The organism is Nonomuraea sp. SYSU D8015 (genome assembly GCF_008065375.1).
Taxonomy (GTDB): Bacteria; Actinomycetota; Actinomycetes; order Streptosporangiales; family Streptosporangiaceae; genus Nonomuraea.
Genome location: NZ_VJYI01000001.1, coordinates 1 through 113,759, shown reverse-complemented (window position 1 = coordinate 113,759; position 113,759 = coordinate 1). Strand labels below are relative to the sequence as shown.

The window sequence follows — 113,759 nt, the reverse complement described above, 5'->3', positions numbered from 1 at the left end:
ACTCGGCGATCCAGCGCGCCATCGACTTTCTCCTACACTCGGCGTCCGGGGATCTCCAAGGTAGGAAGCGCGCGTTACGCACTTTGACCGTCCGTGGCTGTGCGCTGGTTACATGTGATTCACCGCTGTAACAAGCCACGCACAAGCGTCACCGCGGAAACATGCTCGTAATGATCGGTTACACCGGCGCCCCTCGGGTACCAGCACACACAGCAAGGGGGGAACCATGATCAAAACGCTTCACAAGATGGGCATCAGATCCAATCACATGTATTTCGCGGGGATCTGCTCGATCGGCCTGGCTTTCGCGTCCTGGATGACCTCGAGGGCCACCGAACACGCGGGGCTCGACCGGGCCGACCGGTGGGGGATCTTCGTCGGCGAGTGGGCGCCCACGTTCTTCGCGATGGGGGTCGCGCTCCGCATGGAGGAGACGCATCGCGAGATCGAGGAGCCCCGCATGGAGGAGTACGAACGCGCCGAGGGCGTCAGGCCCCGGGCTCGCGCGGGGGTTTAACGGAGGTGTCACACAGGTCACGTCACCGTGCGTGACCTGTGTGCTCAGTCGTGGCGGGCGGCCAGCCGCTGGAGCGGCTCGTCGGTCAGCCGGTATTTCAGCCACTCGTCCTGGCGCACCGCCCCCAGCTTCTCGTAGAAGCCGATGCTGGGCTCGTTCCAGTCCAGCACCGACCATTCGAGGCGCTGATATCCGCGCTCGGCGCAGATCCTGGCGAGCTCCCCCATCAGCGCCAGGCCGTGGCCGCCGCCGCGGTGCCGCGGGCGTACGTACAGGTCTTCCATGTAAATGCCGTGCACGCCCCTCCAGGTCGAGAAGGTCAGGAACCACAGGGTGAAGCCGGCGACCTCGCCGCCTTCCTCCGCGATGTGGACGAAGGCGGCGGGATTGTCGCCGAAGAGGGCGGCACGCAGGTCCTCCTCGGTGGCGCGCACCTCGTGGGCGGCCCTTTCGTACTCGGCGAGCTCGCGGATCATCTCGAGGATCGCGGGGACGTCTGCGGGGGTGGCGGGACGAATCATGACCAACAGCGTAGGCGCAGGTGCGGGCTACAACCCCCGGGGCGGGTCGCTTCTCGCGCGGGACGACGATCGCCTCAGCCTCGCACATCAGCCCGTTGGTCCAAACGAGATCCTTTCCGCTCAGGAGACGCCGGCTGCTCATGAACCGGAGCGCGAAGTCCGGGCCGGGGAGCAGGTCCAGGTCCAGATCGCCGGCCGGGATCCTGCGACGGCGTCCAGATGCAGCCCATCACCGGGCGGGAGGGGAGCGGTTCGGGGCACATGCGGCCGGTTGCTAGGCGAGCCGGGGGAACAACGCGGCGGCGTTGGTGCGATTGACCATCGTGAGCGTGTCGCGGTCGAGCGTGGTGTCGAGTCCGTCTGCGAAGTACTGACCAGCGGAGCTGGGGGCGAAGGGCCAGTCGCTGCCGAACAGGACGTGTCCGGGGCGGGCGAAGGCGAGCAGGGTCGGAAGGGCGGCGGGGCTGGAGGAAAGGGCGGTGTCGAAGTAGTAGCCCCGGAAGTCTTCGAGCACGTCCAGAGAGGCGCGTCCGGTCTCCCACTCGATGGCGACGGCCATGCGATGTGAGGCGTAGGGGACGAAGCCGCCGGCATGGCTGAGGATGAAACGGATGTTCGGGTAGCGCCTGACGATGCCGTTGCGTACAAGCAGGAATGCGGCACGGCTGGTGTCGAGGAGGAAGTCGGCGGCGAACGGCGGGATGCCGTCCACGGCGGGTCCCGGCAGGTCGGTGGGATGGATGAAGACGACTGCATGGCGGTCGTCGAGGATCTGCCACAGTTCGTCCTGGCCTTCGCTGCCCAGGTAGGCGCCACGGTTGTTGGCCAGCAGGACGACGCCGTCGGCTTCGAGCTCGTCCAGTGCCCGCCGGGCCTCCGCGGCGGAGGCGCCGGTGTCGGGCATCGGCAGGGTGGCGAAATAGCCGAAGCGGCCGGGGTGGTCGGCGGCGAGGGATGCGGCGAAGTCGTTGAGCCGGCGGGCGAGGTCGGCGGCTTCGTCCGGGCTTGTCAGGAAGCCGGCGCCGGGGGTGGACACGGAGACGATGGCCGTGGCGGTGCCCAGCAGGTCCATCAGCTCCAGCGCGGCCTCCGGGCTCCAGTCGGGCAGGGCCCGGCCTCCGGCCGCGGCGATCCCCGCTTTGGCGAGGAGGTCGCGGTAGAAGGGCGGGATGATGTGGTGGTGGACGTCGACACGGGTGACTGTGCCGATCATGAGGCGGCCTCCTGGGGATTGAGAGCAGGTCGAGCCCGACGTCGATGATCATGTCTTGCCGTCGCCGACCATACTGCATCGCGGCCGAGGTGAGCCCGAGCTTGTGGCCGACCGCCGTGGCCTCGGCGATCGGGCTGGACGCTCGTGTTCAGCCACACATTGCCCATGTCTATGGCCGCGCAGCGCCGCAGTGATCTTCCGTACGGCGTGATCCGATCGGGGTTCGTCCGCGACATCATCGCCCGCCTGGCGGACGACCTCGGACGGGGGATAGACGCATGACCATCCCCGACGACTACGGAAACGCTCCCAGGAGCCAGACCAAGCCCACAACGAGGGCAATGACCACACGACGATGACCATGACGATGCGAATGATCACTTATATGGCGCCCATGCCGAAGTGCGGTAGGCAGGCCGCCGTCTGGGGAGACAGAATCGGGCGCTGCCTTGACGAGCGGACGGTCGACACAGATTCGACGGTGATAGCCGAGCCGAAATCCTCTGCCAGATTTCACGCATCGCGCGGCGAGCAGCACCATTTGCCTCGGCAACCCGTTAACTCGCATTAGTGGGCCTTCCTCGTACGGGTGACGTGGAGGAAGGGGAGCCCGCCCGGAGCCGCGAGGATCCCATGCGTGTCGATGTCTCCGGCGAACCAGACCTCGTCCTTGATGTCCGGGCCTGGAGCACGGAAGGAACATCGGGACTGGCCGTCCGGCTTGAGCAGGATGAGACGGGTGTCGGTGCTCCATCGGCGTCCGTCGGCCCGTTCACCTGCCGAGGACACCACACGGACCTTCTCACGACGGCAAGGCCAGACCTCCCACGGGCTGGTCTGGAGGATGCGCAGCTCCCTGCGCCGTGCCCGCTGCCACATGACGATGACGCGGAGTGTCAGCGCACTGGTGAAGGCGAGCATCACGCCCAGGAAGGTCGCCGGTCCTCCCCTGGGTATCAGCAGTGCTGTGAGGCAGACCTGTGCGGCGAGCAAGGGCAACCCGCGCCGCAGGCCCGCTCTCGCCCTTTTCCGCACGACGTCCAGCACTCCCGGCGTCTGCGTCGCCGCGGTGCCGGGGAGGATCTGATATCCGTGCTCACAATCAGTCATCGCTGTCTTCCGAGGCGGCCGGGCATGCCGCATCCTATCTCTCGCGCATGACTCGGCCACGGAATGCGTCCGCTTGCACACGGGCACGGGGATCAGCAGCCCAGGGTCGGGCCACCGAGGTTAGGATGCGAGCGGTGCTGGATACGCGGGCATCGCTTCTTCACCCTTCACGGATGCGGAGTTCATGAGCCGTCTCGTCGCCGTCGATGAGGTTCCGACGACCGACGTGGCGCCCAGAAACGTCCAGATCTGGAATTGGAGCGTCGTGACGGCGGCCGCGGCCGTCATGGCCCTCGCCGGCTGGCAGCATCGGTGGATCAGCGATGACGGCCTGATCGCCGTGCGGACCATCCGGCAGTTGCTCGCCGGGAACGGGCCCGTCTTCAATGCGGGCGAGCGCGTCGAGGCCAACACGAGCACGCTCTGGACCTATCTCGTCGCGGCGGTCTCGTGGGCGGGGCGCAGCGACGTCGCCGTCGTCTCGGTGCTGGTCGGCCTCACCTGCACGGTCAGCGCCGTCGTGCTCGCCATGGCGGGCACCGTCCGGCTGCACGGCGAGTCCCGCCGGTTCCTGCCCGCGGGCGTGATCGTGGTGCTCGCGGTCCCGCCGTTCTGGGAGTACGCCACGTCCGGTCTGGAGACCGGGCTGGTGTTCCTGTGGATCGGCCTGTCCTGGTGGCTGCTCGTCCGGGCGGCGTACGGGGGGCCGGTGCTCTCTCTGGTGTTCGTCCTCGGGCTGGCCCCGCTGGTCCGGCCCGAGCTGACCCTGGCCTTCGCGGTGTTCTTCGGCGCGTTGCTGGTGATGCGGCGGCCCGGGTGGCGTGGCGCCCTCCGATGGTCGGCGATCGCCGTCGCTCTGCCGGTGGCCTATCAGATCTTCCGGATGGGCTATTACGGGCTGCTCGTGCCCAATACCGCGCTCGCCAAAGAGGCGGCGGCCAGCCGGTGGGCGCGAGGCCTGCTCTACGTCGGCGACACCGTGCTGACCTACTATCTCTGGGCGCCGCTGATCGTGCTGATCCCGCTGGCGTGGTGGGCCGGCCGGCAGGGCGGGGGCATGGTGCTGACGGCGGCCCCCTTCATGGCCGGGCTGCTGCTGCTCCTGTACGTCCTGCGGGTCGGCGGTGACTTCATGCACGGCCGCATGGTGCTGCCTGTACTCCTGCTCCTCCTGCTCCCCGTCCTGGTCCTGCCGCTGGGCCGCCTCGCCGCGTTCGCGTTCACGGCGGTCCTGCTGTGGGGCGTGGTGTGCGCCACGCAGCTACGGGTGCCGTACGAGCAACGCATCGGCCCGGACGGGATCGCGGACGAGCGCGGCTTCTACGTGGCGGTGACACGGGATCCGCACCCGATCACCGCCGCCTCGTACGTCCGTGCCAGGAGAAACCTCCACAGCCTGGACTCCACCGGCCTGTTCGTCCCCGGCGTGGAGCCCGTGCCGCTGCGCACCGACCAGCCCGCGCGGCTCGCCGTCGCAGACGAGGTCTTGGGTGGGCTCGGCTCCGCCTACCGGCTCGACGATCTCGTCATCGACCGGCTCGGCCTGGCCAACGCCCTCGGCAGTCACATGGAACCGGCCTGCGGCCGGAGGACGGGCCACGAGAAGCCGCTCCCCAGCGCGTACATCCTCGCCGACTACATGGCCCCCGGGACGCCCCTGCGCGACAAGCGCCTCCAGAGCGAGGTGGAAAGGATCAGGGGCGAGTTGGCCGCCGGCCCCTTCCGTGAACTGCTGGAGTCGACCAGGGCTCCTTTGACCGCACGCCGGTTCTGGGACAACCTCGTGGGCTCGCCGGCACGCACGGCTTTCAGGTTCTCTGTCCCGAACGTGACCTGTCCGTCCTGATCGTGCCTATCGGGGTGCCCGGCAGGGCGCCGTGAGGCCCGCGCGGATGGTGGAGAGTCTCCGGGCCCCGGTCGTGGTCGCGCTTCCTCAGAAGGCGCCGCCCCCGCCGCCACCGCTGCTTCCGCTGCTCCCGCCGCTGTCTCCGCCTCCGTAACCGCTGTAGCCGCTGCCGCTGCTGTCGTAGGAACCGCTGGTGAAGAAGCCAGGCGCTCCCGGCGTTGGCGTTCACGAGCTGAGCTCCCGCGCGCAGTCTTTCCAGTTCGGCCGAAGCCGTCCCCTTCCTTGCGCTGGAGGGTCTGCGAGCCGCCGGCGGGCAGGTCGAGTCGTTCGCGGGGGAAGGCCAGGTCAAGGGCCACGGCGTGGCCGGCCGGGACGGTTCTGGCAGTGGCCGTGGTGACCTGCCCGGTGCCGCCGACGATTGGGACGTCCACGTGGGCGCCCCGGCCGTCGGTCATGAACATGAACGTGTGGTCCTCGGCCACGCGGACCGTGCCGCCGGCGTTCACCGTGGCGGTCACGGCCGTTCTGGGTAGAGAGTATTCGGGACCGGCGGCCGAGGCGGGCAGAGCCCCGGCGACGATCAAGAGTCCTGCTGTGGCAAGCGTTCGCAACATCGCGCCCCCGTAACGTTGCTGATCTCCTGGGCATAGGGATCGCAGGCGGTTGCAACTCGCTTGACCGCGTTGCCGATCGACGGCGTTGAGCAGGCGGTTTCCCCGGTCTCGGCAGTGGAACGACTGGGCGGGCCCGTGACGACGTGCCCATGAATCCGGAGAGCGATTGATGAAGCGTTACATTCTGACCGGCGCCCCTGGAGCGGGGAAGACGGCGATCCTGCGGTGGCTGGAGTGCGATGGCTACACCGTCGTCGAGGAGGCCGCGACCGACGTCATCGCCCTGCAGCTCGCCCAGGGCGAGCCCGAGCCGTGGAGGAAGCCGTCCTTCGTGGAGGCGATCGTCACCTTGCAGCGCCGACGGCAGGAACAGACCGCCGGGCTTCCCGGCGAGGTGCAGATCTACGATCGGTCACCTGTCTGCACCTACGCCCTGGCCACGTATCTCGGCCATCCCGTGCCTCCGGCCCTGTCCCGGGAACTGGATCGCATCCGAGCCGGGCAGATCTACGAGAAAAAGGTCCTCTTCGTTCAGAACCTCGGGTTCGTCACGCCGACCGAGGCGCGCCGGATCACCTTCGCGGAGTCGTTGCGATTCGAGCAGGTCCACCAGGACGCCTACACCTCGCTCGGCTACGAGTGCGTGCCAATCGCCCCGGGCATGCTGCCGGACCGGGTGGCGGCGGTCAAGAAGCAGCTCGATGCCGCACCGGTCCGGCCGACGGAGCCATGAGCGGTCAGGCGGTGAGCGCCAGGGCCAGGGAGGCGGCCACCGGGGCCGCGTACAGCAGGGGGAAAGGGATGTGAGGGTACGAGCGTGCGCGGACGACGGTGATGACGGCGCCGGTGAAGTACAGGATCAGGGCGACGGCGGCGACGACACCGATGACGGGGACGACCAGGCCGGTCAGCAGGCCCGCCGCTCCCACCGCCTTGGCGGTGCCCAGCCAGGGCCACCACGCGCGGGGGACACCGTAGTCGGCCAGGGGCTCCACGACCCACTTGGCATGGAGGAAGACCGAGCCGGCCGAGAAGGCGGTCATGGCGGCGGCCAGGAGGGTGACGACGACGTAGGTGGTGCTCATGCTCATGCTCCTGTCACTGTCAGGCAGGGCCGGGGCGAGGCCGCTCCGGGCCGGGGTGCGGGGACCTCGGCACTGGCTTGACCCCGCGTGGCGCGCGAATGTGACAGGACTCGGCCGGCAGCTGACGGATCGGTGACGGAGGACGTCGGAACACCACATCGGGAGAGGGCGCCGTGCGAGGGGATCACCCGGCCGCCGGGCTGCGAAGCTGCGGCTCCGTGGTGAAATAGGCGGGCAATACAGGACAGGAAAGTGAGCCACCGATGGAACATCGCATATTGGGACGTACCGGACGCGAGGTCGGCGTGGTCGGCCTCGGGGCCTGGCAGCTCGGCGCCGACTGGGGCGAGGTGTCCGAAGAGGAGGCCTTCGCCACGCTCGACGCGGCCGTGGACGCGGGTGTCACCTTCATCGACACCGCCGACGTGTACGGCGACGGGCGCAGCGAGCAGATCGTCGGCCGCTTCGCCAAGGGGCGTCCCGGGCTCACGGTGGCCACCAAGATGGGCCGCCGGCTGGAGCAGATCCCGTCGAACTACGTGATGTCCAACTTCCGCGCCTGGAACGAGCGCTCCCGCCAGAACCTCGGCGTGGACACGATCGACCTGGTCCAGCTCCACTGCCCGCCGACCCCCGTCTACTCGGCGGACGCCGTGTTCGACGCCCTCGACACGCTGGTGGCCGAGGAGAAGATCGCCGCGTACGGGGTCAGCGTGGAGACGTGCGAGGAGGCGCTGACCGCGATCGCCCGGCCGGGTGTGGCGAGCGTGCAGATCATCCTGAACGCGTTCCGGCTCAAGCCCCTGGAGCAGGCGCTGCCGGCGGCGCGGAAGGCCGGGGTGGGCATCATCGCCCGGGTCCCGCTGGCCAGCGGCCTGCTGTCGGGCCGGTACGACGAGCACACGACCTTCGGCCCCGACGATCACCGCACGTACAACCGGCAAGGCGAGGCCTTCGACGTCGGGGAGACCTTCTCGGGCGTGGACTTCTCCACCGGCCTGGAGGCGGTCCGCCGCCTGGCGCCCCTGGTGCCGGAAGGGGCGACCATGGCCCAGTTCGCGCTCCGGTGGATCCTGGACCAGGACGGGGTGTCGGTGGTCATCCCGGGCGCCCGCAACCCGGCCCAGGCCACCGCGAACGCGGCCGCCGCCGCGCTAGCGCCGCTGCCCGCCGAGACGCTGGAGGCGGTGCGGTCCGTCTACGACGAACTGATCCGCCCTCAGGTCCACCACCGCTGGTAGCCCGGTCGGGTGGCAACGGCGCCCGCCGACCGGTGGACCACCGGCGGGCGCCCGTCCGACTCACGGACGCGGCCGGTCGCGGAGGGCCGATTCCAGGCGCAGGCCCAGCCCCAAGAGCGCCAGGAGCGCGAAGACCGCGAGCACTTGCCACGGCGGCTCCCCTTCCTCGAAGAGGAGCGCGCCGACCGACAGCCCAGCGCCCCCGGCGAGCGCCACGGATCCGAGCGAGCGCAGGATCTCGACTTCGCCGGATTCGAGCGCTTGCCCGGAGAGGAGGGCCTTCCGCCGGACGAGTGGAGCGCGGGCTCTTCGGGTTGCCCCATGGCGGGACGTCTCCTATCTGACGGCTGTGGCGGCCGCGGCGGATTCCAGGAGGACGGGGCTGGCGCCGGCCACGATGCCGGGCGGCGCCTTCACGCTGCCGCCGGACAGGACGTGCATGCGGCTCGCCCGCCAGCCGACGGGGACCCGGAACGGGACGGAGCCGCGCTCGTTCCACACCATGTGGGCGACGTACCCGCCGTCCCGGTCGAGAGTGATCACGTGCGTGCCGTCCTCGCTCACCGTGTGCAGCGTCATGCGCGCCCCCTTCAGCCAGGACACGGTCGCCGCGTAGGCCGAGCCCACCGCCGTGGGCAGGCGGTCGCCGGCCTTGGCCAGGTCGATGACGTCGGCTCCGTGGCGGTCCCACCCCTGCCAGTCGAAGCCGGCGGCGCCGCTCGCCCAGAACAGCGCCAGCGTGCGCGACACGACGCCACGGGCCTGGTACGTGTCCGCGGGCTTGCCGAGGGGCGCGCCCTCGGTGACGCGCAACGGCCGGCCGGCGAGGCCGTGCTGGTCGGCCACGGCACGCAGGTTCGCCACCCCGCTCATGGCGCTCTCGGGGCGCAGGCCGAGGTAGACGTGCCCGCCCACGATGTCGACGTGCTTGGCCGCGCCGGCCGCGAAATACCGGTCGAGCCAGCTCAGGCCGTTGACGGTGATGCCCGGTGAGATGATCCTCGCGGCGGGGTCGGCGCGGCGGATCTCCTCTGCCGCGATGCGAGTGAGCTCGGCGAGCTGCGCGGGGGTGCCGTTCCAGGACTTGCGCTGGTCGGGTTCGTTCCACATCTCGTAAGCGCGGATGCGGCCCTTGTAACGGGTGGCCACCGTACGGACGTACGCGCGCCAGTCCTCGGGATTCCGCGGCGGGGACGCGCCGTCAGCGGCGGCCCACGCCGGTGGCACGCCGAGCGTGTAGATCACCGCGACGCCGTACTTCCCGGCAGAGCTCAAGAAGGAGTCCATCGTCGCGAAGGACCACGTGCCCTTCACCGGCTCCAGGTCGCGCCACCGGACGCCGTTGTCCCACATCCGCCAGGCGCCGAACCCGATCGACGGCCAAGTGTCCCCGGAGCAGCCGCGGCACTTCATGTGCATGCCGAAGTAGTCCGCCGGAATCGTCCCGAGATGCGAGAGGGGGGTGACGCGGCGTACGGCGGTGACGTCCGTGAGGCTCGCGTCGTCGATCCACACCGTCCCGGGCGCGCCGAGGGACACCCGGAACGATCCACACAGGTCGCGGGGCGCGGTCCCGGTGGCCTCGATCAGCTGCCACCCGGTTCCGGCCCGCACCGTGCGTACGGCGAAGGTCTGGGAGTCGCCCTGTTCGCCGCGTACCTGCAGTGTGACGTCGACCGGTGCGGCCGCCCGCACCCAGATCCCGGCCCGGTACGTGCGCCCGCCGGCGAACCTCAGCCGCTGCACGAGGTGCACCCGCTCGGGATGCGCGGTCACCTGGAACCGCTGGGCCAGCCGCCCGCCATGCGCCTTCTCGGCGGGCGTGAAGGCCTTCTTCGGAGCCGGCGCGCCCCACGACTGCACCCGCCACCCGGGTGCGACCTTCTTGTGCGTGCCCTCGAACCCGGGATTGCGGAGGAGGCCCTTCGCCGCGGCGGCAGCGGCGCCGGGGACGGTGGCCACGGGCGCGAGGACGGCTCCGGCGACCCCTGCGGCCACCAGGCATAAGCCGCGTAACCGCGGGCCGTTCAGTCGCGTGCCGGGCTGCCTTCTCCGCCATACCACGTTCAGAACCTCCACCGTCGGCGATCGACCCGTCAGCCGGGTAGTGGATCACCATAGTGTCGTCGCCCTGCCCGCAAGCCCCTTTTGCCCCGAATTCGTACCGTACGCGAATGGTTACGCAACCAATGTGCACCTGCCCGTCAGATCGCGGCAGAGCGGGAGCTCGAACGACCCGACCCACACCGCTCCGGGCCGCCCACGCTCAGGCACTCAAGGCCGGACTCGGCCGCCCGTGATCATGCAAGGAGCTGCGACGATGGACAGGTCCTCGGAGTCAGTCACTCAAGAGCCCGTCGGCCCTCCGCATGGGTCCGGGCCGTTGTCACTCAGATAGCCGCTCAGCGAGGCGGTGGCGGCAGCCTGGCTGGCTGAGGCCGGAAACGTGCAGGATCTCAGCTGTCTAGCGTTGCTTGAGCCGGAGCGCTTCTTTGCGGGTCTCGGCCTGGATGGACCGCTCGCGCTCCAGCCACGCCGGGTTCTCCGCCTTCAGCGCATCGATCTCAGCGGTGGTGAGCGGTTGGGTGATCCCGCCTCTGGCCAGGCCGGAAATGGAGACGCCAAGCTTCGCGGCGACGACCTGCTTGGGGTGCGGGCCGTTGCGGCGCAGGTCGGCGAGCCAAGCGGGTGGCCTCGACTGCAACTCGTTCAGCTCGTCCCTGGAGACGACGCCCGCCTGGAACTCGGCGGGAGTGGCCGAGAGGAGGACACCCAGCTTCTTGGCCGCGGTCTCGGGCTTCATCGTCTGGATGGTCTTCGGTCTAGGCGAGGTCATGGCGCCAAGAGTAGTCAGTCGGAACGGATTTCCTGACATCAGTACCCTGGGGAAGTGACTGATGGAGAGACCGGCAGGGTGTTTCGGCTGGCCTACGTGCCCGGGGTGACACCGGCGAAATGGGTCAACATCTGGGCCGAGCGGATGTCCGGCGTGCCGCTTACCCTGATCGCGGTTCCCGCCGCCGAGGTGGTGGGACTCCTGCGGGATGGCGGCGCCGACGCCGGATTCGTCAGGCTGCCGGTCGACCGGGACGGGCTCAGCGTTATTCCTCTCTACGTGGAGACCACGGTGGTCGTGGTGCCCAAAGACCACGCGGCGGCCGCCGCCGACGAGGTGGCCATCGCCGACCTGACCGACGACGAGGTGCTCCATCCTCTGGACGACACCATCGAGTGGACGTCCCGGCCCGGGCTGCCCGCGTTCACCCGCCCGGCCACAACGGCGGACGCGGTCGAGCTGGTAGCGGCCGGCACCGGGCTTCTCCTGGTTCCGCAATCGCTGGCACGCCTCCACCACCGCAGGGATCTCACTTACCGGCCGGTGCCGGACGCGCCGCAGTCTCAGGTCGCGCTGGCCTGGCCCACGGACGCGACCACTGACCTGGTGGAAGATTTCATCGGCATCGTCCGCGGCCGAACCGTGAACAGTTCGCGGGGTCGCACCCCCGCCTCCCCTGCGGAGAAACCGGCACAGCGGCAGGCACAAAAACCCGCACGGAATGGCTCCGGTCGCCGGGCCGTGCCGGCCGGCCGCAAAAGGAAGGGCTACCGGCCTCGGTGATCTGCCGCGACGGCCCTCCGGTTCGGACCTGCATTGGGAGTTAGTCGCTCAGACCCGGGTCTTTTCGCAGGTGGGTGGTATCGAACCAGTGCTGCTCGCTCGTAGGGAGCCATGATCGGCTTTACGCGCCGCCGACCTGGAGCGGTTCAACGCGGCCCCCGCCTCCTCGAGGCAGTCCGGCCGGAGCCAACGGCACGCCAATGGCATGGTGATCATGTCTCTCTGGCCTGCAGCCATGCCGACTGACCAGGGCTTCCCCGTCGTTCTGGGGTCGCTGAATGGCACGGGAACGGCACGCACTCGTACGCATGTACACACTGGTCCCCTGGTGCCTGTCGCGATCATCACGGGGAGCGGCAACGGCGTCAGAACCAAGTCCGACGATCAGCCACATTGCTCGGTGGGCCAGGGCTGTATCTGTACGGCGACCAGCCATGCCGTCGCGATCGTAAGGGCTGTATCTGTACGGCGGCGCGGCAACCCCGATCGGAGCGTTCGGTCCGTGCGGTGGGGCAGGCGTACGGCACCCCCGGGCGCTCACGGTTGGCGGCAAGCGCAGCGGCAGCGCTACTCCCGGAAGCGATCATCCCGACCCTCCGCGATCACTCGACCAGTTCGCCGGCCCCCAAGCCGACGCGCTGATCTTCACCGGCGCACGAGGCGAACTCCTTCGCCGCAGCAACTTCGGGCGAACGGCCAAGCGGGACGAGGACACCAGGAAGATCGGCTTTCCGGGCCTGCACGCCCACGATCTCCGACACACCGGCAACACGATCGCCGCCAGCTCCGCCGCGAGCCTCGCCGACCTCATGCAGCGGATGGGACACGACTCCGTACGCGCCGCACTGATCTACCAGCACAGCACAGCCGAAGCCGACCGTAAGCTCGCCGATTCCATGGACGACAAGATCGCGCGCTCGCAAACCATCCAGGCGGCGGGATGATCATCCTCGGCCTCGACGAGGCCACCGGCTTTCGTCCAGTGCAGCTTTCAGATCCACAAGCTCTTAAGCAGGGCCTCGCTCACAAGGCTCGCTCGTTCTCGCCACCTGTCCAGCTCACGATCAGCGACGCGGAAGTGGATGGGGCGCCGGTCATCGTCGCCAGAGTGCATGAATGCGATCCGTCGGCCAAGCCGTGTCGGATCACGGCGTCGGGCACGGCATACATGCGGGGGTACGACGGAGACTTTGCACTGTCGGATTTGGAAGAGCAGGCATTCCTAGCCGCCCGGAAGCCACCGCTCTTCGACCGGCAGCCCGTGACCGGCGCCACCCGCGAGGACTTGGACAGCGACCTTGTCACAACGTTCCTCCGTTCGGTCCGCGAACGGGATCCCCACGGCCTGGGCCGTTTCCCTGACGATGCCGAGCTGCTCCGGCGTGCTGGAGTGACTCTGCCCGACGGCTCCATCCACAGGAGTGGTTTCCGCGCTTCGCATGTGCCTTCTTGCGCGAGCCAACAGCGCGACAGCCCCGCAGCATGATCGCTTCGGAGCTTCTTGATACAGGTGGGCGGTACTGGGTTCGAACCAGTGACCCCTCGCTTGTAAGGCGAGTGCTCTACCACTGAGCTAACCGCCCCTGATCGGCACTACACCTTACGACACCAAGGGGGCCGATCGCACATCCACCGTCCAGCCGGGACCCAGCTCAGGCTTTCCCGCCGCCCTCCAGCCAAGCAGGGCCGCGCCGAGCATGCCGGCGTCCACCCCCAGCGCCGCAGGGATCAGCGGGGGCGCCTCGCGGAAGGTCAGGCGTTTCACCAGGCGGGTGCGTACGGGGTCGAAGAGGGCAGGGCCCGCTTCGGCGAGGCCGCCGCCCAGCACGATGACCGAGGGGTCCAGCAGGAGTGTGTATGTGGCCAGCGCCAGCGAGAGGGCCTCCACGGCCTCGTCCCACACCTCGATGGCGATGGGGTCGTCAGAGGTCACCACCTGCTCGGCCTTGACGCCCTCGACGCCGGCCCGCTGGCTGTAGCGGCGGCCCACCGAGGCGGCCGAGGCGTACGTCTCCAGGCAGCCGAACTGGCCGCACGCGCACTGTTCGCCGTCGGGGAAGACCGGGGTGTGGCCGATCTCGCCGGCCCAGCCCGAGGAGCCGCCGTACGGTTCGCCGCGGATGATCGAGGCGCCGGCGATGCCCGTGCCGATGGGCAGGAACAGGAAGTCGGACAGGCCGCGGCCGGCGCCCAGGATGCTCTCCGCGAGCCCGCCGGTGCGTACGTCGTGACCCAGCATCACCGGAATGTCCAGCGTGGTGAAGGCCGTGGCGGGGATGTCGCGCCAGCCCAGATTGGCCGCGTAGATGGCGGCGTTCTCGGACACCAGGCCCGGCACGGCCAGGCCCACGCCCGCGGGGACGCCGTCGCCCGCGGCGGCCAGGTGGCTGATGAACTCGGAGATGGCGGCCACGACCGCCTCCGGGCCCTCCGCTCGCGGGGTGGGGCGCCGCTCGCTCAGCAGCACTGCGCCGGAGTCGCTGACCAGGCCGCCTTTCATGGACGTGCCACCGACGTCGAGCGCGACGACGAACGTACTACTCAATGCGGACACGAAAGGAGACGATAGCGCAGGTCAGTGAATGTCCGAAAAGCCTCCCTCGGACTCTCGGACATTTCCCGCATCGCTCGCTCCCGCATCGGGTGTCCGTTGGTCAACGCGCAGGCCGCCTCTGCGTCAGTCGACCGCCCGCGCCGCCGCGGTCCCCGTCGCGGTCGCCATCGCGGTCGCCATCGCCATCGCGGTCGAGGTCGCCGTCGCCATCGCAGTCGCGTCCAAGGCTCCGGCTTGCCGGACTGCGCGGCACGTGGGTGCCGGGACGGCGGGTGCGGGTCACATGCGTCAGGGTTACGGCAGGCGGACGACGCCGGCTTCTAGGCCCCGTAAGTGCCCCGCGTACCCCCAACCGGCCCTCGGGCGACGTGAGAACCCGCAAGAGCGGCCAAGGCCCGGTGCGGGGCGCTCAGGCGCGTCCGAGGACGCGGTTCAGTGCCGCCTCGACCTCCGCCGACAACCCGGGCGGCGGCTCCACGGACACGGCGAGGGTGGCATCCGAGCGTGCCATCCACACCGCCCCGCAGGACCGGCACTCGACCTCGCCCAGCCGGCAGATCAGCGCCGTGGACCCGCATGTGCCGCACGAGTCCAGGTCGAGGTCGTGCAGTCGTTGACAGTCCGGGCAGATCAGCACCTGGGACTCGTTGCGCACCCCGCGCTGCCACGGGCTCGCGCCGCGGACCGGGTCCGTCTGCCGGGCCCCGCATCGGTAGCAGGGCATCGTTCCCTCCGAAGTCAGTGAATGTCGGCGAGTGCCTTGACGTAGTCGGCGATGTCGCGTGCGGAGGAGATCGGATTGACCACCGACCACCGGATCACGCCCTCGCCGTCGATGATGAAGGTCCCCCTCAGTGCGACCCCCTTCGCCTCATCGAACACACCGTACGCCTGAGCGACCTGTCCGTGTGGCCAGAAATCAGAGAGCAGCGGGAACGTGTAACCCTCGCGATCCGCCCAGGCACGATGCGTGAACATGGAGTCCACGGACACCGTCAGCACCTGGGCGTCGTCAAACGGACGATCGCGCAGCGCGGACAGCTCGTTGCCGCAGATGCCACTGAAGGCAAGCGGATAGAAGACCAGCACGACCTTCCTGCCCCGGAACCGGGACAGGCGCACCGGAGTGCCGTGCTGGTCCTGCAGCTCGAAATCGGGAGCCTGGGCGCCGACCTCGGCAGGATGTGCGTTCACGGGCATCATCCTGCCGCATGGCGGGCGCTCTGGCTCCCTACTGCCGACCCTTGGGCGTCAACGGCTCTAGCGTCGGCCCTTTGGCGTCACGAGCCTGGTCCCGGACCAGTCGGGTGCGGCGGAGATGCTGCTGGTCTGCGAGAGACCCGCGGTGGCGGCATCCTCCCCAATGTCGCTCGGCTCCACGTGGCCCTCGCGCCCGGCCTTGGGAGTGAGCAGCCAGATCTGGCCGCCTTCGGCGAGTGCACGCATGGCGTTGGTCAGAGCGTCGAAGAGGTCGCCGTCGCCGTCGCGCCACCACAGCAGCACCACGTCGACGACCTCGTCGCTGTCCTCGTCCAACAGCTCGTTGCCGGTCAGGTCCTCGATGGAGTCGCGAAGCTCGTCGTCGACGTCCTCGTCCCAACCGATCTCCTGCACCACCTGACCCGGCTTGAGGCCGAGTCGTTCGGCCAGGCCGCGCTCGCCCTGCGCCTGACCCGCGGTCGCGCTCACGTTTATCCCTCCTGCTTGAGTGGCCCCGCTTATGCGGTTTATCGCTTCGGCACAGTCCACACGCTGTGACCCTCAGTCGTCAACGGTCGCCACGGGTACGGCCCTAGTCGGCCAGAATCAATCAGACAAAAACGACAGGCGAACCTGGCGTTGCGGGTTGTCGACGTTCAGGTCCACGAGGGCGACCGACTGCCACGTTCCCAGCGCCATCCGCCCGCCCAGCACCGGAATGGTGGCGTACGGCGGAACCAGCGCCGGCATGACGTGCGACCTGCCGTGGCCGCGCGAGCCGTGGGCGTGACGCCAGCGGCCGTCGGCGGGCAGGAGATCGCGCAGGGCGGCGAGGAGGTCGTCGTCGCTGCCCGAGCCCAGCTCCAGCAGCGCGATCCCGGCGGTCGCGTGCGGCACGAAAATGTGCAGCAGCCCATCCTCTCCCTGAGCGCGCACGAAGTCGGCGCATTCGGCCGTGATGTCGTGCACCGTCTCTCTAGAACCCGTGGCCACGGAGATGATTTCAGATCTCACGTGGAAAGCTTACTTAGGCACGACGACGGCATCAGGGCCCGGAAACACGAGCCCGGTGTGCCCGTCGTCGAACCGCACCATGTAGGGAGGCCCGCCGTCCTGGCCCTTGACCTCCGTGATCACGCCTCCATGGTCCCTTTCACCCACGATGTTCCCGTGTACCAGGAGTCGATCGCCGACCGTAGCGTTCATACCCCCCACATTGGTACGCCGAAAGCCGTACGAAAAGACCGGATCCCGAGGTCGGATGAATTTTGCCCCCGTCTTTCGGGGGAGCTCGGCTCCATGGTCAAAACGTTACGCTGCGCAGATGCGGCGTTGCGGAGTACGTGGCCGAGCGAGTCCGTGGTACGCGGCCGGCCACCTGGGCTGCCCAGGCGACCGCGACGCCGCCGGACGCCGTCACGGGCCATCGGGCTGATCGGCATCGACCGCGCGATCGTCGGCAGCACCCCAAGGAACAGCACCCCAAGGAACAGCGCCCCAAGGAACAGCACCCCAAGGAACAGCACCCCAAGGAACAACACGCCAAGGAACAGCACCCCTAGGAACAACACGCCAAGGAACAGCACCCCTAGGAACAACACGCCAAGGAACAGCACCCCTAGGAACAACACGCCAAGGATCAACGGCCGGGAGACGGACGGGGCCGTCTGGCCGCCATTGGGTGCGCATGCCGTCACACCGGCGAGAACGCCTGTCACACCGGCCCCCTCCACCTCCGGACGGCCCCCGGAGGAGCCGTGCTCAGAGGTCGGCGGCTAGACTCGCTCGACCACATCGCCGCCCGGACGGGTGAGGGCCTCCCCTCTTCGGGGGAAGGTGCAGGTGTGGCAGGTGACGTCCGCAGGGCGAGGCCCAAGACATTCGAGCGAAATTTCGTTCATTTTCCTGTCTTGTTAAATTGCTCCCGCGATGTAACCTTTGATGGCGATTCGTCCTACCATCGGTGGTCTAGGCCATCGAGGGCGTCCCTGCCAGCAGGGACACTCTGGTTACCAGCCAGTAGAGATGCGTTTTCTACGGCTAGCGACCAGGATGGAAGGCGACCCAGACCAGACATCAGTCATTCTCGGAAGGCGAGACCCAGTGGCTTCCGGACGCCAGCGTTTCTCGATCATCAGCGACGGCCTACCCAGCCAGCTGCCTGATGTCGACCCCAGTGAGACCAACGAGTGGCTCGAGTCTCTCGACAACGTCGTCAAGACCGAAGGCCGCACCAGAGCCCGCTACCTCATGCTGCGCATGCTGGAGCGGGCCCGCGAGCACCAGGTCGGCGTGCCGGGCCTGCGGAGCACCGACTACATCAACACGATCCCGCCGGAGCGCGAGCCCTGGTTCCCCGGTGACGAGCACGTCGAGCGCCGCATCCGTGCCTACATCCGCTGGAACGCGGCGGTCATGGTGTCCCGGGCCAACGCCCGCACCAACGTGGGCGGCCACATCGCCACCTACGCCTCGGCCGCATCGCTTTACGAGGTGGGCTTCAACCACTTCTTCCGCGGCAAGGACCACGGCGAGTCGGGCGACCAGGTCTTCTTCCAGGGCCACGCCGCGCCGGGCATCTACGCCCGCGCCTTCCTGGAGGGCCGGCTCAACGAGGCCCAGCTCGACGCGTTCCGGCAGGAGCTGTCGCACGGCTTCCGCGGCCTGCCGTCCTATCCGCACCCGCGGCTCATGCCCGACTTCTGGGAGTTCCCCACGGTCTCCATGGGCCTGGGCCCGATCGGCGCGATCTACCAGGCGCGGTTCAACCGCTACCTGCTCAACCGCCAGATCAAGGACACCTCGCGCAGCCACGTGTGGGCTTTCCTGGGCGACGGCGAGATGGACGAGCCCGAGTCGCTGGGCGCGATCGGCCTGGCCGCCCGCGAAGAGCTCGACAACCTCACGTTCGTCATCAACTGCAACCTGCAGCGGCTCGACGGCCCGGTGCGGGGCAACGGCAAGATCATCCAGGAGCTGGAGTCGTACTTCCGCGGCGCCGGCTGGAACGTGATCAAGGTCGTCTGGGGCCGCGACTGGGACCCGCTGCTCGCCGCCGACGTCGACGGTGTGCTGGTCAACCAGATGAACACCACGCCCGACGGCCAGTTCCAGACCTACTCGGTCGAGTCGGGCGCCTACATCCGCGAGCACTTCTTCGGCTCCGACCCGCGCCTGCGCAAGATGGTCGAGCACCTGACCGACGACGACATCCGCAAGCTGTCGCGCGGCGGCCACGACTACCGCAAGGTCTACGCGGCGTTCAAGGCGGCCCGCGAGCACGTCGGCCAGCCGACGGTGATCCTCGCCCAGACCATCAAGGGCTGGACGCTGGGCAAGGACTTCGAGGCGCGCAACGCCACGCACCAGATGAAGAAGCTCACCAAGGCCGAGCTCAAGGAGTTCCGCGACCGGCTCTACCTGCCGATCCCGGACTCGGCGCTGGAGGGCGACCTCCCGCCCTACTTCCACCCGGGCGAGAACGACCCCGAGATCCAGTACATGAAGGAGCGCCGCGCCGCGCTCGGCGGCGTGCTGCCCAAGAGGGTCATGCGGGCCAAGCCGATCAAGCTGCCGGGCGACGAGGTCTACGGCGGCTTCGCCAAGGGCTCGGGCAAGCAGCAGGTCGCCACCACGATGGCGTTCGTGCGGCTGCTCAAGGACCTCATGCGGGACAAGGAGATCGGCCACCGGTTCGTGCCGATCATCCCGGACGAGGCCCGCACGTTCGGTATGGACGCCATGTTCCCGTCGGCGAAGATCTACTCGCCGCACGGCCAGACGTACGAGGCCGTCGACCGGGAGCTGCTGCTGTCGTACAAGGAGGCCGTGCAGGGGCAGATCCTGCACGAGGGCATCAGCGAGGCGGGCTCCATGGCCTCGGCCATCGCGGCCGGCACCGCCTACGCCACGCACGGCGAGCACATGATCCCGATCTACATCTTCTACTCGATGTTCGGGTGGCAGCGCACCGGCGACCAGATGTGGCAGATGGGCGACCAGATGGGCCGCGGCTTCCTGCTCGGCGCCACCGCGGGCCGCACCACGCTCAACGGCGAGGGCCTGCAGCACGAGGACGGCCACACGCCGCTCATCGCCTCGACCAACCCGGCCGCGGTCTCCTACGACCCGTCCTGGGCCTTCGAGGTGGCCCACATCGTCAAGGACGGCCTCAGGAGGATGTACGGCGACCAGCCGGAGGACGTCTTCTACTACCTGACCGTCTACAACGAGCCCTACCTGCAGCCCGCCCAGCCGGCGAACCTCGACGTGCAGGGCCTGCTCAAGGGCCTGTACAAATTCGCCGACGGGCCGCAGACCCAGGGCCCGAAGGCCAACATCCTGGCCTCGGGCGTGGCGGGCCCGTGGGCGATGGAGGCGCAGCGGCTGCTGGCCGAGGACTGGGGCGTGTCGGCCGACGTCTGGTCGGCCACCTCGTGGTCCGAGCTGCGCCGCGAGGCGCTGGCCTGCGAGGAGCACAACCTCCTCAACCCCGACGCCGAGCAGCGCGTCCCGTACGTCACCCAGGTGCTCTCCGGGGCCCAGGGGCCGTTCGTGGGTGTCAGCGACTACATGAAAGCCGTACAGGACCAGATCGCGCAGTGGGTGCCGGGTGACTGGTCCTCGCTGGGCACCGACGGGTTCGGCCTGTCCGACACCCGCTCGGCGCTGCGCCGCCACTTCCACGTGGACGCGGCCTCGATCACCCTGGCCGTGCTCACCCAGCTCGTCAAGCGCGGCGAACTGGACGGCGAGGTGCTGCGCGAGGCCATCGCCCGCTACCACCTCAAGAACGGCGTCACCGAGGCCGGCGGCGCCGAGAGCAACGACACCCAGTCCATGGGCATCTGACGGGCATCCGAGGCGGCACGTTCCGAGTGATACGTGCCGCCTCACCCGTTTTTGGTGCCCAGTCGCGTATTGTGGGCACTACTTCCCCCCGAGAGACGAGGGGAAGTTTGTGTTATGCGACGCGTCCTAGCCGCCGTGCTGCTCGTGACGGTCACCGGCTGCTCCACCGCCCCGGCCGAGCCCGCCACACAGTCCACGCCGGACACCGACCAGATCACGTGGGGCCCGTGCACCGACATCAAGCGCCCTGACGGCGAGCCGCCGGCCCGCCAGGACGCCTCGGTGCGGTGCGGGAAGCTCTCGGTGCCCCTGGACTACGCCAAGCCCGACGGGGAGACGATCGACCTGGCGCTGATCAAGCTGCCGGCCGCGGGCAAGGGCGGCAAGCTCGGCTCGGTGGTGTTCAACTTCGGCGGCCCCGGCGCCTCGGGGGTGGACACGCTCGACCAGGCGGCCAAGGCGCTCACCACCCTGCGGGCCCACTACGACCTGATCAGCTTCGACCCGCGCGGCGTCGAGCGCAGCTCCGGGGTGCGATGCGGCGACACCGCCCAGATGGACCGGTTCACCTCGCTGGACACGCTGCCGCCCGATGAGGAGACGCACCGGCAGAGTGACGCGGTCAACAAGGAGTTCGCCGCGCTCTGCCAGCAGAACTCCGGCAAGGTCCTGCCGTACATCGGCACCGTCAACGCAGCCCGCGACATGGACCGCATCCGCGCCGCCGTCGGCGACGCCAAGCTCAACTACATCGGCATGTCGTACGGCACCCAGCTCGGCGCTGTGTACGCCACCGAGTTCCCGAAGAACGTGGGCCGCATGGTGCTCGACGCGCCGCTCGACCCGACGGTCTCGTTCGAGCAGCGGACGCTGGCCCAGACGCGCGGCTTCCAGAAGGCGTACGAGAGCTTCCTGAAGGCGTGCGTCAAGGAGGGGTGCGCGCTCGGCAAGGACCAGGCCACGGCCAACGCCAACGTCGAGAACTTCATGTACGAGGTGGCCGCCAAGCCGCTGAAGGTCCGCAACCGCGAGCTCACCCAGGGCCTGGCCTCGACGGGAGTGGCCGCCGCGCTGTATTCGGAGCAGACCTGGCCGTTCCTGGAGCAGGCGCTGAGCGACGCGCTCAAGGGCAGGGGCGAGGCGCTGCTCTTCCTGGCCGACTCCTACATCGGCCGTGCGCCGGACGGCACGTATTCCACGCAGATGACCAGTTTCCCGGCCATCACCTGCGTGGACACGGCCGAACGCCCCACCGAGGCCCAGGTGCGGCGCACCGAGCAGGCCGCGCTCAAGATCTCGCCGCTGTTCGGCAGCGAGGGCTCGGGCGCGCTGTGCCGGGTGTGGCCGGTCAAGGGCAACGACCAGGCGCGGCGCGTCAACGCCACCGGATCGGCGCCGATCGTGGTGATCGGCGGCAGGGGCGACCCGGCCACGCCTTACGAGTGGGCGCCCAAGCTGACGGCCCAGCTCAAGACCGCGACGCTGGTGACGTACGAGGGCGAGGGGCACGGGGCCTACCTGTCGGGCAGCAGGTGCGTCCAGGGGCTCGTGGACACGTATTTGATCGGCGGCAAGGTGCCGAGGAACGGCACCAGCTGCCCGGCGGCCTAGTCTGGGGCGGGTGAAGGACTACCAGTCAGAGATCGAGACGGAGACCGCGCGCCTCGCGGAGCTGTCGGAGCGAGCGGGCGCGCTGTCGCTCCCGGTGCCCACGTGCCCCGGCTGGACGATGGCCGAGCTGATCACGCACGTCGGCCGGACGCATCGCTGGGCGGTGCACGTCCTGCGCAACCGGGTGCAGGAGCGGGTCTGGTCCCGTGAGGTGCCGAGCGGGCTGGCCGAGGGCCGCAGCGGCGATGCGGACTGGCTGCGGGCTGGCGCCGGCGAGCTGCTGCGGACGCTGCGCGAGACCGACCCGGACCTGACGGTGTGGACCTGGGGACCGGACAGGCGGGCGTCCTGGTGGCCGCCGCGGATGCTCTTCGACCCGGTGGTCCCGGCGGAGACCGCGATCGACGGCGTCGAGGAGTTCCTGCACAACCTGCCGTCCGCGGCCTGGGTGACGCGGCGCCTGGCCGAGCTCGGCGCGGAGGGGGCCACGATCCACCTCCACGCGAGCGACGCCGACGGCGAGTGGACGATCAGCCAGGGGCCCGCCGGGAAGATCGAATGGACCCGCGGCCACGCCAAGGGCGACGTCGCCGTCCAGGGGCCCGCGGCGGAGCTGCAGCTCATGATCTACGGCAGGCGCTCGCCGGACGCGCTCACCGTGTACGGCGACAGCGCCCTGCTCGACCGCTGGCTGGCCGCCGCCGCATTCTGACGACGCACCCGCGTCGGCCTGAGGACGCACTCACGCCCGGCCCCGAGGACGCCCATGTCCGACTCACGCCCGGCCCCGAGGACGCCCATGCCCGCCCTCGCCAGGGCCCGAAGACCCACACGCCCGCCGGTCGGCGCTTGAGGACGCACACACCCGGGCCGCGCGCCACCTGCCCTTCCTGGCGCCTCTCGCACGGTGGCTGACTGCGCTCGGTGGGCAGCTCGGTGGGCAGCTCGCCACAGCGGGAAGGAGCTGCCTGGGCCGGATGGCCGGGATCGGGGTGTGGCCTGCCAAGGCGGGACGGGGTGCCGCCCGGCATCCGACCACCGGCCGATCATGTTGGACGCCCAGGCCGGCCGGCATGTCACCTCCGGGCCAGGCGCGTGGTGCCGTTCGAGGCCCTGGACGCGCCGCCGCTCGGCGATCGGCGGCGTGTCCAGGGCGCTGGGTGAAACCGCTCCATGGCGCGATCTCCTGGGGAGTCCTCGGAGTCGGCCCGGCGCGGCCGGTGGCGTGCCGGGGTCGGCGGGGAAGGCGCTCTCCCCGGCCCGCCGCCGGTCACCCCCTGCGGTGGAAGACCCCGAAGACGCTGCCGGACGTGTCACGCAGGTAGGCGAAGTCGGTGCCGGCGCCGTCGTCGATCACCTTCGTGACGACCTTGCCGCCGAGCATCTCGCTCTTGGCGCAGGTCTCCTCGACATCGGCCACCTCCACGTGGAAGATCGCGTGGTTCGGGAACTCGCCCTTGGTGTTGTAAACCCCGCCCACCGGCTGCTCGCCGCCCTCATAGCTGACCAACCGGTAGTCGATCGGCCCGTCGTCGCCCGCGAACGTCCAGCCGAACAGCCCGCCGTAGAACTTCTGCGCGCCCTCGGGGTCGTCGGTCGCGACCTCGAACCAGGTCACCGTGTTGTCCATCGTCGTCTCCTTACTTTCTCGAACAAGACAACGATCTAACGCGGCGGCGACAACCCTATGTCGGTGTTTTCGCTTGACTATTCGAACTAATCGAGGACCGTGCCGCGCACGACCATCTCGGGGACGTCGGTGGCGAAGCCCTCCAGCGGCCGGTCGGGGCAGCGCTCGTTGGTGACGGTGGCCGAGGCGATGCGGTCGAGGCGGAACACGCGTACGTCGTCGCGAAGCCGGCACCACGCCACGAGATACCAGAACCCGCCGCGCCCGCCCAGGAACACCCCGGGCTCGACGTCACGGGTGGTCAGAACCCCCTTGGCGTCGACGTAGTCGAGGCTGAGCACGCGGCGGCGCAGCAGGGCCTCCTCGATGGCCCGGGAGATGCCCTCGCCGCCGAGCGGCAGGATCTCGCGGCTCGGATCGGGCTCCGGGCTCATGAGCTGCACGCGCCGGGCCAGCTCCCTGGCCAGCTCCCCCTCGGGGCCCGGCATGGCGGCGACGACCTTGCGTAAGGCGCTGCGGGCCTGCCGGCCGAAGGGCTGGTCGCCGGCCTGGCTGAGCGCCACGGCGATGGCCACCGCCTCGGCGGGGGTGAAGTTGAGCGGGGGCAGGGACATCTTCTTGTCGATGGCGTAGCCGCCCTTGCGTCCGGGCTCGGCGTAGATGGGGACGCCCGACTCCTGCAGCGCCGTGATGTCGCGCTCGATCGTGCGGACGCTGACCTCGAAACGCTCGGCCAGCTCCCTGGCGGAGCGGCAGCGGGGGGCGATGGCGCGCAGGTCCTCGACGAGTGCGTAGAGTCGGTCGGTACGGTTCACAGCCGTGACGCTACGCCGCGCCACCGACAATCGCGGGTCGCCCGGCAGCCCCGGGACACCCTACTCACCGCGAGGTCACAGGGGTCTCACGGTTTGGGCCAGTGTCTTGCCGCATCCTGTGACCCATCTCACACCGCCCCGCAGAGCCGCCGTGTCGGGCCCGGTTTTCACGACCGCGCAAAACGATCGCCCCTTTTCCACGGCACGGCCTCATGCCGTCCGGCCGGGGACCTCGGGACCGGCTCAGGCGCCGCGGGCCCAGTCGAGCAGCCGGTCGAGCGGCCAGGTGTTGACGATCCGCTCGGCGTCGATGCCGCATCTGGCCGCCCGCTCGCACCCGTACCGCTGCCAGTCGAGCTGCCCCGGCGCGTGCGCGTCGGAGTCGATCGCGAACACGCACCCCATCTCGTACGCCAGCCGCATCAGCCGCTTCGGCGGATCCAGCCGGTCCGGCCGGGAGTTGATCTCCACCGCCACCCCGAACCGCCGGCACGCCTCGAAGACCAGCTCCGCGTCGAACTCCGACTCCGGCCGCTTGGTCCCCCGCCTGCCCCCGGCCTGCACGACCCGCCCGGTGCAGTGTCCGAGCACGTCCACGAGCGGGTCGGCGACGGCGGTGACCATCCGCCGCGTCATGTCCTCACGTCCCATGCGCAGCTTGGAGTGGACGCTGGCCACGACCACGTCGAGCCGTTCGAGCAGCTCGGGCTCCTGGTCGAGCGAGCCGTCCAGGTTGATGTCCACCTCGATGCCGGTCAGGATCCGGAACGGCGCCAGCCGCTCGTTGAGCTTCTCCACGACCTCCAGCTGCCGCTCCAGCCGCTCGGCCGACAGCCCTCTGGCGACGGTCAGCCGCGGCGAGTGGTCGGTCAGCGCCCAGTACTCGTGCCCGAGCGCGATGGCCGCCTCGGCCATCTCCTCGATCGGCGAGCCGCCGTCCGACCAGTCCGAATGACTGTGCAGGTCGCCTTTGAGCGCGGTGCGCAGCGCGGCGGTCTCCGCGTCCAGCTCCACCCCGGCGGTGGCCCGCATCCTCCGCAGGTACGTCGGAACCTGGCCGTCCAGGGTTTCGTTCACCACAAGAGCGGTGACCTTCCCGATGCCGGGCAGGTCGCCGAGCCCGCCGGTGCGGGCCAGCCGCACGAGCTCGTCCCGTGAAAGGTCGGCCACCACCGCGGCGGCGCGGCGGAAGGCCCGCACCCGGTAGGTGGGCTCGCCGGCGCGCTCCAGCAGGAAGGCGATCTCCCGCAGCGCCTCAACCGGTTCCATGCGTTAAGTCATACCCAAGCCAACGGCAACCGCAGGCCACTACACATTGATCAGGGACAAAAGCCGCCGCTAGGCTGATCGGCCCAGGAAAGCAGGAGTTAGATGGCACAACCGCCGCAGGCGCCCACAGAGCAGCCGCGCAAGTCGTCGAAGGTCGTCCCGTTGGTCGTCCTCGGGGTACTGTCCGTGATGGTGGTCGGATACTGCGCCGCGCAGGACGATGACGACGACGTCACGGCGGACTGCGTCGTCCAGTTGGCCGACGGCACCTACGAGGTCGTGGACGACGACTACTGCGACGACGACGGCACCACCGTCCGCTACTACGGAGGGTCGCGGGGAGCCTACATGTGGTACTACGGCGGCCGGAGGGTCGGCAACCGCGTCGAGGGCGGCACCACCCTGCGCCCCTCCGACTCCAACATCACCTCGCGCAAGGGCAAGTCGATCCAGCGCGGCGGGTTCGGCAACAGCTGGAGCGGCGGGAGCTGAGACGTGCGCCGCGAGCATGGGACTCCCAGGGACGGCTGGGAGAAGACGATCGAGAGCCATGGCCTGGCCTACCACCGGGCCGCCCACCCCGAGGGCCTGAGCAGGCCCTACTGGGACGAGTCCGTCCACTACGTCTTCTCGATGGACGAGGTCGAGGCGCTGGAGGAGCAGGTCGAGGAGCTCCACGGCATGTGCCTGCGCGCCGTCGAGCACGTGGTCTCCACCGGGCGCTACGCCGACTTCGCCATCCCCGAGTGGGCGTGGGAGGAGGTGGCCCGCTCCTGGGAGCGCCGCGACCCGCACGTGTACGGCCGCTTCGACCTGCGCTACGACGGCACGGGCCCGGCCAAGCTGCTGGAGTACAACGCCGACACGCCGACCTCGCTGGTGGAGTCGTCGGTCGTGCAGTGGTTCTGGCTGCAGGACGTCCATCCGGGCGACGACCAGTGGAACTCCGTCCACGAGCGGCTCGTCGACCGCTGGCGCGAGCTGCGGCTGCCGCCGGGGCCGGTCCACTTCGCGTTCACGAACGCGGACGAGACCGGCGAGGAGGCCATGACGGTGGCATACCTGCAGGAGACCGCCGAGCAGGCCGGCCTGCAGACGGTCTCCGTCGCCATGGAGGACATCGGCTGGGACTCACTCAACCGCCGCTTCGTCGACCTCGACGAGACGATGATCCGCGCGGCCTTCAAGCTCTACCCCTGGGAGTGGATGCTGGCCGACGACTTCGGGCGGCACGCGGTGCGGCACTCCACCTGGATCGAGCCGCTGTGGAAGGCGCTGCTGTCCAACAAGGCGCTGCTGGCCGTGCTGTGGGAGCTCAATCCCGGGCATCCGTCGCTGCTGCCCGCCTACCTGGACGGCCCGCGCGAGCTGACCTCGTACATCGCCAAGCCGCTGCTCGGCAGGGAGGGCGCGTCCATGCGGATCGTCACCCCGGAGGGCACGCAGGAGACGCCCGGCAGGTACGGCCAGGAGGGCTACGTCTTCCAGGGCTTCGAAGCCCTGCCGCAGTTCGAGGGACAGCGGCCGGTGCTCGGCGCCTGGGTGGTGGCCGACGCGGCCGCCGGGCTCGGCATCAGGGAGACCACCGGCCTGATCACCGACGACACCTCCTCCTTCGTCCCGCACCGCATCGCCACCTGACGTGTCACCGACGCCTGCGAGCTTCGGCGACATCACCAACGACCTTTCCGAGCCGGACCCTTCGATAGGAACGACCATGACCCTCCTCGAGACCCTCGCGCGCGGCGCGGGCGCCATCGCCGCCTATGCCGCCGTCGGCCTCATCCTGATGATCGTCGGCTTCTACGTGATCGACTGGGCCACGCCCGGCAAGCTGAGCGAGATCATCCGCAGCGAGCGCAACCCGAACGCCACCCTGCTGGCCACCTCCGCCATGGCCGCCGTCGGCCTGATCGTGGCCGCCTCCATCTGGGCCTCGGGCGGCCGGCTGGCCGAGGGTCTGGCCGGCACGGCGGTGTTCGGCCTGGTCGGCATCGTGGTCCAGACCGTGGCGATGCTCGTCTTCGACCGGATCGTCGGCATCTCGGTACGCGATCTGGTCAAGGAGCCGGAGTTGCAGCCGGGGGCCCGCCTGCTCGCCGTGACGCATGTGGCGATCGGCCTGATCACCGCTGTGGCGGTCATATGACCGCGGTTCCGGTCATCCGAATCGACCTGGCACTCTAGGAGGCGTGACAGACCGGATCCGTCAGGACACCACGCGCAGGCTCGAGCGGGCCATGGGCTCGCTCGGCACCGCGGCGATGGCACGCATGGACGAGCAGTTGCCGTGGTTCCGTGCGCTCAGCGCCGAGGACCGGTCATGGGTGGGGCTCGTGGCCCAGGCCGGCATCGCGGCGTTCGTCGAGTGGTTCTCGACCGCCGGGGAAGACCCGCCCACGCCCAGCATCGAGTTCTTCGGCACGGCTCCGCGCGAGCTGAAGCGCTCGATCTCGCTCCAGCAGACCGTCGACATCGTCAGGGTCGTGGTCGAGGTGGTCGAGGCGCAGACGCACGAGCTGGCCGCCCCCGGCGGCGAGGACCAGCTGCAGCAGGCCATGCTCCGCTACACCCGCGACGTCGCCTTCGCCGCCGCCCACGTCTACGCCCGCGAGGCCGAGGCCAGGGGCTCGTGGGACGCCCGGCTCGAAGCGCTGATCGTGGACGCCCTGGTCCGCGGCGAGGTGGACGACGGGCTTCACTCGTGGGCCGCCGCGCTCGGGTGGACCTCCTCCCCCGTCGTCGTCATCGCCGGCCGCGCCCCCGAGGGCGACCCCCGGGCCGTCATCGACGGCCTGCGGGAGAAGGGCCGCCGCATCGGCATGGACCTGCTCGCCGGCGTGCAGGCCGACCGGCTGATCGTGATCGTCGGCGGCGCCGCGGGCGTCGACGACGCGGCCAAGCAGGTCGTGGCCCGCTTCGGCATGGGGCCCATCGTGATCGGCCCGGAGGTGCCCGACCTGCACGCGGCCGCCCGGTCCGCCAGGGCGGCGCTGGCCGGGCTCAAGGCGTCCTCCGGCTGGCCCGACGCGCCCAGGCCGGTGCACGCCGAGGACCTGCTGGCCGAGCGGGCGCTCGACGGCGACGAGGACGCCAGGGAGCAGCTCATCGAGAACGTCTACCTCCCGCTCGCGGGCACGCCGCTGCTCGACACGCTGGCGACGTACCTCGAGCAGGGCACCTCGCTGGAGGCGACGGCGCGGCTGTTGTTCGTCCACCCCAACACCGTCCGCTACCGCCTCAAGAAGATCACCGAGCTGACCGGATACCAGCCCACGGAGGGCCGCTCCGCCTTCACGCTCCAGGTGGGCCTGATCCTCGGCAGGCTTGCCGAGAGCGCCGTAACGTGGCGCGCCCTAACGTAATGGCGCCGAAATCCCCACTGTAGGTTTCCCACAAATCGGCCTGGACAAAGTTCGTACGGATCCTTATCCGCGTGTCGGACTTCTACAGGGCAAGGTGGATTTCGTGCTTGTACTCGTCGCTCCGGGCCAAGGCGCCCAAACTCCAGGCTTCCTGACTCCCTGGCTCGAGCTGCCCGGACTGGCGGACCGGCTCGGCGCGTGGTCGGACGTCGTGGAGATCGACCTCGTCGCCTACGGGACGACCGCCGGCGCCGACGAGATCCGCGACACCGCCGTCGCGCAGCCGCTGCTCGTGGCCGCCGCGCTGGCCTCGGCGGAGGCGCTCGGCGCCACACCCGACGTGCTCGCGGGCCACAGCGTGGGCGAGTTCGCCGCGGCCGCCCTGGCCGGGGTGCTCACCGACGAGCAGGCGCTCGCCCTCGTCCGCGAGCGGGCCCAGGCCATGGCCAGGGCCGCGGCCGTCACCAAGACCGGCATGACCGCCGTGCTCGGCGGCGTGGAGGAGGAGGTGCTGGCCGCCATCGCCAAGCACGGGCTGACGCCCGCCAACATCAACGGCGCCGGTCAGATCGTGGCCGGGGGCACGCTTGAGCAGCTGGCCGCGTTCAAGGAGGACGCGCCGGCCCGAGCCCGGCTCATCCCGCTGTCCGTGGCGGGCGCGTTCCACACCCACCACATGGCGCCGGCCGTGGCGAGCCTGCGCGAGGCCGCCGCGAACACCGTTCCCGCCGACCCGCGCGTCACGCTGCTGTCCAACTCCGACGGCAAGCCGGTCACCTCCGGCGCCGAGTTCGTCGAGCGGCTCGTCAAGCAGGTGAGCAGCCCCGTCAGGTGGGACGCCTGCATGGAGAGCATGGCCGGACTCGGCGTCACCAAGATGATCGAGCTGCTGCCCGGCGGCACGCTGACCGGCCTGGCCAGGCGCGGGCTGCGCGGCGTCGAGACGGTGGCGCTGAAGACCCCAGACGACCTCGACGCGGCCAGGGAGCTGATCAAGTGAAGATCCCCGACATCGCCCCGGGCAGCAAGATCCTGGCGTTCGGCCACTACCAGCCGGCCAACGTCGTCACCAACGACGACCTGGCCAAGAGCATGGACACCAACGACGAGTGGATCCAGTCCCGCGTCGGCATCAAGGAGCGCAGGGTCGCGCCGGACGGCGAGTCGCTCGAGGACATGGCGACCATCGCCGGCGGCAAGGCGCTGGCCGCGAGCGGCCTGTCGCCCGAGGACGTCGACCTCGTGATCGTCGCCACCTGCACGCTCGAGACGCAGATCCCCAACGCCTCCGCCGTCGTGGCGCACCGCCTCGGCATCAAGGCGCCCGGCGCCTTCGACGTCAACGCCGCCTGCGCCGGCTTCTGCTACGCGCTCGGCGCCGCCAGCAACGCCGTACGCGCGGGCTCGGCGAGGCACGTGCTGGTCATCGGCGCGGAGAAGCTGTCGCAGTGGGTCGACTGGACCGACCGGGCCACCGCCGTGATCTTCGCCGACGGCGCCGGAGCCGCGGTGGTGGGCCCCTCCGGGACTCCCGGCATCGGGCCCGTCGTCTGGGGCAGCTCCGGCGACAAGGCCGACGCCATCCTCATCGAGGACCGCACGAAGTTCCTCCACCAGGAGGGGCAGACCGTCTTCCGGTGGGCCACCACCACGCTGCACCCGGTGGCCCTGGAGGCCTGCTCCCGGGCGGGCGTGGACCCGTCCGAGCTGGCGGCGTTCGTCCCCCACCAGGCCAACCTGCGCATCATCGAGGCCATCGCCCGCAAGCTGGGCGCCGACAAGGCCGTGATCGCGCGCGACATCGTCCACGCGGGCAACACCTCCGCCGCCTCCATCCCGCTCGCGCTCTCGCGCATGCTGGAGCGCGGCGAGGTCCGCTCGGGCGGTCTCGCGCTCGTCCTCGGCTTCGGCGCCGGGCTCACGTACGCGGGACAAGTCATCGAGATTCCGTAGGATTCACAAGCTTGTGCGGCCCGACCGCACAGAACCCAGAAAAACCGAAGGAGAACCAACAACATGGCTGCCACCGAGCAGGAGATCCTCGAAGGCCTCGGCAAGATCATCAACGAGATCACCGGCATCCCGGCCTCCGAGGTGACCCCCGAGAAGAGCTTCGTGGACGACCTCGACATCGACTCCCTGTCCATGGTCGAGATCGCCGTGGCCGCCCAGGACGAGTTCGGCGTCGAGATCCCCGACGACCAGCTCAAGAACCTGAAGACGGTCAAGGACGTCCTCAGCTTCATCCAGGGCTGAGACCCTCGCGGGGGCTCGCCCCCCGCGACCACCCAAAATCAAGGTCAAAAGCGAGGAAGAGATCTTCTTCCTCGCTTGAAGCAAGCTTCGAGCGGCAAGGAGCGCGAAAACGTGAGTGCGAACCGGGTACGTGTCGTCGTCACCGGGCTTGGCGCGACGACGCCCGTCGGTGGAGACGTCACCTCGACCTGGGCGGCGCTCCTCGCCGGTCAGTCGGGCGTCGAGACTCTCACCGCCGACTGGATCGACACCGTCCCCGTGAAGTTCGCGGGGACGGCCGCGGCCGACCCCGCCGAGGTGCTGCCGCGGCCCGAGGCCCGCCGCCTCGACCGCAGCGAGCAGTTCGCCCTGGTCGCCGCCAGGGAGGCCTGGCAGGACGCCGGCGCCCCCGAGGTGGCGCCGGAGCGGCTCGGCGTCGTGGTCTCCAGCGGCATCGGCGGCATCAACACGACGCTGGCGGCCTACGACACCTACAGGGAGCGCGGCTGGAACCGGCTGTCGCCCTTCACGGTGCCGATGCTCATGCCCAACGGCCCGGCCGCCTGGATCGGCCTCGATCTGGGCGCCCAGGCAGGCGTGCACGCCACGGTGTCGGCGTGCGCGTCCGGCGCCGAGGCCATCGGCAGCGCCCTGGACATGATCAGGGCGGGCCGCGCCGACGTGGTGGTCGCCGGCGGCACCGAAGCCGCCATCCACGGCCTCAACATAGCGGCCTTCGCCGCCGCGCGGGCCATGTCCACCCGCAACGACGACCCGGCGGGCGCGTCCCGGCCGTGGGACCGCGACCGCGACGGGTTCGTGCTCGGCGAGGGCGCCGGCATCGTCGTCCTGGAGTCGGAGGAGCATGCCAAGGCGCGTGGCGCGCGGATCTACGCCTACTGCGCCGGCGTCGGCTACTCCGCCGACGCCCACCACATCACCCAGCCCGAGCCCGAGGGCCGGGGCATCATCATGGCGATGACCCAGGCGCTCAACGACGCGGGCGTCAGCGGGCTGGACGTCAAGCACGTCAACGCGCACGCCACCTCCACCCCCGCGGGCGACGTCGGCGAGGTGCAGGCCGTGGCCAAGGCCATCGGCACGCACCCGCTGGTGACGTCCACCAAGTCCATGACCGGTCACCTGCTCGGCGGCGCCGGCGGCATCGAGTCCGTCTTCACGATCAAGGCGCTGCAGGAGCGGATCGTCCCCGCCACCATCAACCTGGACAACCTCGACGACGGCATCGAGGTGGATCTCGTCTACGGCGAGAACCGCACGCTGCCTGAAGGCGACATCGCCGCGGTCAACAACTCGTTCGGATTCGGCGGGCACAACGTGTGCGTCGTGTTTAAGGGGGCATAGATGACCGTGCTCGACAACCGGGTGGTGACGCAGGGCTCCGATCAGGAGCCCGCCGATCCCCGCGATCCAGTCCTCCGCCTCACCGCGCTGCTCGACGAGGGCTCGCTGCGGCTGATCACTCCTGAGGACAAGAGCGGCGCACTGGCCGCCATGGGCCGCGTCGAAGGGGTCCCCGTCGTCGCCTTCTGCAGCGATGCCCGCGTCCAGGGCGGCGCCATGGGCAGCGAGGGTTGCGAGCACATCGTGCACGCCTACGACGTGGCCGTCCGCGAACGGGTGCCGATCATCGGGATCTGGCACTCCGGCGGTGCGCGACTCGCCGAAGGCGTCGAGTCGCTGCACGCCGTCGGCCGGGTGTTCGCCGCCATGACGAAGGCGTCGGGCGTCGTGCCGCAGATCTCCGTGGTCGTCGGCCCCGCGGCCGGCGGCGCGGCCTACGGCCCCGCCCTCACCGACCTCGTCATCCTCACCGACTCCGGCCGCATCTTCGTCACGGGCCCCGACGTGGTCCGCAGCGTCACCGGCGAGAACGTCGACGCCGCCGCCCTGGGCGGCCCCGAGCCGCACAGCAAGCGCAGCGGCGTCGTGCACATCGTCACCAAGACCGAGACCGACGCGTACGTCAAGGCACGCCAGCTGGCCACGCTCCTCGGCCACCAGGGCCGGGTGCGCACCGCCGAGGTGGAGGAGGTGGACTTCTCCACGCTGCTCCCCGAGTCCGCGCGCCGCGCGTACGACGTCAAGCCGCTGGTCAACGGCCTGCTGGACGAGCCCGGCATCGAGCTGCACCCCAAGTGGGCGCCGAACATCGTCACGTCGCTGGGCCGCCTCGGGGGCCGGACGGTCGGTGTGATCGCCAACAACCCGATGCGGCTCGGAGGCTGCCTCGACGCCACGTCCGCCGAGAAAGCCGCCCGCTTCGTACGTATGTGTGACGCGTTCGGCGTGCCGTTGGTTGTCCTCGTGGACGTTCCCGGTTACCTGCCGGGGGTCGGGCAGGAGCACGACGGCGTGGTCCGGCGCGGCGCCAAGCTGCTGCACGCCTTCGCCGAGGCGTCGGTGCCGCGGGTCACGCTGGTGACGCGGAAGGCGTACGGCGGGGCTTACATCGCGATGAACTCGCGCGCCCTCGGGGCCACCAAGGTGTTCGCCTGGCCGACGACCGAGGTCGCGGTCATGGGGCCGGTGGCCGCGGTGCGCATCCTCAAGCGTCGCGAGCTGGCGGCCGCGCCGGAGGAGGAGCGGGCCGAGCTGGAGCAACGGCTGGCCGCGGAGCACGAGAAGCTCGCCGGCGGGCTGGACCGGGCGCAGGCGCTGGGGGTCATAGACGAGGTGATCAAGCCGGAGGAGACGCGCGGCGCCATCGCCAAACTCCTCGCCCAGGCCACCCCGGCCCGTGGCGCCCACGGCAACATCCCGCTCTAGGTCTTGACCGGAGGACCCCGCACCGGCGCCGGTGCGGGGTCCTCCGCGTTGCCGGGCCGTCGGGGACGTTCCTGGCCCGGCTGCCCCAGGGACGCCGGGCGAGCTCACGCCAGGTGGAGCACGGCACCACGTTCCTGCGCCGAGGCGAGCCCGGCACGCTGGTTCACCTGAGCCTCCAGAGGCTGACGAAGATCGCGGCCCGAGCCGAGAGCGGGGAGCAGGTCCTGCCGGCCGTACGGGTGCGTGCGGACCTCGTCGGCGAGATGGCGGTCCTGGAAGTTGGCCCCCGTACCGCTGCCCTTGTTCAGTGGGGCCTCCGGGGAAGGGGGGCGGAGGCGGAGTGTTCGCCCCGCGGCGGGGCGGGCGAAGGCGCACGGGGTCCGGCCGGGGTCACAGGTGCCGTCCGGGACCGGGGCGGGCAGGCGAGGGCGCGGGGAGGGGTCCGGCCGAGCTAGACGGCGGCGTGGAGCCAGCGGACCGGGGCGCCGTCGCCCGCGTACCTGAACGGCTCCAGCTCCTCGTCCCACGGCCGCCCGAGCATCTTGTCGATCTCCTCCTCGAGCACGCAGCGCCCCTGAGCGGCCATCATCATGGCCGTCCGGAGCCGGTCCTCGGGGATCATGATGTCCCCCGAGGCGCCGATGACCGCGGTGAAGGCGCCGAGCGTCGGCGTGTAGGCATGCCGGGACCCGTCCACCCCCGGCGAGGCGTCCTCCGTGATCTCAAACCTGAGGCGCTGCCAGCCCATGAGTGAGGAGGCGATGGCCGCCGCGATGCCGGCGCGGCCCTCCCACTCCGCCTGCGCGCGCACGACGTTAGGCGCGGCGGGTTGCGGAGTCCACGTCAGATCTACGGGCACGCCAAGGACACCCGCGACTGCCCATTCGATGTGAGGGCACAGCGCGGGCTGAGCCGAGTGGACGTAAAGGACGCCACGAGCAGACACCGGACCTCCCGTTTCGGTACGAGGTGCGCCTTCCCCAACGGCCTCGCCCCGGGATGATCACAAGTGACTAGGGAGAGACTACCGTCGGTCGCTACCTGGCACCAGAGGGGGGCCATACCAAGTTGGTGCCGGACTGCCGCGTGACAGCTGTTGCGGGCGGGAAACATACCCGGCCATGGAACTGCAATCTGTGGGCGAGGCGTTCATCCGGCCTGGTCAGCTGCTGGCCGACCGGACGGCGCTGTCCGCTGCGACGCGCTGGACCCAGGCCGTCTCGGAGGCGGACGGGGTCTGCGTCCTCCACCTGGCGCCCGGCGTCGACCCCTGCGAGCTCACGGCCGAGCTGCGCGGGCAGGGGCTCAGAGCGTCCCCCAACCACGTGCTCTGCGGGCAGCCCCTGTTCTTCGGCGGCCCCGCCTCCAGGCCCTTCCCCGCCCCGCCGGTCTCCTTCAAGCCGGGCAGGTCCCGCTCGGACGTGGTGGTGGGCCTGCTCGACACCGGCGTGGCCGCGCACCCGTGGTGGTCGGGCAGCGACTGGTACGACCGCACCGCCCCCGAGGAGGCCGACGCGGCCGAGGGCCGGCAGGCGGGCCACGGGACGTTCATCGCGGGCCTCCTGGCGCGCCTGGCGCCCGGCGCGGCACTGCGCGTGCGCCGGGTGCTGGACGGCGACGGCCTCGGCGACGAGGCGAGCGTCGTACGCACGCTCAACCGCCTGCGCGAGCGGCCCCCTCAGGTGCTCAACCTGTCCTTCGGCGGTCACACGTTCGACGACCGGCCGCCGCCGCTGCTCGCCGACGCCATCGCCGCGATGAAGGACACGGTGACCGTGGCCTGCGCCGGCAACACGGCGTCGGACCGGCCGTTCTGGCCGGCCGCGCTGCCGTCCGTGGTGGGCGTGGCGGCGCTGGACGCCGCGCAGCGGGAGCGGGCGCCCTACTCCGGGTACGGCACGTGGGTGGACGCCTGTGCCCGCGGCGACTGGCTGACCAGCAGTTATCTCGACACGGGCGAGTTCGGCGGCTTCGCGGCGTGGAGCGGCACGTCGTTCGCCACTGCCGTGGTGTCGGGCACGATCGCCGCCGCGGCCGCGACGGAACCGGCGAAGGACGTGGTCAGGCGGCTGCTCGACGACGAGAGGGCTCGGCAAATTCCGGATCTGGGGGTTCTCGTCCCGGCGAGTCTGTAGAGTTTACGCTCAGTTCCCACGCAATCACGGGGAGGTATGATCGCCTCTCCGTGCCGGACGAGAGGAGGCCGCGTGCACCGCGATCCGGCGGAGCTGCTCCGAGCCGCGGCCGACGGCGACCGGTCGGCATGGGACGAGCTCGAGTCCAGGTTCGGGCCGCTCATGTGGGCCGTGGCCCGCGCGTGCGGCCTGAGCCCCTCCGATGCGGCCGACGTGGTCCAGGGTGCCTGGCTGCGCCTGCTCCAGCATCTGGAGAGCATCAGGGATCCCGCCGGGGTGGGAGGGTGGCTCGCGACTACCGTACGCCGCGAGGCCCTGCTGCTCCTGCGGCGGGATCGCCCGGGGGTCTTCTCCTTCGAGGTCGTCGACGACCCCGATCCGGCCGCCGCCGTCCTGGAGACCGACGACAGGCAGCTGCTCTGGAAGACGGTCTCCGCCCTGCACGAACCGTGCCGCACGCTGCTCCAGCTGGTCGCGATCGATCTCGGAAGCCGCCAGACGGCGATGCGGCTCGGTCTGCCCATGGGCAGCGTCGGCCCGACCCGGGCCCGCTGCCTGGAAAAACTGCGCACTCTGATCTCATCACAGGAGATGGCGCAATGATCAACGACGAATACGTCCTGGCGGCGCTCCGGCTGGCCGCCGGGAACGACCCGATCCCGGCTCACGTGTCCACCGCGGCGCGTGAGGTGTACGGGCTCCGGGTCCCGCGGGCGAGGACCGCCACTCCCGTCGAGTGCGCAGCCATCCGCACGAGCTCGGGCCCGCGCGGCGACGACGGCTCCCACCTGGTGCGCTTCGTCTCGTCCGGCCTCACGTTCGATCTGGAGGTGACGGTGGGCGACGGGCTCATCGACGTCGCCGGACAGGTCGTGCCGTACCCAGGAGAGGGCGCCCTCGTCGATGTCAAGACTCCTCATCTGACGCTGACCAGGCGCATAGCGCACAACGGCCATTTCGCCGCCACCGGTCTCCCTCCCGGCTGGCTCAGCGTGGTGTGCCACCGGCCCGGCCACGCACCCGTGCAGACCAGGTGGGTGCGCATCCGTCCCTGACTCTCGTCCGCCACCAGCCGGCCGGAAGCCCGCACCCCTTCCCGGCCGTTTCCAGCAAGGCCCGCCATGAGCGACACCTCGGACTCGTCCGGCGGCCTCGCCCCGCTCCTCGAGGCGGCCGAGGCCGCCATGTTGCGTTCTCTGGTCGATCCCGGCCACGCCATGCACGCGGGCCGCGTCGTGCTCGCGGCGGCCCGCCGCACCGGTTTCCCCGAGGCCGAGGCGGTCGCGCTCCGGGCGATGGCGCTGGCCGCCCGTGAGCTGGGCGACCTCGAGGGCGCCGAACGCCACCTCCGCGAGGCCATCGCCACCCCTGGAGCGCCGCGGGAGCGGGTGGCGCAGGCGCGGCTCTCGCTGGTCACCGTACGCACCGAACGCGGCCACCCTCTGCAGGCCCTGCGCGTGGCCGCGCTGGCGTGGGCGTACCTGTCCCCGCTGGACCGCGCCAAGCTCGACACGCAGCGCGCGGTCGCGCTCGCCCACCTGGGCCGCCACCAGGAGGCCATCGCCTCCTGCGACCGGGCGCTGCGAGCCCTGGTGGCCGCGCCCGGCACCGTCGACGACCGCCGGTTCCTGGCGGGCGGGCTGCTCAACCGCGGCCTCGTCCACTCGTACCGGGGCGACTGGGACGCCGCCATGCGCGACCTCACGGCCTGCCTGCAGATCTCCCAGCACTCCGGGCTGCGGCACCTGGCCCGCCTGTCCGCCGCCAACCTCCCCTTCCTCGCGGTACGGCAGGGCGACGTCGCCGGGGCGTTCCACTACTACCGGGAGGCCGAGGACACTCTGTTCGGCTATCCCGAGCGGCTGGCCACGATGCGGGCCGACTTCGCCGGCGCGCTGCTGGCCGCCCACCTCCCCGGCGAGGCCAGGGCCATGCTCGACCTGGCGGTGCCCGATCTGGAGGCGTGCGGGGCGCGGGTGGCCCTGGCGGAGGCGCGGCTGAAGCTGGCCCAGGTCGAGCTGCTGACCGGCGATCCGCGCCGGGCCCGGCACGTGGCCGAGCAGGCATCGCGGGAGCTGGCCGCGCAGGACCGCACCTCCTGGCTGCCGCTGGCCAGGGAGGTCGTGCTGCGCTCCCGCCTGGCCCTCGAACCGGCCACGCCCGCCATGGTCGCCGAGCTGATCGCGTGCGCCGACGAGCTGGAGGACGAATCCGCGCACGTGGCGGGGGCGGCGGCGCTGCGGCTGGTGGCGGCCGAGGCGGCGCTCGCCGTCGACGACCACCCGACGGCCTCGGCGCAGCTGGCCCGGCTGACCCAGCACGCCGACCGGGGCGAGCGGTGGGCGCCCGCGGGCACCCGGCTGACCTCGCTGGCGCCGGAGCCGCGGGCCAGCCAGCTGGCACGCGTGTCGCAGATCCCGGTGCCGGTGCGCCAGCACGCGCTCGCGCTGGAGGCGGCGCTGCAGGAGGACGTTCCCGGGGCCTTCCGCGCGGTACGCGAAGGGCTGGCCGAGGTGAGCGAGCGGGTGGTGACGTTCGACGACCCGTCGGTGCGGGCCCACGCTGCGCGGGCCGGGGAGCGGCTGGCGGCGTTCGGGCTGGGGCTCGCCGTGCGCGATGGAGGGCCCGGTGACGTGTTCGAGTGGGCCGAGCGGTGGCGGGCCGTCACGGCGCCCGCCCATGCCTGCTCTCTGGTCGATCCGGAACGGGTGCGGGGCGAGCTGGGGCGTGGGGCGCTGGTCGAGTACGTGATCCACGAGGAGTCGCTGCTGGCCGTGCTGATCGGCGGGGAGCGGGTGCTGCTGCGGTGGCTGGGGGGCATGCGGGCGGTCGAGGAGGCGATCGTCCGGCTGCGGTACGCCGTACGGAGGCGGGGGGAGACACGGGACTGGCAGGGGGCTTCCGGGGCCCCGGGTGGTGAGCGGGATCTCGACGCCGCGGCCGGGGAGGTCGAGCGGCTGCTGTTCCGGCCGCTGGCGGCCGAGCTGGGCGACGGGCCGCTGGTCGTGGTGCCGGTGGGAGCCCTGCACACGCTGCCGTGGGGAGTGCTGCCCTGCCTGCGGGAGCGGCCGGTGAGCGTGGTGGCCAGCGCGGCCTCCTGGGTACGGGCACGCCGGCCGCGCGGCAGTCGGGGAGAGCGGCTTCCCGAGGTGGTGGCGGTAGCCGGGCCGACGCTCTGTCACGCGCACGCCGAGGTGGCGCACGTGCTGGCCTGTCACCCGGGCGGGCGCGAGGTGCCCGGCCGCACCGGGCCCGTGCTGGAGGCGCTGGAGACCGCGGACGTGCTGCATCTGGCGGCCCACGGGGTGTTCCACGCGCGGAGCCCGCTGGTGTCGGGGATCACGCTGGAGGACGGGCCCCTCATGGCGTACGACCTGCTGAACGTGGCGCGGTCGCCGGAGCTCGTGGTGTTGTCGGCGTGCAATTCGGGCATGTCGCGGACGCCGGTGGATGGGGCCCCGCTGGGCCTTCCAGGAACGTTCCTGGCCAAGGGGTCGTCCTGTGTGATCGCGGGCATGGTGCCGGTGCAGGACGAGGCGGCGCGGGCGGTGATGAGCATGTTCCACGAGCTCGTGGCCGCGGGACAGCCCCCGGACGCGGCGCTGGCGCACGCCTCGGCGAAGACCGGAGTGTACGAGTTCACCTGCTTCGGCGCCGGCGACCGCACCGTGTGTCAGCCCGTGGCGACGGGCCTGGCGGGGTCGGTGACCCAGTGGGACCAGGAGCCGACGTAGAGGGCGGCGGGCAGGCCGGCCAACTCCAGCGCGAGCACCTCATGGGCGGCCGTCACCCCTGAGCCGCAGTATGCCCCCGCCCGGACGCCCTCCCCCACGCCCAGCGCCGCGAACCTGGCCCGCAGCGCGGCCGGATCGAGGAACCTGCCGTCCGGGCCGACGTTGCCGGTGGTGGGGGCGTTGACGGCTCCGGGAACGTGCCCGGCCACCGGATCGACGGGCTCCACCTCGCCGCGGTAGCGCTCCCCCGCCCTGGCGTCCAGCAGCACGCCCTCGGCGGCCACCGCCGCGGCCTCGTCGGCGGTGAGCACCGGCATCCCGCCGGGCCGCGCCGTGAAGTCGCCCTCCCGCACGGCCGGCGGCTCCTCCTTGGTGACGGGCAGCCCGGCGGCGGTCCACGCGGACAGCCCGCCGTCGAGCACGCGGACGTCCTGGTGCCCGAAGTAGCGCAGCGTCCACCAGGCCCTGGCGGCGACCGTGGAGCCCGCGTCGTCGTACGCCACCACCGGCCGGCCGTCGCTCACGCCCAGGCGACGCATCGCGCGCTGGAACGCCTCCGCGTCGGGCAGCGGGTGCCGCCCGCCGGCGCCCGGCGGGGCCGCGAGATCGGTGTCGAGGTCGCAGTAGACGGCGCCCTGGAGATGGCCCTCGCGGTAGAGCTCCACGCCCGGCGGGCCGCCGAGCCGCCAGCGGACGTCGAGCAGCGTCACGTCGCCGAGCGCGGCGAGGTCGGCGGGAGTGATCAGCGGGCTCGTCACGGGTGTTCCTCCAGGCATTCCGAATGCGTGTCCCCGGCCGCCGTCATGTGCGCGCCTCCAGGAGCGGGACGTTCTGCTCGGCCGGCGTCAGCGAACCGTGGTATCCCGTGAAGAGGGCCTCGATCGGATGCGCCGTCGGCGCGGTGATGGCCAGGTCGGTGTAGGGGACGGCCACGACGTCGCCGATGCGCTCCAGCCACGCGTCGCGCACCCGGGGCCCGAACCAGCCTGACTCGACCGCCTCCTGCCGCGACACCACCCGGGCCTTGCCGCGGAAGGTCTCGCGCCAGGCGTCGAGCACGTGCCGGGCGGCGCCCGGCACCGCGTAGACGTGGCGGGCCCTGGCCTCGCCGCCGATCAGCGCCACGCCCTCGGTCAGCGCGGGGACGCTCTCCGCGTCGACCTTCTCGGTGGCGTTGACCATGCCGTGGTCGGCGGTGATGTAGAGTGCCGAGCCGGGCGGCAGGCCCTCGGCCAGCCGCTGCGCCATGTCGTCGACGATGGCGAGCTGCCGCAGCCACTCCTCGCCACCCCATCCCGCCAGGTGGCCCGTGGAGTCGAGGTCGCCGTAGTAGACCGTGACGTGCGCCGGCCGCTGCCGCATGGCCTCGAGGGCGCGGGCGACGCGCTCGTCCACGGTGTCGGCTGCCACGTAGCGGACGCCGCGGTAGACGGCCTTCGTCAGGCCGGTGCCCTCGAACTGGGCGGGGGCGACGTACACGGGCTCGACCCCGGCCCTGGCGGCCCGCTGGTAGACCGTGGTGGCGGGCTGCCACTTCTCGGGATCCATCGTCAGGCCGTCGGGCAACGTCCACCGCAGGCAGTTGAACAGCTGCCCGGTGCCCGGCACGGCCAGCGTCAGGCCCAGCATGCCGTGCTCGCCCGGCGTCATGCCCGTGCCCAGGGAGCAGAGGCTCGTGACGGTGGTGGCGGGGAATCCGGCCGTGAGCGTCCTGCCGGTCAGCCCGGACAGGAAGGGGGCGGCCTCGGCGTGGGCCCGCAGCAGCTCGGCGCCAAGGCCGTCGACCAGGAACAGGCAGACGCGGTCGGCGGGGTCGAGCCGCAGCGAGCTCGGCGCGTCGGGCAGCCGCACGCCCACGGCGGCCAGCAGCGCGGCCGGTAGATCCGCCAGCGACCCGCCGCCGTACCCTGGCACAACGGCCGGGCCTTCTCCCAACATGCCTTATCTTAACCTTTCGCGGGATCTCCCCCGGGAAGACGTTCGCCGGGACCGGAGGCGTCAGGCGGCGGCGCGAGCGGTGGCCTCGGAGAGGGCCTTGGCGAAGGACAGCACGTGGGTGACCGCCTCGGGGCCGTCGGCCGCCTCGCTGACCCTGAGGGACAGGTCGTCGGCGGTGATCGCGCCCGTGTAGCCGTGGTCGGCCTCGCAGTTTTCGTCGCCGCAGGTGGCGGGCTCCAGGTCCACGTGGGAGATCGCGCCCCAGCCGATGGTGAGCGTCACTTCTGTGGGAGGGACGCCGGGGACGTACGAGGCGGGGTCGGGCACGACGCGGGTGACGGCGACGGACTGGATGCGGCTCAGGCGCACGGCCTCCGAGGTCGTGGAGGCGTGGGAGGTCGAGACGCCCTCCACCGCCGGATGCTCGTCGGTGTGGCAGACCAGCAGCCGGGTCGCCGTCAGCACCAGCACCGTGACATGCCTGCGCACCTCCATCGCGGGATCGAAAGTGGCCTCGTGGTGGACCACGAACGCGGTCACGGCCTCCTTGCCCAGCGCGGATTCGACCGCATCGGTGACGAGGTCGGGATAGTAGCCGCTGCGCTCGATCGCTTCACGCAGGCCCGCGGCTGAGACTCGGGTTTCCCTCATGGCTCCATCCTGCCAGGACCACGCGGTGCACTCACCCGCCGGACATAACGCTCTATAACGTCTTTAGCGGGGTAGCAGCGGCCACTCCTGTCACGGTGCTCACCGTTTGTTCGGCTCTCCGTTTGTTCGGCTCTCCGTTTGTTCGGCTCACCGTCAGGAGAGCCGGCGCGGGCCCCAGTCCAGGCGCGGGCCCGCCGGGGTGCGCAGGGTGGCGCGGGCGCCGAGGATCATGGCGCTCGACTCGCCGACGAGCACCTGGTCCAGGTCCAGACGGGCGACCTCGGGCAGGTCGTTGGCCAGGCGGCCGACGCGTACGAGCAGCTCCTCCAGGGCGTCCACCGCCACGGGCGGGTAGCCGTACTGGCCGAAGAGCAGCGGGGCGGCGCGTACGGAGCGCACCAGGGCGGCGGCGTCCTCCCCCGTCAGCGGGGCGAGGCGGAAGCCCTGGTCGAGCAGGAGACGCGCGGTCACCTCGCCCAGCCCGAACGACACCACCGGGCCGAACGCCGGGTCCTCGATGACGCCCACCACCGTCGGGACGGCCGGCTGCGGCGCCATGCGCTGGACGGCCAGCTCCACCTTCTCGCCGAGCTGGTCGGCGAACTCGGCGTACGCGTGACGCACCATCTCCGGGCCCGTCAGTCCCAGGCGCACCGTCCCCGCGCGGCGCGAGGCGCCCGGGTCCGCCACCTTGAGCACCACCGGCCAGCCGAGACGCTCCGCGGCCGCCACGGCCTCGTCGGGCGAGCGCACCACCTCGGCCGGCCAAACCGTGAGACCGTAGCAGTCGAGCAGCTCGGTGGCATCGATCTCGACCGGCGGCCCGGGCGCCGCGAAGCCACCCGACGCCACCCGCACACCCCTGACGGGCATCCCCGACTCGCCACGCCCGCCACCGGCCGTGCCCCCCGCAGACCCGCCACGGTTGCTGTCTGCCGGGCCCTCTGCAGACCCGCTCGGCTTGCTGTCTGCCCGGCCCTCTGCAGACCCGCTTGGCTTGCTGTCTGCCGTGCCGTCCGCAGACCAGTCGGCCTTCCTGCCTGCCGTGCCGTCCGCAGGCACCGCCGTGTGGGGGGCCGCGTCCGTCGCAGAGGGCCGGGACTCCGCCGGCGTGGCATCCGGCTCCGCGCTCGCGGTCGCCGGAGTGGACGCCCCGGGTGGCTCGGCCGGCACGGCAGCCTGCGCCCTCTCGCCCGCCGGCGGCGCGACCTGTGCCCTCTCGCCCGCCGGCGCCGGCTGCGCCGTGTCACCCGCCGGGGCCGATGCCGGGCGCGCCGACAGGTCCATGGGCAACGCCGCCGGACCGGGCACCCCCGTCGGCGCCGTTGAGGAGCCCACCGACGACGCGTCTCTCGGCGCCGTCACCGGGCCCGCCGACGGCCCCGTGGACGCGGACGTCACCGAGGTGGCGGGTTCGGGGCGGGGGGTCGCAAGGGCGTGGCGGACCAGGGCGCGGGCGCGGCCGGTGTCGATGCCCGTCAGCTCCGGCGGCGGCGACGTCGGTTGCGCGCGCCACGCCGCGTACCGGACCACGTAGGCCAGAGCCCGCACCGCCTCCTCCGGAGCCGCGTACGAGGGGATGGACCCGCGTGCGGGCGTCGACTGGGAGCGGGACGTGCCAGGGGTCTCCACGCGCAGCGCCGGATGCATGCCCAGATGCCCCCGGAACGTCGTCAGCACCGGCTTCGGGACGTCATTCGACACCCGCAGCAGCTCCCCGGCCACCGCCTCGGTGTCACCGGGGATGGGCGGCATGTAGATCACGACGGCGGCGTCCACGTCGGGCGAGGACAGCTCGCCGGCGAGCGCCGTGCCGAACTCCGAGGCCCCCGCGGCGGGCCCCAGGTTGACCGGCGGCCGGGGCTCGAGCCCGGCGGCGAGGCAGGCGTCGGCGGCGAGCCGGCCGAGCGCGTCGGAGTTGGTCACCAGCGCGACCCTTGGGCCTGCGGGCAGCGGCTGGTAGGCCAGCAGCTGCCCCACGTCGAACAGCTGGATGAGGTCGTCGACCCGGATCAGCCCCGCCTGACCGAGCAGGGAGCCGATCGCGGAGTCCGGCAGCCCGAGCTCGTCCGCCGAGTGCCCCGACGGGGTGCCGCCGCTCTTGACCACCACGATGGGCTTGCGGCAGGCGATGCGCCTGGCCAGGCGCGTGAACTTGCGCGGATTGCCCAGCGACTCCAGGTAGAGCAGGATCACCTCGGTCGAGTCGTCCTCCTCCCAGTATTGGAGCAGGTCGTTGCCCGACACGTCAGCCCGGTTGCCCGCGGACACGAACGACGAGATGCCCATGCCGCGCTGTGCCACCCGCTGCAGGAGCGCGGTGCCCAGCGCGCCCGACTGGCTGAAGAAGCCGACGTTGCCCCGGCCCGGCACGGTGGCGGCGAGGGTGGCGTTGAGGCGCACGGCCGGGTCGGTGTTGGCGATGCCGAGGCAGTTGGGGCCGACCACGCGCAGTCCGTAGGCGCGGGCGATGCGGGCCAGCTCGTCCTGGCGCTCCCTGCCCTGGACGCCGGTCTCGCCGAAGCCAGAGGAGACCACGACGAGGCCGTGCACGCCCTTCTCGGCGCACTCCTTGACGACGTCGATCACGCTCTCGGCGGGCACGGCGACCACGGCCAGGTCGACGTCGCCGTCGATGGCGGTCACGCTCGGGTATGCCCGCACGCCCGCCACCGCCCGCACCTCCCTGTGGACCGGGTAGACGGGGCCGGTGAAGTCGGCGGCCAGCAGGTTGCGCAGCACGGTCTGGCCGACCCCGCCGGGCTCGCGGGAGGCGCCGATGACCGCGACGGAGCCGGGGGTGAGGAGCCTGGCGATGGATCTGGACTCGGCCCGGTGCTCGCGTGCCGCCGTCACCTCGGCGGAGGTCTCGGTGGGCGTGAGGTCGAGCGTCATGCGTACGACGCCGTCGGCGAACTGGCTCTGGGCGGTGTAGCCGGCCTGGCGCAGCAGGCCCATCATGCGCATGTTGGCGGGCAGCACGTCGGCGATGAACCGCTCGATGCCGTGCTCGCGCGCGGTGGCCGCCAGGTGTTCGAGGAGCACGGAGGCCACCCCCCTTCCCTGGTGGGCGTCCTCGACGAGGAAGGCCACCTCGGCCTCGCCCGGACCGGTGCGGTCGTAGCGGATCACGGCGACCATCTCGGTGCCGATGGTGGCGATCAGGGCGACCCTGTTGACGTAGTCGACGTTGGTGAATCGCTCGACGTCGCGGTCGGACAGCCGCGGCCGCGGCCCGAAGAACCGGAAATAGATCGACTCGTCGGACAGGCGGGAGTAGAAGGAACGGAGGCGGTCCGCGTCAGCGGGCCTGATCGGGCGCACGTGCGCGGTGCCGCCGTCCGCCAGGACGACATCGGCCTCCCAGTGGGCCGGATACTGTGCCTCCACAGCATCGAGCGTAAACCCGCATCCCAAATGCCAAGACCGGAGCCCCTCTTGGGCAACGCTTGTGCATCGACTCCTGCCTGGTGTCACGGGTCCGCCCCACGAGCAGCCCGGAAGCTGTTAGTTTTGCCGTTGGCCAGGGTCGATCTGAAGGCAGCAAGGTGGTGGCATCATGACGCGGGTCGTCGTGGTGGGCGATCTCATGACCGACGCGGTCGCGCGCGCCCGTTATGCGCTCGCCAGGGCGAGCGACACCCCGGCGATCGTGACCATGCACGGTGGCGGATCAGGGGCCAACATCGCCTCATGGCTGGCCGTCGAGGGTGCCGAGGTGGCCTTCATCGGCCGCAGGGGCGCCGACATCACCGGGCGAAACCGCGACATGGAGCTGATGGGCTACGGCGTCGACGCCCGGCTCGTCATGGACCCCGAGCGTCCCACCGGCACCTGCGTGGTGCTCGTCACGCACAAGGGCGAGCGCACCATGCTCTCCGACCCCGGCGCCAACGCCGCGCTGTCGCCCGAAGACCTGCCGCGCGACCTGTTCACCTCCGGCTCGCACCTCCACCTGTCGGGCTACACGCTGATCAACGAGGGCTCGCGCGACGCCGGCCTCGCGGCGCTCGACATGGCCCACCACAACGGGATGTCGATCTCGGTCGACTGCGCCTCGTCCGCGCCGCTGGAGCGCACGGGCGCCGAGCCGTTCCTGGAGTGGACCAACGGTGCCAAGCTGCTGTTCGCCAACATCGACCAGGCCAAGGTCCTGACCGGGCGCGACGACGCCGAGGCCGCCGCCAAGGTGCTGACGGCGTGGTTCCCGCAGGTCGTGATCAAGATGAACAAGGAGGGCGCGCTGTGGTTCAGCAACGGCCGCCCCGACTCGGTCCACGTGGCCGCGGAGCCGGTCGACAAGATCGTTGACGGCACGGGCGCGGGCGATGCGTTCTGCGCCGGTTTCCTGCCGCCGTGGCTGGAGGGCAAGCCGCCGACGGAGGCACTGACCTCGGGATGCCGCCTGGCGGCCAAAGCGATCATGCATCTGGGCGCTCGTCCCCCCTTCTAAGCGGACCTCCTGGCGTTATCGTGGGCAGAGCCTGATATAACGCGACTCAAGGGAGCCGGATGCGCGGCGTGCGTCCGTTACGGCCAGGCGACCCACCGTCGGTTGGCTCCTACAAGGTCACCGGGTTTCTCGGCGAGGGCGGTCAGGGCAGCGTCTACCTCGGTGTCTCGTCCAGCGGCGAGCAGGTCGCCATCAAGCTGCTGCATGCCAGGTTCGCCGACGACGAGCACGCGGTACACCGCTTTCGCCGGGAGGCCGAGGCGGCGCGGCGGGTGGCGGAGTTCTGCACGGCGCGCGTGCTGGAGGTCGGCAGCGTCAACGACCAGCCGTACATCGTGGGCGAGTACGTCGACGGCCCTTCCCTGCAGTACCAGGTCACCCGGGAAGGGCCGGTGCGCGGGCCGTCGCTGATGCGGCTGGCGGTCACGACGGCCACGGCGCTGGTGGCCATCCACGGAGCCGGTGTGGTGCACCGCGACTTCAAGCCCAGCAACGTGCTGCTCGGGCCGGACGGACCCCGAGTGATCGACTTCCGAATCGCGCGGGCTGTGGACGCGAGCCAGAGCCTGACGACCGGCATCGTGGGGACACCTGCGTTCATGGCGCCCGAGCAGTTCCTCGGCGAGGCGCTGCCGGCTGGAGACGTGTTCGCATGGGCGGGGACGATGGTATTCGCGGCGACCGGGCGGGGGGCGTTCGGGTTAGGGCCACTGCCGGTTCTGATGCACCGGATTCTGCACCTAGATCCGGATTTATCAGGCGTACCGCCGGAGCTGGCACCTCTCCTGTGGGTCTGTCTGGCCAAGGACCCCTGCTACCGCCCGACGGCCGAGCAACTGATCCGCGACCTGATCCGCGCCGGCACGACCCCGCCCATCACCGCCCGGCCTCTCGGCTCCACACCGCCGACCACGCCCTCGGGTCCGGCCGCCCCGCTGGAGGGCCCGTCCGCGCCCCTCGCCGGCGGCCCCCGGGAGGACTCCCCGCAGGCGACGCACGGCACACAGCGCCGGGCACCGCATCCGGCGGCGACGAGCGACGCCCGGGCCCAGGCTCACGATGCGATGAGAGCCGGCCAGGCGGAGGCGGCGCGTGGGGTGGGAGAGCCGGTGGCCGGCGGGGAGCGGGGGGAGGACGGCCTGCGCATCCCGTATCCGGAGCAGCCCGGGAGCGGACCGTACACGCGGGCCCATGGCCCGGCCTCGCCCGGCTGGCCCATGTCGCCGCGCCGGCTCGGCGTCATGACGGACCCCTGGGGTCCGCGACGGCGGCCCCGGGTGGTCGCGACGGCCGGGGCGGCGTCCGCCACGCTGCTGATCGGCGTCGTCGTGTGGCTGGTCGCGCAGCGCAACCCGCCGATCGTGGCGGGCCCGACACCCACGACCTCTCCCATGTCGACCTCGGTCACCGGGTTCGGCGCGGCCGTGGCCACGGTGGTCAACCCCTCCGCCACGGAGGGCGGCACGCTGCGCGTGGTGTCGGCGTGGTCCCCGAAGTCCACCGATCCGGGCAACATGTACATGCCGGGCTCGCTCAACCTGGTCAGACTCTACGGACGGACGCTGACGATGTTCCGCACGGTGCCGGGCGCCGCGGGGACGGAGGTGGTGCCGGACCTGGCCGAGTCGCTGGGGGTGCCCAGCGACGCCGGCCGGACGTGGACATACCGGCTGCACAACGGGTTGCGGTACGAGGACGGCACGCCGATCACCGCGCAGGACGTGAGACACGCGATCCTGCGCAGTATGGACCCCGGCTTCGTCCACGGGTCGAGCCACTTCGACCTGATGCTGGACCTTCCCGCCGGCTACCAGGGCGCCTACAGGTCGGCGGGCGTGAACACGGACTCGGCCATCGAGGTCCCCGACGACCGCACGATCGTCTTCCACCTCAAGAAGCCGTACGCCGCGTTCGACAACGTCGTCCAGCTGCCAGAGACGATGCCCGTCCCGGCGGCCAAGGACACGCGAGGCGACTACGGCAAGAGCGTGGTCGCGTCCGGGCCGTACAAGCTGGAGGGCGTGACCGACCGCGAGGTCGTCCTGGTGCGCAACCAGCGGTGGGACGCGGCCACCGACCCCAACCGCAGGCCGCTCCCCGCCCGGTACGAGGTCACGTACAACGTGGGATCGCGAGAGGCGGACCGGCGGTTGCGCACCGGCGAGGCCGAGGTCGGTCCGGCCTATCTGCCGGGAGGGATGAGCGAGGTGATCGGCGACCCGGCGCTCAAGGAGCGAGCGGACGCGCCGGTGACCGGCCTCGTCCACGTCCTGGCGATCAATCCGCAGGTGCCGCCGTTCGACGATGTGGAGTGCCGGCAGGCCGTGGTGCGGGCGCTCGACCTGAACGCTTTGCGCCGCCCCTACGGCACCGACGTGACGGACGTCCCGGTGCCCACGTCGCTGCTGCCGCCGGTGATCGCCGGCCGCCGGCACACCGACCCGAACCTCACGCCCGGCGGCGACCGGCGGGCCGCCAAGGAGTCACTGGCCGCGTGCGGGCGCGCGTCCGGCTTGGCTTGGCGGCCACGTACCTGTACCGGGACGTCCCTTCCGAGAGGCAGGCGGCGGAGATCGTCAAGGCCGCGCTGGCCGAGGTGGGTATCGAGCTCACCCTGCGGGCGGCTCGCGTCCAGGACTTCCACCAGAGGTACGGCGGCAACCCCGCCTATCTCAAGCAGAACCGGATCGGACTGATCGCCAAGACCTGGGGACCGGACTGGCCGGATCCGGACGCGTTCCTGACGTTGATCGCGGACAGCAGGGAGATCACCGAGGAGTCGTCGATCAACGTGAGCGTCCGCGTCAAGGCCATCGACGAGCTCATGGATCAGGCCAGGACGGAGCCGGACGCCCCGAAGCGGGCCGCGCTGTGGACGCAGGTGGAGCGGCGCCTTGCCGAGGAGGCCGTGCTGGTGCCGCTGTCATGGCAGACCAGGTTGCTCCTGCGCGGGGCGCACGCCACCAATGTCCACGTCAGCCCGGTCTACGGCGACTACGACCTGCTGACGATGGGCGTCAGCTGACGGTCGCCAGGGCCAGCGGGAGCACGGCGGGAGCGCCCGCGTGGCGTATCAGCGCCGCCGCCAGCGTCATCGTCCATCCCGTGTCGACGCGGTCGTCCACCAGCAGCACCGGGCCGCCGCAACTGCCGATGGCGGTGCTCAGGTCCTTGGGCATGGCCAGCGTGCCTCTGATCGCCTGAACGCGTTTGGCGCTGTTGAACTGCTGCCCCGGCGAGCCCGCCCGGTAGCCCAGCTCCCCCAGATAGGACAGCCGCCCGACCTGCGCCAGCCGCTCGGCGAACGAGCGCACCAGCGTCGGCCGCGTCGCGGACGGCACGTTGACCACGGCCACGGGCCGCTCGCGCCAGTCCCACGCCGACAGCACCTGGACCACGGCCTTGAACATGTCGTCGGCCACCGGCCCGTCCTCGCCGTTGAACAGCTCCCGCAGCCGGTTGCCCCACCCGATGTCGGTCAGCCGCCCGAGCGCCCTGCCGGGCTCGGCCCCCAGCTCGGGCTTGATCCGCCCGGACAGGTCGGGCAGGCCGGTCGGCCACTGCCTGCGGGCCTCGATCTCGACGCCCGGCCTGCTCAGCCGCTCGCGGGCCGCCTCGACGGCCTGTGCGGCAATCTCCGGCGAACGGTGCCTGCCGGTGCAGTTGTCGCAGCGGCCGCACGGCCGGGCGGCGTCGTCGTCGAGATGCCTGCGGAGGTATTCCTCCCGGCACTCGGTCGTGGTGAGGTAACCCAGCATGGCCTCCTGCTCGGCCCTGCGCTCGGCGGCGATGCGGCTGTAACGCTCGGCGTCGTACTCCCACGGCTGCCCGGTGGGCTCCCAGCCGCCCTTGACCCGCCGGACGGCGCCGTCCACGTCGAGGACCTTGAGCATCATCTCCAGGCGGCTGCGGCTCAGGTCGACGGCGGTCTCGAGCGCCGGGGTCGACATGACCCCCCGCTCCTCCAGCGTCTGGAGCGTGACCCGGACGACGGGCTCGGGCGGGAAGGCCAGCGAGGCGAAATAGGCCCAGATGTCGCGATCTTCCGTGCCGGGCAGCAGGATGACCTCGGCCCGCTCCACGCCGCGCCCGGCCCGGCCGACCTGCTGGTAGTAGGCGACCGGCGACTGCGGCGCGCCGACGTGGACGACGAACCCCAGGTCCGGCTTGTCGAACCCCATGCCCAGGGCGCTGGTCGCCACCAGCGCCTTGATCTTGTTGTTGAGCAGCGCCTCCTCGGCCGCCAGCCGCTCGGCCGGGTCGGTCTGGCCGGAGTAGGCGGCGACCTCGTGGCCCTGCTCGCGGAGGTAGCCGGCGATCTCGTGGGCGGCGGCCACGGTGAGCGTGTAGACGATGCCGGAGCCGGGCAGCTCGCGCAGCGTCTGGGCCAGCCAGGCCAGCCGCTGCTCGGCGGTGGGCAGGCGGACCACGGACAGGTGCAGGCTCTCGCGCTCCAGCGGCCCGCGCAGCACCAGCGTGTCGTCCCCGTCGGGCCGCAGCTCGGCGGGAAGGCGCATCTGCTCGGCCACGTCGCGGGTGACGCGGGCGTTGGCGGTGGCGGTGGTGGCGAGGACCGGGATGCCGGGCGGCAGGTCCTCGAACAGCCTGGCCAGCCTGCGGTAGTCGGGCCTGAAGTCGTGACCCCAGTCGGAGATGCAGTGGGCCTCGTCGACCACCACGAGCCCGGCGCTTTCGGCCAGCTCGGGCAGCACGATGTCGCGGAAGTCGGGGTTGTTGAGCCGCTCGGGGCTGACCAGCAGCACGTCGACCATGCCGTCGGCGGCCTGGCCGTAGATCTCGTCCCACGCCTCCGGGTTGGCGGAGTTGATGGTGACGGCCCTGATGCCGGCGCGCTCGGCGGCGGCGATCTGGTTGCGCATCAGAGCCAGCAGCGGCGAGACGATGACGGTGGGGCCCTCGCCCAGCTCGCGCAGGAGCGCGGTGGCCACGAAGTAGACGGCCGACTTGCCCCAGCCGGTGCGCTGCACGACGAGCACCCTGCGCCGGTCGACGACCAGCGCCTCGATGGCGGCCCACTGGTCGTCGCGGAGAACGGCGTGGTCGCCGGCCAGCGCCCGCAGTCGCTCTTCGGCCTCTTCTCTCAGCGCGGTGGCATCGGGGGCATCAATCATGCCCCCTTGTTACCAGCTCCCTGTGACGAAATGCTCCTTCTCCGGGCCTGAAAACCCCGATCATTCTTTACGGCTGCGCCGGGTGGGCTCCAACCGCCGCGCGTGGCCGGGCCCCGTCCAGGAGAACGTTCCCCAGTTCGCCCCGTTTCCGCACGTGCCGCTGCGTCACACCCAGCGCCCTCCGACTTTCCTCTCCAGCCCGCCGGAAGTGCGGGGGCGGAAACGGTGAGTCGTGGCGACGTGCGGAAACGAGGTTCACGGGGCGGGGCGCCGTCACGCGCGTCCTGCGGGCCTGCCGCGTGGCCGATCGCGGGCCGGACGCGTATGGCGAGTCGTGGCCGGTCAGGACGGGTCGGCGTGTTCCGGGAAGGCGTTGATCGTGACCCGGTGCATGCGGCGGCGTTCCGTGTAGTCCGCCACCGCGTAGTGCTGCGTCGGCCTGTTGTCCCAGAAGGCCAGGGTGCCCGGTCGCCATCTGAGGCGGCACTGGAACTCCGGCGAGCGGATGTGGTCGATCAGGAGCGGCAGCAGGGCCTCGTTCTCGCGGTCCGAGAGGCCCACCAGGCGGGTGGTGGACGAGCGGTTCACGAAGAGGGCCTTCCTGCCCGTCTCCGCGTGCACGCGGACGACCGGGCGCTCGATCGGCGGCCACTTGGCCTGGATCTCGGCCAGGTCGAAGGGGTGGCCCTTCGCGATCGCCTTCTTCATCGACATCGTGATGTCGTGCACGGCCGTCAGCTCGTCGCACAGCCGCTGCAGCGGCGGCGAGAGGGTCTCGTACGCCAGGTACGTGTTCGCCCAGCACGTGTCGCCGCCCACGCTGGGCAACTGGACGCAGCGCAGCAGCGAGCCCATGGGCGGGGTGGGCTCGAAGGTGTTGTCGCTGTGCCACTCGTCGCCGCCCTCGCCCTTGGGAGAGGTCTGGTCGAGCACGTGGATGGGGCTGGCGGCGTCCTTCTTGAAGGCCGGGTGGTTGAGCGTGCCGAAGTTCAGGGCGAACTGCAGGTGCTGCTCGTCGTCGATGTGCTGGTCGCGGAAGAACAGCACGAGGTGCTTGAGCCAGCCCTCCCGCAGGATCGCGACCTCTTCCTGCGACAGCGGCTTGCGCAGATCGACCCCGGTGACCTCGGCGCCGATGTGCTTGGTCACGGGATGGAACTCGATCATGACGCCTCCGGAGACAGCGGGGAACCCACGCTCCGAACGTAAGACCCAAGCAATTGCTTGGTCAAGCACCTCTCCCCCTATCGAACAAGTCTGCGAGAAACGCCGAGCGTCGAGTAGGATCCAGGAAAATCGCCCTATCACAAGGAGACGCGGCTCGTGCCATCATCTCCAGGGGCAACCCGCCTCACACGCCGATCCGACGCTTCTCCAGCGGGCTGACGGCTACGGTTACAGCACAAGGACAGAAGGAGGATGCGCTTCCCCTCGGCGCGACGGTCGAGGCAGCCGCGCAGCACAAGATGGCCCGACGCACGAGTGCACCCCCACCTGAGGATTTCGAGGAGCGGATCGTCGACATCGACGTCTCCTCCGAAATGCGCACGAGCTTTCTCGAGTACGCCTACTCGGTGATCTACCAGCGGGCTTTGCCCGACGCCCGTGACGGCCTCAAGCCGGTGCAGCGGCGCATCCTCTACTCGATGAGCGAGATGGGCCTGCGCCCAGACCGCGGCCACGTCAAGTCCTCGCGCGTCGTCGGCGACGTCATGGGCAAGCTGCACCCCCACGGCGACTCCGCGATCTACGATGCCCTGGTGCGGCTGGCGCAGCCGTTCTCCATGCGGCTGCCGCTCGTCGACGGCCACGGCAACTTCGGCTCGCCCGACGACCTGCCCGCCGCCATGCGTTACACCGAGGCGAGGCTGGCCCCGGCGGCCATGCTCATGGTCGAGTCGCTCGACGAGGAGACCGTCGACTTCAAGCCCAACTACGACGGCCAGGAGACCGAGCCGGTCGTCATGCCGTCGGCGTTCCCCAATCTGCTGGTCAACGGCACGAGCGGCATCGCGGTCGGCATGGCGACCAACATGGCGCCGCACAACCTCACCGAGGTCGTGGCCGCCGCGCGCCACCTGATCAAGAAGCCGGACGCGACGCTCGACGAGCTGATGAGGTTCGTGCCGGGCCCCGACCTGCCGACCGGTGGCACGATCATCGGGCTGCAGGGCGTGCGCGACGCGTACGAGACCGGGCGTGGCACGTTCCGCATGCGCGCCAAGTGCACGGTCGAGCAGATCACGCCGCGCCGCAAGGGCATCATCGTCACCGAACTGCCCTACAACGTCGGCCCCGAGCGCGTGGTCACCAAGATCAAGGAGCTGGTGACCTCCAAGAAGCTCCAGGGCATCGCCGACCTCAAAGACCTCACCGACCGGCACAAGGGCCTGCGGCTGGTCATCGAGATCAAGAACGGCTTCATCCCCGAGGCCGTCCTGGAGGAGCTCTACCGGCTGACGCCGATGGAGGAGACGTTCGGCATCAACAACGTCGCCCTCGTCGACGGCGAGCCGCGCACGCTCGGGCTGCGCGAGCTGCTGCAGGTCTACGTCGACCACCGCGTGGAGGTCGTGCGCCGCAGGTCGGAATACCGGCGCCGCAAGCGCGAGGAGCGCCTGCACCTGGTCGACGGCCTGATCATCGCGCTGCTCAACATCGACGAGGTCATCCAGGTCATCCGCTCCTCCGACGACTCCGCGCAGGCGCGGACGCGGCTGATGGACGTGTTCGACCTGACCGAGATCCAGGCCTCCTACATCCTCGACACGCCGCTGCGCCGCCTGACCCGCTACGACAAGCTGGAGCTCGACCGTGAGAAGGAGACGCTGAGCGACGAGATCGCCGCGCTGACGGAGATCCTGTCCTCCGAGGCCAGGCTGCGCCAGGTCGTCTCCGGCGAGCTGGCCGACGTCGCCAAGAAATACGGCACGCCGCGCCGCACGGTCCTGCTGGAGTCGGCCGACCTCACCCGCACGCCGGTGGTGTCGCTGCAGGTGGCCGACGACCCGTGCCTGGTGCTGCTGTCGTCGACCGGGCTGCTGGCCCGCACCGTCGACGCCACGCCGCTGCCGGGCGAGGGCGAGCGCACCGCACACGATGTGCTGGTCTCGGCCGTACGCAGCACCGTGCGGGGCGAGGTCGGCGTGGTCACGTCGATGGGCCGGCTCATCCGCGTCCAGGTCGTCGACCTGCCGACGCTGCCGCCCACGGCCAACCCGCCGTCGCTGTCGGGCGGGCATCCGGTCTCCGAGTACGTCTCGCTGCAGCCCGACGAGAAGGTCGTCGGCCTGGGATCGCTCGATCCCGGCGGGCCGGGGCTCACGCTCGGCACGGCGCAGGGCGTGGTCAAGCGGGTGGTGCCGGACTATCCGGCCAACCGCGACGACTTCGAGGTGATCACGCTGAAGGACGGCGACACCGTGGTGGGCGCCGTGGAGCTGGAGTCCGAGTCGCACGACCTGGTGTTCATCGCGTCCAACGCGCAGCTGCTGCGTTTCCCGGCCTCGCTGGTGCGGCCGCAGGGGCGGCCGGCGGGCGGCATGGCGGGCATCAGGCTGGACGACGGGGCCAGGGTGATCTGGTTCGGCGTCGTCGATCCCGAGCAGCCCGCGCACGTGGTCACGATCGCCGGCTCGTCCACGGCGTTGCCGGGGACACAGGTGGGCGGCGGCAAGGTGTCCGACTACGCCGAGTTCCCGGCCAAGGGGCGGGCGACCGGCGGGGTGCGGGCGCAGCGGTTCCTGAAGGGTGAGGACGAGTTGCTGCTGGCGTGGGCGGGGCCCGCCCCGGCCAAGGCCGTGTCGGTGGTGGGCAAGCCGGTGCCGCTGCCGGAGGAGCTGGGACGCCGCGACGGCTCCGGCGTCCGCCTGACCCACACGATCGGCGCCATCGGCGGCGCCCTCGCCTCCGGCCCCGAGCCTCAGCCCCCGGCGTCACCACCCGCCGACGAGCAGCTGTCCCTCTGACGTGCCATCAGGGTCCGGGCTCGCTCGGCTCGGCAGGGCGATACCGCCGAGCCGACGAGCCCACCCGGCCTTCCCGGCGCGCCGACCAGGCTGAACCCTCCCAGACCAGGGCGCAGGGGAGAGCCTCGTCATCGCCGGGCGCGATGGCCTGCGGGGCCGTCGACCACCACCGGCTGCTCGCACGGTCCGGTCTGGCTGAAGGGACGCCGATGGCGTGCGGCTGGTGACGACAGCCCGGCCCGCGATACCGCGTGCGGCGATGGTGCGGGCCGTCACGTGATCGGCGCGGCCCGGCCGCCGGAACGCTCCCCGTGTGAGGAGCACGCCGGCCACCCGAGACGTCAAGAGATGACCAGGCGAAATGCGGAGTTAGGCTGGTAGATGGATTGGCCCCGCCGAGCGCGGGGTCAGTCCCTGCAGAGGCAGAACGTGTGCCCGGCCGGATCGAGGAAGACCCGGAAGCTGTCGTCCTCACTGGGCTGGTGCTCGTGCTTGATGGCGCCGATCTCGAGCGCCCGCCGCTCCGCCTCGTCCAGGTCGTCCACGTGCAGATCGAGGTGGAGCTGCTGCGGCCGCTCGGGGTCGGGCCAGGTCGGCCGCCGGAAGTCGGGCGCCTGCTGGAAGGCCAGCCGCCTGGGCGGCCCGCCGTCGCTCACCACCACCCAGTCGTCCTCCACCGAGGTCACGGGCCAGCCGAGCAGGCGCGAGTAAAATTCGGCCAGCCCTTTGGGATCGGGAGTGTCAAGGACGACGCTGCGGAATTCCGCGATGCCGCGCATCATTCACCTCTCAGACCGTGGGAGTCGTTTGACCGGTCCGTCCGGGGACGAAAATGGTGCCATGGCTGTCAACTCGTTCATGGTTCCGCTCGGCACACCCGCGCCGCACTTCGACCTCACCGCCATCGACGGCGGCAACGTCTCGCTGGAGGATCTCAAAGACTCCCCCGCCACGCTGGTGGCCTTCCTCTCCAATCACTGCCCCTATGTGCGGCACATCGAGAAGGGTCTCGGCGCGCTGGCCGCGGACTACGGCGCCAGGTTGTCCGTCGTCGCCATCTGCAGCAACGACAGCGTCAACTACCCCGACGACGATCCCACTCACCTCGCCGAGCAGGCCGCCAGGGCGGGCTTCACGTTCCCGTACCTGCTGGACGACACGCAGGAGGTGGCCAAGGCGTACAAGGCGGCGTGCACGCCGGACTTCTTCCTGTACGACTCCCACCTCAGGCTCGTCTACCGGGGCGAGTTCGACGGCGCCCGGCCGGGCAACTCGGTGCCGGTGACCGGCTCGTCGCTGCGCGCGGCCATCGACACGCTGCTGGAGGGCGGCGAGGTGCCCGCGGAGCAGAACCCGTCGCTGGGCTGCGGCATCAAGTGGAAGCCGGGCAACGAACCCTCCTGAACCAGGAGTCTCCTTCCCATCGGCTTCTCTCTGATCACGGGCACGATATCCCGGCGCACCCCCTCCGCCGCGGTTCACCCGCGCTGCCGCCGACGATGCGAAGGAGACCGCGATGCTCCGCTGGTCTGCGTTGTCCGCCCTGGCCGCGGTGACCCCGGTCACCGCGGGCCGCGTCAACCCCAACGCGGGCGGCGCCCAGCCGAGCGGCACGACGCCGGCCACGGCCACGGCGGCCTCCAGCGGGCCGAAACGCATCGGATTCTTCGGTTTCGCCAAGGCCAATTCGTTCGCGGCGCGACGTGCGCCGGGGTCGAGGAGTACGCCCAGGGCCAACAACGCCACGGCCGAGTTCCTCGATCCCGACTTCGACGCCCAGGCCCAGGTCCAGCAGCTCCAGGACGCAGTGACGGCCAAGCGGTTCGACGTTCATCGCCACGCTGGCGCTCAGCATCGTGCACCGCGGCCTGGCCCTGGTGATCACCGGCGGCGCCATCGTCTGCCCGGGCCGGCGCGGCTGGAGAGCTTCCAGTCGCTGAGCCGGCCGACCGTGCTCGGCGGCGTCACCGGGTCGTCCCTGCTGGTGGTCGCCGTGGCCGTGGTGACGTCGGTGGTGCTGGCGCGCACGACGTTCGGGCGGCACGTGTACGCCGTCGGCGGCGATCCCACGGCCTCCTGGCTGCCGGGGATCGGGGTGCCTTCGGTGCGCGTCGGCGTGTTCGCCATCAGCGGGATCTGCGCCGCGCCGGCCGGGCTGGTGCCGGCACGCGGGGCGGCTCGGCCCAGTCGGACATGGGCACGCTGCTGGAGGTGACCGCCATCGCGGCGGCCGTGATCGGCGGGACGAGCATCCTGGGCGGGCAGGGCGCGGTCTGCGCGGCATGGTCGGGGTGCTGATCTTGACGCTCATCGGCAACGGCTTCAACCCGCTCGGGTGGGACACGACGTACCGGCCGATCGTCGAGGGGACGCTCATCCTGGCGGCCGTGAGCCTGGACTACGCCCTCAGACATGGGAAAAGATCTCCTACGTCCGTAGTGGGGCGATAGCATCGTGTTCGAGCAGTTACGCGGTGCCATATCCGAAGGGCCGAGATGAACAACCTCTCGCGCGTCCCCCGAGGGATCAATCCCCATATTCCCAACGCGGCGCGCATGTACGACTACTACCTCGGCGGGAAGGACAACTTCGCGGCGGACCGTGAGGCGGCAGAGAAGATCATGGCGCTCGGGCCGAGCAGGGAGATCTGCCTGGCCAACCGCCGTTTCCTGGGCCGGGCCGTCCGGCACGTCGCCCGGCAGGGCATCCGCCAGTTCGTCGATGTCGGCACCGGCCTGCCCAACCAGAACAACGTCCACGAGGTCGCCCGCCGGATCCACCCGGACGCCCGCGTCGTCTACGTGGACTACGACCCCGTCGTGATCGTCCACGCCCGCGCCCTGCTGGCCGGCACCGACGACGCCATCATGGTCGTGCAGGCCGACGTGCGTGAGCCGGCGTCGATCCTCGACGCCACCGAGACCAAGCGGCTGATCGACTTCAGCGAGCCGGTCGGCGTGGTGTTCCTCGGCGTGCTGCACTGCCTGACAGACGCCGACGACCCGTGGGGCGTGGTGGCCGCGTTCCGCGAGCGCATGGCGCCGGAGAGCGCCCTCGTCATCTCCCACCTCACCGACGACGCGCACCCGGAGATCGGGGTGGCCGCGCGGGAAGTGTACGAGAAGGCGGACGCGCCGCTGGTCCACCGCAGCCGTGAGGCGGTCACGCGCATGTTCGACGGCTTCGACGTGCTCGAGCCCGGCGTGACGCATGTGGCGGAATGGCGTCCCGACGAGCCGTGGGAGACCGAGCTAGCGGGCAGCGAGTGGTGGTACGTGGGCGTCGGCCGCAAGACGTGAGCTCCGCCTCGCGCGCCGCCTGCCCGTCCCCGGCCGAGGCCGCGTTCCAGCCTCCGCACGATGCTCCGGCTCGACGCGGGCCTGATGCGAAGTTCGAGCGCGGGACGTGTCACCCTTCCGAGTGGTCGAGACCGTTCGAACGCGCCCGCTACCCGGCAACGGCCGCACGGCAGGCGTTCGAAGAGCCCGCGGTCGCACATCGCGGCCGGCCCGGGCCTGCCGGACGCCCGGCACACCTCGATGAGCCGGAAGGCGCTACGAGTTCGCGGTGGAGGCGGCGATCGCCGACGGGAGGGCGAGCAGGAGCTCGTGCGGCTCGCCGCCCTGCCAGTGCCGGATGAGCCGGGTGCCCGCCTCTCCAGGATCGAACTCCTCACACCCCAGGGGCCCGAAACAGCCCGCCTGATCCAGCCTCAGAATGAGCGGGTCGTCGTCGGGCAGGCTGGCCGCGTAGGCGGCGGTGTCGAGGAGGGCCAGCGCGCACCGGGCGTTGCGGCCGTCGTCGTTGGACTCCACGCGGTCGAGGCGGCGCCGGGCCTGGGCTCGGAGATACGCGGCGAGCGATTCGGACCTACTCACGACTAACCTTCTTCGATCACATACGAACGGCTACGACATCATCACGCAAGGTGACATGGTGTCGCGGTGTGTTTGCGAAGTCCAGCGTCTCCGGTCGCCATACTCTTGAGTGTCAGAAACGTTTCGTGAAAATCACGTCGGCCACAATTGCTCAATATCCGATAAAGGCCGTCGCCGTGGTGGCCACCCCGGAAGCGACCAGCTCAGAGGCATGCGCCATCATCTTTGGCATGGATGCGTTCGACGACCTTTATGCCGCTAACGCGAAGTTCGCACAGAATTTTGGTGGCTCTGAACTCACGGGCCGAGCAGCCCGCGGGCTGGCCGTGGTGACCTGTATGGACTCCCGCATCGATCCGCTGGGCCTGCTCGGCCTGAAGCCGGGCGACGCCAAGATCCTCCGCAACGCCGGGGCCCGCGTGACCGACGACGTGCTGCGCACTCTGGTGCTGGCCGTCTACGTGCTCGGCGTCGAGCGGGTGCTCGTCATGCCGCACACGGACTGCGGCATGGCCAAGGTGACGGACCCGGATGTGCACGCTCTCACCAGCGCGCGCGGGGTGGACACCCGCAGCCTGGAGTTCCACACTGTCCGCGACCAGAGCGAGGCGCTGCGCCACGACCTGACCCGCATCAGGACCAGCCCGTTCCTGCCCGCGGACATGCCGGTGGCCGGTGCCATCTACGACGTCCGCACGGGCCTGCTGAAGCCTTCCGACTACTGAGCCGCCTCCCGGGGCTCAGAATCCCCTCCAGACGGCCCCCACGCGCCTCTGAACGGCCCTTGCCCCACGGGTGACCCTCGGGCAAGGGCCGTGCCGTACGCGGCCCTCAGGCGTCGATGTGGTCGCGGTCGACCTCGGCGGCGCTGTTGACGATGAACTCCCGCCGCGGCGCCACCTCGCTCCCCATGAGGAGGTTGAAGATGCCCTCGGCGCCCTCGGCGTCTTCGATCCGCACCCGGCGCAGGATGCGGTGGCGCGGGTCCATCGTGGTCTCGGCCAGCTGGTCGGCGTCCATCTCGCCCAGACCCTTGTAGCGCTGCACCGGGTCCTTCCACCGCTTGCCGCGCCGCTCCAGGTCGCGCAGGACCTTGTGCAGCTCGGCGTCGGAGTAGCAGTAGATGTATTTCTCCTTGCCGCGCCCCGGGTTGGTCAGCTCGATGCGGTGCAGCGGCGGCACGGCGGCGAAGACCCGCCCGGCCTCCAGCATCGGCCGCATGTAGCGGTGGAACAGGGTCAGCAGCAGAGTGCGGATGTGGGCGCCGTCGACGTCGGCGTCGGCCATGAGGATGACCTTGCCGTAGCGGGCGGCCTCGATGTCGAACGAGCGCCCGGAGCCGGCCCCGACGACCTGGATGATCGCGGCGCACTCGGCGTTTTTGAGCATGTCGCTCACGGACGCCTTCTGCACGTTGAGGATCTTGCCGCGGATCGGCAGCAGCGCCTGGAACTCCGAGTCGCGGGCCAGCTTGGCCGTGCCCAGCGCGGAGTCGCCCTCGACGATGAACAGCTCGCTGCGGTCGACATCGTCGCTGCGGCAGTCGACCAGCTTGGCCGGGAGCGCGGAGTTCTCCAGCGCGCTCTTGCGGCGCTGGTTGTCGCGGTGCTCGCGGGCCGCGATGCGGGCCTTGGCCGCGGCCACGATCTTCTCGAGAACGGCGCGCAGCGGCTGCTTGTAGCCGCGCGGCGGGTTGGTGAAGATCTCTTTGAGCTCGCGCGAGACCACATGGGAGACGATGCGGGTGGCCGCCGAGGTGCCCAGGACCTCCTTGGTCTGCCCCTCGAACTGCGGCTCGGGCACCCTGATCGTGACCACGCCGGTCAGGCCCTCGGAGATGTCGTCCTTGGTGACCGGGTCGTCGCCGTTCTTCAGCAGGCGGGTCTCGCGCAGCAGCTCGTTGATCGTACGCACCAGGCCGCGCTCGAACCCCGTCAGGTGGGTGCCGCCCTTGGGGGTGGCGATCACGTTGACGAACGAGCGCACGGTGGACTCGTAGCCCTTGCCCCAGCGGATCGCCACGTCGACGCTCAGCTCGCGCTGGACCTCCGTGGGCGTCATGTGGCCCTGGTCGTCGAGGACCGGCACGGTCTCGTGGAAGTGGCCGACGCCCTGCAGGCGCAGCACGTCGCAGACGGGCTCGTCGCGAGCCAGGAACTCGGTGAACTCGGAGATGCCGCCGTCGAAGCGGAACTCCTCCTCGACGCGCTCCTCGTGCCTGCTGTCGTAAAGCGCCAGGGTCAGCCCGGGGACCAGGAAGGCGGTCTGCCGCAGCCGCACGTGGATCTCGTCGAGCGAGACCTCGGCGTCGGGCAGGAAGATCTGCTTGTCGGCCCAGAAGCGCACCCGGGTGCCGGTGACCTTGGCAGGCAGCTCGGCGCCGAGACGAAGGCCGGACTTCTTCTTGAACTTCGCCGTGGGCCCGTCGCCGTCGAAGACGCCGGGCACTCCGCGCCGGAAGCTGATCTCGTGGACCCGGCCGTCACGGTCGACCTCGACGTCGAGCCGCGCCGACAGGGCGTTGACCACGGAGGCGCCCACACCGTGCAGGCCGCCGGACGCGGCGTAGGAGCCGCCGCCGAACTTGCCGCCCGCGTGCAGCTTGGTGTAGACGAGCTCCACACCGGCCAGGCCGGTCTTGGGCTCGATGTCGACCGGGATGCCCCGGCCGTTGTCGCGGACCTCGATGGAGCCGTCGGCGTAGAGCTCGACCTCGATGCGGTCGCAGTGCCCTGCCAGCGCCTCGTCGACGCCGTTGTCCACGATCTCCCAGAGGCAGTGCATGAGCCCGCGGCTGTCGGTGGACCCGATGTACATGCCCGGGCGCTTGCGGACCGCCTCGAGGCCCTCAAGCACCGACAGGTGACGAGCCGTGTAACCCGCCTCCACTAGCGTCACTCCAGCTCCCCTGGTCCTAGGCATCGAACACGTGTGCGTAGCTTACCGTTCTTCCCATACGCACGCGTACAAGCTTGCCACGGCGACACGTTTGCCGTTACCAACCGGCTGATCGTCATTACTTTGGGACACATTCCGCTCTGGGCGTAGAGACGGGGAGGTTGGGAAGGCCCACGTCCGGTTAGATGTTGTTCCAAGTGACTGACGCCAGATCCTCGCTTCGGCGGGGGTGACCCGAAAGGCGATACGTGACTGGAGCTCTCGCCCCCGTTAAGCCGCTGACGGCCCTCGACCGCTGCGACCGCTGCGGCGCCCAGGCCTACATTCGCGCGACCCTGCCTGTAGGCGGGGAGCTGCTGTTCTGCGCCCACCACGGGCGTCAGCACATCGCGGCGCTGCGCGAAAAGGGCGCCGACATCCTGGACGAGTCGGCTCGACTCAGCAAGACCCCTTCGATTGCCCCCAACGACGAGCGCTGACCCAGCGCTGGTCGTGATGAGATAACCACATATCGCTTGTCATGACGGCGACCTCGGGCGTGCCCGGGGTCGCCGTCATGCTTCCAACCGGCAACGCCCCACCCGCCTTCCCACGGGCTGGATGCCGCTTCGTCCCACACGCCTTCCCACGGGCTGGATGCCGCTTCGTCCCACCCGCGGGTCGTAGCCCGCTCGCACCCATTGCACGGATCGCGGCCCGCTCGCGCCCGTTACGCGAGTCGTAGCTCCGCCCACTCGCGCCGGTTACGCCAGTGGTAGCCCCACCCTTTCACGCGCGTCCCGGCCTCTCCAGACGCTCCAACGGCCGAGACCGTCTCTGGCCTGCCGGTCCGCCTCCGCGCCAGATGCGCCGTATCACGTGTGGTGCGTGCCGTTCCACGACCGCGCCGCCGACGCCGGCCTTCGGCGGCCGTGGTCCTGCACGGACCTGGCCGATCGCAGACGGCGTCGACGGCGGTCAGCGGACGCGGTAGTGGTAGCGGCCCGCGATCTCGAAACCCTCGCCGCGATACAGCGCCTGGGCGGCCCGGTTGGGGGCGGTGGTGACCAGGTAGGCCGAGTTCGTGCCCGCGTGCCGCACCAGCCCCCGAAGGACCGTGCGGGCCAGCCCCCGGCGGCGCGCCTCCGGCAGCGTCGCCATGCAGTAGATCCCGAGCGTGTCGCCCTGCGGAACGGCCCGTCCCACGGCGAGCGCCACGCCGTCCTCCTCGTACGCGCCGTACCAGGCGGGCACTCCGGTGCAGATGCGCTCGGCGTCGGCCAGGCCGCTTCCGTACCGGCCGTCCACGGCCCACCAGGTCTCCAGCCAGCCCTTCCACGGCCGGTCCTCGATCCTGACCGGGGAGCCGGCAGGCTCCGAGCCGGGCGCGCCGCCGCCGGCCATGATGACCGTCGGGTCGACCAGCTCGTACCCCCGCTTCTCCAGCTCCTCATCGAGCTCGGGCGCGGCGCCGGGCCCCAGCGAGAAGACGCACCGCTGCCCGCGCTCCCGGTAGAACCTCTCGGCCGCCCCGATGGACCCGTCGAGATCGGCCGGGCGGCCCAAGGGCAGCACCGAGTTGGCTCGCTTGGTCACGCCTCCCGCGTACCGCAGCACCCATCCGTCGTGAACGCGCTGCTCGTAGGCGGGCCACGCCTCGTGGACGAGAAGGTCGAAATCCATCCGCGCAGCCTAGCCGACGGGCCGTCCTGCGACCGTGCCCGGGAGGAAAGCATTCCCAGGTCACCCATAGGGTAGGTGGCTGTGCTGATTCTCTTGCCGCCGTCGGAGGGCAAGGCGCGGGAAGGCAGCGGCCCGCCCGTCGGAGCCCTGTCCTTCCCCGCGCTCGACAAGCCCCGCACACGGGTGCTGAACGCGCTCATCCGGGCCTCCAAGCGCCGCGACGCCCTCGACGTGCTCGGTCTGAGCCCCGGGCTGGCAGGTGAGCTGGCCAGGAACACGGCGCTGAAGACCGCCCCCACGCTTCCCGCCGCCGAGCTCTACACCGGCGTCCTCTACGACAATCTCGACCTGGCCACCCTGGACGGCGAGGCGCGAAGGCGTGCCGAGGAGTCGATCCTGATCTTCTCGGGTCTGTGGGGCGTGGTGCGGATCACCGACCGCATCCCGCCGTACCGCCTGTCCATGGGCGTCAGCCTCCCGCCCCTGGGCGGCCTGGCCGCGTTCTGGCGTCCCCAGGTCTCCAAGGCTCTGGACGCGGTGCCGGGACTCGTGGTGGATCTGCGCTCGGCCACGTACGCGGGCGCCTGGCAGCCGGGCGCCCGTTCGGTGACGGTACGCGTGTTCAGGGACGGCAAGGTCGTCAGCCACATGGCCAAGGCCACCCGCGGCGAGATCGCCCGCGCGCTCCTGCGTCACGACACCACCCCGTCGACCCCTGAGGACCTGGCCAAGCTCCTCACCGAGCTGGGCTACGCGGTCGATCTCACCCCGCCGCCCCGCCCCGCCCGCCAGTGGACCCTGGACGTGCGTCTCACCTGACCCGGCGACGCTCTCGACGCCGTCAGGTCCCGTTGAGCTTCACCTGCCGGTCGCGATGCCAGTTCCCGTGCACGGTGCTGCCTTGTCTGCCGGGGCTCAACCTGACGGCCGCGTCTCCGCCCTGCTCCCCGCCGCGGAACTCCGCGATCACGAACGGCGCGTCGTCCACGCGGATGGCGAACTCGCCGTTGGAGTAGGCGACGATCTCCACGGATCGTCCGCCCAGGAGCTTGATCGTCTGTTTGTCGATGATCGTGGTCGGCGGCATCTCGGCGCGTGTCATACCGCCGTTCTACGCCGACGGGACGAGGTCGGCCACTGCCCGAGCAGCAGGAAGGGCCCCGGCCCGAGTCTCCTCAGGTCGGGGCCCTTCCGGTGAGCCGAATCTCAGTCCAGGTAGTCGCGCAGCACCTGGGACCGGGACGGGTGGCGCAGCTTGGACATGGTCTTGGACTCGATCTGGCGGATGCGCTCACGGGTCACCCCGTAAACCTTGCCGATCTCGTCCAGCGTCTTGGGCTGGCCGTCCGTGAGGCCGAAGCGCATCGACACGACGCCCGCCTCCCGCTCCGACAACGTGTCGAGAACGGAGTGCAGCTGCTCCTGGAGCAGCGTGAAGCTGACGGCGTCGGCCGGGACGATGGCTTCGGAGTCCTCGATGAGGTCGCCGAACTCGCTGTCGCCCTCCTCGCCCAGCGGCGTGTGGAGCGAGATGGGCTCGCGACCGTACTTCTGGACCTCGACGACCTTCTCGGGCGTCATGTCCAGCTCGCGGGCCAGCTCTTCCGGCGTGGGCTCGCGGCCGAGGTCCTGCAGCATCTGCCGCTGGACGCGGGCCAGCTTGTTGATCACTTCGACCATGTGGACCGGGATGCGGATGGTCCGCGCCTGGTCGGCCATGGCACGCGTGATCGCCTGCCGGATCCACCACGTGGCGTAGGTGGAGAACTTGTAGCCCTTGGTGTAGTCGAACTTCTCGACGGCCCTGATGAGGCCCAGGTTGCCTTCCTGGATCAGGTCGAGGAACAGCATGCCGCGGCCGGTGTAGCGCTTGGCCAGCGAGACCACGAGCCGGAGGTTGGCCTCCAGCAGGTGGTTCTTCGCCCGGCGGCCGTCCTCGGCGATCCACTCCAGCTCGGCCCGGACGTCGACCGGCAGGCCCTCGGACTCGGCGCTGCCCAGCTGCTCCTCGGCGAACAGACCCGCCTCGATGCGCTTGGCCAGCTCGACCTCCTGCTCGGCGTTGAGCAGGGGGACCTTGCCGATCTGCTTGAGATAGTCCTTGACCGGGTCGGCGGTGGCGCCGGCGGCGGCGACCTGCGCGACCGGGGCGTCATCGTCGTCGTCGGACAGGATGAGGACCTCGTCCTCGGTCTTCTCCACCGCGGCGATCTCGGAGGGCTTGGGCTCCTCCTCGTCGGTGTCGTCGGAGTCGGAGTCGGCCTCGGCGTCGGAGTCCTCGGCGACGATGTCGTCGTCGTCGACCTCGATGTCCTCGAGGTCCTCCAGCTCCACGTCTCCGTCGAGCTCGAGGTCCTCGTCGTCGTCCACGTCGGCCTTCGGGGCCTCGGGCGCCTTGGTCTTGGTCTCGGCAGGCCCAGCGTTCTTCGGCTCGGCCTTCTTGGCGGCGGCGGGAGCCGCGGCCTTCTTCGCCGCCGGGGCGGCCTTCTTCGCAGGGGCCGCCTTCTTGGCGGCCGGCTCGGCTTCAGCGGCGCCGACGACCGCGGTCACGGTCTCCGGCTGCTGCTCTTTGGCGGCCGCCGCCGTCTTGGTCTTGACGGGGGCGGCGGTGCGGCGCTTTGCTGGACCACGAGACTTCTTCGGCGCAGCCGAATCCGCGGCGGTCACCACCACGGTCACGCCCTCTTTGCTGAGGTTCCGCAAGAACGCGGCGGCGTGCGACATGGGGATGTCCGCCTCCTCGAAGGCCTGACGGACATCCTCAGACTCGAGGAAACCCTGCGAGCGCCCACGCTCGAGCAGTCGCTGAATGACGGGCTCGTTCAGCTCTTGTGGCTTCGAGCGAGTCGAACTTGCAGGCGACACGAACACCTCTCGAACGAACGCGTGGCGACAATGGACCCAGATGCCCGCTGGGGGGCTGTTGCCTCTCTCGGAGATCGGTGAGGCCGTGCGGACCGCGACGGACCTGCACAGCATTGTGGCACGACCCCGCACTCCATACGGCCACCTCCCGGCGGTTGACCTCCACCCTAGGCCGACCGAGACAGTAGTGCGTACGTAAGCGGGGCACTGATACCCGAAAGCAACCGTTATGACTGTTTCATTCAGTCACTCTTCGTGGCTGGCGGAACGTGAATTGCTAGCGCGGTAACGTCATCATCCTGTTCATATCCAGACAGCATCCGGTCAACCAGGAAGTCCAGCAACATGTGCGGACTACTTACCACCTCAGGCGGCGCTTCGGTCACAACACTGCAAAGCTCTGCCAAACCGGCGTCCAAACCGCGCTTCCTGTTCTCCACGAGCCCGTCGGAGTAGAGGACGGCGGTGTGGCCGGGCGGCACCACGAAGCGGAACTGCCTGCGGCTGGTCGGCCAGCCTAGCGGAGTGCCGGGCTCGGCGTCGCACAGGATCGCCGTGCCCTGCGGCGAGACCAGCACGGGTGGCGGATGACCGGCCAGGGCCAGGGTGCCCTCGCCGGTGACGGGCTCGACGACCATGTAGGCCAGGGTCGTGACCTGCTCTTCCTCTTCGGTGGCCTCGAAGACGCGGTCGAGCCCGGTGAGCACGGCCGCGGGCGGTGGGTTGGTCAGCGCCAGCGCCCGCATGGCGTTGCGGATGCGGCCCATCCCGGCCGCCGCCTTGACGCCCTTGCCCATGACGTCGCCGACGACCGCCGCGACCCGCCCGTCCTGCAGCACGAACGCGTCGTACCAGTCGCCGCCGACCTGGACGTGGCGGCTGCCCGAGCGGAAGCGCTGGGCCAGCACCAGGCCCTTGACCACGGGCAGGCGGTCGGGCAGCAGGCTGCGCTGGAGCGTCTCGGCGGTGCGGTGCTCGCGCTCGAACAGCGTGGCCCGCTCGACCGCCAGCGCGCACTGGCCGGCCAGCGCCTCCAGGAAGACGCCGTCCTCCTGGGAGATCTTCTGCGGCCGGGTGAAGGAGAATCGGAGCGCTCCCAACGCCCGGCCGGCGGCCAGCAGGGGCAGCCCGACCCAGGCCCGCTCGTCGCTGTTGGCGAGGTAGTTGTTGAGGACCTCCTCGTCGCCGCCGGCCTCGAGCAGCTGCGCCTTGAGGCTGTCGGGCGACTCGGCGAACATGGGCCTGCGGCTGTTGACGGCCATGGTCATCACGCTGGAGCTGGACAGCGGGATCTCCTCGCCGAAGGCGCCGGACGCCTCGGGGATGCCCTCGCCGTTGATCAGCTTGAGCGCCGCGCGGTCGGTGTCGAGCAGCGCCACGGCCGAGCGGTCGGCGGCCAGGGCGGTGCGGCCCACGTCGATGATGACCTGCACCACCTGCTCGACCGTCAGCGCCTCGGCGAGCTGGGCGGTGGCGCCCTGCAGCCGGGCGGTGCGCAGGGCGGCGGCGCCGAGCTGGTCGGTCAGCCGGCCGCGCATCTCCTCGGCCTCGCGCTGCGGGGTGACGTCGGTGTTGGCGCCGACCCACTCGACCACGCGGCCGTGGCGGATGATCGGCACGGCCCGCACCTCGAAGTGGCGGTAGCCGCTGGCCCGGGTGCGCACCCGGTAGTTCCACTCGAACATGGTGCGCCCGCGCAGCGCCTCCCGCCAGGCCTCCTCGGTCTCCTGGCGCTCCTCGGGGTGGACGACCTCCAGCCAGCCGTTGGCGAGGTATTCCTCCAGGCCCTGACCGGTGATGGCGCGCCACTGCGGCGCGTCCTCGACGACGGCGCCGGTGGGGGAAGTGATCCAGACCAGCTGCGACTGCGCCTCGACCAGCGAGCGGTAGCGCTCCTCGCTGCGGCGCAGCGCCTCCTCGGTCTGGCGGCTCTCGGTGACGTCGAGCCCGACCAGCGCGATGGCGTGCAGCTCGCCCGCCTCGTCGTGGACCGGCGAGAACGACAGCGACCAGTGCCTGGTGTCGCCCTCGGCGGACCGCACGCGCACCCGGCCCTCGGTGACCGGGGCGTCGGTCTCGATGACGGCCTGGACGGCGTGGGTGATGATCTGGCTGAGGTCGGCGGCGAGCACCTCGACGGGCTGCCTGCCGAGCAGGCGGTCCGCGGGCACGCCGACGACGTCGCAGAACACGTCGTTGACCCGCTGGGCGCGGCCTTCGCCGTCGAAGAACGCGAAGGCGAACTCGGCCTCCGACAGCAAGCCCTGGAAGAGGGCGGAGTCTGAGATGTCCACATCCGACTCCCGGGGACGGGGAACGGAGGTCTCGGCGCTCATGGTCGGCACCTCCGTCGCGTGCCAGGGTCTCCCACGCGGCACATCTCCATAGTCGTGTTTCGGCGTAGCGCAGCTCCGGGCGACCGGATTCTGCAGTACATCATCGGCGATGGGCATGTGCGGACGGAAGCCCCCGCCGCGGCCCGGTCGCCTCTAAGGTCAACGCATCCTGTCAAAATCGCTCCACGTCGCGCAGCAAGATCAGGTTACAGCGCAGCTACTGGGCCTTCGCCGCGCGTTTGGCCTCCTGCTTGGCGGCACGCACGCGGACCAGGCTCTCGGCGTCGACGACGTCGGCGACCGATCGGTGTGACCCCTCCTCGCCGTAGGCTCCGGCTGCCTCACGCCAGCCTGATGGCTGAACCCCCATCTGCTTCCCCAGCAATGCCAAAAAAATCTGGGCCTTCTGCTTGCCGTATCCCGGAAGGGCCATGAGTCGTTTCAGCAACTCTTTGCCATCCGTCACGCCGGCCCAGATGTTCTCGGGCCGTCCGTCGTAGTGTTCGACGAGGTAGGCCGCGAGCTGCTGGACCCTGGCCGCCATAGACTTGGGGTAGCGGTGCACGGCCGGCTTCTCGGCGAGCAGCGCGGCGAACGCCTCAGGATCATACGACGCGACCTCCTCGGCCGTGAGGTCATGCCCGAGCCGCTGCGAGATGGTGTATGGCCCCGTGAACGCCCATTCCATCGGGATCTGCTGGTCGAGGAGCATGCCGACGAGCAGGGCGAGCGGACTGCGGCCGAGGAGTTCGTCTGCCTCGCTCCGCTGGGCGAGCTGGATGCGCATGAAGACAGCTTCGCATGAATGGGCACCGGGTGACGTGAACACAGCCGTCGGGACGGCTTGACAGGCGCCGGAGAAAAGGTGAAATGAGAGCGCAAGTCGCCCAGCAGACATTCCTAGGGGTTTGCCCCTGGGTCTCCAGAGGAATCTGACATCTATGCTCGCTCTGGCCACTCGGTTCCTGCGGGAGCCGGTCAGTCTCAGGCTGGCCGAAGAGTTCCTGACCGTACCCGTGGACACGATCGACCGCTGTGTGGCCGACGTGTGCGCGTGTGCGCAGCATCTGGGCATATCCGCGACGCCCGAGATCGTGGAACGGATCGCGCGAGAGCACCTGCTCGCGATCGTCAACTCGGCGCCCCCGCCGCGCAGCGCGCGCTGACGGGGCTCCTGACGCGGGGGGTGTGCGGCAGCGCGCCCACGGCGAGAAACCCCGATAACATCGGGGTTACCAGGCCGGGTTCTTCGCATCGTTTGCGCCTGGAATACGAGAGAGTGAGGGTGTGCGCCGACACCGACGAGATCCCCGGGAGAGCACCCCGCCAGACGACGTGTTCAAGGAGATGGTGCAGGCGGCTCGCGAGCTGCTGGCCGTACGCACCCCTCTCGACGCGGAGCTGATGGTATCCGACATGATCGGAGCCTGGTGGGGCAAGCGGGTCAGGGGCGGCGACGTGGAGCAGGTGCTCGGGGAGGGCCTGGTCGACTACGCCGCCAAGGCGGGCACGCCGGCCTCTCTGACGTTGCTGATCTGCCTGGCCTATCTGGGCACGGCCCGCCAGGGCGCCAAGGCCGAGGGCGCGGCTCTGGCGATGATGGAGTCCGGGGTGGCCCGGCCCGGCTGGGCCGACAAGGTCGGCGCCGTCAAGCCCGCCGGCTGCTACGTCTCCCGCGACGCCTACGGCGACCAGGACACGGTGATCTGCACCTTCGCCTACCGCTGGAACGAGGCATCCCAGCCGCGAGACCGCCACGCCCTGGTCATGGTCGTCGACTACAACATGAGCGGCATGGCGCGCGACGCCTGGGTGTCGTCCGAGGTCGACAAGCTGCTGGAGCAGGCCAGGGCCGAGGCCGCGGGCAACGCGATGCTGCTGTTCGAGGAGATCCAGCCCGAGCAGGCCAGGGCGCTGCTGGAGTCGGCGATGAAGGCCACCGGCGAGCCGAAGAACCCGCCGCCGGTGAGCGACAGTTACAGCGCTTACCACGCCTTCGCCCGCGCCCGGATCAAGGCGCTGCCGCCGGGCCGCAAGCGCCCCGCCCCGCTGCACATCGAGGCCCCCTACAGCCGCGAGCGGCGGGCCATGCTGGCGGCGGAGTTCCTGGCCTCCGACGCGGCCGAGCACCTGTCCGACCCGTCGGCGGCCTCGCGGTGCGCCGACCACATCATCGACTACGGCTGCGAGCAGGACTTCAACCGGCCGCTGCGGGTCAGCCCGACCAAGTGCGAGACGTTCCTGCTCGACTGGCTGCCGCGCAAGGTGATGCTGAGCGAGGCCGAGCAGGAGGCGATGCCGCACGTGCTGTCGGCCTGGGTCCGCTTCGCGGCGCACCGCACGGGGCTGCCCGATCAGGGGCTCAAGGCCACGCTCGACGCGGTGTGGGAGGCCACGGGCAAGTTCCCCGAGGCGTACCGCGACCCGACGTCGTTCGGTCTGGACCGATCCCTGCTGGAGCGGCTGCTGCCGGACGGCGACCTGTCGGCGCTGGCCAGGCGGGTCTTCGCCTTCCCCTATCTGCAGGGCACGCACAACGGCATCGAGCTCGACCGGCTCAACCCGGCCGACGAGGCCGACCGGCGCACGTTGATCGAGATCGACCACGGCGGCGCGGTCGACCAGGAGCACCTGGCCTGGCACGAGGAGATCGCCACCCGGCTGTGGGACGGCGACCCGCCGCAGCTGTGGGAGGCCGCCCAGCGCCTGCTCGACCTCGGCCACGACCGCCACGACGTGCTCCACGTGCTGATCGAGATCGCCGAGCGGATCGGCGGCGACCCCGACGAGCTCGCCGCGGCCCTCGACGACATCGCCGACATCCCCGACGAGATCTAGCGTCGTCTTCCGCACCTCACCACAGCCGGGCCCGTTCTCCGCACCTGGTCACGACTGTCCCTCCCGTCCTCTCGGGCTGTTGGGAAAGGGGAGCGCGTGGACGGCTCCATGGAGGCCGGCCTGCGACGGGGCGGCGCGTGCGGGAATGCGGCCGGCCGCGGGCGCCGTCCGCCCTAGAATATCGTTCTATGTCGATGTACGCCCGCCTGGCGGAGGGCCGCTACCTGGCGTCGGAGCACACCCAGGGCCCTTGGGACCCTTCCACCCAGCACATGGGCCCGGTCACCGCGCTGATCGTGCACGAGCTGGCCCGCACCGCCCCGCGGCCGGGCTTGGAACCGTCCAGGCTGGTAGTGGACGTGTTCGCGCCGGTGCCGGTGGCCGAGCTGGAGATCGCGACCGGCGTGGCCCGCGACGGCAAGCGCGTGCAGTGCCTCACGGCGAGCGTGTCGTCCGGCGGCCGCGAGTACGTCCGGGCGAGCGCCTGGCGCATCCGCGAGGCCGCCACGCCCGCGACCCCGGTCCCGGGGCCGCCCTCCCCCGTGCCGCCGCGCCCGGCGGAGCACGCGAGCTCGTGGCTGAGCTCCGGCTTCGGGTACGGCAAGGCGCTCGACTGGCGCTTCGTCACCGGCGGTCCCATGGAGATCGGCCCGGCCACGGTGTGGGGCAGGCTCACGGTCCCGCTGGTCGAGGGCGAGGAGACGACCCCGCTCGAGCGCCTGGCGGTGTTCGCCGACAGCGGCAACGGCGTCAGCTTCGCCGTCGACTTCGCCACGCACGTCTTCGTGAACGTGGACCTGACGATCTCCCTGTTCCGCGCCCCGGCCGGCGAGTGGATCTGCATGGACGCCGAGACCGTCATCGGCCCGGCCGGCCGCGGACTGACCCGTTCCACGCTCTACGACGAGACCGGCCAGGTGGGCACGGCGACTCAGACGCTGTTCGTCGCGCCAAGATGACGGGGAGTTGCCATGATGGTCCCATGGTGATCGACCTCAACGCGGACCTGGGCGAGGGCTTCGGCATCTGGCGCCTCGGCGACGACCTCGCGCTGCTCGACATCGTCACGAGCGCCAACGTGGCCTGCGGTTTCCACGCCGGCGACCCCGTGACCATCAGGCGCACCTGCGCGGCGGCGGTCGATCGGGGCGTGGCGATCGGGGCGCAGGTGTCCTACCGGGACCTGGCGCACTTCGGCCGCAGGGAGATGGACCTCGAGCCCGAGGAGCTGTGCGCGGAGGTGCTCTACCAGCTCGCCGCCGTGGACGGCATCGCCAGGGCGATGGGCGGCCGGGTGTCGTACGTCAAGCCGCACGGGGCGCTCTACAACCGCATCTGCCGCGACGAGGCGCAGGCGGCGGCCGTGATCGACGCGGTGGCCGACTACGACCCCTCCCTGCCGGTGCTCACGCTTCCGGGCTCGGTCGTGCACAAGGTGGCGGCGGCGGAGGGCGTGCCGACGGTGAACGAGGCGTTCGCGGACCGGGCGTACACCCCGGCCGGGACGCTCGTCCCGCGTCGTGAGCCCGGCGCGGTCATCCACGATCCGGAGGCCGTGGCCCACCGTGCCCTCCAGATGGCCGTAGAAGGCTCTGTGACGGCCGTGGACGGGAGCTCCGTACCGATTTCCGCCCGTTCCATCTGCGTCCACGGAGACACGCCTGACGCCGTCCGGCTGGCTCAGGGGGTGCGGGACGCGTTGCTGGCCGCCGGAGTGGTCCTGCAGGCGTTCGGATGATCAGAATGGCCGGGGAGCACGGGCTGCTCGTCGAGACGGGCTCGCTGGAGCTGTCACACCGGCTGGACGCCGCCCTGCGGGACGAGCGGCCGGAGGGGGTCGTGGAGATCGTGCCGGGGCCGGAGACCGTTCTCGTGGTGGCCCCCGGGGCCGACCAGGGGCGGTTGCGGGCGCTGCTCGAAGAGGTCGCCGCCCGCGAGCGGGCCAGGACGGCCGCCCGCGAGCCGGTGGAAGGGCCGGTCGTCACGATTCCCGTGGTCTATGACGGGGCCGATCTCGATTCCGTGGCGGCGCTGGCGGGGATCCCGGCCGACGAGGTGATCACCCGCCACGCGGGGCGCGAGCTGGTGGTGGGGTGGCTGGGGTTCGCGCCGGGGTTCGCCTATCTGACCGGGCTCGATCCGGTGCTGGAGACGCCGCGGCTCGACACGCCGAGGACCTCGGTCCCGGCCGGGTCCGTGGCCATCGCGGGGCCGTACTCGGCGGTCTATCCGAGCGCCTCGCCCGGTGGGTGGCGGCTGATCGGGCGCACCTCGGTGCGGGTGTGGGACGTGGCGGCCGACCCGCCGTCGCTGTTCCGGCCCGGCATGCGCGTGCGGTTCCGGCCGGCATGATCGAAGTGCTCGCGCCCGGCCCGTACGCGACCGTCCAGGACCTCGGCCGGCCCGGGTACGCCCACCTGGGCGTGCCCGGCTCGGGCGCGGCGGACGCCGGGAGCCTGCGGCTGGCCAACCGCCTCCTGGGCAACGCCGAGGGGCTGGCGGGGATCGAGTTCACGTTCGGGATGGCGCGGCTGCGCTTCCTGGCGGGGGCGTGGGTGGCGCTGGCGGGCGCGCCGGTGCCGGCCGGGCCGGTCGCGGGGGCGGGCATGGGGGTGCCGTTCTGGGTTCCCGAGGGGGCGGAGCTGCGGCTGGGAGCGCCCCAGTGGGGGTTGCGGACTTATCTGGCGGTGCGCGGCGGGATCGCGGTCGAGCCGGTGCTCGGCAGCAGGTCCACCGACTCGCTGTCGGGGCTCGGTCCCGAGCCGCTGCGGGAGGGCATGGTGCTGCCGGTCGGGCGGCCGGAGGGCGTGATCCCGGTCGACCTGGCGCCGCCGCCTGAGCCGCGGCCCGCCGTGCTGCGGGTGGTGCCGGGGCCGCGCGACGACTGGTTCGTCCCGGAGGCGCTGGAGGCGATGTGCGCGGCCCCGTACACCGTGAGCCAGGACAGCAACCGCGTGGGCGTGCGCCTGCGCGGGCCCGAGTTGGCGCGGGCCAAGGAGGGCGAGCTGCCGAGCGAGGGCATGGTCACCGGGGCGGTCCAGGTGCCGCCGAACGGGCAACCGATCGTGTTCCTCACCGACCATCCCCCGACCGGGGGCTACCCGGTGATCGGCGTCGTGCGCTCCGCGGACCTGGCGGTCGCCGCCCAGCTCAGGCCGGGCGACGAGGTGCGGTTCACCGTTCGGCGCGGCCGGTGACGCGGGTGACGGCGGAGGATGCCGCCGCGTCGGAATCCCGAGCGCTTCCCCTGACAGGTCTTTCGCCGTTGACAAGCCGCCCCCAGACTGTACGGTGTGGCGGACTTTGATGTTGTGGTTCTGGGTTCCGGACCTGGTGGGCAGAAGGCCGCGATCGCGGCGGCGAAACTCGGCAAGCGCGTCGCGATAGTCGAGAAACGGCACATGATCGGCGGCGTGTGCATCAACACGGGGACGATCCCGTCCAAGACCCTGAGGGAGGCGGTCCTCTACCTCACTGGCCTCAACCAGCGTGAGCTGTACGGCGCCAGCTACCGGGTCAAGGAGGAGATCACGGTCGCCGACCTGGGCATGCGCACCCAGCACGTCATCGGCCGCGAGATCCAGGTGATCCGCAGCCAGCTCGCCCGCAACCACGTGACCGTGCTCCACGGCACCGGCCGCTTCCTGGACCCGCACACGATCGGGATCACCCACGATGACGAGACCGCGGAGAAGAAGGTCACCGCGGAGAAGATCGTGATCGCCACCGGCACCATGCCGGCCCGCCCGGACAGCGTCGAGTTCGACGGCAAGACCGTCATCGACTCCGACGCGATCCTCCACCTCGAACAGGTGCCCGAGACGCTCGTCGTGGTGGGCGCCGGGGTCATCGGCATCGAGTACGCCTCCATGTTCGCCGCGCTCGGCACCAAGGTGACGGTGGTGGAGCGGCGCGAGCGCATGCTGGAGTTCTGCGACCTGGAGATCGTCGAGGCGCTGAAATACCACCTGCGCGACCTGGCGGTGACCTTCAGGTTCGGCGAGAACGTCGCCGCCGTCGAGCGCCGTCCGGGCGGCGCGCTGACCCTGCTGGAGAGCGGCAAGAAGATCCCCGCCGACTGCGTGATGTACTCGGCGGGCCGCCAGGGCAAGACCGCCGACCTGTGCCTGGAGGCCGCCGGCCTGGCCGCCGACGCCAGGGGCCGGATCGCCGTGGACGACAACTACGCCACGGCCGTCCCCCACATCTACGCGGTGGGGGACGTGATCGGCTTCCCTGCGCTGGCGGCCACCTCGATGGAGCAGGGCCGGCTGGCCGCCCAGCACGCCTGCGGCGAGCCGGTCGAGGAGCTGGCCGACCTGCCGCCGATCGGGATCTACACGATCCCGGAGATCAGCTTCGTCGGGAAGTCGGAGGACGAGCTGACCCGCGACAAGATCCCGTTCGAGGTCGGCGTCTCGCGCTACCGGGAGCTGGCCAGGGGGCAGATCATCGGCGACTCGTACGGGATGCTCAAGCTGCTGGTCTCCTCCGAGGACAGGAAGCTGCTCGGCGTGCACGTGTTCGGCACCGGGGCGACGGAGCTGGTGCACATCGGGCAGACCGTCATGGGATGCGGCGGGACGGTGGACTACCTCGTCAACGCGGTGTTCAACTATCCGACGCTGGCGGAGTCGTACAAGGTGGCGGCGCTCGACGCGATGAACAAGATGCGGGTGATCGCCCGGCTCACCGCGGGGATGTGACCCTCCGGCTCCGGGCTCGCTTTCTGAGGCACCGAAATAGGGATATATCCCTACGTACGCGGGTGTTCTGATCGCTACGCTCCTCGATGGTTCATCGACGGGAGGCGTACGTGCGGAGCAAGGCCGTGGGGAGGTGGCTGCCGGGGTTCCTGATCCTGGCGGCCGTCTGGGGCAACAGTTTCTTCTTCATCAAGGTCGCGGTGGCCTCGCTGCATCCGCTCCAAGTGTCGTTCGGGCGGATGGTCATCGGCTCCGCCGTCCTGCTGCTCGCGCTCGCGATCTCCCGGCGGTCGCTCCCTCGCGACCCCCGGCTCTGGGGGCACTTCCTCATCGCCTCCGTGGTGCTCACCACGCTTCCCTTCACGCTCTTCGCCTACGGCGAGCAGTACGTCTCGTCCGTGGTGGCCGCGATCTGGAACGCCACGACGCCGCTGTGCACGCTGGCCTTCACGCTCATGCTGCGGACCGAACGGGCGACGGCCGGGCGGGTGACGGGGCTCGGGCTGGGGTTCGCCGGGGTGATGGTGGTGCTCGGGGTGTGGCAGCCTCTGGACGGCGGGCAGCTGGGCGGGAGCCTGGCCTGCTTCGGGGCGGCGGTTTGTTACGGGGTCGGGGGCGCGTACATGGGGCGGTTCATCACCGGGCGGCGGCCTGAACCCGCCGTGGTGCTGGCCGCCGGGCAGTTGGTCGCCGGCACCGTCCAGCTCGCCGTGGTGACGCTGGTGGCCGGGGTGCCGCTGGTGGACCTGGAGGCGCCTGCCGAAGTGTGGTGGAGCTTGGGGGCGCTCGGCGGGCTGGGGACGGGGCTGGCGTACCTGTTGCTGTACTGGGTGCAGGCGCAGGCCGGCGTGACGACGACGTCCACGGTGACGTACCTGCTGCCGGTGTTCGCGGCGGCGTCCGGCGTGGCGGTGCTGGGCGAGACGATCAGCTGGAACCAGCCGGTGGGCGCGGTCGTCATCCTCGCGGCCATCGCCCTCACCCAGGGCGCTTTCGCCCGCCCCCGCAAGCCCACCACCGCCCCGGCCGCCTGAGGCCCCCCGACGACCGCGCCCGCCCATGGCGGCCGGCACAGGGTGGCCCTATGGCGGCGCGGCCGAGATGGACGCCGCGCAGAGGCACGAACGGCAGCGCGCCGCGCGGGCCGTGGGACCTGCCGAGCCGGTGATCGCGTCACCCGAACCGGCCGTGCGGCGACCGCGCCGACCGCGACGTCGGCCGGCCAGCCTGGCGCAGACCGAGAACAGGGCCACGTGCCAGAGGCCGCGCGATGCCACCGTGCCGCACGCACCGCTGGCGGGACGACGCCGCAGGCCCGCCTCGACGGCGGCGCCGGTGAGACGGACGCCGCGCACATCGCCCAACGACAGCGCGGGCCGGCCACGACGAGCGCCGCGCGGGCCGAATCGCGCATCGCACGGGCCGTGACACCCGTCGAGCGGGCCGTGACGCGGTCGAGCGGGCCGTCGCACGTGCGTGGGGGCCGAAACGTCCACCGAGCGGGCCGTCAGCACGCGCCGGGCGGGCCCAAAGGTCCATAGAGCGGGCCGGCGCAGGCTGGGCGGAGTGGTGGCGGCGTTCGGGTGGGGGGTCAGTCGGTGGAGGGGCGGCGGCCGCGCGGCGGGGGCTTCTTGCGGCCCGCCACCAGCGTGTCCCCGGGCGCCGGGATCGGGTCGTCGGCGCGCCTGGACTCGGCGGCCTGGGCACGTGGCCGGGGATGCGGCGCCGTGTCCTCCGTCGGCGAGACCTCGGGAGAAGGCGACTCCTCCGGAGGAGCGTCGGCAGGTCTGTCCGGGTCGCGCAGGGAGGCGATGACGCGGTCCGCCTCCGTGTCGGCGGCGAACTCGCTCGCCGCCTCCGATTCCCTCCGCCGGATCACCACCATGTGATCCACCGACACCCGTCCGGCCCCCACCACGGCGAGCAGGAGCGACGCGGCCCCGAGCAGGATCAGCTCGTTCATGGTGATCGGGTTGAGTGGCGGCGCCACCAGGAACACCAGCAGCGCCTCGGCGAACAGGATGAGCCCGGTGGTGGAGACCGCGAGCCCGGCGATCAGCAGCGCGCCGCCGACGAGCTCGGTGAGCATCGTGACCGGGGCCCAGGCGCCGGGTGCGGGCGCGCCCTGCTGGAGAAACTTCGCCTCGGTGATGTTCAGCCCGTCCTCGAGCTTCGTCCAGCCGTTGGCGAAGAAAATACCGCCCACGGCGACGCGGGCGACTAAAGCGGCAAGATCACGAAGGACCTGTTTCACGGTACTTGTCTGCCCTAATCGGGACATGGCACACCTCAATCACGGCTGAGCAGCATGGCCACCGCGACGGCGGTCAGGCTCAGCAGAACGACGCTCACGACCACGGTCGTGTGCAGAGCGTTGACGAACGCCCACCGGGCGGCGTCGAGCAGCGCGGCACCGGTCCTGCCGCCGACCTCGTGGGCGACGTGCGCGGCCGCCGCGAGCGACTGCCTGGCCTTGTCCATGCCCTCCGCGGAGACTCCGGGCACGGCGGGCAGACCGGGGGCGTACACGATGGTGGTGATCGTGCCGAGCACGGCCACGCCCATGCCCGCACCCAGCTCGTACGCGGTCTCCTCGATGGCGGCGGCCCCGCCCGCCTGCGACTCCGAGGCCGAGGTCATGATCGTGTCGGAGGCGGCGAGCAGCGCCACCTGCACCCCGAACCCGATGCCGATGAAGCAGATCGCCAGCATCAACGGGTGGCCCTCGACGCCCCAGCCGAGCGTCGGCGTCAGGGCCAGCGCGACGAGCCCGAGGCCGCCGCTCATCGTGGCCCGCATGCCGATCCTGGGGAGGATGTGGGCCGCGGCGAGGCCGCCGACGATGGCCGACAGCACGAGGGGCAGCATTCTGACCGCGGCGCGCAGCGGGCTGTCGCCGAGCACGAGCTGCAGGTATTGGGCGAGCATGAGCTGCAGCCCGACCAGCGCGAACACGCCGAGCAGCACGCCGGCCACGCCGGTGGTGAACTCGCGCCGCCGGAACAGCCCGATCTCCAGCAGCGGCACGCGCAGCCGGGTCTGCCGCCGCACGAACACGACCAGCAGGGCCAGCCCGGTCAGGAACACCAGCACGGAGGCCCACAGCGGCATGAGGCTCCCCGCGCCCGCCTCCTTCAGCCCGAACGCCAGGGCCAGGATCCCCAGCACCGACAGCACCGCGCTGGGGGCGTCCCAAGGCCGGTCCTTGCGGATGGGTGACTCGGGCAGCAGGCGTACGGCGGCCGGCAGCAGCACGAGCAGGATCGGCACGTTGATCAGGAAGACCGAGCCCCACCAGATGCCGACGAGCACGCCGCCGACGAGCGGCCCGACGGCCGCCCCGGCCGCCGCGACCGCGCTCCAGACGCCCAGGGCGATGGCCCGCTCGCGCCGGTCGGTGAACACCTGGCGGATGAGCGAGAGCGTGGCCGGCATGATCATCGCACCGCCGACGCCGAGCAGCGCCCTGGCCAGGATCAGCGTCAGGGGCGTCGGGGCGAACGCGGCGCCCGCCGAGGCCACCCCGAACAGCACGAAGCCGCACAGGACCAGCCGCTTGCGCCCGTACTTGTCGCCGAGCGTGCCGAACATGATCAGCAGCGGCGCGACCACGAGCGAATAGACGTCGATGATCCACAGCAGCTGCACCGCCGAGGGCTCCAGAGCGGCCGTGAGCGCGGGCACCGCGATGTGCAGGACCGTGGCGTCGACGGTGATCAGCAGCAGGCTCAGGCAGAGCAGCAGGAGAATGGACCAGCGGTGGTCACCGCGCCGGCGGACGGCAGTCCGTACGAGGGGAGCGGCCTGTGTGACGGTCATGGGCCTCCTTGCAGGCCATTCCGTTGACAGGGCCCGCACGTGCTATCGGGTCGGCCGCTGCGAACCGCGGCTCGGCGCTCGCTCCTCTTCGAGCTCTGGCGCCCCGGCTCGTGCGCTCCGGCTTGCGTGGCAGCTTAGGCTATGCGACGCGCTTGTCATAGCGGTATCGCCTGATCCACGGTGGGCCGTACCTCTCTAGAGAGATACAGCCATATGTCGGTACCTATCCAACATTCGCCCCTCAGCCGATCATGGATTGCGTGGGGACCGATGAGGATGTCAGAAAAGGTGACTTTCAGGATAGGTCCTCACGAGAGTGGTGTGACGAGGCCCTGACCAGGCTCAACGCCGGCCGCCCCGAGGCCGCGCTGGACGCCGCGCGCCGGGCGGCGGACCTGGATCCGGGGGCGGAGTGGGCGTACCGGCTCATCAGCCTCGCCCACGAGCGGCTGGGCCGCGACGCCGACGCGGCGGCCCCGGCGGAGCGGGCGGTGGAGCTGGCGCGCGGCTCCTGGCCGGCCCGGCTGCGGCTGGCCGCGATCCTGCGCCGGACGCCGGGCCGCTGGCGGGAGGCCGTCGAGCACGCCGAGCAGGCCAGGAGGTTCGCGCCCGAGGAGCCCGCCCCCGCGGTCATGCTGGGCGACCTGGCCCTGCTGCGCGGCGACCACGCGGGCGCCGAGAGCGCCTACCGGGCCGCGCTCGCCGCCGGCCCCGGCCACCCGCAGGCCCGCGCGAACCTGGCCCTCGCGCTGCTGCGCTGGGACCGGCCGCGCCCGCACCACGACCCGGCCTGGCCGGTGGACCCGCGTGACACCGGCCGGGCCCGACGGGCGCTGGAGGTCTGGTCGCGGCAGTCCAGGCTGCTGGTCGCCCTCGCCACCGTCGCCGTCGCGGCCGCCGCGCTGTTCCTCGACTGGGGCGCCCAGGCACAGCTGGGCGGGTTCGCGGTGCTCGCCCTGCTGGTGCCGATCACCGTCAGGCAGGCGCGGCGGGTGCGTGTCTGGTCGTACGTGCCGGCGATGTTCGGCAGGGACCCGTGGCTGGGCGCGGCCGTCGTGTCGGCCACGGTGTCGGTGCTCGCGTTCACCGCCTGGCTGCTGCTGGCGGCGATGCCCGTCGTGCCGTCAGCGTTCGACCCGGTGTGGGCGGGGCTGGCGGGCATCGTCGTGCTCGGCTGGCCCGCCCTGGCCACCGTGCGCGCGCTGGCGGAGGCGTGGCGGGGCCGCCCGCTGGCGGCGCTGGAGCAGTCCGCCGCGGCCGGCGCCGACCGCACCGCCAGGCGGAACACCGGCGTCACGCTCTGGATCGTCCTCATCAGGACGTGGTCGGTGCTGGTGCCGCTGGTGGGCGGGGCGCTCGCGGTGGAGCCGCGGGCCGCCGTGGCGGCGCTGGCGGTGCCGTACCCGATGGTGCGCGGTTGTCTGCGGGCCCGCTACCGCGACGACCCGCTGCTGCTGGCCGCGGCGGGGCTGGTCGCGACGGCCGCCGTCGCGTGCGCGGCGGGCGGGGTGCTGGGCTCGGCGTGGGCCTGGCGGATCGGGCTCGGCGCGCTCGGCGCGGCGGTGGCGGTCTTCGCGGTGCGGGCGCTGAAGGCGTGGTGGCGGGGCGGTCCGGGGCCGTGGCGGGCCTCCCTGGTCATGTGCGACCTGCCCATGGGGGCCGAGCCCTCCGTCGCGCTGCCCGCGGAGGTGCGCCAGACCTTCTCGTACGCCCGCAGCATCGTCCTGTCCTACGGCGACCGGCTGGGGCCCAGGGTCGTGGGCGCGGCCGCGTCCGTGACGTCCACGGGGGAGCTGCGGCTCATCGCCGAGACGGAGGCATGGGAGGCGATCGAGGCCGACCCGCGGGTGGCGGTGTTCGCGGCCGACCCGCTGCAGCGGCGGTTCTGGGTGGAGGTGAGGGGGATCGCGCTGGCCGACTCGGACGTGCTCCGAGTTACACCCAAGCAAGTGCTTGTAGGAGAGTTCCCAGGGCGGCACCAGCGGCGGTGACTAGAGTTTTGTTCCATGCGGATTCTCCGTACTCCTGAGGAGTGCTTCGCCGGACTGCCCGACTTCCCCTACGAGCCCCGGTACGCCGACGTCGGCGACGGGCTGCGCATGGCGTACGTCGAGGCGGGACCGGCTGACGGCGAGCCCGTCGTGCTGTTGCACGGTGAGCCGAGCTGGTCCTTTCTCTACCGCCACGTCATCCCCCCGTTGGCCGCGGCCGGACTGCGGGCGATCGCGGTCGACCTCATCGGGTTCGGCCGCTCCGACAAGCCCGCCGAGATCGGCGACCATACTTACGCCAGGCACGTCGAGTGGACCCGGGCCCTGCTGCTCGACGCGCTCGGGCTGACCGGCATGACCGTGGTCGGACAGGACTGGGGCGGGCTGATCGGGCTGCGCATCGCGGCCGAGCACCCGGACAGCGTCGCCAGGATCGTGGCGGCCAACACAGGCTTGCCCACGGGTGACATTCCCATGCCCGAGGTGTGGCATCGCTTCAGGGAAGCAGTACTCAAGGCACCAGTGCTCGACATCGCCAGATTGGTGCAGGCAGGGTGCAAGAGCGAGCTTTCTCCGGAAGTGCGGGCGGCCTACGACGCGCCGTTCCCCGACGAGTCTTACAAAGCGGGTCCGCGGGCCATGCCGGGGCTCGTGCCCATCACTCCCGACGATCCCGCCGCGCCCGCCAACCGCGCTGCCTGGCAGATCCTCACGACACTCGACCGCCCCTTCCTGGTGGCGTTCTCCGACGGAGATCCGATCACCGGGGGCATGGCGCCCATACTGCTCAAAACGATGGCGGGCACGTCTGGCCTGGCACATCCCGTGATCGAGGGCGCCGGGCACTTCCTCCAGGAGGACGCGGGCGCGGAGCTCGGCCGTCAGATCGCCGTTTTCGTGACCGCCACCTAGCGTGTCAGGACCGCCCAACAGTCGGTCCCGTGCGGTATAACCGGGGGCGGACCGGGGAGGCGTGATGCGTGAGTCCGGCAGGGCCCAGGCCGCGGGGCGGGCCGCAGCGCGGGATCTGTTCGAGCAGGTGCGAGAGCGTTATTTCCAGATTCCCCCGGCCGTGCGCCGGGTGCTCTACGCAGTCGTGCTCGTCGCCACGATGGGGGTCGGCGCGGCGCTCGGCTGGGACCTTCTCAAGACCTTCCCCCTCGTGCTCCTCGTCCTCGCGTTCATCGCGCTGACCATGCGCTTCCCCCGCGCCGCCGCCACCACGCTGGTGGTGGCGGGCTGGGCCGTGGTGGCGTTGTACCTGTTCTCGGCGCTCTATCCGGCCGGATCCATGGCCGTCCACCTGATGATCGGGCTGGGCCTGTTCGTCGCCGCGGCCGCCCATCTCATCCGCTGGGTGACGCCGTGGGTCACCACGCTGGCGGCGCTCGTGCCCGCCGGCATGCTCGGCGCCGCGCTCTCACCGATGTCCCCCGACATCTCCGTCTGGACTGCGTACGCCGCCGCCCTCGCCGTGCTCGTCTACCGCTTCGTGCTCGCCCGCCGCGCCCGGGCGGAGAGCGCCGCCGTCGAGGAGCAGGTCCGGGTCAGGGTGCGCGAGGGCCGGCCGGAGTCGCCGCACGACAGGGGCGGCGCGCCGCCGCAGATCTCCGTCGAGGAGGCCCTCGCCGAGCTGGAGAGCATGGTCGGCCTGGCGCCGGTCAAAGAGCAGGTGCGCTCGATCGCCGCCTCCATCGAGGCGTCCAGGCTGCGGGCCGAGGCCGGCTACACGACCGAGCGGCCCACCAGGCACTTCGTGTTCGTCGGCCCGCCGGGCACCGGCAAGACCAGCGTGGCCCGCGCGCTCGCCAAGATCTTCTACGCGTTCGGCCTGCTGGAGACCCCCTACGTGGTCGAGGCGCAGCGGGCCGACCTGGTGGGCGAGTTCCTGGGCGCGACCGCGATCAAGACCAACGAGCTGGTCGACCGGGCGCTCGGCGGGGTGCTGTTCATCGACGAGGCGTACGGGCTGGTCAACTCCTCCGACGGACAGCCCGACCGGTTCGGCGCCGAGGCCGTGCAGACCCTGCTCAAGCGGGCCGAGGACGACCGCGATCGGCTGATCATCATCCTGGCCGGCTACGAGCAGGAGATGGGCTCGTTCCTGTCCAGCAACCCGGGCCTGGCCAGCAGGTTCGCCACCCGCGTGCGTTTCCCCGGCTACTCCCCCGCCGAGCTGGTCGAGGTCACCGAGCTGCTGCAGCGGCGCAGGGGCGACACGATGGAGCCGGAGACCCGGCGGGCGCTGCTCGGCATGTACGAAGACGTCCACCGCCGCGGCCTGGTCGACGAGCTGGGCAACGCCAGGTTCGCGCGCAGCCTGGTCGAGGCCGCCGCGCAGGCCCGCGACGTGCGCGTGGTGGGCGCCGGCGGCACGCCGTCCACTCAGGATCTCGTGACCACCACGACGGCCGACGTGACGAAGGCGTTCCAGGAGCTGACCGCCCGCTTCCGCGGCTACGTCGCCACGCCCACGCTGGAGGAGGCGCTGGCCGACCTCGACAGGATGGCGGGCCTCGCGCCGGTCAAGCGGCAGGTGCACGCGATCGCCGCCCAGCTCCAGGTGGCGCGCATGCGGCAGGAGCGCGGCCTGCCCACGCCGCAGCAGATGCGCCACTTCGTGTTCGTCGGCCCGCCCGGCACCGGCAAGACCACGGTCGCCCGGGTGCTCGGCCGGATCTTCGCCGCGCTCGGCCTGCTGGCCCGCCCCGACGTGGTCGAGGCGCACCGCGCCGACCTGGTGGGCCAGCACCTCGGCGCGACCGCGATCAAGACCAACGAGCTGGTCGACCGGGCGCTCGGCGGGGTGCTGTTCATCGACGAGGCCTACAGCCTGGTCAACCCCGGCTACCAGGGCGGCGACGCGTTCGGCGCCGAGGCCGTGCAGGCCCTGCTCAAGCGGGCCGAGGACGACCGCGACCGGCTCGTCATCGTGCTGGCCGGCTACGAGCGCGAGATGGACGCGTTCCTGGCGACCAACCCCGGGCTGGCCAGCCGGTTCAACCAGCGCGTGGCCTTCCCCAGCTACTCGCCGGGCGAGCTGACCGAGATCGCGGTGCTGCTCGCGGAGCGGTCCGGCGACACGTTCGACGAGGACGCGCTGCGCAACCTCGACGAGGTGTTCGCCTGGGTGTGCGAGGAGCGGCTGATCGACGGGCTGGGCAACGGCCGCTTCGCCAGGTCCCTGTTCGAGCGCGCCGCCATGCGCCGCGACGTGCGGCTGGCCGCCCATGCCTCACGCGGCGGCTCCGCCAGCTCGGCCGACCTGACCACGATCACGAGCGAGGACGTCGCGGCGGCCGTGGACGAACTTTCCGGCCGCTGACTTCCCCTGGCTGCGTGCACCGGGATGCTCACATGGTGTAGCTATATGAGTGCATGGCGTGCGCGTCGGAGGGGGGGCGATGGCCGGGTTCCTGGTCCGCAGGCTGCTCGACTACGCCGTGCTCGTCGCGGTCGCCGCGAGCCTCGCCTACCTTCTGGCGGCCACGGCCCTCGACCCGCGTTCCAACTACGCCGGCCGCACCCCCAAGCCGCCGCCCGCGGTGGTCGACGCCCAGCTCACGGCGCTCAACCTCAACGACAACACTCCGCTGCTGCAGCGCTACGCCACCTGGGCGGCCGGGGTGCTGCGCGGCGACTTCGGCAAGTCGGTCACGGGCGCGCCGGTCAACGAGGATCTCAAGCGGCGCATGGGCGTCACGTTCCGGCTGGTCGTGCTGGGAGCGGTGTGCGGGAGCCTGCTCGGGGTGCTCGCCGGAGCGCTCGCGGCGGTCCGGCAGTACGGCTGGTTCGACCGGCTCTCGACCGGGTTGTCCTTCGCCGCGCTCGCGGTGCCGGTGGTCGTGCTGGCCAACATCCTCATCCTGCTGGCCGTCTGGGCCAACGAGCACGTCTTCGGCCGGCAGGTGCTGCTGGTGAGCGGCGAATACAGCGACGGCCTCGACGCCGGGTTCTGGGGCCAGGTGGTCGACCGGCTGCAACACCTCATCCTGCCGACGATCTCGCTGTCGATCGGGCTCATCGCGGTCTTCAGCCGCTACCAGCGCAACATGATGCTCGACGTGCTCGGCGCCGACTTCCTGCGCACCGCCCTGGCCAAGGGGCTGAGCAGGCGTAAGGCGCTGCTCAAACACGCGCTGCGCACCGCGCTGATCCCGGTGGTGACCTACTTCGCGTTCATGTTCGGGGCGCTGCTGATGGGCGCCACGTTCACGGAGAAGATCTTCGGCTGGCACGGGCTGGGCGAGCAGCTGATCAACTCGATCTTCACCAACGACGTCAACACCGTGGCGGCCATCTCCTTCCTGGCGGCCGTCGCCGTGCTGTGCGCCTCGCTCGCCGCCGACCTGCTGCACGCGGCGCTCGACCCGAGGGTGCGGGCCTGATGACACTGTCGGAGGAGGAGCTGGCGGAGGAGCTGTCCGACGGCGTCATGCCCAAGGCCCCGTCGCGGGCGCGGGTGGTGGCCGGGCGGTTCTTCCGCTCCCGGCAGGGGCAGGTCGGGTTCGCGGTGCTGGCGCTGATGTTCCTGCTGGCGTTCGTCGGGCCGCTGTTCAACCGGTGGACCTACACGGACAAGGACTTCACCGCCTTCCTGCAGCCGCCTTCGTCCTCCCACTGGTTCGGAACGCTCCAAACCGGCGCCGACGTCTACGCGCTCACCCTGCGCGGCATGCAGAAGTCGCTGGTCGTCGGCCTGCTCGCGGCCCTGGTGTCCACGGCTCTGGCGGCCGTGGTCGGCGCGTTCGCCGGCTACTTCCGCGGGTGGACCGACCGGGTGCTGAGCTGGGTGACCAACCTGCTCCTCGTGCTGCCCGCGTTCCTCATCCTGGCGATCATGTCGCCGCTCTTCGGCGGCGCCGGGCGGTGGCCACTGTTCGTGATCATGCTGGCGCTGTTCCTGTGGATGGTGACCTCGAAGATCGTCAGGGGGATGGCGATCTCGTTGAGGGAGCGGGAGTTCATCCAGGCCGCCCGCTACATGGGGGTGCCGCCGGCCCGCATCGTCTTCCGCCACGTGATCCCCAACCTGTCGTCGCTGCTGATCGTGGACGCCACGCTCAACGTCAGCGCCGCGATCCTGACCGAGACCTCGCTGTCGTACTTCGGGTTCGGCATCCAGCCGCCCGACGTGTCGTTCGGCACGCTCATCGCCGACGGCTCCAAGACGGCCACGTACGCGCCGTGGACGTTCTGGTTCGTGGCCGGGCTGCTGGTGGTCACGGTGCTGGCGGTCAACCTGGTCGGCGACGCGCTGCGCGACGCGTTCGACCCGGCGGCCAGACGATGACCCCGGTGCTGGAGGTCAGCGACCTGACCGTGGCGTTCGGCGACGTGCCCGCCGTCCGCGGGGTCAGCTACGCCGTGCGTCCCGGCGAGGTCCTCGGCATCGTCGGCGAGTCCGGCTCGGGCAAGTCCGTCACCTCGGCCGCCGTCATGGGGCTGCTGCCGCCCGGGGCGCGCGTCACCGGGTCCGTGCGGCTGCACGGCAAAGAGCTGATCGGGGCCCCGGAGCGCGAGCTGACGGCGTTCCGCGGCAAGGCGATCTCGATGGTGTTCCAGGACCCGCTGTCGGCGCTCACGCCCGTCTACCGGGTGGGCGACCAGATCGCCGAGGCCGTGCGCGTGCACCAGCGGGTCAGCAAGGAGACGGCCCTGGTCAAGGCCATCGAGTTGCTGGAGCTCGTGGGCATCCCGCGTCCCGCCGAGCGGGCGCTGGCCTTCCCGCACGAGTTCTCCGGCGGCATGCGGCAGCGCGTGGTGATCGCGATGGCCATCGCCAACGATCCCGACGTGATCATCTGCGACGAGCCGACCACGGCGCTCGACGTCACCATCCAGGCGCAGGTGCTGGAGGTGCTCAAGAAGGCCCAGCGCAAGACGGGCGCGGCGATCATCATGATCACGCACGACCTGGGGGTGGTGGCCGGGTTCGCCGACCGGGTGCTGGTCATGTACGCTGGGCGGCCGGTCGAGGTGGGCGACGTGGAGGACATCTACTACCGGCCGCGCATGCCGTACACCGTGGGCCTGCTGAATTCGATCCCGCGCGTGGACCGCGACGGGCGGCGGCCGCTCGTGCCCATCGAGGGCAACCCGCCCGCGCCGGACGCGCTGCCGCCGGGGTGCCCGTTCGCGCCGCGCTGCCCCATGAAGATCGACGCGTGCGACGAGCGGGAGCCGCCGCTGTTCGAGGTCGGGGCGGGGCACCGGGCGGCGTGCATCCGGTGGGACGAGGTCCACCCGCACGGCCCCGGCAGGCACGAGGCCGCCAGGCCGCGGGAGCCGCGGGCGCGCGGCGAGCGCACGGTGCTGGAGGTCCACGGCCTGGTCAAGGACTATCCGCTGCTGAAGGGCGCGGTGTTCAAGCGCCGGGTCGGCACCGTGCACGCGGTGGCCGGGGTCGGCTTCGACCTCCGCCAGGGCGAGACGCTGGGGCTGGTGGGCGAGTCCGGCAGCGGCAAGACGACCACGCTGACGCAGATCCTCGAGCTCGCCCCGCCGCAGGCGGGCAGCATCGTCGTGCTCGGCCACGACACCTGCAGGCTCGGCCGGCGCGAGCGCGCCGGGATCAGGCGCGACATGCAGGTCGTCTTCCAGGACCCGATGGCCTCGCTCGACCCGCGCATGACCGTGCACGACATCCTGGCCGAGCCGCTGCGCACCCACGGCCGGTCGCGTCCCGGGCGGCGCGTGGCCGAGCTGCTGACGCTGGTGGGCCTCGACGTCTCACACGCCGCCCGCTACCCGCAGGATTTCTCCGGCGGGCAGCGGCAGCGCATCGGCATCGCGCGGGCGCTCGCGCTGGAGCCGCGGCTGCTCGTGCTGGACGAGCCGGTCTCGGCGCTCGACGTGTCGATCCAGGCCGGCGTGATCAACCTGCTCGACGCGCTGAAGGCCAGGCTCGGCCTGTCCTATCTGCTGGTGGCGCACGACCTCGCCGTGGTGCGCCACATCGCCGACCGGATCGCGGTGATGTACCTCGGCAGGATCGCCGAGATCGGCCAGGTGGACGCGATCTACGACGCCCCCATGCATCCGTACACGCAGGCCCTGCTGTCGGCGATCCCGCTGCCCGATCCGCGACGCGAGCGCTCGCGGCGGCGGATCCTGCTCGAAGGCGACCTGCCCAGCCCGGCCAACCCTCCGACGGGCTGCCGTTTCCGCACCAGGTGCCCGAAGTTCCGCGCCGAGCTCACCGACGAAGAACGCAGCCTGTGCGTCGACGTCGAGCCCGAGGTGCGGCTGCTGGGCGAGGACCAGGGCGCGGCCTGCCACTACGCCGAACGGCGCGAAGTCGTATAGACCAGGAGGAATCGCTCGATGAAAGCACCACGACTCGTCGTGGCGGCGGCCGTGGCCGCGTCGCTGTCCATGGCGGGCTGCGGCGGCGCCGGTGAAGGGCCGGTCGACAGCCCCGGCGACGACCGTACGATCAAGGCCTTCGACATCAACCTGCAGCCGCGCGACAAGGTCAGGGACGGCGGGACGCTGCGCTGGGGCATCAACGAGTTCCCCGCGCAGTGGAACCGGAACCACGTCGACGGCAACCTGGCCATGGCGGCCGTGGTCAGCAACGCGCTGCTGCCGTCGCCGTTCGTGTCCGACGAGAAGGCGGAGATCTCGCCCAATCGCGACTACGTGCTGGCGGCGGAGGTCACCGCGCAGAAGCCGAAGCAGGTGGTGACGTACACGCTGAACCCGAAGGCCCGCTGGTCCGACGGCAAGCCGATCACCTGGGCCGACTACCAGGCGCAGTGGCAGGCGCTGAACGGGCGGGACTCCGCGTACCGCATCGCCTCGCCGACCGGCTACCAGGACATCGAGAAGGTGGCCAAAGGCAAGGACGACTTCGAGGTGGTGGTGACGTTCGCGCGGCCGTTCGGGGACTGGCAGGCGCTCTTCGGGCCCCTGCTGCCGGCCGCCACCAACCGGACGCCCGAGGCGTTCAACACGGCCTGGCTCAACAAGATCCCCGTGACGGCGGGGCCGTTCCGGTTCGGGGGGTTCGACCAGACGGCCAAGACGATCACGCTGGTGCGGGACGACTCCTGGTGGGGCGACCGGGCCAAGCTCGACAAGATCATTTATCGGGCGTCGGAGCAGGACTCGCTGATCGGGGCGTTCAGCAACGGTGAGCTCGACATCATCGACGTGGGGCCGTCCGCGCCCGACTACGCGCGGGCGCGGGCCACATCCGGGGCTCAGGTACGCCAGGCTGCCGGGCCCGACTTCCGGCACTTCACCTTCAACGGGTCCAGCGAGCTGCTGAGAGACCGGAACGTGCGGCAGGCCATCCAGCTCGGCATCAACCGCCAGGCCATCGCGCAGTCCGACCTGCAGGGGCTGCAGTGGCCCGTCACGCTGCTCAACAACCACTTCTTCATGAACACACAGGAGGGCTACCAGGACAACGCCGGGAGCCTGGGGGCGTACGACCCGGCGCGGGCGCGGCGGCTGCTGGACGCGGCCGGGTGGAAGCTCAACGGGACGGTCAGGCAGAAGGGCGGCAAGACGCTCGATCTGCGGTTCGTGGTGCCGTCCGGAGTGCAGCTCAGCAAGCAGGAGGGGGAGCTGGCGCAGAGCATGCTCGCGCAGATCGGGGTGAAGCTGACGATCAAGGCGGTGCCGAGTGACGACTTCTTCACCAACTACGTGATTCCCGGGAATTTCGACATCACGCCGTTCGCCTACATCGGCACGCCGTTCCCGGTGTCGAGTAGTTACGGGGTCTACGCGAACTCGCCGGACGGCGGGAAGACGTGGAACGCGAACTTCGGGCGTACCGGGTCGAAGGCCATCGACGACGCCATGAGCCGGGCCGCCCGGAGCCTGGACCCCGTCCGGGCCCGCGCCGCCACCAACGCCGCGGATCGGTTGATCTGGGAGGAGGTGAACGTGTTGCCGCTCTACCAGCGGCCGCAGATGGTCGCGACCAAGGCGACGCTCGCGAACGTGGGGGCACGCGGCTTCTACGACCTCCGGTACCAGGACATCGGCTTCATGCGCTGACGGAACGGACCGGCCCGCCGAGCGCCGTCCAACGCTTGGCCGGACGGCTTGCAGGCGCGGGAGAGATCCCGGGCTCGGGGCCGGGCGGCCGGCCGGCCGAGCGCGAGGCCGGGCGGGTGAATCCGTGGGATGCGGCACGGACGCGACCATCTCCCGAGCGGGCAAGCGACCGAGCGGGCGCAAGGCCGCTCAGGCGCACGACCGGGCAGGCACCAGGGCGGGCGATGGGTGCCGGGCGGGCAGGCACCACCCGGGAGCCGGGCGGTAGGCCCGGGCGGGGCGGTGGGCGGGCCGGTCGTGAAGGTCGGGCCGGTCGTGAAGGTGAAGTGTCGGGGGTGGGGTGTAGAAGTGGGCGGTGATGATGAAGTTGACCTGGCCCCAGATCCTGGCGTGGCGGTTGCGCCGGCAGTTCGTGAGCGGGGGCGGCGCGCCCGACGCCGTGACCGTGGCCCGCAGGTTGTGCGGCGTCCAGACCCAGGTCGCCTCGTCGGCGCAGCTGGCGGTGGCGGTCAGGAGCGCCGAGCCCGACCCCGGCGAGCTCGGCCGCGCCCTGTGGACCGACCGCACCCTGGTCAAGACGTGGATCATGCGCGGCACCCTGCACCTCGTCCCCGCCGACGAGCTGGCCGGATACTGCGCCGCGCTGAGCACGTTGCGGTTCTGGGAGAAGGGTTCCTGGCAGCGCGGCCACGGCGTCACCGCCGCCGAGATCGCAGCGGTCGTCGAGGCGGTCCCGCAGGCGCTCGGCGAGCGGCCACTGACCCGCGAGGAGCTGGTCGACGCCGTGGTGGAGGTGACCGGCGACGCTCATCTGAAGGAGGCCCTCGCCTCCGGCTGGGGCGTCCTGCTCAAGCCGCTGAGCCGCCTGGGCGAGCTCTGCTACGGCCCGCCCCGGGAGGGCAGGGTGACGTTCACGGCCCCGCACGCCTGGATCCCCGGCTGGCCAGCCGAGCTGCCGCCGCACGAGGAAGCCGGCGTACGCGTGGCGCGCGCCTTCCTCGGCGCCCACGGGCCCGCGACGCCGGAGATGTTCGACACCTGGTTGTTCGGCGGGGTGGCGCGGAAGGCGGTGCTGAAGGGCTGGTTCCGCGACCTGGCCCCCGAGCTGACCGAGGTCGAGACCGACGACGGTCTCACCCTGCTGGCGCTGACCGAGCACCTCGACGACCTCGCGGCCACGCGCCCCTCGGCCGAGGTCCACCTGCTGCCGGGCTTCGATCAGTACATCCTGGCCGCCCCGCGCACGCTGGCCCCGCTCATCCCACCGCCGCTCAAGCCCAAGGTCAGCCGTCAGGCAGGGTGGATCTCCCCCGTGGTCGTCCACGAGGGCCGGGTGGCGGGCGTCTGGGAGGCCAGGAACGGCGACATCTCCCTCGACCTCGCCGCCCCGGTGCCGCAGGGGCCGCTGGACGAGGCCGTCGCTCGCGTGCGTTCCTTACTGCCCTAGCGGCGTGCGTCCTTGCCGCCCTTGGCCCGCGTGCGTTCCTTGCCGCCCTGGAGCCAGCCCGCCTCAGGGCCGGGCCGCCTCAGGTCGAGCTGCCGGCCATCACGCGGTCGACGATGCCCTGGGTGCCCTCCTCACGGGCGCAGTGGGCGCAGCAGTACCAATGCTCGCCCGCCTGCACCCCGTGCCCGATGACCTTGGTGCCGCAGTGCTCGCACACCGGCGCCATGGCCTCGATCGCGCACTGGAAGCAGTCGAAGGTGTGCACCGCTCCCTGCGCGTGCACCTCGAACGCCATGTCGTAGTCGTTGCCGCAGGTCTCGCAGACAGCCATGGTGATCCCCTTTTCGCAGTCGAGTCCGCCGGGGGGATACCCGGTTCCATGGTCCCTTTTCCCCAAAGAAGCACCATATTCAGGATCGCTCGAACGCGAACCGGGCCACCAGCGGCACCCCAGGAGCCCTAGCGCGGCCAGCGCGGCAGCAGGCTGAGCCATCCGCTCAGCCCGGCCACGAGCAGCGGACTGACCACGAACCGGGTGTACGAGATCGTGGACACGCCCCAGGACACGGCCCAGGCCGCGCAGACCGCGACCAGCGGCATTCAGCACCCCTTGCGCATTCGGTCAGGCCACAGTAAAGATCAACGATGTCCTTATATCCCCTGCCGAAGGGAAGATCGTGCTCACGCGAACGGTCATCGCGGCCGCCCTGGTCGCCGCCGGTATCGCCGCCGTCCCCTCCGCCGCCTACGCCGCCCCCGCGCGGTACACGCCCGAGCGCATCTGCGGCCCCGGCTTCCACCGCGTCAAGGACGGCCACCGGGCGATGAAGACCAGGGACGGGGCCGTGTTCGGGCACGTGTACCTGATGTACAGCAAGCACAGCGGCAAGAACTGCGTGACCGCGATCAAGACCGTGTACGGGGGCGTCCGCTCGGTCACCGGCGTCTACCTCGAGGTACGCGGCGGCGCGAAGTCCGAGGACGTGCAGAAGTACCGCTACTACGCCGAGACCAGCCACCTCGACGGCCCCTGGACGTGCGTCCGGTACGCCGGCTGGACCCGCGACCCCGACAACCGCGTCGAGGCCTGGGGCGGCCGTCAGTCGTGGGGCGCCTGCGAGGACTGAGGCACCACAGCCAGACGCAACCCGTAGAAATGCATTGAGCAAGCCGAACTCCCGGGCTAGGTTGGCCCGCATGGCGGACGGCAAGCATCCGTCTAGTCGCCGGCCAGCCAGGCGGCGCACAGTTGTGGAAAGGAGAACGACGCGCTTCGGAAGGGGGAGACCATGAAACGCGTCAGAGTCACGAAGGCGGCGGCCAAGCGGCGCACCAGGCCGGCCCTGGAGTTGGATCTACGTTCGCCGGCGGGTCGCACGCTTCCCTATTGACTCGCTCCTTACACCAGCCTTACGGGGGTATCTGTAGATAACATTGATAACAGGAATATCACGGGGGGCTCACGATGAAGAGGCTTGTGGTGGTGCCGCCACACGTTGCCAGGCACAAGGTCCGCGACATTCGCTCGGCAGACCGCCGCAGGCCACCCGCCGACCCCAAGGTGATCGACCTGCGAGCCTACACAGGCAGAAACGTGATCCGCTTCCCCGGCGGTCCGACACCTGCCGCTTGAGACCACCGACCGGCCCAGGCCGCCCCGGCCTGGGTCGTCGCATGTCAGCGGTCAGGTGGCGTAGAGCTGCTTGGTGTATGCCTCGCTGTAGTAGCTCTCCAGCTGCTCGATGCTCGCCTCGACCTTCTGCACCTCTTTGACCAGCCGCGCGTGCGAGGGCAGCTCGTCGCCCCAGGTGTCCGGTTTCCACAGCGAAGAGCGCATGAACGCCTTGGCGCAGTGGAAGAAGATCTGCTCGATCTCCACGACGAGCGCGATCTGCGGGCGGTGGCCCTTGACGATCATCTCGTCGAAGAACGGGGCCTCGCGGACGAGGCGGGCGCGGCCGTTGACGCGGAGGGTCTCGTTGCGGCCGGGGATCAGGAAAATCAACCCCACATGTGGATTTTTCAGGATGTTGAGGAATCCGTCTGCTCTGCGGTTTCCTGGGCGGTCCGGGATGGCGATCGTCGTGTCGTCGATGACGTGGACGAATCCGGCGGGGTCGCCCTTGGGCGAGACGTCACAGTTGCCCTGGTCGTCGGAGGTGGCGATCAGGCAGAACGGCGAGGCCGCGAGCCACTGCAGGTCACGCTCGTGCAGGCGTACGCGTTCCTTGGTCGCCGCCCTCGGCATGACCTCGCCGAGCAGCTCACGCAGCTCGGCCTCGGACCCGATCTCCGCCCAGCTCATGCGATCTCCCTTCGGGGGTTTCCATGATTTTGTCAGGAAATCGGGTCCAACATCCGATGTGGTGTCCGCAGTGCGAGACTGACCAGGTCCTCCCGCGTGTCGTGACGCAGGCCCGGCCCCGGGCGTACCTCGACCTCCTCCAGCGGGACGCTCCGGCCGCAGGTGGCGCAGGCCGATTGCCGGTCCAGCGGGGTGCCGCAGGCCACGTGGTGGTACAGGCGGCGGGGGCCGTGCGCGGCGAGGTTGCGCTCGCCCCACTGCGCCAGCGCGAGCACGGGGAGCCAGAGCTCGCGGCCCATGGGGGTCAGGACGTACTCGTCGCGGGGCGGCGCGTCCTGGTAGCGGCGCCGTTCGAGGACGCCTGCCGTGACCAGAGCGGCCAGGCGCTGGGACAGGACGGCTCGCGGGATGTCGAGGTGGGCCTGGAAGTCGCCGAAGCGGCGCACGCCGTACATGGCGTCGCGGACCACGAGCAGCGTCCACCGCTCGCCGAGCACCTCCAGGGCCTTGGCGAGGGAGCAGTCCTGGCCGTCATAGTTCTTGCCGAGCGCCATGGGAGCAGATGTTAGTTCATTCACCGAACCGTGGTAGCGTGCGGCTTCCCAGGGTTCAATGACCGAACCGAGGGACGCCGCGAAGGAGTTGAGACGATGGCGGAAGCCCGGATGGCCGACCTAGGCGGCCTGCGGATGCACTACCTGATCGACGGCGACGGCCCGCTGCTGGTCCTGCTGCATGGCTGGCCGCAGACCGGGTACTGCTGGCGCGCGATCATCCCCGCGCTGGCCGAGCACTTCACGGTCGTCGCGCCCGACCTGCGCGGGTACGGCCGCACCGACAAGCCGGCCGACGGCTACGACAAGCGCACGATGGCGGCCGACGTCCGCGCCCTCGTACGCTCGCTCGGCCACTCCACGCTCGCGCTGGCCGGACACGACCGGGGCGCCAGGGTCGCCCACCGCTACGCGCTCGACCACCCCGGTGAGGTGGAGCGACTGGTGGTCATGGACATCATCCCGACCAGGGAGATGTGGCGCAGGTTCGACATGACGACGGGCCTGGCCGCGAGCACCTGGCACTGGACGTTCCACCTGCAGCCCGACCTGCCGGAGCGGCTGGCGGGCCAGGACGTACGCGGCTACCTGGGCTACTTCTTCGAGAGGTGGACGGTGCAGCGGTCACGGCTGGAGACCGACGAGTACGTGCGGGCCTTCGAGCAGCCGGGGGCGCTGCGGGCCGGGTTCGCGGACTATCGGGCCTCGTTCCCGTACGATGCCGAGCACGACGACGCCGACTGGGACGCGGGCCGGCGGCTGGAGATGCCGGTGCTGGCGCTGTGGGGTGCGGCCGGACTGGCCAGCCGGGTGCCGGTGCTGGACATCTGGCGGGATTACGCCCTTGACGTGCGGGGAGCCGAAATCCCCGACTGCGGGCATTTCCTGGCCGAGGAACAGCCGGACGCGGTGCTCGCGCACCTGCTGGACTTCCTGCTGCCGCGCTGATCACCAGCGGCGGGCCTGCGCCATCGCCCCGAGGTAGGCGTCCCGCTCCAGCGCGAACTTGACCGGGTCCATGCCCTTCCGCTCGGCCCGCAGGTGGAGCATGGTCAGCTCGGTCGCGGCCTGCTGATAGTCGCTCATGGCCCGGCCGAGCCCCGCTCCCCTGGCCCACTTGCGGGCCGCCTTGCGCGCCGACAGCGTGCTCAGCATCCGGACGTCGGCGTCGGTGACCAGCCCGGTGTGCTGGTAGCCGGGCAGGTAGACGCTCAGCTTGCCGACCAGTTGACGGCGTTCGGCGACGGTCACGACGATGAGCAGGATGAGCGCCGCCATGATCACGAGGTAGGCGGCGCCCAGGTTGGCCAGCGACTGCGTGGTGGCGGCGCCGTTCCAGAGGCCGTGCAGGAGGACGGCGCCGAGGTAGCCGACCGGGATCGCGGCGAACCGGCCGGCCGTGCGGCGGGTGAGCGCGTATGCGACGCCGACACCGATCAAGGAGGTGTAGATCGGGTGGCCGAGCGGGTCGATCAGCCCACGCAGCACGAACAGCTGGATCGCCGCGCCGGCGCCGTTCTCGCCGTATGCGAGCAGGTAGTAGCCGACGTTCTCCACGGCAGCGAAGCCCAGGCCGGCCATGGAGGCGTACACGATGCCGTCGGTCAGGCCGTCGATCTCGTGCCGTCTGCGCAGCAGGAGCAGCAACGCCGAGCCCTTGAGCGCCTCCTCGATCACCGGTGCCAGCACGACGGCGCCGATGCTCTCGACGAGCGCGTCGCCGTACCCGGCCCTCAGGAACAACTGCTGGCCCAGCAGCGTGAACGCCACGGCCAGCACGACCGCCACCCCCGCGCCCCACGCGAACGCGAACGCCAGGTGCAACTTCGGCTCCGGCTCCAGCCTGTCGAGCGAGAGCACCGCCGCGAGCAGCACCGGCAGCGGCGCCACGGCCAGCAGCGCGGACAGCCCGAACCCGACGGGACCCCCGTCCGCCAGCATCAAGGCGAGGACGACCAGGGCGAGAAACCCCGAGACGACCAGCCCGGCGAGCAGTGCCTTGCTGGGGCGCTGGGCGAGCAACCGAGCTGTCATGGTCGTGGGTCCCCTTCCGTCGGTCCGCCCAGGATGCGCGCCGCGCATCTACAGGCACTTAACGGTTACTTGATTCCCGACAGTGCTGATCCGCCACGAGCGGCTCACCTCTCTGTAACGAATACACCACCAGGGGGGCCGGTCGCGTCGAGTCCCCAGCTTGGCTTAGGGTGATGTGTCCACAATCGGGACGGGGGATGGCAAATGGCGCAGCAGTACGGGCCGGGCGAGGGCCCCGGGCCGAGGTCGCTGACGGACGACGAGCTCTCGCTCCTGCTGGGCCAGCAGCGCTTCGGTGCGCTGGCGACGCACAAGAGCAGCGGACACCCGCACCTGTCCACCGTCCTCTACCGCTGGGACCCGGGACAGCGGGTGGTGCGGATCTCCACCATCGCCGACCGGCTCAAGGTCCGGCAACTGCACAAGGAGCCCCGCTGCGCGCTGTACGTGACCAGCGACGACTTCTGGTCCTACGCCGTGGCGGAAGGCGACGCCGAGCTGTCGCCGGTGACCACCGAGCCCGGCGACGAGGTGGGCCGGGAGCTCCTGGCCATGCAGGCGGGCCTGGCCGATCCGGCCGACGAGGGGGCGTTCCTGCGGCAGATGGTCGACGACCGGCGGCTGGTGATCAGGATCAGGGTGTCGCGGCTGTACGGGACGGCGCTCGCCGTGTAGCGCGGCGCCGGTTGTAGGCCACGGACGCGATCACGACGAGGACGAGCGCCAGGTCGATGGCGGCCGACCAGCGCATGGCCGCCACGTGTCCGCCGCCCAGTGCCACCGCGAAGAACACCGCGCCGATCACGGCCACGCCGCCCGCCCCGGCGAACTGCTGCGCCGTGCTCAGCATGCCGGAGCCGATGCCGGCCTGGTGCGGCTCCACCTCCACCAGAGCCGCCCCGATGAGCTGTGGCAGGACCAGCCCGTTGCCGATGCCGACGAGCATGAGCCCGGCCATGACGTACGGCAGGCCCAGGCCGGCAGCGGCCACCAGCAGGCCGAGCCCGATCGCCGACACCGTGCCGCCGATCATGACGACGATCAGCCCGTACCTCTTGACCAGACGCGTCCCCAGCAGCGAGGTCAGGGAGAACAGCACGCCCATCGGCGCGAACGCCAGCCCCGCCTCGAACGCCGTCAAGCCCATCCCGCCCTGCAGCAGCAGCGTCAGCGTGAACATGAACGAGGCGAAATACGCCATGAACGCCACGATCGACCCGACACCCGCCAGGTAGGAGTGCACCTTGAGCAGCGCCAGGTCCAGCACCGGCTGCCCGCCGCGCGCCCCGAGCAGCCGCTGCCGGCGCCACGTCAGCGCGAACACCGGCACGCTCACCGCCATGCTCACCCACGTCCAGGCGGGCCAGCCCAGGCTGTTGCCGAGGCCGAGCGGCACGAGCACCAGCGCCAGCCCCGCGGCCAGGCCCGCCGCGCCCGGCAGGTCCAGGCGCGGCCGGCGGGCCCTCTCGACCTCGGGCAGTAGCCACGCGGCCAGCGGCACGACGACGAGGCCGACCGGCAGGTTGATGAGGAAGATGATCCGCCAGCCCAGGCCCAGCACGTCGGCTGTCAGCAGCAGGCCGCCCAGGACCTGCCCGGCGATGGAGCCCAGGCCGCCGGCGGCGCCGTACCAGCCGACCGCCCTGCCCCGCTCCTCGGGCGGGTAGACGGCCGAGATCGTGGCCAGCACCTGCGGCACCATGACCGCGCCCGCCAGGCCTTGGAGCAGACGGGCGGCGACGAGCTGGGCCGGGCTCACGGCGATCCCGCAGAGCACCGAGGCGATGGTGAACGCGGCCACGCCCCAGAGGAACATGCGCCGGTGGCCGTAGCGGTCGCCCAGACGCCCACCGGTGATCATGCCGGCCGCGTACGTGAAGGCGTAGCCGCCCACGATCAGCTCCAGGGCGGCGGGGCCGGTGTGGAGGTCACGCTCGATGGAGGGGGCGGCCACGTTGACGACGAAGAAGTCGAACTGGGCCATGAACCAGGCGGAGAGGAGGACGGCCAACGCTCCGGGGAATCTCACACCCTTCAGGCTAGATCGTCACCACCGCTTGATCACCATCACCCTCAGCCCGCCCTCGACATGCCGGTGTCTATTGCTCACCGGCCGGGCACCGCAGATCTACTCTTCCCTCAACCAGCAGTCACGCACCCTTGTCACCGTCGGTTCGTAGGCCTCTCCCCACAAGAGGAGACCCATGTTCCGACGTTTCGTCCTCGTCCTCGCCGCCGCACTGTCCACCCTCGCGGCGCCCGTCCCCGCGGCCACCGCCGACACGGCGGTCCTCAACGTCGCCCACCGGGGCGCCTCCGCGTACGCGCCCGAGAACACGATCGCGGCCTTCGAGCTGGCCGGCCGGCAGCGGGCCGACATGTTCGAGCTCGACGTCCAGGAGACCAAGGACCACGAGCTGGTCCTGATGCACGACACCACGCTGTCCCGCACCACCGACGTGGAGCGCGTCTTCCCCGGCCTGTCGCCGTGGAACGTCGGCGACCTCACGCTCGCGCAGATCCGCAAACTGGACGCGGGGTCGTGGTTCGGCGGCAAGTACGCCGGGGAGCCGGTGCCCACGCTCGGCGAGGCGCTGCGCGCGATGAGCGGCTCCGGCATGGGCCTCCTGCTGGAGGTCAAGAAACCGGAGCTCTACCCGGGCATCGAGGAGCGCATCGCCACCGAGCTGCGCCGTCATCCCGGCTGGCTGGCGCCGGGCAAGCTGGTGGTGCAGTCGTTCAACTGGGAGTCGATGCGGACGTTCCACCGATTGCTGCCCGACGTGCCGATCGGGCTGCTCGGGACGCCGTCCACTGCCCAGCTGCCCGAGCTCGCGAAGTTCGCCGACCAGATCAATCCGCCGTACACCGGGCTCACGGCCGCGTACGTGCGCCGCGTGCACGCCCTCGACATGAAGGTCCTCACCTGGACGGTCAACAGTGCTGACGCGATGCGCCGGATGGTGACGTACCGCGTCGACGGCATCATCACCGACAAGCCTGACGTCCTGCACGACGTGCTCGACACCTGACTATCATGACGTCCCCGAAGCGTCGGACCTCTATCTCAGGGGGACAATGAAATCCTTCACGTACGTCGAGCCATCCGAGCCCCAACCCGAGATCCCGCTCGCCGGCGGGGACGTCACCGAAGGGGTCGTGCGAGCCGGCGACACGGTACGCCGCCCGGTCGGCCCCAACGCCCCGCTCGTCCACGCGTTGCTGCGGCATCTGGAGAGGGTCGGGTTCGCGGGAGCGCCGCGGTTCCTCGGCATCGACGCGGCCGGGCGCGAGGTGCTGACCTTCGTCCCCGGCGAGGTCGCCGGGCGGCCTCGGCCGGCGTGGATCGCCGACGAGGAGCGGCTGGCCTCCGTCGGGCGGCTCGTGCGCGACTACGACGACGCCGTCGCGGGTTTCGTCATGCCCGAAGGGGTGCGGCCGAACTTCGGGTTCTCCGAGCCGCCGGGCATGCCGCCCGCGCCGCCCTACCCGGCCGAGGTGGTCGGGCACATGGACTACACGCCGGACAACATCGTCTTCCGGGACGGCAGGGCGGTCGCACTGATCGATTTCGACATCGCCAAGCCGGTCGCCAGGGTGGACGGGGTGTGCAACGCGATGCTGTACTGGGCGCCGCTCTCCGACCCCGTCGACGCCGACCCGCTGCTGCGGGACGTGGACGTGCCGCGCCGCTGCCGGATCCTCGCCGACGCCTACGGGATGTCGGACGTCGACCGCTCCCGGCTCGTCGAGGTGGCCGTGCTGCGGACGCGGCGATCGTGGTACTCGATGAAGCAGATCGCCGAGGAGCGGGGCGGCGGCTGGGCCCGCATGTGGGAGGAGGGCGTCGGCGAGCAGATCAAGCGGCAGGAGGCGTGGCTGGAGCGCAATGGCGCGGCCATCGACGCGGCACTGACCACACCGTGACCCTGCGGCACTGACCCCACCCTGACCCCGCGGCGCTGACCGCAGCCTGCCCCTTATCGAAGGCCGCCACCTCTCCTCTGAGGCTTTCGGCTGAGGCTTTCGGCGTACAGGCCGGAGGGGGACCTGGAACTCCCCAGATCCCCCTCCGATCATGCCGGTATGTCGCGCCCGCGGCTACCGTGCCACTGCGTACTGGGACCTGCTGGGAGTCATAGGTACGCCGAGTTCGACCCATCACAGGCGACTGAGCAGTCCGTCGCGTGGGCCGTCTATTTTCTGCTGCCGTCCCTGCATCGCGAATGTCCCGACGAGCCCACCCCGGTCCGATGCTGTGGGTGTTCACAGGAAAGCGGCCCTGGCAAGCTTCCGTGAAGCCGGGATGTGCCCCGTTGGCTTTGGAGGTCTCCACCAGCACCGTTTGTAGGTCAGTGCTGACACCACCCGGACCAGGAGAGCACCCTAGTGTTGGTGGGAGTTGACACCACCCTGGCGGGCGCGCAAGCGGAGCGCGTCCGAGCAGATTGAGCGGAGGTGGGCGTATGTCGGCGACGAAGCTCCTGGTACTCGGTATCGTGCACCTCTCCGGCGGCGCGCATGGCTACCAGGTGCGGTCCGAACTGCAGAGCTGGGGTGCGGAGATTTGGGCCAAGATCAAGCCCGGCTCGATTTATCACGCGCTGAAGAAGGCGGCGGCTGATGGCCTCCTCACCGAACACGCCGAGCCGGGCAACTACGGGCCGGAGCGCGTTCTGTACCGCGCGACAGCTCGGGGACGTGACGAGATAGTCGAACTGGTCCGCGACGGTCTGCGGCGCACCCATGACCCCACCATGCTCGACGCGGCCATCGCCATGTTGCCCATGCTGACCAGGACAGATGCCATCGCGCACGTTAACGAGCGGGTCGCGCGCCTGGAAGCGGAGCTCGCAGGGAAGGCCAAGGGGTGGGAGAACCCGAACCCCGACATTCCCGAACACGTCCGCGATCAGGCCGAACTGTGGGCGGGACGCGCACGCACCGAACTGGAGTGGGCGAAGAACCTGAGCAAACGACTGTCTGAGGGCGCCTACACCATGGCCGATGATCCGGGTTCGTGGCGAACGGTCCACGATCCCCTCAAGATGCGCTTCTAATCAACCTTGACTAGACGTTTCCTCCTCGCGTACTCTGGCCAAGTAGTCAAACTTGACTAGCTCAACCAATCCGTTCGCAACACCGAGAGAAGGAATCGAACCCATGGGAAAGCTCGCGATCGAGACAAGCAGGTTGAGCGGAGGTGGGCGTATGTCGGCGACGAAGCTCCTGGTACTCGGTATCGTGCACCTCTCCGGCGGCGCGCATGGCTACCAGGTGCGGTCCGAACTGCAGAGCTGGGGTGCGGAGATTTGGGCCAAGATCAAGCCCGGCTCGATTTATCACGCGCTGAAGAAGGCGGCGGCTGATGGCCTCCTCACCGAACACGCCGAGCCGGGCAACTACGGGCCGGAGCGCGTTCTGTACCGCGCGACAGCTCGGGGACGTGACGAGATAGTCGAACTGGTCCGCGACGGTCTGCGGCGCACCCATGACCCCACCATGCTCGACGCGGCCATCGCCATGTTGCCCATGCTGACCAGGACAGATGCCATCGCGCACGTTAACGAGCGGGTCGCGCGCCTGGAAGCGGAGCTCGCAGGGAAGGCCAAGGGGTGGGAGAACCCGAACCCCGACATTCCCGAACACGTCCGCGATCAGGCCGAACTGTGGGCGGGACGCGCACGCACCGAACTGGAGTGGGCGAAGAACCTGAGCAAACGACTGTCTGAGGGCGCCTACACCATGGCCGATGATCCGGGTTCGTGGCGAACGGTCCACGATCCCCTCAAGATGCGCTTCTAATCAACCTTGACTAGACGTTTCCTGCTCGTGCACTCTGGCCAAGTAGTCAAACTTGACTAGCTCAACCAATCCGTTCGCAACACCGAGAGAAGGAATCGAACCCATGGGAAAGCTCGCGATCGAGACGAGAGGGTTGAAGAAGAGCTTCGGCAAGACCCACGCGGTCGCCGGTGTGGATCTGGCCGTGAGCGCCGGGGGCGTGTACGGCATGCTCGGTCCGAACGGGGCGGGCAAGACCACCACGATCCGCATGCTGGCCACGCTCCTGCGCCCCGACGCCGGAGAGGCGCAAGTGCTCGGCTACGACGTCGTGCGTGACGCCCAGGCGGTGCGAAGCAGGGTGGGCCTTACCGGGCAGTTCGCGTCGGTCGACGAGGACCTCACCGGGGTGGAGAACCTGTTGCTGCTCGCCAGGCTGCTCGGCTACTCACGCCGCCGAGGCAGGCGGCGAGCGGCCGACCTGCTCGACGCGTTTGGCCTCGCCGAGGCGGCCGACCGGCAGGTGAAGAAGTACTCCGGCGGGATGCGCCGGCGCATCGACATCGCGGCGAGCCTGGTCGTCACCCCCGAACTGATCTTCCTCGACGAGCCGACCACCGGGCTCGACCCGCGCAGCAGGAACCAAGTCTGGGAGATCGTCAGGGGCATGGTCGCCGAGGGCGCCACCGTGTTGCTGACCACTCAGTACCTCGACGAGGCCGACCAGCTCGCCGACCGGATAGCGGTGATCGACCACGGGAAGGTCATCGCCGAGGGCTCGAGCGGCGAGCTCAAGGCATCGGTCGGCGCCGGCTCGCTGCACGTACGGCTACGTGCGCCCGAGCAGCGGGCCGAGGCCGAACGGGTCCTCGCCGGCGTCCTCGAGGTGCCGGCCGAGCCGTCCGCCGACCCGGCCGCGCTGTCCGCGCGGATCTCCGACCCCGAGCGGGTCGCCCGCGCCCTGGCCGAGCTGTCCCGCAGCGGCATCGACGTCACCGAGTTCGCGCTCGGTCAGCCGAGCCTGGACGAGGTGTTCCTCACCCTGACCGGACACACCGCCGAGGAGACACCCGAGGAGGATGCCGCATGAATGCCACGACCGCAGAGCAGGCGTCGGCGCCGGTCACCGAGGACGCGCTGCGCAGTGTGCTGTTGGCCGGCGAGCGGCCGTCTCGCCCCGGCCCGGTGCTCACCTCGTTGACATTCGGCTGGCGCGCTTTGCTGAAGATCAAACACGTCCCGGAGCAGCTCGTCGACGTGACCATGTTCCCGATCATGTTCACGCTGATGTTCACCTACCTGTTCGGTGGCGCGCTCGCCGGGTCGACTCAGGAGTACCTGCAGTTCCTATTGCCGGGCATCCTGGTGCAGGCGAACGTCATGATCACCATGAACACTGGCATTACGCTGAACACCGACATCCAGAAAGGCGTTTTCGACAGGTTCAGGTCGCTCCCGGTGTGGCGGCCGTCGCCGCTGGTCGGCGCCCTGCTCGGCGATCTGGTGCGCTACTCGATCGGGTCGGCGATCGTCATCATGCTCGGCCTGGTCCTAGGGTTCCGGCCGGAGGGTGGCGCCGTCGGCGTGGTGCTGTCGGTGGTGCTGCTGCTGGTGTTCTCGTTCTGCCTGTCGTGGCTGTGGACGATGCTCAGCCTGATCCTGCGCACGCCGAACTCGGTGGCGGGGGTCAGCATGATGGTGATGTTCCCGCTGACGTTCGTGAGCAACATCTTCGTGGACCCGAAGACGATGCCCGGGTGGATGCAGGCGGTCATCGAGGTCAACCCGATCACCCACCTGGCGACCGTGGTACGCGGCCTGATGCACGGCTCGGTGCCCGCCGGGGAAATCGGCTGGGTGCTCGTCTCGTCCGTACTTCTCGTCGCGGTCTTCGGTCCCATCACCATGGTCCTCTACCGCAACAAGAAGTAGATGCCGCTACCGCGAGCACTTGGTCGACATCAACTCCGACAACCCGGCCCACTCGGCCAACGCCATCACCGGTACCAGGCCCGGACACGACAAGGAGAGACGCATGAGCACCATCCCCAAGAACAACTCGGAAACCGTTGCGCACATGCCCGGGCGGGCGAGCAGCATCGGCGTCTGGATTCTGCAAGTCGTCCTGGCGGCGATAATCGCCGGCGGCGGAATCTCGAAGCTCGCCGGCGACCCGGTCATGGTGGACATGTTCGCCGACATCGGGGCTGGCCAGTGGCTCCGGTACCTGGTCGGAGCGCTGGAGGTCGCGGGAGGGGTTGGACTTCTGATCCCGGCTCTGGCGGGCCTGGCCAGTCTCGGGTTGGCGGCATTGCTGACCGGTGCTGTCATCACCGATCAGTTCGTGCTCGAGCAGAGCCCTTGGCTGCCGCTCGCCTGTCTCGTCGTGGCGGCCGTGATCGCAAGGGCGCGGTGGTCGCGCACCGAGGCCGTCGTCGGCACGCTGCTCAGGCGCTGAGACAAACCTCTCGAACGGAGATGTGAGATGAACGAGATGGCCTTTCGCGTGACATCAAACGATGGCACCGCCATCGCCTACGACCGGAAGGGAAGCGGCCCGGCTGTCGTCCTGGTAGGCGGCGGACTGGACGACGGAGCCGAGAACGCTCCCTTGGTACCTGCTCTCGCCGAGCACTTCACGGTTTACAACTATGCCCGTCGGGGACGCGGCGCGAGCGGCTTCACCGAGCCCTACGCCGTGGAAAGGGAGATCGAAGACCTGGATGCGTTGATCGCGGAGGCGGGCGGCTCGGCACACCTGTTCGGGGCGTCCTCTGGTGGCGCGCTGGCGCTGGAAGCCGCCGCGGCCGGGTCAGCCATCGACACGATCGCCGTGTGGGAGGTGCCCTACGTGGTCGGGGACGACATACGCCCGCGATTCGAGGAGTACATCGCGGACACCCGACGCGCCTTCGACGCCGGGCGAGACGAGGAGGTTCTCGAACTGTTCATGCGCGTGACCGGCGCCTCCGACGACAACATCGCGGCCAGGAAAGCGGCAGGCAAGCAGACGGCGCATTGGGCGGATTCGGTCGCCCTCGCGCCCACGCTGGTCCACGACAGCGTCTTCCTCAACCGCTACCAATTGCCGGCCGATCGACTGGCAACGGTCACCCAACCGGTCCTGGTCACCACCGGAGGACCGATCACGGTCCCCTACATGGCAGGCCTGCCCTCGGACTTCTTCGACCGCGCGGCCGACGAGCTTGCAGACCTACTACCCCACGCTCAACGGGAGACCATCGAGGGGCCGGATCACGTCGTCGATCCACAGACCGTCGGCCCGCTGTTGCTACGGTTCTTCAGCAGCGAACACTGAGGGGCCCGCGAGGTGTTGCGGGAAGACCGATTAGGCACCGCGCAAGCAGATCTTCGTCGCGCCAGGGACACGGGGCGGACAGGTGGTGTCGAGGTTGATGTCGTCGGCGGCATCACAGGCCTGATCCTGGGCGTGCTCGTCACCAACGTCTTCGTCACCACGCAAGGCCGGGCCGTCGTACTGACCTGGGCTTCAGTGGGACTCGACCTGGCCTACTCGCTGCTCATCGGCTCCGTCGTCGGTCGTACCCCGCACTCCGGGCCGAGTCAGTACCGCCCACCGAAGCCCTGCGCAGCACATGACCAGGCACCTCGGTAGGGCCAGTGATTCCGGGCTGTGGTCGCATGCGGTCACCGTTCCCGGGCGGTGGCCCGGTGCCGAAAGTCGTGCCCACGGCGTGCTCACGTCAGGAGTGCCACCGATGACGCAGCCGCGTTCCCGGGTCGACCTGTACGCGGCGATCCGACGGGATGCCCGATCTGGGATGTCCAACCGCGCGCTGCAGCGCAAGCACGGCGTCGGCTTCCGAACCGTGACAGCGGCGCTGGAATCTGCATGGCCGAAGGAGAGAAAGCAACCGCCCAAACGCGGCTCACGGCTTGACGCGTACCGAGTGGTGATCGACGACTGGCTGCGCTCGGACCTCGACGCACCGCGGAAGCAGCGACACACGGCGAAGCGGATCTTCGATCGACTGCTTGACGAACATGACGGGGCCGGGGTGGTGTCGTACTGGATGGTCCGCGAGTACGTCGCCACCCGACGCCGTGAGATTCGCGTCGAGGTCGGACGGGAACCTGCCAACGCGTTCATCCCGCAAGAGCACCTCCCGGGCCGCGAGGCCGAGGTTGACTTCGGCGACGTCGCCATCCACCTGCGCGGCGAGCTCGTAACCTGCGCGCTGTTCAGCCTTCGGCTCTCCTACTCGGGCAAGGCCGTGCACAGGGTCAGTGCCTCGGCTGGGCAGGAAGCCTTCTTCGAGGGTCACGTCCACGCCTTCAACGTGCTCGGCGGGGTGCCGACCGGGAAGATCCGCTACGACAACCTCAAGGCCGCCGTCGCGAGCGTGATCGGGTTCTCCCGCCAGCGGGTCGAGGCCGACAGGTGGACCGCCGTCCGTTCCCACTACGGCATCGAAGCCTTCTATTGCCAGCCCGGAATCCAAGGTGCGCACGAGAAGGGCGGCGTCGAGGGACAGATCGGCTGGTTCCGACGCAACCACCTCGTCCCCATCCCAGAAGTCGACTCCCTCGCCGAGCTCAACGCTATGGTCGACGCCTGGGACGAAGCCGACGACGCCCGGCGGATCGGGTCCCGCGCCCGCACGGTCGGGGAACACTTCGCCACCGAGCAGCCACTCCTCGCGCCCCTTCCGACCGAGCCGTTCGCGACCGGCCGCTGGTTCACCCCGCGCGTGGACCGGTACGCCCAGGTCACGGTCCGGATGAACATGTACTCCGTGCCCGCGCGCATGGTCGGCCGTCAAGCCCGGGTGCTCCTGAACGCCAGCGACCTGGTCGTGTTCGACGGCAGGACCGAGATCGCCCGCCACGAACGGCTCATGACCAAGGGCTCGACCCGGGTCGACCTGGACCACTATCTCGAGGTCCTCCTCCGCAAACCGGGCGCGCTACCCGGTGCGAAAGCGCTGGAGCAGGCCAGGGCATCCGGGCGGTTCACGCCCGTTCACGACGCCTGGTGGGCCGCGGCCTGCAAGGCCCACGGTGACGCCGACGGCACCCGTGCCCTCATTGAGGTCCTGATGCTGCACCGGCACCTTCCACACGACCACGTCGTCGCCGGACTCGCGACGGCGCTGCGTGCAGGCGCGCTCACCGCGGACGCTGTCGCGTTGGAAGCGCGCAAGTACAACGACACAGCAGATGGCGGAGCCGACGACACGACAGCGGACCACCAGTCCCTGATGAGCGGCGACAAGGCACGCGGAGAAGGCGAGATCCCTGCCGTGCGATCGCTGACCGAGCGCCGGCTCCGCGCCCACATCCCGGCCGACACTCGGCCGCTGCCGAGCGTGGAGAAGTACGACCAGCTGTTGGCCAGCCGACGTGACACCCCGAACGAAGGAGCCGCACCGTGACCACCAAGCGCCGTGGAATGACCGAAGAAGCAGCCGACGCCGCGATCGACCAAGCGTGCCGGATGCTGCGAATGCCCACCATCCGCAACTCCTTCACCGACTACGCCGACCGGGCAGGGCGTGAGCAGATGTCTTACCGCGGGTTCCTCGCCGAACTATTGCTTGCCGAGTGCGACGATCGCGCCCGACGCCGGTCCGAACGCCGGATCAAGGCCGCCAAGTTCCCCCGCGAGAAGTCCCTGCGGGCCTTCGACTTCGACGCCAACCCCAACATCGATCCCGCCGTGATCCACACCCTCGCCAAGTGCGAATGGGTCCAGAAGGGACAGCCGCTGTGTCTGATCGGGGACTCCGGCACCGGCAAGTCCCATCTGCTGATCGCACTCGGCACCGAGGCCGCCATGGCCGGCTACCGGGTCAAGTACACCCTGGCGACCCAGCTTGCCAACGAGCTCGTCGAGGCCGCCGACGAGATGACGCTGGCGAAGACCATCGCCCGCTACGGCCGCGTCGACCTGCTGTGCATCGACGAACTCGGCTACATGCAACTCGACCGCCGCGGCGCGGAACTCCTCTTCCAGGTCCTCACCGAGCGTGAGGAGAAGGCCTCGGTCGCGATCGCGTCCAATGAGTCCTTCGGCGGCTGGACCAAGACCTTCACCGACCCCCGGCTATGCGCAGCCATCGTCGACCGACTCACCTTCGGCGGCACCATCCTCGAGACCGGCACCGACTCCTACCGTCTGGCCCAAGCCACAAAGCAGCGGACAACCTGACACCCGTCGGGCGCGGAAGCGGTGTCGACGCAAACCAACATCCGCGGCACCGACACGTGCCCGGCGGTGTCAGAACTCGCCAACAAGCGGTGTCGGACGAAACCTCCGCAGCCACCCCGTGCGCCGGCAACACTCCATCACGGGTAGCGGAAGTGTCAGCGAGCGCCCTGGCAGCGGTCCGCCTCAGTGATCCTCGACGATGAAGCAGGCCCGCTCGTAGAGTTCGTCGAATGTGATTATCTCGACGTCCTGGATGGATCTCCGGTACAGCTCGAAGGAGCTCATCTTTTCCGGGTTCACGGCACCGTTGTGGGTGAACTCGCGCAGGCTCCCGATCACCACGACCTGTCGCGGGCGAGTGGTGGACAGTTCGACGTCTGTTGGGGTGCCGTCGTCCTCGTAGATCCGGGTGAGGAGCTGGCTGGAGATGAGCTGCTGGGCCTTGCTGGCCGTCTTCTGCACCTGTGCCACGCCGCCGCCGAGCTCCTTGGATGCCTGGTAGACGCCCACGCGGTACGGGGCCTTGGAGAGCAGTTCGGTATCGTGGGTCTTGATCTCGCAGAAGAGCATGCTGCTGATCAGACCCTTGGACCGCATGATGGCGTCGATGCGTTTCCCGGCTCCGCCGAAGATGTTGGCGCCGGTGGTGATGCGTTCCAGTTTGCCGTCGTCGATGGACTCGCAGGCGATGAGGTTGAGGCCGTAGCCGAAGATCCACTGATTCGCCTCGAAGAAGGCCTGCCAGACCGCCTCCGCCCCGCGTGTCGTCGCCAGGCTCTCCTCCTGCCGGAAGTACTCCGGATCGGTCAGCAGGCGCTCAAACCTTTTGAGCTGTTCCTTGCGGTTGCTGATCAGCCGGATGTCCTCTTCTGTGAGCCCGCCGCCGATAGCTGTCCTGACTGCACCGAGAACCATCGTCCGGTCCTGACCGGTCAGTAGCTGGGCCAGTTGGGCCTCGTCGCCAGCCACGAGCTGGAGGGAGTCGCCGGGCGTGCTCAAGCCGGTGCAGCCCTGGAGGAAGTTGATGACTTTCCAGAAGTTCTCGTGGACGTCCCCGGTATCGACGAGCGCCTTGACGGCCCGGGTGGTCCCGGTCTCAGGCACTGTCAGTGTGGTGGAGGATTCCCCAGCCTTCTTCTTGTCCTTCTTCCAGAGCTTGATCCTCGGCGTGAAGGTGTCGCCCTTCTTGATGATGGTGACGCTGCACAGGGTCGCTACCTGCGGCCGGTCGTCCAGGATGAAGTCCGTGATCATCCGGCTGGCGCGGGTGTCATAGAGGTAGTGAAACCCGCTGCTGTCCTGCGAACCGCGGATCTCTAGGTCGGTGAAGTTCCTGCGGGTGACATCGAACTCGGTGGTGGAGAAGGGGAGTCGGAAGCCTCGAACGGTGGGGGTCGCGGGCGCTGCGGCTTGGGTCCGCCAGTCCGGCGGGATGTGGGGCAGCGGGCGGGTGTCGCCTTCGACCACCAGGTCCTGGACGTCGATGCGTCCGAGCTGGATGAGCACGGACTGCAGCGTCTGCCAGATCACCTCCTTCACCTCCAGCGTGCAGGTGGGCAGAAGCTCGCGCTCCACCGTCAGGACCGCCTCGTAGGTGGCGTCGGTCCAACCGTCGCCAGGTGTGGGATGGAAGAAGCCGCCGTCACGGCGGAGGGTCAGGACCGCAGTGCGGAGCAGGTCGCGTGCGGTCTCCTCGCCAGCGCAGTCCAGGAGGCTGAAGGTCTGGCCCAGGACCAGGTCGAGCTTGCCCGTGTCCTCATCCTCCAGCGGCAGCGGGACCAACGGGCCACTAGGCGGAACTCGTACCGGCTCATACAGAGGGCGGCCCGAGAGGAACTCGTACGGACGCAGACCCCATCCGTCGGGTGCCAGAAGCAGGTTCAGTTTCTCGACGTGCTTCATAGCCTCGTCGACGTCGGCCGCCACTTCAGGATGAACCATTCGTGCCAGAAAGGTGAGCAGTACCTCATCCGGTCCGTGGGAGAGCTCCAAGCGGGAGTCCTCGAAGATCCAGTCGTCGGGCAGGTCTTGGTTGTTAAACCGGTGCTGCTGGATATCGGCGCGGACAGTTGGAAGGTGGCTGTTGCCGACTGGAGGTCGATCCAGGTCGTAGAGGCCCTCCAGGAACGTGACCTCGTCCATTTTGCCCCACCAGGGGCGCGATATCCCGCGCAGGTAGGTGAAGATGTCGCGTCGCGTCACCGCCGTGATGGTAGGCGGCTCGTTCGCTCTGACGGGAGCGGTGGAAGTCATGCGTCCAGGATGGACGGTTAGGCAGTAGGGCGCCGGACAATTGGGACTTTCACCTCGTCGAACACGTTGGTTCCCGCACTCGCTCCACCCTTTCCACATCCAGGTGCGAAGACATAACCCACACGAAATCATCATGCACCCGCAGGGGCCCCGCGACCCGTGACGGATCGTAATCGGAGCGCGGTGGCACACCACCGCTTCACGAAAAATCTTGCCAGGGCCGCTTCGGCATGTACACCGGCGTAGACACAGCGATGGTGCTCATGTGGTCAGCGTGCCTGTCATAGGATTCCGAGTTCGTCGAGGAGATCCTCCGGATCGTCATCGCCATCCTCGTCGAGGGTTTCAAGTCCTGGGTCGAAGAGGTCAAGATCCTCGGCATCTTCATCCCGGAGGACTTGTCCCCAATAGTTCGCGTAGATGCCGCCAGCCTTATTAACCCAGTCCACGGCGGTGGTGATGTGGAGGTCGAGGAGCCGGGCCAGAGTCCTTGGTTGGACGGTCGTGCCCAGCTGGAACAGCACGGTGTTGCGCATCGCTCGGGCGTGGATGCCGTACTTGGCCAGCCGGACGCCAAGTCGATCGGAGGATAGATGGGTTCCGGCTCCGTCTCCGAGGAAGAGCCACTTGGCGTTTTCGACGAATGGTGCATTCCGGCGAGGACCCTGCCCGAGCAGCTCGGCGATGTGCCGACCCATCGGCTCGGGTAGCTCTAGCCAATCCTTACCCAGCTTGATCCGTGGGGGCGTGGATGCTGGGTCGACGCTCTCTCGTTCGATGCTGGCGATCCGAGACAGGTGCTGACCGTAGAGGACGACGAGAAGACCGGCAACGCGAACGTCTGCGGGAAACCCTTCTTCATGAAGCAGTCTGTGAGCCAAGTCGATGCGCAGCTGATAGTCCTCGACGGCGGGTGGGGATTGGGGCATCCGCAACGGGATCGCGGATATCGGAAGGTGAGGAGCCCCGCGTTCTCCGGACAGCTTCCTGATGATCACTTCATGCTGCGAGCTGCCGGCTCAGGTACTCGTTGTGGACCTCAAGCGGAGTCCGATACCCGTTTGCGGAATGAAGCCTGCGCCGA

106 protein-coding genes, 1 tRNA gene and 1 pseudogene (1 of these 108 running past the window's edge) are annotated in these 113,759 nt (G+C 70.4%); 64 read left to right on the top strand and 44 right to left on the bottom strand.

Going from position 1 to position 113,759, the window contains the following annotated elements:
• Positions 1–22, bottom strand: the 5' portion of a protein-coding gene (locus tag ID574_RS02405; protein ID WP_188187102.1) for an MFS transporter. Its footprint begins 1,289 nt before the window's first position; 22 of the gene's 1,311 nt are visible here — the first part of the coding sequence; it begins with the start codon at positions 20–22; the stop codon falls past the left edge of the window.
• Between the two features lie 204 nt (positions 23–226).
• On the opposite strand from ID574_RS02405, the gene ID574_RS02400 reads away from it, so the two are divergent.
• The gene (locus tag ID574_RS02400; protein WP_223166293.1) at positions 227–517 is read left to right on the top strand and encodes a hypothetical protein; all 291 of its coding nucleotides are present in this window, start codon (positions 227–229) and stop codon (positions 515–517) included.
• A gap of 44 nt (positions 518–561) precedes the next feature.
• Here ID574_RS02400 and ID574_RS02395 read toward each other — a convergent pair whose 3' ends face one another.
• The 3 genes from ID574_RS02395 to ID574_RS02385 form a co-directional block, all read right to left on the bottom strand.
• Complete coding sequence (locus ID574_RS02395; protein WP_188187101.1) at positions 562–1,038, bottom strand: GNAT family N-acetyltransferase; 477 nt, start codon at positions 1,036–1,038, stop codon at positions 562–564.
• A 274-nt stretch (positions 1,039–1,312) separates the two neighbouring features.
• Positions 1,313–2,251: an amidohydrolase family protein gene (locus tag ID574_RS02390; protein ID WP_188187100.1), complete on the bottom strand. Its 939-nt coding sequence runs from the start codon at positions 2,249–2,251 to the stop codon at positions 1,313–1,315.
• A 567-nt stretch (positions 2,252–2,818) separates the two neighbouring features.
• The gene (locus ID574_RS02385) at positions 2,819–3,361 is read right to left on the bottom strand and encodes a hypothetical protein (protein WP_188187099.1); all 543 of its coding nucleotides are present in this window, start codon (positions 3,359–3,361) and stop codon (positions 2,819–2,821) included.
• A 184-nt stretch (positions 3,362–3,545) separates the two neighbouring features.
• Between ID574_RS02385 and ID574_RS02380 the strand changes: the two genes are divergently transcribed.
• Together ID574_RS02380 and ID574_RS02375 are read left to right on the top strand one after the other, a co-directional pair.
• Positions 3,546–5,207, top strand: coding sequence for an arabinofuranosyltransferase AftB family protein (locus ID574_RS02380; protein ID WP_188187098.1), 1,662 nt, complete (start codon positions 3,546–3,548; stop codon positions 5,205–5,207).
• A 783-nt stretch (positions 5,208–5,990) separates the two neighbouring features.
• Positions 5,991–6,554 (top strand): AAA family ATPase, encoded by a 564-nt coding sequence (locus ID574_RS02375; protein ID WP_188187097.1) that lies wholly within the window; start codon positions 5,991–5,993, stop codon positions 6,552–6,554.
• Between the two features lie 4 nt (positions 6,555–6,558).
• On the opposite strand, the gene ID574_RS02370 is transcribed toward ID574_RS02375, so the two are convergent.
• The gene (locus ID574_RS02370; RefSeq protein WP_188187096.1) at positions 6,559–6,906 is read right to left on the bottom strand and encodes a DoxX family protein; all 348 of its coding nucleotides are present in this window, start codon (positions 6,904–6,906) and stop codon (positions 6,559–6,561) included.
• A gap of 263 nt (positions 6,907–7,169) precedes the next feature.
• Here ID574_RS02370 and ID574_RS02365 point away from each other — a divergent pair, with 263 nt between their 5' ends.
• On the top strand, positions 7,170–8,147 hold the full coding sequence (locus ID574_RS02365; protein WP_188187095.1) for an aldo/keto reductase: 978 nt from the start codon (positions 7,170–7,172) through the stop codon (positions 8,145–8,147).
• A 60-nt stretch (positions 8,148–8,207) separates the two neighbouring features.
• Here ID574_RS02365 and ID574_RS02360 read toward each other — a convergent pair whose 3' ends face one another.
• From ID574_RS02360 to ID574_RS02350, 3 genes are all read right to left on the bottom strand, one after another.
• Positions 8,208–8,363, bottom strand: a complete 156-nt coding sequence (locus ID574_RS02360; protein ID WP_188187094.1) for a hypothetical protein — start codon at positions 8,361–8,363, stop codon at positions 8,208–8,210.
• A 120-nt stretch (positions 8,364–8,483) separates the two neighbouring features.
• The gene (locus ID574_RS02355; RefSeq protein WP_188187093.1) at positions 8,484–10,145 is read right to left on the bottom strand and encodes a glycosyl hydrolase; all 1,662 of its coding nucleotides are present in this window, start codon (positions 10,143–10,145) and stop codon (positions 8,484–8,486) included.
• Between the two features lie 466 nt (positions 10,146–10,611).
• A complete protein-coding gene (locus ID574_RS02350; RefSeq protein ID WP_188187092.1) occupies positions 10,612–10,983 on the bottom strand; it encodes a DUF5997 family protein in 372 nt (123 codons plus the stop codon).
• A gap of 54 nt (positions 10,984–11,037) precedes the next feature.
• Between ID574_RS02350 and ID574_RS02345 the strand changes: the two genes are divergently transcribed.
• The 4 genes and pseudogenes from ID574_RS02345 to ID574_RS02335 all read left to right on the top strand — a co-directional run bounded on the left by ID574_RS02345 (position 11,038) and on the right by ID574_RS02335 (position 13,252).
• Entirely contained in the window at positions 11,038–11,766 is a 729-nt protein-coding gene (locus ID574_RS02345; protein ID WP_223166292.1) for a LysR substrate-binding domain-containing protein, read from the top strand.
• A 455-nt stretch (positions 11,767–12,221) separates the two neighbouring features.
• Positions 12,222–12,575, top strand: a pseudogene (locus ID574_RS62660) (hypothetical protein); the annotation flags it as partial.
• Between the two features lie 9 nt (positions 12,576–12,584).
• Entirely contained in the window at positions 12,585–12,710 is a 126-nt protein-coding gene (locus tag ID574_RS61445) for a hypothetical protein (protein ID WP_262495931.1), read from the top strand.
• A complete protein-coding gene (locus ID574_RS02335; protein ID WP_223166291.1) occupies positions 12,707–13,252 on the top strand; it encodes an AlbA family DNA-binding domain-containing protein in 546 nt (181 codons plus the stop codon). Before ID574_RS61445 ends, ID574_RS02335 begins: the two co-directional genes overlap by 4 nt.
• A gap of 25 nt (positions 13,253–13,277) precedes the next feature.
• Here the strand turns inward: ID574_RS02335 and ID574_RS02330 are convergent.
• From ID574_RS02330 to ID574_RS02295, 8 genes are all read right to left on the bottom strand, one after another.
• Positions 13,278–13,349: transfer RNA gene (locus ID574_RS02330), tRNA-Val, on the bottom strand.
• Between the two features lie 17 nt (positions 13,350–13,366).
• Positions 13,367–14,320 (bottom strand): ROK family protein, encoded by a 954-nt coding sequence (locus ID574_RS02325; RefSeq protein WP_188187091.1) that lies wholly within the window; start codon positions 14,318–14,320, stop codon positions 13,367–13,369.
• Between the two features lie 409 nt (positions 14,321–14,729).
• The gene (locus tag ID574_RS02320) at positions 14,730–15,044 is read right to left on the bottom strand and encodes a hypothetical protein (RefSeq protein ID WP_188187090.1); all 315 of its coding nucleotides are present in this window, start codon (positions 15,042–15,044) and stop codon (positions 14,730–14,732) included.
• A gap of 14 nt (positions 15,045–15,058) precedes the next feature.
• Complete coding sequence (locus tag ID574_RS02315) at positions 15,059–15,520, bottom strand: peroxiredoxin (protein WP_188188230.1); 462 nt, start codon at positions 15,518–15,520, stop codon at positions 15,059–15,061.
• A 60-nt stretch (positions 15,521–15,580) separates the two neighbouring features.
• Complete coding sequence (locus ID574_RS02310) at positions 15,581–16,009, bottom strand: DUF3052 domain-containing protein (protein WP_188187089.1); 429 nt, start codon at positions 16,007–16,009, stop codon at positions 15,581–15,583.
• A gap of 117 nt (positions 16,010–16,126) precedes the next feature.
• A complete protein-coding gene (locus tag ID574_RS02305) occupies positions 16,127–16,534 on the bottom strand; it encodes a secondary thiamine-phosphate synthase enzyme YjbQ (RefSeq protein WP_188187088.1) in 408 nt (135 codons plus the stop codon).
• 9 nt (positions 16,535–16,543) lie between these two features.
• Positions 16,544–16,726 carry a DUF1918 domain-containing protein gene (locus tag ID574_RS02300; protein WP_188187087.1) on the bottom strand — a complete coding sequence of 61 codons (183 nt, stop codon included), beginning with the start codon at positions 16,724–16,726 and terminating at the stop codon, positions 16,544–16,546.
• Positions 16,723–17,238, bottom strand: a complete 516-nt coding sequence (locus tag ID574_RS02295; protein WP_188187086.1) for a hypothetical protein — start codon at positions 17,236–17,238, stop codon at positions 16,723–16,725. The genes ID574_RS02300 and ID574_RS02295 overlap by 4 nt, the downstream gene beginning before the upstream one ends.
• 385 nt (positions 17,239–17,623) lie before the next feature.
• On the opposite strand from ID574_RS02295, the gene aceE reads away from it, so the two are divergent.
• The 3 genes from aceE (at position 17,624) to ID574_RS02280 (ending at position 22,694) form a co-directional block, all read left to right on the top strand.
• Positions 17,624–20,371 (top strand): pyruvate dehydrogenase (acetyl-transferring), homodimeric type, encoded by a 2,748-nt coding sequence (gene aceE / locus ID574_RS02290; protein WP_188187085.1) that lies wholly within the window; start codon positions 17,624–17,626, stop codon positions 20,369–20,371.
• Between the two features lie 114 nt (positions 20,372–20,485).
• Entirely contained in the window at positions 20,486–21,982 is a 1,497-nt protein-coding gene (locus tag ID574_RS02285) for an alpha/beta hydrolase (RefSeq protein ID WP_188187084.1), read from the top strand.
• A gap of 10 nt (positions 21,983–21,992) precedes the next feature.
• On the top strand, positions 21,993–22,694 hold the full coding sequence (locus ID574_RS02280) for a maleylpyruvate isomerase family mycothiol-dependent enzyme (RefSeq protein ID WP_188187083.1): 702 nt from the start codon (positions 21,993–21,995) through the stop codon (positions 22,692–22,694).
• A 558-nt stretch (positions 22,695–23,252) separates the two neighbouring features.
• Here the strand turns inward: ID574_RS02280 and ID574_RS02275 are convergent.
• From ID574_RS02275 to ID574_RS02265, 3 genes are all read right to left on the bottom strand, one after another.
• On the bottom strand, positions 23,253–23,612 hold the full coding sequence (locus ID574_RS02275; protein ID WP_188187082.1) for a VOC family protein: 360 nt from the start codon (positions 23,610–23,612) through the stop codon (positions 23,253–23,255).
• 86 nt (positions 23,613–23,698) lie between these two features.
• Positions 23,699–24,427: a helix-turn-helix transcriptional regulator gene (locus ID574_RS02270; RefSeq protein WP_188187081.1), complete on the bottom strand. Its 729-nt coding sequence runs from the start codon at positions 24,425–24,427 to the stop codon at positions 23,699–23,701.
• Positions 24,428–24,670: 243 nt separating this feature from the next.
• The gene (locus tag ID574_RS02265) at positions 24,671–25,696 is read right to left on the bottom strand and encodes a PHP domain-containing protein (protein WP_188187080.1); all 1,026 of its coding nucleotides are present in this window, start codon (positions 25,694–25,696) and stop codon (positions 24,671–24,673) included.
• A 102-nt stretch (positions 25,697–25,798) separates the two neighbouring features.
• Between ID574_RS02265 and ID574_RS02260 the strand changes: the two genes are divergently transcribed.
• The 9 genes from ID574_RS02260 (at position 25,799) to ID574_RS02220 (ending at position 34,086) form a co-directional block, all read left to right on the top strand.
• Positions 25,799–26,188 carry a hypothetical protein gene (locus ID574_RS02260; protein ID WP_188187079.1) on the top strand — a complete coding sequence of 130 codons (390 nt, stop codon included), beginning with the start codon at positions 25,799–25,801 and terminating at the stop codon, positions 26,186–26,188.
• Between the two features lie 3 nt (positions 26,189–26,191).
• Entirely contained in the window at positions 26,192–27,337 is a 1,146-nt protein-coding gene (locus ID574_RS02255; protein ID WP_188187078.1) for a glutathionylspermidine synthase family protein, read from the top strand.
• 76 nt (positions 27,338–27,413) lie between these two features.
• Complete coding sequence (locus ID574_RS02250; RefSeq protein ID WP_188187077.1) at positions 27,414–27,845, top strand: DUF350 domain-containing protein; 432 nt, start codon at positions 27,414–27,416, stop codon at positions 27,843–27,845.
• A gap of 91 nt (positions 27,846–27,936) precedes the next feature.
• Entirely contained in the window at positions 27,937–29,061 is a 1,125-nt protein-coding gene (locus ID574_RS02245; protein ID WP_188188229.1) for a PucR family transcriptional regulator, read from the top strand.
• 103 nt (positions 29,062–29,164) lie between these two features.
• Positions 29,165–30,061 (top strand): ACP S-malonyltransferase, encoded by an 897-nt coding sequence (locus ID574_RS02240; RefSeq protein ID WP_188187076.1) that lies wholly within the window; start codon positions 29,165–29,167, stop codon positions 30,059–30,061.
• A complete protein-coding gene (locus ID574_RS02235) occupies positions 30,058–31,014 on the top strand; it encodes a beta-ketoacyl-ACP synthase III (protein WP_188187075.1) in 957 nt (318 codons plus the stop codon). Before ID574_RS02240 ends, ID574_RS02235 begins: the two co-directional genes overlap by 4 nt.
• A gap of 63 nt (positions 31,015–31,077) precedes the next feature.
• The gene (locus ID574_RS02230) at positions 31,078–31,317 is read left to right on the top strand and encodes an acyl carrier protein (protein ID WP_188187074.1); all 240 of its coding nucleotides are present in this window, start codon (positions 31,078–31,080) and stop codon (positions 31,315–31,317) included.
• Between the two features lie 111 nt (positions 31,318–31,428).
• Positions 31,429–32,661, top strand: a complete 1,233-nt coding sequence (gene fabF, locus ID574_RS02225; RefSeq protein ID WP_188187073.1) for a beta-ketoacyl-ACP synthase II — start codon at positions 31,429–31,431, stop codon at positions 32,659–32,661.
• Entirely contained in the window at positions 32,662–34,086 is a 1,425-nt protein-coding gene (locus ID574_RS02220; RefSeq protein ID WP_188187072.1) for an acyl-CoA carboxylase subunit beta, read from the top strand.
• A 451-nt stretch (positions 34,087–34,537) separates the two neighbouring features.
• Here ID574_RS02220 and ID574_RS02215 read toward each other — a convergent pair whose 3' ends face one another.
• On the bottom strand, positions 34,538–35,032 hold the full coding sequence (locus ID574_RS02215; RefSeq protein ID WP_188187071.1) for a DUF3145 domain-containing protein: 495 nt from the start codon (positions 35,030–35,032) through the stop codon (positions 34,538–34,540).
• Between the two features lie 175 nt (positions 35,033–35,207).
• Between ID574_RS02215 and ID574_RS02210 the strand changes: the two genes are divergently transcribed.
• The 4 genes from ID574_RS02210 (at position 35,208) to ID574_RS02195 (ending at position 39,955) form a co-directional block, all read left to right on the top strand.
• Entirely contained in the window at positions 35,208–36,221 is a 1,014-nt protein-coding gene (locus ID574_RS02210) for a S8 family peptidase (protein WP_188187070.1), read from the top strand.
• Between the two features lie 72 nt (positions 36,222–36,293).
• Positions 36,294–36,824 carry an RNA polymerase sigma factor gene (locus tag ID574_RS02205; RefSeq protein ID WP_223166290.1) on the top strand — a complete coding sequence of 177 codons (531 nt, stop codon included), beginning with the start codon at positions 36,294–36,296 and terminating at the stop codon, positions 36,822–36,824.
• On the top strand, positions 36,821–37,276 hold the full coding sequence (locus ID574_RS02200) for a hypothetical protein (RefSeq protein WP_188187068.1): 456 nt from the start codon (positions 36,821–36,823) through the stop codon (positions 37,274–37,276). The genes ID574_RS02205 and ID574_RS02200 overlap by 4 nt, the downstream gene beginning before the upstream one ends.
• A gap of 66 nt (positions 37,277–37,342) precedes the next feature.
• Complete coding sequence (locus ID574_RS02195) at positions 37,343–39,955, top strand: CHAT domain-containing protein (RefSeq protein WP_188187067.1); 2,613 nt, start codon at positions 37,343–37,345, stop codon at positions 39,953–39,955.
• Here ID574_RS02195 and ID574_RS02190 read toward each other — a convergent pair.
• From ID574_RS02190 to ID574_RS59375, 4 genes are all read right to left on the bottom strand, one after another.
• Positions 39,895–40,731 (bottom strand): sulfurtransferase, encoded by an 837-nt coding sequence (locus ID574_RS02190; RefSeq protein ID WP_188187066.1) that lies wholly within the window; start codon positions 40,729–40,731, stop codon positions 39,895–39,897. The genes ID574_RS02195 and ID574_RS02190 overlap by 61 nt on opposite strands.
• Before the next feature lie 25 nt (positions 40,732–40,756).
• Positions 40,757–41,893, bottom strand: coding sequence for an alkaline phosphatase family protein (locus ID574_RS02185; protein ID WP_188187065.1), 1,137 nt, complete (start codon positions 41,891–41,893; stop codon positions 40,757–40,759).
• A 60-nt stretch (positions 41,894–41,953) separates the two neighbouring features.
• Positions 41,954–42,544 (bottom strand): DUF5998 family protein, encoded by a 591-nt coding sequence (locus tag ID574_RS02180; protein WP_188187064.1) that lies wholly within the window; start codon positions 42,542–42,544, stop codon positions 41,954–41,956.
• A gap of 153 nt (positions 42,545–42,697) precedes the next feature.
• Positions 42,698–45,934 (bottom strand): GNAT family N-acetyltransferase, encoded by a 3,237-nt coding sequence (locus ID574_RS59375; RefSeq protein ID WP_223166288.1) that lies wholly within the window; start codon positions 45,932–45,934, stop codon positions 42,698–42,700.
• A 169-nt stretch (positions 45,935–46,103) separates the two neighbouring features.
• Between ID574_RS59375 and ID574_RS02165 the strand changes: the two genes are divergently transcribed.
• From ID574_RS02165 to ID574_RS02155, 3 genes are read left to right on the top strand one after another with little or no spacing between them, the layout of a single operon-like run.
• Positions 46,104–46,997 (top strand): carbohydrate kinase family protein, encoded by an 894-nt coding sequence (locus ID574_RS02165; protein WP_188187063.1) that lies wholly within the window; start codon positions 46,104–46,106, stop codon positions 46,995–46,997.
• 59 nt (positions 46,998–47,056) lie between these two features.
• Entirely contained in the window at positions 47,057–49,693 is a 2,637-nt protein-coding gene (locus ID574_RS02160) for an ABC transporter substrate-binding protein (RefSeq protein WP_188187062.1), read from the top strand.
• Positions 49,594–50,022, top strand: a complete 429-nt coding sequence (locus ID574_RS02155; protein ID WP_188187061.1) for a periplasmic substrate-binding domain-containing protein — start codon at positions 49,594–49,596, stop codon at positions 50,020–50,022. Before ID574_RS02160 ends, ID574_RS02155 begins: the two co-directional genes overlap by 100 nt.
• Here ID574_RS02155 and ID574_RS02150 read toward each other — a convergent pair.
• Together ID574_RS02150 and ID574_RS02145 are read right to left on the bottom strand one after the other, a co-directional pair.
• On the bottom strand, positions 50,015–52,129 hold the full coding sequence (locus tag ID574_RS02150) for a RecQ family ATP-dependent DNA helicase (protein WP_188187060.1): 2,115 nt from the start codon (positions 52,127–52,129) through the stop codon (positions 50,015–50,017). The genes ID574_RS02155 and ID574_RS02150 overlap by 8 nt on opposite strands.
• 342 nt (positions 52,130–52,471) lie before the next feature.
• A complete protein-coding gene (locus ID574_RS02145) occupies positions 52,472–53,296 on the bottom strand; it encodes a TauD/TfdA dioxygenase family protein (RefSeq protein ID WP_188187059.1) in 825 nt (274 codons plus the stop codon).
• Positions 53,297–53,595: 299 nt separating this feature from the next.
• On the opposite strand from ID574_RS02145, the gene ID574_RS02140 reads away from it, so the two are divergent.
• Positions 53,596–56,097: a DNA gyrase/topoisomerase IV subunit A gene (locus ID574_RS02140; protein WP_188187058.1), complete on the top strand. Its 2,502-nt coding sequence runs from the start codon at positions 53,596–53,598 to the stop codon at positions 56,095–56,097.
• A 407-nt stretch (positions 56,098–56,504) separates the two neighbouring features.
• Here the strand turns inward: ID574_RS02140 and ID574_RS02135 are convergent, their stop codons facing one another.
• Positions 56,505–56,876 carry a VOC family protein gene (locus tag ID574_RS02135; protein ID WP_188187057.1) on the bottom strand — a complete coding sequence of 124 codons (372 nt, stop codon included), beginning with the start codon at positions 56,874–56,876 and terminating at the stop codon, positions 56,505–56,507.
• 61 nt (positions 56,877–56,937) lie between these two features.
• Between ID574_RS02135 and ID574_RS02130 the strand changes: the two genes are divergently transcribed.
• The 4 genes from ID574_RS02130 (at position 56,938) to ID574_RS02120 (ending at position 59,396) form a co-directional block, all read left to right on the top strand.
• Complete coding sequence (locus tag ID574_RS02130) at positions 56,938–57,501, top strand: thioredoxin family protein (protein WP_188187056.1); 564 nt, start codon at positions 56,938–56,940, stop codon at positions 57,499–57,501.
• Between the two features lie 112 nt (positions 57,502–57,613).
• Positions 57,614–58,312, top strand: coding sequence for an ABC transporter permease subunit (locus ID574_RS59370; protein ID WP_223166287.1), 699 nt, complete (start codon positions 57,614–57,616; stop codon positions 58,310–58,312).
• A gap of 76 nt (positions 58,313–58,388) precedes the next feature.
• Entirely contained in the window at positions 58,389–58,547 is a 159-nt protein-coding gene (locus tag ID574_RS59365; RefSeq protein WP_223166286.1) for a hypothetical protein, read from the top strand.
• A 45-nt stretch (positions 58,548–58,592) separates the two neighbouring features.
• The gene (locus ID574_RS02120; protein WP_188187055.1) at positions 58,593–59,396 is read left to right on the top strand and encodes an SAM-dependent methyltransferase; all 804 of its coding nucleotides are present in this window, start codon (positions 58,593–58,595) and stop codon (positions 59,394–59,396) included.
• A gap of 255 nt (positions 59,397–59,651) precedes the next feature.
• Here the strand turns inward: ID574_RS02120 and ID574_RS02115 are convergent, their stop codons facing one another.
• The gene (locus tag ID574_RS02115; RefSeq protein WP_188187054.1) at positions 59,652–59,975 is read right to left on the bottom strand and encodes a hypothetical protein; all 324 of its coding nucleotides are present in this window, start codon (positions 59,973–59,975) and stop codon (positions 59,652–59,654) included.
• Positions 59,976–60,205: 230 nt separating this feature from the next.
• Here ID574_RS02115 and ID574_RS02110 point away from each other — a divergent pair, with 230 nt between their 5' ends.
• Positions 60,206–60,700 carry a beta-class carbonic anhydrase gene (locus ID574_RS02110; protein WP_188188227.1) on the top strand — a complete coding sequence of 165 codons (495 nt, stop codon included), beginning with the start codon at positions 60,206–60,208 and terminating at the stop codon, positions 60,698–60,700.
• Positions 60,701–60,806: 106 nt separating this feature from the next.
• Here ID574_RS02110 and ID574_RS02105 read toward each other — a convergent pair whose 3' ends face one another.
• Positions 60,807–62,897 (bottom strand): DNA gyrase/topoisomerase IV subunit B, encoded by a 2,091-nt coding sequence (locus ID574_RS02105; RefSeq protein WP_188187053.1) that lies wholly within the window; start codon positions 62,895–62,897, stop codon positions 60,807–60,809.
• Between the two features lie 224 nt (positions 62,898–63,121).
• Here ID574_RS02105 and ID574_RS02100 point away from each other — a divergent pair, with 224 nt between their 5' ends.
• Positions 63,122–63,352 (top strand): DUF7455 domain-containing protein, encoded by a 231-nt coding sequence (locus ID574_RS02100; RefSeq protein WP_188187052.1) that lies wholly within the window; start codon positions 63,122–63,124, stop codon positions 63,350–63,352.
• Between the two features lie 478 nt (positions 63,353–63,830).
• Here ID574_RS02100 and ID574_RS02095 read toward each other — a convergent pair whose 3' ends face one another.
• A complete protein-coding gene (locus tag ID574_RS02095) occupies positions 63,831–64,535 on the bottom strand; it encodes a GNAT family N-acetyltransferase (RefSeq protein ID WP_188187051.1) in 705 nt (234 codons plus the stop codon).
• 81 nt (positions 64,536–64,616) lie between these two features.
• On the opposite strand from ID574_RS02095, the gene ID574_RS02090 reads away from it, so the two are divergent.
• Positions 64,617–65,354: a YaaA family protein gene (locus tag ID574_RS02090; protein WP_188187050.1), complete on the top strand. Its 738-nt coding sequence runs from the start codon at positions 64,617–64,619 to the stop codon at positions 65,352–65,354.
• A 22-nt stretch (positions 65,355–65,376) separates the two neighbouring features.
• Here the strand turns inward: ID574_RS02090 and ID574_RS02085 are convergent, their stop codons facing one another.
• The 4 genes from ID574_RS02085 to ID574_RS02070 form a co-directional block, all read right to left on the bottom strand.
• Complete coding sequence (locus ID574_RS02085; RefSeq protein WP_188187049.1) at positions 65,377–65,637, bottom strand: hypothetical protein; 261 nt, start codon at positions 65,635–65,637, stop codon at positions 65,377–65,379.
• Between the two features lie 104 nt (positions 65,638–65,741).
• On the bottom strand, positions 65,742–67,400 hold the full coding sequence (locus ID574_RS02080) for an RNA polymerase sigma factor (protein ID WP_188187048.1): 1,659 nt from the start codon (positions 67,398–67,400) through the stop codon (positions 65,742–65,744).
• A gap of 242 nt (positions 67,401–67,642) precedes the next feature.
• On the bottom strand, positions 67,643–69,736 hold the full coding sequence (locus ID574_RS02075) for a SpoIIE family protein phosphatase (RefSeq protein WP_188187047.1): 2,094 nt from the start codon (positions 69,734–69,736) through the stop codon (positions 67,643–67,645).
• A gap of 217 nt (positions 69,737–69,953) precedes the next feature.
• The gene (locus ID574_RS02070) at positions 69,954–70,523 is read right to left on the bottom strand and encodes an HhH-GPD-type base excision DNA repair protein (protein WP_188187046.1); all 570 of its coding nucleotides are present in this window, start codon (positions 70,521–70,523) and stop codon (positions 69,954–69,956) included.
• 154 nt (positions 70,524–70,677) lie between these two features.
• Between ID574_RS02070 and ID574_RS02065 the strand changes: the two genes are divergently transcribed.
• From ID574_RS02065 to ID574_RS02030, 8 genes are all read left to right on the top strand, one after another.
• Entirely contained in the window at positions 70,678–70,902 is a 225-nt protein-coding gene (locus ID574_RS02065; protein WP_188187045.1) for a hypothetical protein, read from the top strand.
• Between the two features lie 181 nt (positions 70,903–71,083).
• A complete protein-coding gene (locus tag ID574_RS02060; RefSeq protein ID WP_223166494.1) occupies positions 71,084–72,574 on the top strand; it encodes a hypothetical protein in 1,491 nt (496 codons plus the stop codon).
• 188 nt (positions 72,575–72,762) lie between these two features.
• Positions 72,763–73,533 carry a thioesterase family protein gene (locus ID574_RS02055; protein ID WP_188187044.1) on the top strand — a complete coding sequence of 257 codons (771 nt, stop codon included), beginning with the start codon at positions 72,763–72,765 and terminating at the stop codon, positions 73,531–73,533.
• A gap of 23 nt (positions 73,534–73,556) precedes the next feature.
• A complete protein-coding gene (locus tag ID574_RS02050) occupies positions 73,557–74,312 on the top strand; it encodes a LamB/YcsF family protein (protein ID WP_188187043.1) in 756 nt (251 codons plus the stop codon).
• The gene (locus ID574_RS02045) at positions 74,309–74,926 is read left to right on the top strand and encodes a 5-oxoprolinase subunit B family protein (RefSeq protein WP_188187042.1); all 618 of its coding nucleotides are present in this window, start codon (positions 74,309–74,311) and stop codon (positions 74,924–74,926) included. Before ID574_RS02050 ends, ID574_RS02045 begins: the two co-directional genes overlap by 4 nt.
• A complete protein-coding gene (locus tag ID574_RS02040; protein WP_188187041.1) occupies positions 74,923–75,771 on the top strand; it encodes a 5-oxoprolinase subunit C family protein in 849 nt (282 codons plus the stop codon). The genes ID574_RS02045 and ID574_RS02040 overlap by 4 nt, the downstream gene beginning before the upstream one ends.
• 96 nt (positions 75,772–75,867) lie before the next feature.
• Positions 75,868–77,280 (top strand): Si-specific NAD(P)(+) transhydrogenase, encoded by a 1,413-nt coding sequence (gene sthA, locus ID574_RS02035; protein ID WP_188187040.1) that lies wholly within the window; start codon positions 75,868–75,870, stop codon positions 77,278–77,280.
• Positions 77,281–77,390: 110 nt separating this feature from the next.
• Positions 77,391–78,314: a DMT family transporter gene (locus tag ID574_RS02030; protein ID WP_223166285.1), complete on the top strand. Its 924-nt coding sequence runs from the start codon at positions 77,391–77,393 to the stop codon at positions 78,312–78,314.
• 557 nt (positions 78,315–78,871) lie between these two features.
• Here ID574_RS02030 and ID574_RS02025 read toward each other — a convergent pair.
• Positions 78,872–79,561: a DoxX family protein gene (locus ID574_RS02025; RefSeq protein ID WP_223166284.1), complete on the bottom strand. Its 690-nt coding sequence runs from the start codon at positions 79,559–79,561 to the stop codon at positions 78,872–78,874.
• An 8-nt stretch (positions 79,562–79,569) separates the two neighbouring features.
• Positions 79,570–81,099 (bottom strand): MFS transporter, encoded by a 1,530-nt coding sequence (locus tag ID574_RS02020; RefSeq protein ID WP_188187037.1) that lies wholly within the window; start codon positions 81,097–81,099, stop codon positions 79,570–79,572.
• Positions 81,100–81,359: 260 nt separating this feature from the next.
• On the opposite strand from ID574_RS02020, the gene ID574_RS02015 reads away from it, so the two are divergent.
• From ID574_RS02015 to ID574_RS01980, 8 genes are all read left to right on the top strand, one after another.
• On the top strand, positions 81,360–83,090 hold the full coding sequence (locus ID574_RS02015; RefSeq protein WP_188187036.1) for a tetratricopeptide repeat protein: 1,731 nt from the start codon (positions 81,360–81,362) through the stop codon (positions 83,088–83,090).
• A 15-nt stretch (positions 83,091–83,105) separates the two neighbouring features.
• Entirely contained in the window at positions 83,106–84,002 is an 897-nt protein-coding gene (locus ID574_RS02010; RefSeq protein ID WP_188187035.1) for a haloalkane dehalogenase, read from the top strand.
• 64 nt (positions 84,003–84,066) lie between these two features.
• Positions 84,067–86,415, top strand: a complete 2,349-nt coding sequence (locus tag ID574_RS02005) for an AAA family ATPase (RefSeq protein WP_188187034.1) — start codon at positions 84,067–84,069, stop codon at positions 86,413–86,415.
• Between the two features lie 79 nt (positions 86,416–86,494).
• On the top strand, positions 86,495–87,478 hold the full coding sequence (locus ID574_RS02000; RefSeq protein ID WP_188188225.1) for an ABC transporter permease: 984 nt from the start codon (positions 86,495–86,497) through the stop codon (positions 87,476–87,478).
• Positions 87,478–88,383, top strand: a complete 906-nt coding sequence (locus ID574_RS01995; RefSeq protein WP_188187033.1) for an ABC transporter permease — start codon at positions 87,478–87,480, stop codon at positions 88,381–88,383. Before ID574_RS02000 ends, ID574_RS01995 begins: the two co-directional genes overlap by 1 nt.
• Complete coding sequence (locus tag ID574_RS01990; protein WP_188187032.1) at positions 88,380–90,398, top strand: dipeptide ABC transporter ATP-binding protein; 2,019 nt, start codon at positions 88,380–88,382, stop codon at positions 90,396–90,398. Before ID574_RS01995 ends, ID574_RS01990 begins: the two co-directional genes overlap by 4 nt.
• Positions 90,399–90,416: 18 nt before the next feature.
• A complete protein-coding gene (locus ID574_RS01985) occupies positions 90,417–92,105 on the top strand; it encodes an ABC transporter family substrate-binding protein (RefSeq protein ID WP_223166283.1) in 1,689 nt (562 codons plus the stop codon).
• Positions 92,106–92,463: 358 nt separating this feature from the next.
• Positions 92,464–93,552, top strand: a complete 1,089-nt coding sequence (locus ID574_RS01980) for a DNA glycosylase AlkZ-like family protein (protein ID WP_223166493.1) — start codon at positions 92,464–92,466, stop codon at positions 93,550–93,552.
• 79 nt (positions 93,553–93,631) lie between these two features.
• Here ID574_RS01980 and ID574_RS01975 read toward each other — a convergent pair whose 3' ends face one another.
• Both ID574_RS01975 and ID574_RS01970 read right to left on the bottom strand, forming a co-directional pair.
• Positions 93,632–93,883, bottom strand: coding sequence for a hypothetical protein (locus ID574_RS01975; protein ID WP_188187031.1), 252 nt, complete (start codon positions 93,881–93,883; stop codon positions 93,632–93,634).
• 128 nt (positions 93,884–94,011) lie between these two features.
• Complete coding sequence (locus ID574_RS01970; RefSeq protein ID WP_188187030.1) at positions 94,012–94,152, bottom strand: hypothetical protein; 141 nt, start codon at positions 94,150–94,152, stop codon at positions 94,012–94,014.
• A 77-nt stretch (positions 94,153–94,229) separates the two neighbouring features.
• Here ID574_RS01970 and ID574_RS01965 point away from each other — a divergent pair, with 77 nt between their 5' ends.
• Positions 94,230–94,679, top strand: coding sequence for a hypothetical protein (locus tag ID574_RS01965; RefSeq protein WP_188187029.1), 450 nt, complete (start codon positions 94,230–94,232; stop codon positions 94,677–94,679).
• Between the two features lie 557 nt (positions 94,680–95,236).
• On the opposite strand, the gene ID574_RS01960 is transcribed toward ID574_RS01965, so the two are convergent.
• Together ID574_RS01960 and ID574_RS01955 are read right to left on the bottom strand one after the other, a co-directional pair.
• The gene (locus tag ID574_RS01960) at positions 95,237–95,857 is read right to left on the bottom strand and encodes a pyridoxamine 5'-phosphate oxidase family protein (protein WP_188187028.1); all 621 of its coding nucleotides are present in this window, start codon (positions 95,855–95,857) and stop codon (positions 95,237–95,239) included.
• Positions 95,858–95,889: 32 nt separating this feature from the next.
• The gene (locus tag ID574_RS01955; RefSeq protein ID WP_188187027.1) at positions 95,890–96,411 is read right to left on the bottom strand and encodes a winged helix-turn-helix transcriptional regulator; all 522 of its coding nucleotides are present in this window, start codon (positions 96,409–96,411) and stop codon (positions 95,890–95,892) included.
• Positions 96,412–96,507: 96 nt separating this feature from the next.
• On the opposite strand from ID574_RS01955, the gene ID574_RS01950 reads away from it, so the two are divergent.
• Positions 96,508–97,359 (top strand): alpha/beta fold hydrolase, encoded by an 852-nt coding sequence (locus ID574_RS01950; RefSeq protein ID WP_223166282.1) that lies wholly within the window; start codon positions 96,508–96,510, stop codon positions 97,357–97,359.
• On the opposite strand, the gene ID574_RS01945 is transcribed toward ID574_RS01950, so the two are convergent.
• A complete protein-coding gene (locus tag ID574_RS01945; protein ID WP_188187026.1) occupies positions 97,360–98,445 on the bottom strand; it encodes a PrsW family intramembrane metalloprotease in 1,086 nt (361 codons plus the stop codon).
• Positions 98,446–98,649: 204 nt separating this feature from the next.
• Between ID574_RS01945 and ID574_RS01940 the strand changes: the two genes are divergently transcribed.
• Positions 98,650–99,120 carry a TIGR03618 family F420-dependent PPOX class oxidoreductase gene (locus tag ID574_RS01940; protein ID WP_188187025.1) on the top strand — a complete coding sequence of 157 codons (471 nt, stop codon included), beginning with the start codon at positions 98,650–98,652 and terminating at the stop codon, positions 99,118–99,120.
• Here the strand turns inward: ID574_RS01940 and ID574_RS01935 are convergent.
• Complete coding sequence (locus ID574_RS01935; protein ID WP_223166281.1) at positions 99,080–100,474, bottom strand: MFS transporter; 1,395 nt, start codon at positions 100,472–100,474, stop codon at positions 99,080–99,082. The two genes, ID574_RS01940 and ID574_RS01935, sit on opposite strands and share 41 nt — an antisense overlap.
• Before the next feature lie 175 nt (positions 100,475–100,649).
• Between ID574_RS01935 and ID574_RS01930 the strand changes: the two genes are divergently transcribed.
• The 10 genes from ID574_RS01930 to istB all read left to right on the top strand — a co-directional run bounded on the left by ID574_RS01930 (position 100,650) and on the right by istB (position 110,422).
• The gene (locus tag ID574_RS01930) at positions 100,650–101,477 is read left to right on the top strand and encodes a glycerophosphodiester phosphodiesterase (RefSeq protein ID WP_188187024.1); all 828 of its coding nucleotides are present in this window, start codon (positions 100,650–100,652) and stop codon (positions 101,475–101,477) included.
• 46 nt (positions 101,478–101,523) lie between these two features.
• Positions 101,524–102,372, top strand: a complete 849-nt coding sequence (locus tag ID574_RS01925) for an aminoglycoside phosphotransferase/kinase family protein (RefSeq protein ID WP_188187023.1) — start codon at positions 101,524–101,526, stop codon at positions 102,370–102,372.
• 539 nt (positions 102,373–102,911) lie between these two features.
• A complete protein-coding gene (locus tag ID574_RS01920; protein WP_188187022.1) occupies positions 102,912–103,505 on the top strand; it encodes a PadR family transcriptional regulator in 594 nt (197 codons plus the stop codon).
• Between the two features lie 151 nt (positions 103,506–103,656).
• On the top strand, positions 103,657–104,250 hold the full coding sequence (locus ID574_RS01915; protein WP_188187022.1) for a PadR family transcriptional regulator: 594 nt from the start codon (positions 103,657–103,659) through the stop codon (positions 104,248–104,250).
• A gap of 103 nt (positions 104,251–104,353) precedes the next feature.
• A complete protein-coding gene (locus ID574_RS01910) occupies positions 104,354–105,319 on the top strand; it encodes an ATP-binding cassette domain-containing protein (RefSeq protein WP_188187021.1) in 966 nt (321 codons plus the stop codon).
• Positions 105,316–106,161, top strand: coding sequence for an ABC transporter permease (locus tag ID574_RS01905; protein WP_188187020.1), 846 nt, complete (start codon positions 105,316–105,318; stop codon positions 106,159–106,161). Before ID574_RS01910 ends, ID574_RS01905 begins: the two co-directional genes overlap by 4 nt.
• Before the next feature lie 103 nt (positions 106,162–106,264).
• The gene (locus tag ID574_RS01900) at positions 106,265–106,687 is read left to right on the top strand and encodes a DoxX family protein (RefSeq protein WP_131988985.1); all 423 of its coding nucleotides are present in this window, start codon (positions 106,265–106,267) and stop codon (positions 106,685–106,687) included.
• Positions 106,688–106,714: 27 nt separating this feature from the next.
• Positions 106,715–107,548, top strand: coding sequence for an alpha/beta fold hydrolase (locus ID574_RS01895; RefSeq protein ID WP_188187019.1), 834 nt, complete (start codon positions 106,715–106,717; stop codon positions 107,546–107,548).
• 421 nt (positions 107,549–107,969) lie between these two features.
• Positions 107,970–109,646 carry an IS21 family transposase gene (gene istA / locus ID574_RS01890; protein WP_188187018.1) on the top strand — a complete coding sequence of 559 codons (1,677 nt, stop codon included), beginning with the start codon at positions 107,970–107,972 and terminating at the stop codon, positions 109,644–109,646.
• Positions 109,643–110,422: an IS21-like element helper ATPase IstB gene (gene istB / locus ID574_RS01885; RefSeq protein WP_106536463.1), complete on the top strand. Its 780-nt coding sequence runs from the start codon at positions 109,643–109,645 to the stop codon at positions 110,420–110,422. The genes istA and istB overlap by 4 nt, the downstream gene beginning before the upstream one ends.
• A gap of 183 nt (positions 110,423–110,605) precedes the next feature.
• Here istB and ID574_RS01880 read toward each other — a convergent pair whose 3' ends face one another.
• Both ID574_RS01880 and ID574_RS01875 read right to left on the bottom strand, forming a co-directional pair.
• Entirely contained in the window at positions 110,606–112,624 is a 2,019-nt protein-coding gene (locus ID574_RS01880) for a Shedu anti-phage system protein SduA domain-containing protein (RefSeq protein WP_262495930.1), read from the bottom strand.
• Positions 112,625–112,956: 332 nt separating this feature from the next.
• Positions 112,957–113,673 carry a hypothetical protein gene (locus ID574_RS01875; protein ID WP_188187016.1) on the bottom strand — a complete coding sequence of 239 codons (717 nt, stop codon included), beginning with the start codon at positions 113,671–113,673 and terminating at the stop codon, positions 112,957–112,959.
• Positions 113,674–113,759: the final 86 nt, after the last annotated feature.

What these genes read in the sequence shown, in the direction of transcription:
- ID574_RS02200 (WP_188187068.1), top strand. Translation starts at nt 36,821, where the DNA reads ATGATCAACGACGAATACGTCCTGGCGGCGCTCCGGCTGGCCGCCGGG.
- ID574_RS02275 (WP_188187082.1), bottom strand. Translation starts at nt 23,612, where the DNA reads ATGGACAACACGGTGACCTGGTTCGAGGTCGCGACCGACGACCCCGAG.
- ID574_RS01945 (WP_188187026.1), bottom strand. Translation starts at nt 98,445, where the DNA reads ATGACAGCTCGGTTGCTCGCCCAGCGCCCCAGCAAGGCACTGCTCGCC.
- ID574_RS01955 (WP_188187027.1), bottom strand. Translation starts at nt 96,411, where the DNA reads ATGGCGCTCGGCAAGAACTATGACGGCCAGGACTGCTCCCTCGCCAAG.
- ID574_RS02160 (WP_188187062.1), top strand. Translation starts at nt 47,057, where the DNA reads ATGCGCGGCGTGCGTCCGTTACGGCCAGGCGACCCACCGTCGGTTGGC.
- ID574_RS01895 (WP_188187019.1), top strand. Translation starts at nt 106,715, where the DNA reads ATGAACGAGATGGCCTTTCGCGTGACATCAAACGATGGCACCGCCATC.
- ID574_RS02025 (WP_223166284.1), bottom strand. Translation starts at nt 79,561, where the DNA reads ATGTCCCGATTAGGGCAGACAAGTACCGTGAAACAGGTCCTTCGTGAT.
- ID574_RS02210 (WP_188187070.1), top strand. Translation starts at nt 35,208, where the DNA reads ATGGAACTGCAATCTGTGGGCGAGGCGTTCATCCGGCCTGGTCAGCTG.
- ID574_RS02365 (WP_188187095.1), top strand. Translation starts at nt 7,170, where the DNA reads ATGGAACATCGCATATTGGGACGTACCGGACGCGAGGTCGGCGTGGTC.
- ID574_RS02370 (WP_188187096.1), bottom strand. Translation starts at nt 6,906, where the DNA reads ATGAGCACCACCTACGTCGTCGTCACCCTCCTGGCCGCCGCCATGACC.
- ID574_RS01925 (WP_188187023.1), top strand. Translation starts at nt 101,524, where the DNA reads ATGAAATCCTTCACGTACGTCGAGCCATCCGAGCCCCAACCCGAGATC.
- ID574_RS02180 (WP_188187064.1), bottom strand. Translation starts at nt 42,544, where the DNA reads ATGAGGGAAACCCGAGTCTCAGCCGCGGGCCTGCGTGAAGCGATCGAG.
- ID574_RS02320 (WP_188187090.1), bottom strand. Translation starts at nt 15,044, where the DNA reads ATGCCCTGCTACCGATGCGGGGCCCGGCAGACGGACCCGGTCCGCGGC.
- ID574_RS02145 (WP_188187059.1), bottom strand. Translation starts at nt 53,296, where the DNA reads ATGATCGAGTTCCATCCCGTGACCAAGCACATCGGCGCCGAGGTCACC.
- ID574_RS01940 (WP_188187025.1), top strand. Translation starts at nt 98,650, where the DNA reads ATGGCGCAGCAGTACGGGCCGGGCGAGGGCCCCGGGCCGAGGTCGCTG.
- ID574_RS02165 (WP_188187063.1), top strand. Translation starts at nt 46,104, where the DNA reads ATGACGCGGGTCGTCGTGGTGGGCGATCTCATGACCGACGCGGTCGCG.
- ID574_RS02150 (WP_188187060.1), bottom strand. Translation starts at nt 52,129, where the DNA reads ATGATTGATGCCCCCGATGCCACCGCGCTGAGAGAAGAGGCCGAAGAG.
- ID574_RS02130 (WP_188187056.1), top strand. Translation starts at nt 56,938, where the DNA reads ATGGCTGTCAACTCGTTCATGGTTCCGCTCGGCACACCCGCGCCGCAC.
- ID574_RS02045 (WP_188187042.1), top strand. Translation starts at nt 74,309, where the DNA reads ATGATCAGAATGGCCGGGGAGCACGGGCTGCTCGTCGAGACGGGCTCG.
- ID574_RS02250 (WP_188187077.1), top strand. Translation starts at nt 27,414, where the DNA reads ATGACCCTCCTCGAGACCCTCGCGCGCGGCGCGGGCGCCATCGCCGCC.
- ID574_RS02070 (WP_188187046.1), bottom strand. Translation starts at nt 70,523, where the DNA reads ATGCGCATCCAGCTCGCCCAGCGGAGCGAGGCAGACGAACTCCTCGGC.
- ID574_RS01985 (WP_223166283.1), top strand. Translation starts at nt 90,417, where the DNA reads ATGAAAGCACCACGACTCGTCGTGGCGGCGGCCGTGGCCGCGTCGCTG.
- ID574_RS01905 (WP_188187020.1), top strand. Translation starts at nt 105,316, where the DNA reads ATGAATGCCACGACCGCAGAGCAGGCGTCGGCGCCGGTCACCGAGGAC.
- ID574_RS02315 (WP_188188230.1), bottom strand. Translation starts at nt 15,520, where the DNA reads ATGCCCGTGAACGCACATCCTGCCGAGGTCGGCGCCCAGGCTCCCGAT.
- ID574_RS02230 (WP_188187074.1), top strand. Translation starts at nt 31,078, where the DNA reads ATGGCTGCCACCGAGCAGGAGATCCTCGAAGGCCTCGGCAAGATCATC.
- ID574_RS02350 (WP_188187092.1), bottom strand. Translation starts at nt 10,983, where the DNA reads ATGACCTCGCCTAGACCGAAGACCATCCAGACGATGAAGCCCGAGACC.
- ID574_RS01915 (WP_188187022.1), top strand. Translation starts at nt 103,657, where the DNA reads ATGTCGGCGACGAAGCTCCTGGTACTCGGTATCGTGCACCTCTCCGGC.
- ID574_RS01910 (WP_188187021.1), top strand. Translation starts at nt 104,354, where the DNA reads ATGGGAAAGCTCGCGATCGAGACGAGAGGGTTGAAGAAGAGCTTCGGC.
- ID574_RS02005 (WP_188187034.1), top strand. Translation starts at nt 84,067, where the DNA reads ATGCGTGAGTCCGGCAGGGCCCAGGCCGCGGGGCGGGCCGCAGCGCGG.
- ID574_RS02245 (WP_188188229.1), top strand. Translation starts at nt 27,937, where the DNA reads ATGGGCTCGCTCGGCACCGCGGCGATGGCACGCATGGACGAGCAGTTG.
- ID574_RS02195 (WP_188187067.1), top strand. Translation starts at nt 37,343, where the DNA reads ATGAGCGACACCTCGGACTCGTCCGGCGGCCTCGCCCCGCTCCTCGAG.
- ID574_RS02220 (WP_188187072.1), top strand. Translation starts at nt 32,662, where the DNA reads ATGACCGTGCTCGACAACCGGGTGGTGACGCAGGGCTCCGATCAGGAG.
- ID574_RS01950 (WP_223166282.1), top strand. Translation starts at nt 96,508, where the DNA reads ATGGCGGAAGCCCGGATGGCCGACCTAGGCGGCCTGCGGATGCACTAC.
- ID574_RS02385 (WP_188187099.1), bottom strand. Translation starts at nt 3,361, where the DNA reads ATGACTGATTGTGAGCACGGATATCAGATCCTCCCCGGCACCGCGGCG.
- ID574_RS01990 (WP_188187032.1), top strand. Translation starts at nt 88,380, where the DNA reads ATGACCCCGGTGCTGGAGGTCAGCGACCTGACCGTGGCGTTCGGCGAC.
- ID574_RS02260 (WP_188187079.1), top strand. Translation starts at nt 25,799, where the DNA reads ATGGCACAACCGCCGCAGGCGCCCACAGAGCAGCCGCGCAAGTCGTCG.
- ID574_RS02390 (WP_188187100.1), bottom strand. Translation starts at nt 2,251, where the DNA reads ATGATCGGCACAGTCACCCGTGTCGACGTCCACCACCACATCATCCCG.
- ID574_RS02105 (WP_188187053.1), bottom strand. Translation starts at nt 62,897, where the DNA reads ATGCCTAGGACCAGGGGAGCTGGAGTGACGCTAGTGGAGGCGGGTTAC.
- ID574_RS02135 (WP_188187057.1), bottom strand. Translation starts at nt 56,876, where the DNA reads ATGCGCGGCATCGCGGAATTCCGCAGCGTCGTCCTTGACACTCCCGAT.
- ID574_RS02065 (WP_188187045.1), top strand. Translation starts at nt 70,678, where the DNA reads ATGCTCGCTCTGGCCACTCGGTTCCTGCGGGAGCCGGTCAGTCTCAGG.
- ID574_RS02055 (WP_188187044.1), top strand. Translation starts at nt 72,763, where the DNA reads ATGTCGATGTACGCCCGCCTGGCGGAGGGCCGCTACCTGGCGTCGGAG.
- ID574_RS02285 (WP_188187084.1), top strand. Translation starts at nt 20,486, where the DNA reads ATGCGACGCGTCCTAGCCGCCGTGCTGCTCGTGACGGTCACCGGCTGC.
- ID574_RS02060 (WP_223166494.1), top strand. Translation starts at nt 71,084, where the DNA reads ATGGTGCAGGCGGCTCGCGAGCTGCTGGCCGTACGCACCCCTCTCGAC.
- ID574_RS01960 (WP_188187028.1), bottom strand. Translation starts at nt 95,857, where the DNA reads ATGAGCTGGGCGGAGATCGGGTCCGAGGCCGAGCTGCGTGAGCTGCTC.
- ID574_RS02190 (WP_188187066.1), bottom strand. Translation starts at nt 40,731, where the DNA reads ATGCCTGGAGGAACACCCGTGACGAGCCCGCTGATCACTCCCGCCGAC.
- ID574_RS59370 (WP_223166287.1), top strand. Translation starts at nt 57,614, where the DNA reads ATGCTCCGCTGGTCTGCGTTGTCCGCCCTGGCCGCGGTGACCCCGGTC.
- ID574_RS02000 (WP_188188225.1), top strand. Translation starts at nt 86,495, where the DNA reads ATGGCCGGGTTCCTGGTCCGCAGGCTGCTCGACTACGCCGTGCTCGTC.
- ID574_RS02265 (WP_188187080.1), bottom strand. Translation starts at nt 25,696, where the DNA reads ATGGAACCGGTTGAGGCGCTGCGGGAGATCGCCTTCCTGCTGGAGCGC.
- ID574_RS02075 (WP_188187047.1), bottom strand. Translation starts at nt 69,736, where the DNA reads ATGAGCGCCGAGACCTCCGTTCCCCGTCCCCGGGAGTCGGATGTGGAC.
- ID574_RS01900 (WP_131988985.1), top strand. Translation starts at nt 106,265, where the DNA reads ATGAGCACCATCCCCAAGAACAACTCGGAAACCGTTGCGCACATGCCC.
- istA (WP_188187018.1), top strand. Translation starts at nt 107,970, where the DNA reads ATGACGCAGCCGCGTTCCCGGGTCGACCTGTACGCGGCGATCCGACGG.
- ID574_RS02095 (WP_188187051.1), bottom strand. Translation starts at nt 64,535, where the DNA reads ATGGATTTCGACCTTCTCGTCCACGAGGCGTGGCCCGCCTACGAGCAG.
- ID574_RS01920 (WP_188187022.1), top strand. Translation starts at nt 102,912, where the DNA reads ATGTCGGCGACGAAGCTCCTGGTACTCGGTATCGTGCACCTCTCCGGC.
- ID574_RS02375 (WP_188187097.1), top strand. Translation starts at nt 5,991, where the DNA reads ATGAAGCGTTACATTCTGACCGGCGCCCCTGGAGCGGGGAAGACGGCG.
- ID574_RS61445 (WP_262495931.1), top strand. Translation starts at nt 12,585, where the DNA reads ATGGGACACGACTCCGTACGCGCCGCACTGATCTACCAGCACAGCACA.
- ID574_RS02110 (WP_188188227.1), top strand. Translation starts at nt 60,206, where the DNA reads ATGGATGCGTTCGACGACCTTTATGCCGCTAACGCGAAGTTCGCACAG.
- ID574_RS01995 (WP_188187033.1), top strand. Translation starts at nt 87,478, where the DNA reads ATGACACTGTCGGAGGAGGAGCTGGCGGAGGAGCTGTCCGACGGCGTC.
- ID574_RS02395 (WP_188187101.1), bottom strand. Translation starts at nt 1,038, where the DNA reads ATGATTCGTCCCGCCACCCCCGCAGACGTCCCCGCGATCCTCGAGATG.
- ID574_RS02120 (WP_188187055.1), top strand. Translation starts at nt 58,593, where the DNA reads ATGAACAACCTCTCGCGCGTCCCCCGAGGGATCAATCCCCATATTCCC.
- ID574_RS02020 (WP_188187037.1), bottom strand. Translation starts at nt 81,099, where the DNA reads ATGACCGTCACACAGGCCGCTCCCCTCGTACGGACTGCCGTCCGCCGG.
- ID574_RS01980 (WP_223166493.1), top strand. Translation starts at nt 92,464, where the DNA reads ATGATGAAGTTGACCTGGCCCCAGATCCTGGCGTGGCGGTTGCGCCGG.
- ID574_RS01970 (WP_188187030.1), bottom strand. Translation starts at nt 94,152, where the DNA reads ATGCCGCTGGTCGCGGTCTGCGCGGCCTGGGCCGTGTCCTGGGGCGTG.
- ID574_RS02040 (WP_188187041.1), top strand. Translation starts at nt 74,923, where the DNA reads ATGATCGAAGTGCTCGCGCCCGGCCCGTACGCGACCGTCCAGGACCTC.
- ID574_RS02010 (WP_188187035.1), top strand. Translation starts at nt 83,106, where the DNA reads ATGCGGATTCTCCGTACTCCTGAGGAGTGCTTCGCCGGACTGCCCGAC.
- ID574_RS01975 (WP_188187031.1), bottom strand. Translation starts at nt 93,883, where the DNA reads ATGGCTGTCTGCGAGACCTGCGGCAACGACTACGACATGGCGTTCGAG.
- ID574_RS02335 (WP_223166291.1), top strand. Translation starts at nt 12,707, where the DNA reads ATGATCATCCTCGGCCTCGACGAGGCCACCGGCTTTCGTCCAGTGCAG.
- ID574_RS01930 (WP_188187024.1), top strand. Translation starts at nt 100,650, where the DNA reads ATGTTCCGACGTTTCGTCCTCGTCCTCGCCGCCGCACTGTCCACCCTC.
- ID574_RS02380 (WP_188187098.1), top strand. Translation starts at nt 3,546, where the DNA reads ATGAGCCGTCTCGTCGCCGTCGATGAGGTTCCGACGACCGACGTGGCG.
- ID574_RS02400 (WP_223166293.1), top strand. Translation starts at nt 227, where the DNA reads ATGATCAAAACGCTTCACAAGATGGGCATCAGATCCAATCACATGTAT.
- ID574_RS02085 (WP_188187049.1), bottom strand. Translation starts at nt 65,637, where the DNA reads ATGACACGCGCCGAGATGCCGCCGACCACGATCATCGACAAACAGACG.
- ID574_RS02050 (WP_188187043.1), top strand. Translation starts at nt 73,557, where the DNA reads ATGGTGATCGACCTCAACGCGGACCTGGGCGAGGGCTTCGGCATCTGG.
- ID574_RS02185 (WP_188187065.1), bottom strand. Translation starts at nt 41,893, where the DNA reads ATGTTGGGAGAAGGCCCGGCCGTTGTGCCAGGGTACGGCGGCGGGTCG.
- ID574_RS02140 (WP_188187058.1), top strand. Translation starts at nt 53,596, where the DNA reads ATGGCCCGACGCACGAGTGCACCCCCACCTGAGGATTTCGAGGAGCGG.
- ID574_RS02300 (WP_188187087.1), bottom strand. Translation starts at nt 16,726, where the DNA reads ATGAACGCTACGGTCGGCGATCGACTCCTGGTACACGGGAACATCGTG.